Origin of the sequence: Rhodococcus sp. NPDC059969, assembly GCF_042738325.1 — a bacterium.
Classification (GTDB): domain Bacteria; phylum Actinomycetota; class Actinomycetes; order Mycobacteriales; family Mycobacteriaceae; genus Rhodococcus_F.
The window spans coordinates 588,055-703,397 of the sequence record NZ_JBHWUF010000001.1; the positions used below are offsets into that span (position 1 = coordinate 588,055).

Annotated in this window: 105 protein-coding genes (2 of these 105 only partly in view); 56 read left to right on the forward strand and 49 right to left on the reverse strand. The window is 62.4% G+C overall.

The window, feature by feature from the left end:
* The 10 genes from yidD to ACFWAD_RS02740 form a co-directional block, all read left to right on the forward strand.
* A protein-coding gene (gene yidD, locus ACFWAD_RS02695) for a membrane protein insertion efficiency factor YidD (RefSeq protein WP_007729147.1) crosses the window boundary here: on the forward strand, positions 1-234 show its 3' portion. The gene continues 147 nt to the left of window position 1, outside the view; the window shows 234 of its 381 coding nt (coding positions 148-381); the start codon falls outside the window, past its left edge; the stop codon is at positions 232-234.
* A 4-nt stretch (positions 235-238) separates the two neighbouring features.
* A complete protein-coding gene (yidC, locus tag ACFWAD_RS02700; RefSeq protein WP_378539897.1) occupies positions 239-1,345 on the forward strand; it encodes a membrane protein insertase YidC in 1,107 nt (368 codons plus the stop codon).
* Between the two features lie 20 nt (positions 1,346-1,365).
* Positions 1,366-1,929, forward strand: a complete 564-nt coding sequence (locus ACFWAD_RS02705) for a protein jag (protein ID WP_378541169.1) — start codon at positions 1,366-1,368, stop codon at positions 1,927-1,929.
* A gap of 224 nt (positions 1,930-2,153) precedes the next feature.
* Positions 2,154-3,086: a GNAT family N-acetyltransferase gene (locus ACFWAD_RS02710; protein WP_378541172.1), complete on the forward strand. Its 933-nt coding sequence runs from the start codon at positions 2,154-2,156 to the stop codon at positions 3,084-3,086.
* 555 nt (positions 3,087-3,641) lie between these two features.
* On the forward strand, positions 3,642-3,833 hold the full coding sequence (locus ACFWAD_RS02715; RefSeq protein ID WP_378541174.1) for a hypothetical protein: 192 nt from the start codon (positions 3,642-3,644) through the stop codon (positions 3,831-3,833).
* A gap of 83 nt (positions 3,834-3,916) precedes the next feature.
* Complete coding sequence (locus tag ACFWAD_RS02720; protein WP_378541177.1) at positions 3,917-4,402, forward strand: DUF6301 family protein; 486 nt, start codon at positions 3,917-3,919, stop codon at positions 4,400-4,402.
* An 803-nt stretch (positions 4,403-5,205) separates the two neighbouring features.
* The gene (rsmG, locus tag ACFWAD_RS02725; protein ID WP_019746204.1) at positions 5,206-5,886 is read left to right on the forward strand and encodes a 16S rRNA (guanine(527)-N(7))-methyltransferase RsmG; all 681 of its coding nucleotides are present in this window, start codon (positions 5,206-5,208) and stop codon (positions 5,884-5,886) included.
* A gap of 81 nt (positions 5,887-5,967) precedes the next feature.
* Positions 5,968-6,969, forward strand: coding sequence for a ParA family protein (locus ACFWAD_RS02730; protein ID WP_378541180.1), 1,002 nt, complete (start codon positions 5,968-5,970; stop codon positions 6,967-6,969).
* Between the two features lies 1 nt (position 6,970).
* Positions 6,971-8,011, forward strand: a complete 1,041-nt coding sequence (locus ACFWAD_RS02735; RefSeq protein ID WP_378541182.1) for a ParB/RepB/Spo0J family partition protein — start codon at positions 6,971-6,973, stop codon at positions 8,009-8,011.
* A gap of 255 nt (positions 8,012-8,266) precedes the next feature.
* The gene (locus tag ACFWAD_RS02740) at positions 8,267-8,950 is read left to right on the forward strand and encodes a GNAT family N-acetyltransferase (RefSeq protein ID WP_283305626.1); all 684 of its coding nucleotides are present in this window, start codon (positions 8,267-8,269) and stop codon (positions 8,948-8,950) included.
* A gap of 20 nt (positions 8,951-8,970) precedes the next feature.
* On the opposite strand, the gene ACFWAD_RS02745 is transcribed toward ACFWAD_RS02740, so the two are convergent.
* The 4 genes from ACFWAD_RS02745 to nox all read right to left on the reverse strand — a co-directional run bounded on the left by ACFWAD_RS02745 (position 8,971) and on the right by nox (position 13,002).
* Positions 8,971-10,161: an N-acetylmuramoyl-L-alanine amidase gene (locus ACFWAD_RS02745; protein ID WP_020909860.1), complete on the reverse strand. Its 1,191-nt coding sequence runs from the start codon at positions 10,159-10,161 to the stop codon at positions 8,971-8,973.
* A gap of 128 nt (positions 10,162-10,289) precedes the next feature.
* A complete protein-coding gene (trxA, locus tag ACFWAD_RS02750) occupies positions 10,290-10,613 on the reverse strand; it encodes a thioredoxin (protein ID WP_003942530.1) in 324 nt (107 codons plus the stop codon).
* A gap of 38 nt (positions 10,614-10,651) precedes the next feature.
* Entirely contained in the window at positions 10,652-11,659 is a 1,008-nt protein-coding gene (gene trxB / locus ACFWAD_RS02755) for a thioredoxin-disulfide reductase (RefSeq protein WP_347872409.1), read from the reverse strand.
* 131 nt (positions 11,660-11,790) lie between these two features.
* A complete protein-coding gene (nox, locus tag ACFWAD_RS02760; RefSeq protein WP_378541184.1) occupies positions 11,791-13,002 on the reverse strand; it encodes a 4,4'-dithiodibutanoate disulfide reductase in 1,212 nt (403 codons plus the stop codon).
* 98 nt (positions 13,003-13,100) lie between these two features.
* Here nox and ACFWAD_RS02765 point away from each other — a divergent pair, with 98 nt between their 5' ends.
* The gene (locus tag ACFWAD_RS02765; RefSeq protein ID WP_378541186.1) at positions 13,101-13,667 is read left to right on the forward strand and encodes a helix-turn-helix domain-containing protein; all 567 of its coding nucleotides are present in this window, start codon (positions 13,101-13,103) and stop codon (positions 13,665-13,667) included.
* A gap of 9 nt (positions 13,668-13,676) precedes the next feature.
* Here ACFWAD_RS02765 and ACFWAD_RS02770 read toward each other — a convergent pair whose 3' ends face one another.
* The 5 genes from ACFWAD_RS02770 to ACFWAD_RS02790 are packed head-to-tail and all read right to left on the reverse strand — an operon-like array spanning position 13,677 to position 22,054.
* The gene (locus tag ACFWAD_RS02770; RefSeq protein WP_378541189.1) at positions 13,677-14,393 is read right to left on the reverse strand and encodes a hypothetical protein; all 717 of its coding nucleotides are present in this window, start codon (positions 14,391-14,393) and stop codon (positions 13,677-13,679) included.
* 53 nt (positions 14,394-14,446) lie between these two features.
* Positions 14,447-15,073 (reverse strand): RNA polymerase sigma factor SigM, encoded by a 627-nt coding sequence (gene sigM, locus ACFWAD_RS02775; RefSeq protein ID WP_378541191.1) that lies wholly within the window; start codon positions 15,071-15,073, stop codon positions 14,447-14,449.
* Between the two features lie 47 nt (positions 15,074-15,120).
* Positions 15,121-19,119: a lipid II flippase MurJ gene (locus ACFWAD_RS02780; RefSeq protein WP_378541193.1), complete on the reverse strand. Its 3,999-nt coding sequence runs from the start codon at positions 19,117-19,119 to the stop codon at positions 15,121-15,123.
* Positions 19,116-21,470 carry a DUF6049 family protein gene (locus ACFWAD_RS02785; RefSeq protein ID WP_378541196.1) on the reverse strand — a complete coding sequence of 785 codons (2,355 nt, stop codon included), beginning with the start codon at positions 21,468-21,470 and terminating at the stop codon, positions 19,116-19,118. The genes ACFWAD_RS02780 and ACFWAD_RS02785 overlap by 4 nt, the downstream gene beginning before the upstream one ends.
* Positions 21,467-22,054 carry an NUDIX hydrolase gene (locus ACFWAD_RS02790; RefSeq protein ID WP_378539883.1) on the reverse strand — a complete coding sequence of 196 codons (588 nt, stop codon included), beginning with the start codon at positions 22,052-22,054 and terminating at the stop codon, positions 21,467-21,469. The genes ACFWAD_RS02785 and ACFWAD_RS02790 overlap by 4 nt, the downstream gene beginning before the upstream one ends.
* A gap of 111 nt (positions 22,055-22,165) precedes the next feature.
* Here ACFWAD_RS02790 and ACFWAD_RS02795 point away from each other — a divergent pair, with 111 nt between their 5' ends.
* Positions 22,166-23,617, forward strand: coding sequence for a CCA tRNA nucleotidyltransferase (locus ACFWAD_RS02795; protein WP_378541199.1), 1,452 nt, complete (start codon positions 22,166-22,168; stop codon positions 23,615-23,617).
* On the opposite strand, the gene ACFWAD_RS02800 is transcribed toward ACFWAD_RS02795, so the two are convergent.
* The 4 genes from ACFWAD_RS02800 to ACFWAD_RS02815 are packed head-to-tail and all read right to left on the reverse strand — an operon-like array spanning position 23,601 to position 28,171.
* A complete protein-coding gene (locus ACFWAD_RS02800) occupies positions 23,601-24,908 on the reverse strand; it encodes an MFS transporter (RefSeq protein ID WP_378541201.1) in 1,308 nt (435 codons plus the stop codon). The genes ACFWAD_RS02795 and ACFWAD_RS02800 overlap by 17 nt on opposite strands.
* A gap of 23 nt (positions 24,909-24,931) precedes the next feature.
* The gene (locus ACFWAD_RS02805) at positions 24,932-26,569 is read right to left on the reverse strand and encodes an acyl-CoA dehydrogenase family protein (RefSeq protein ID WP_378541204.1); all 1,638 of its coding nucleotides are present in this window, start codon (positions 26,567-26,569) and stop codon (positions 24,932-24,934) included.
* Entirely contained in the window at positions 26,553-27,176 is a 624-nt protein-coding gene (locus ACFWAD_RS02810) for a TetR/AcrR family transcriptional regulator (RefSeq protein WP_378541207.1), read from the reverse strand. Before ACFWAD_RS02810 ends, ACFWAD_RS02805 begins: the two co-directional genes overlap by 17 nt.
* 53 nt (positions 27,177-27,229) lie before the next feature.
* Positions 27,230-28,171, reverse strand: a complete 942-nt coding sequence (locus tag ACFWAD_RS02815) for an NAD-dependent epimerase/dehydratase family protein (protein ID WP_378541209.1) — start codon at positions 28,169-28,171, stop codon at positions 27,230-27,232.
* Between the two features lie 134 nt (positions 28,172-28,305).
* On the opposite strand from ACFWAD_RS02815, the gene ACFWAD_RS02820 reads away from it, so the two are divergent.
* On the forward strand, positions 28,306-29,001 hold the full coding sequence (locus ACFWAD_RS02820) for a TetR/AcrR family transcriptional regulator (protein ID WP_378541212.1): 696 nt from the start codon (positions 28,306-28,308) through the stop codon (positions 28,999-29,001).
* Between the two features lie 54 nt (positions 29,002-29,055).
* A complete protein-coding gene (locus tag ACFWAD_RS02825) occupies positions 29,056-29,661 on the forward strand; it encodes a YqgE/AlgH family protein (RefSeq protein ID WP_378539876.1) in 606 nt (201 codons plus the stop codon).
* A gap of 266 nt (positions 29,662-29,927) precedes the next feature.
* Here the strand turns inward: ACFWAD_RS02825 and ACFWAD_RS02830 are convergent, their stop codons facing one another.
* Positions 29,928-30,908, reverse strand: a complete 981-nt coding sequence (locus ACFWAD_RS02830; RefSeq protein WP_003942582.1) for a bile acid:sodium symporter family protein — start codon at positions 30,906-30,908, stop codon at positions 29,928-29,930.
* A 4-nt stretch (positions 30,909-30,912) separates the two neighbouring features.
* Entirely contained in the window at positions 30,913-32,082 is a 1,170-nt protein-coding gene (locus ACFWAD_RS02835; protein ID WP_378541215.1) for an MFS transporter, read from the reverse strand.
* 162 nt (positions 32,083-32,244) lie between these two features.
* On the opposite strand from ACFWAD_RS02835, the gene ACFWAD_RS02840 reads away from it, so the two are divergent.
* Positions 32,245-32,940, forward strand: a complete 696-nt coding sequence (locus ACFWAD_RS02840; RefSeq protein WP_378541217.1) for a FadR/GntR family transcriptional regulator — start codon at positions 32,245-32,247, stop codon at positions 32,938-32,940.
* On the opposite strand, the gene ACFWAD_RS02845 is transcribed toward ACFWAD_RS02840, so the two are convergent.
* Together ACFWAD_RS02845 and ACFWAD_RS02850 are read right to left on the reverse strand one after the other, a co-directional pair.
* Positions 32,909-33,868, reverse strand: coding sequence for a DUF1648 domain-containing protein (locus ACFWAD_RS02845; RefSeq protein WP_378541219.1), 960 nt, complete (start codon positions 33,866-33,868; stop codon positions 32,909-32,911). The two genes, ACFWAD_RS02840 and ACFWAD_RS02845, sit on opposite strands and share 32 nt — an antisense overlap.
* 5 nt (positions 33,869-33,873) lie before the next feature.
* Positions 33,874-34,368: an SdpI family protein gene (locus ACFWAD_RS02850; protein WP_030537477.1), complete on the reverse strand. Its 495-nt coding sequence runs from the start codon at positions 34,366-34,368 to the stop codon at positions 33,874-33,876.
* A gap of 101 nt (positions 34,369-34,469) precedes the next feature.
* Between ACFWAD_RS02850 and leuS the strand changes: the two genes are divergently transcribed.
* From leuS to ACFWAD_RS02900, 10 genes are all read left to right on the forward strand, one after another.
* A complete protein-coding gene (gene leuS, locus ACFWAD_RS02855) occupies positions 34,470-37,316 on the forward strand; it encodes a leucine--tRNA ligase (protein ID WP_378541221.1) in 2,847 nt (948 codons plus the stop codon).
* Positions 37,317-37,461: 145 nt separating this feature from the next.
* The gene (locus ACFWAD_RS02860; RefSeq protein WP_378541224.1) at positions 37,462-38,565 is read left to right on the forward strand and encodes a DNA-binding protein; all 1,104 of its coding nucleotides are present in this window, start codon (positions 37,462-37,464) and stop codon (positions 38,563-38,565) included.
* A gap of 224 nt (positions 38,566-38,789) precedes the next feature.
* Positions 38,790-39,386 carry a hypothetical protein gene (locus tag ACFWAD_RS02865; protein ID WP_378541227.1) on the forward strand — a complete coding sequence of 199 codons (597 nt, stop codon included), beginning with the start codon at positions 38,790-38,792 and terminating at the stop codon, positions 39,384-39,386.
* A 342-nt stretch (positions 39,387-39,728) separates the two neighbouring features.
* Positions 39,729-41,177, forward strand: a complete 1,449-nt coding sequence (locus ACFWAD_RS02870; protein WP_378542893.1) for an MFS transporter — start codon at positions 39,729-39,731, stop codon at positions 41,175-41,177.
* Positions 41,178-41,240: 63 nt separating this feature from the next.
* Positions 41,241-41,921, forward strand: coding sequence for a hypothetical protein (locus ACFWAD_RS02875; protein ID WP_378539861.1), 681 nt, complete (start codon positions 41,241-41,243; stop codon positions 41,919-41,921).
* A gap of 65 nt (positions 41,922-41,986) precedes the next feature.
* A complete protein-coding gene (locus tag ACFWAD_RS02880; protein WP_276117230.1) occupies positions 41,987-42,361 on the forward strand; it encodes a nuclear transport factor 2 family protein in 375 nt (124 codons plus the stop codon).
* Between the two features lies 1 nt (position 42,362).
* Entirely contained in the window at positions 42,363-43,319 is a 957-nt protein-coding gene (locus ACFWAD_RS02885) for an alpha/beta hydrolase (protein ID WP_378541230.1), read from the forward strand.
* A gap of 34 nt (positions 43,320-43,353) precedes the next feature.
* A complete protein-coding gene (locus ACFWAD_RS02890) occupies positions 43,354-44,310 on the forward strand; it encodes an SMP-30/gluconolactonase/LRE family protein (RefSeq protein ID WP_378539859.1) in 957 nt (318 codons plus the stop codon).
* Between the two features lie 81 nt (positions 44,311-44,391).
* A complete protein-coding gene (locus tag ACFWAD_RS02895; RefSeq protein WP_378541233.1) occupies positions 44,392-45,450 on the forward strand; it encodes a Dyp-type peroxidase in 1,059 nt (352 codons plus the stop codon).
* Complete coding sequence (locus ACFWAD_RS02900; protein ID WP_230816233.1) at positions 45,447-46,241, forward strand: family 1 encapsulin nanocompartment shell protein; 795 nt, start codon at positions 45,447-45,449, stop codon at positions 46,239-46,241. The genes ACFWAD_RS02895 and ACFWAD_RS02900 overlap by 4 nt, the downstream gene beginning before the upstream one ends.
* Here ACFWAD_RS02900 and ACFWAD_RS02905 read toward each other — a convergent pair.
* The 3 genes from ACFWAD_RS02905 to ACFWAD_RS02915 are packed head-to-tail and all read right to left on the reverse strand — an operon-like array spanning position 46,230 to position 47,894.
* On the reverse strand, positions 46,230-46,556 hold the full coding sequence (locus ACFWAD_RS02905) for a hypothetical protein (RefSeq protein ID WP_378541236.1): 327 nt from the start codon (positions 46,554-46,556) through the stop codon (positions 46,230-46,232). The two genes, ACFWAD_RS02900 and ACFWAD_RS02905, sit on opposite strands and share 12 nt — an antisense overlap.
* On the reverse strand, positions 46,553-47,377 hold the full coding sequence (locus tag ACFWAD_RS02910) for a DUF692 domain-containing protein (protein ID WP_378541239.1): 825 nt from the start codon (positions 47,375-47,377) through the stop codon (positions 46,553-46,555). Before ACFWAD_RS02910 ends, ACFWAD_RS02905 begins: the two co-directional genes overlap by 4 nt.
* Before the next feature lie 46 nt (positions 47,378-47,423).
* Complete coding sequence (locus ACFWAD_RS02915; protein ID WP_283305584.1) at positions 47,424-47,894, reverse strand: Lrp/AsnC family transcriptional regulator; 471 nt, start codon at positions 47,892-47,894, stop codon at positions 47,424-47,426.
* Positions 47,895-48,048: 154 nt separating this feature from the next.
* Between ACFWAD_RS02915 and pdhA the strand changes: the two genes are divergently transcribed.
* The 5 genes from pdhA to ACFWAD_RS02940 are packed head-to-tail and all read left to right on the forward strand — an operon-like array spanning position 48,049 to position 53,908.
* The gene (gene pdhA / locus ACFWAD_RS02920; protein ID WP_378541241.1) at positions 48,049-49,176 is read left to right on the forward strand and encodes a pyruvate dehydrogenase (acetyl-transferring) E1 component subunit alpha; all 1,128 of its coding nucleotides are present in this window, start codon (positions 48,049-48,051) and stop codon (positions 49,174-49,176) included.
* A gap of 2 nt (positions 49,177-49,178) precedes the next feature.
* Entirely contained in the window at positions 49,179-50,183 is a 1,005-nt protein-coding gene (locus ACFWAD_RS02925) for an alpha-ketoacid dehydrogenase subunit beta (protein WP_378541243.1), read from the forward strand.
* On the forward strand, positions 50,180-51,403 hold the full coding sequence (locus tag ACFWAD_RS02930; protein ID WP_378541245.1) for a dihydrolipoamide acetyltransferase family protein: 1,224 nt from the start codon (positions 50,180-50,182) through the stop codon (positions 51,401-51,403). The genes ACFWAD_RS02925 and ACFWAD_RS02930 overlap by 4 nt, the downstream gene beginning before the upstream one ends.
* Positions 51,403-52,782 (forward strand): dihydrolipoyl dehydrogenase, encoded by a 1,380-nt coding sequence (gene lpdA / locus ACFWAD_RS02935; RefSeq protein WP_378541247.1) that lies wholly within the window; start codon positions 51,403-51,405, stop codon positions 52,780-52,782. Before ACFWAD_RS02930 ends, lpdA begins: the two co-directional genes overlap by 1 nt.
* 25 nt (positions 52,783-52,807) lie before the next feature.
* Positions 52,808-53,908, forward strand: a complete 1,101-nt coding sequence (locus tag ACFWAD_RS02940; protein WP_378541249.1) for a Glu/Leu/Phe/Val dehydrogenase dimerization domain-containing protein — start codon at positions 52,808-52,810, stop codon at positions 53,906-53,908.
* On the opposite strand, the gene ACFWAD_RS02945 is transcribed toward ACFWAD_RS02940, so the two are convergent.
* Together ACFWAD_RS02945 and ACFWAD_RS02950 are read right to left on the reverse strand one after the other, a co-directional pair.
* Positions 53,843-54,751 carry a TIGR04222 domain-containing membrane protein gene (locus ACFWAD_RS02945; protein WP_378541251.1) on the reverse strand — a complete coding sequence of 303 codons (909 nt, stop codon included), beginning with the start codon at positions 54,749-54,751 and terminating at the stop codon, positions 53,843-53,845. The genes ACFWAD_RS02940 and ACFWAD_RS02945 overlap by 66 nt on opposite strands.
* A gap of 139 nt (positions 54,752-54,890) precedes the next feature.
* Entirely contained in the window at positions 54,891-55,568 is a 678-nt protein-coding gene (locus ACFWAD_RS02950) for an SDR family oxidoreductase (protein ID WP_378541253.1), read from the reverse strand.
* 77 nt (positions 55,569-55,645) lie between these two features.
* Between ACFWAD_RS02950 and ACFWAD_RS02955 the strand changes: the two genes are divergently transcribed.
* The 4 genes from ACFWAD_RS02955 to ACFWAD_RS02970 all read left to right on the forward strand — a co-directional run bounded on the left by ACFWAD_RS02955 (position 55,646) and on the right by ACFWAD_RS02970 (position 59,891).
* Entirely contained in the window at positions 55,646-56,572 is a 927-nt protein-coding gene (locus tag ACFWAD_RS02955) for a metal ABC transporter substrate-binding protein (protein WP_378541255.1), read from the forward strand.
* Positions 56,569-57,300: a metal ABC transporter ATP-binding protein gene (locus ACFWAD_RS02960; RefSeq protein ID WP_378541257.1), complete on the forward strand. Its 732-nt coding sequence runs from the start codon at positions 56,569-56,571 to the stop codon at positions 57,298-57,300. Before ACFWAD_RS02955 ends, ACFWAD_RS02960 begins: the two co-directional genes overlap by 4 nt.
* A gap of 3 nt (positions 57,301-57,303) precedes the next feature.
* Positions 57,304-58,182 carry a metal ABC transporter permease gene (locus ACFWAD_RS02965; protein ID WP_378541259.1) on the forward strand — a complete coding sequence of 293 codons (879 nt, stop codon included), beginning with the start codon at positions 57,304-57,306 and terminating at the stop codon, positions 58,180-58,182.
* 149 nt (positions 58,183-58,331) lie between these two features.
* Positions 58,332-59,891 (forward strand): diguanylate cyclase, encoded by a 1,560-nt coding sequence (locus ACFWAD_RS02970; protein WP_378541261.1) that lies wholly within the window; start codon positions 58,332-58,334, stop codon positions 59,889-59,891.
* Here the strand turns inward: ACFWAD_RS02970 and ACFWAD_RS02975 are convergent.
* Positions 59,880-60,629 (reverse strand): cyclase family protein, encoded by a 750-nt coding sequence (locus tag ACFWAD_RS02975; RefSeq protein ID WP_378542895.1) that lies wholly within the window; start codon positions 60,627-60,629, stop codon positions 59,880-59,882. The two genes, ACFWAD_RS02970 and ACFWAD_RS02975, sit on opposite strands and share 12 nt — an antisense overlap.
* Before the next feature lie 144 nt (positions 60,630-60,773).
* Positions 60,774-61,184 carry a TIGR03668 family PPOX class F420-dependent oxidoreductase gene (locus ACFWAD_RS02980; RefSeq protein WP_378541263.1) on the reverse strand — a complete coding sequence of 137 codons (411 nt, stop codon included), beginning with the start codon at positions 61,182-61,184 and terminating at the stop codon, positions 60,774-60,776.
* Between the two features lie 60 nt (positions 61,185-61,244).
* Here ACFWAD_RS02980 and ACFWAD_RS02985 point away from each other — a divergent pair, with 60 nt between their 5' ends.
* Together ACFWAD_RS02985 and ACFWAD_RS02990 are read left to right on the forward strand one after the other, a co-directional pair.
* Positions 61,245-62,246: a PHP domain-containing protein gene (locus tag ACFWAD_RS02985; RefSeq protein ID WP_378445162.1), complete on the forward strand. Its 1,002-nt coding sequence runs from the start codon at positions 61,245-61,247 to the stop codon at positions 62,244-62,246.
* A complete protein-coding gene (locus ACFWAD_RS02990; RefSeq protein WP_378541265.1) occupies positions 62,231-63,211 on the forward strand; it encodes a hypothetical protein in 981 nt (326 codons plus the stop codon). Before ACFWAD_RS02985 ends, ACFWAD_RS02990 begins: the two co-directional genes overlap by 16 nt.
* A 9-nt stretch (positions 63,212-63,220) precedes the next feature.
* Here the strand turns inward: ACFWAD_RS02990 and ACFWAD_RS02995 are convergent, their stop codons facing one another.
* The 3 genes from ACFWAD_RS02995 to ACFWAD_RS03005 all read right to left on the reverse strand — a co-directional run bounded on the left by ACFWAD_RS02995 (position 63,221) and on the right by ACFWAD_RS03005 (position 66,424).
* Positions 63,221-64,621: a DUF222 domain-containing protein gene (locus ACFWAD_RS02995; RefSeq protein ID WP_378541267.1), complete on the reverse strand. Its 1,401-nt coding sequence runs from the start codon at positions 64,619-64,621 to the stop codon at positions 63,221-63,223.
* Positions 64,622-64,741: 120 nt separating this feature from the next.
* Positions 64,742-65,653, reverse strand: coding sequence for a cation transporter (locus ACFWAD_RS03000; protein ID WP_378541269.1), 912 nt, complete (start codon positions 65,651-65,653; stop codon positions 64,742-64,744).
* Positions 65,654-65,725: 72 nt separating this feature from the next.
* The gene (locus ACFWAD_RS03005) at positions 65,726-66,424 is read right to left on the reverse strand and encodes a haloacid dehalogenase type II (RefSeq protein WP_378541271.1); all 699 of its coding nucleotides are present in this window, start codon (positions 66,422-66,424) and stop codon (positions 65,726-65,728) included.
* Positions 66,425-66,534: 110 nt separating this feature from the next.
* Here ACFWAD_RS03005 and ACFWAD_RS03010 point away from each other — a divergent pair, with 110 nt between their 5' ends.
* From ACFWAD_RS03010 to ACFWAD_RS03020, 3 genes are all read left to right on the forward strand, one after another.
* Positions 66,535-67,872: an amylo-alpha-1,6-glucosidase gene (locus ACFWAD_RS03010; RefSeq protein WP_095973755.1), complete on the forward strand. Its 1,338-nt coding sequence runs from the start codon at positions 66,535-66,537 to the stop codon at positions 67,870-67,872.
* 56 nt (positions 67,873-67,928) lie between these two features.
* Positions 67,929-68,675, forward strand: coding sequence for a glycoside hydrolase family 25 protein (locus tag ACFWAD_RS03015; protein WP_378539838.1), 747 nt, complete (start codon positions 67,929-67,931; stop codon positions 68,673-68,675).
* A gap of 969 nt (positions 68,676-69,644) precedes the next feature.
* Positions 69,645-75,710 (forward strand): isopeptide-forming domain-containing fimbrial protein, encoded by a 6,066-nt coding sequence (locus tag ACFWAD_RS03020; protein WP_378541274.1) that lies wholly within the window; start codon positions 69,645-69,647, stop codon positions 75,708-75,710.
* A gap of 78 nt (positions 75,711-75,788) precedes the next feature.
* On the opposite strand, the gene ACFWAD_RS03025 is transcribed toward ACFWAD_RS03020, so the two are convergent.
* Positions 75,789-77,870 (reverse strand): PhoX family protein, encoded by a 2,082-nt coding sequence (locus ACFWAD_RS03025; protein ID WP_378541276.1) that lies wholly within the window; start codon positions 77,868-77,870, stop codon positions 75,789-75,791.
* Between the two features lie 234 nt (positions 77,871-78,104).
* Here ACFWAD_RS03025 and ACFWAD_RS03030 point away from each other — a divergent pair, with 234 nt between their 5' ends.
* The 7 genes from ACFWAD_RS03030 (at position 78,105) to ACFWAD_RS03060 (ending at position 83,558) form a co-directional block, all read left to right on the forward strand.
* The gene (locus ACFWAD_RS03030) at positions 78,105-78,239 is read left to right on the forward strand and encodes a hypothetical protein (protein ID WP_378541278.1); all 135 of its coding nucleotides are present in this window, start codon (positions 78,105-78,107) and stop codon (positions 78,237-78,239) included.
* A 98-nt stretch (positions 78,240-78,337) separates the two neighbouring features.
* Positions 78,338-79,276: an ABC transporter ATP-binding protein gene (locus ACFWAD_RS03035; RefSeq protein ID WP_378529987.1), complete on the forward strand. Its 939-nt coding sequence runs from the start codon at positions 78,338-78,340 to the stop codon at positions 79,274-79,276.
* A complete protein-coding gene (locus tag ACFWAD_RS03040; RefSeq protein WP_378541280.1) occupies positions 79,273-80,064 on the forward strand; it encodes an ABC transporter permease in 792 nt (263 codons plus the stop codon). The genes ACFWAD_RS03035 and ACFWAD_RS03040 overlap by 4 nt, the downstream gene beginning before the upstream one ends.
* 21 nt (positions 80,065-80,085) lie before the next feature.
* Positions 80,086-81,228, forward strand: coding sequence for a sensor histidine kinase (locus ACFWAD_RS03045; protein WP_378529991.1), 1,143 nt, complete (start codon positions 80,086-80,088; stop codon positions 81,226-81,228).
* Positions 81,225-81,839: a DNA-binding response regulator gene (locus tag ACFWAD_RS03050; RefSeq protein ID WP_378541282.1), complete on the forward strand. Its 615-nt coding sequence runs from the start codon at positions 81,225-81,227 to the stop codon at positions 81,837-81,839. The genes ACFWAD_RS03045 and ACFWAD_RS03050 overlap by 4 nt, the downstream gene beginning before the upstream one ends.
* Positions 81,840-81,957: 118 nt before the next feature.
* The gene (locus ACFWAD_RS03055) at positions 81,958-82,365 is read left to right on the forward strand and encodes a YciI family protein (RefSeq protein ID WP_283377368.1); all 408 of its coding nucleotides are present in this window, start codon (positions 81,958-81,960) and stop codon (positions 82,363-82,365) included.
* An 8-nt stretch (positions 82,366-82,373) separates the two neighbouring features.
* On the forward strand, positions 82,374-83,558 hold the full coding sequence (locus ACFWAD_RS03060) for an RNA polymerase sigma factor (RefSeq protein WP_378542897.1): 1,185 nt from the start codon (positions 82,374-82,376) through the stop codon (positions 83,556-83,558).
* Here ACFWAD_RS03060 and ACFWAD_RS03065 read toward each other — a convergent pair.
* The 10 genes from ACFWAD_RS03065 to ACFWAD_RS03110 form a co-directional block, all read right to left on the reverse strand.
* Entirely contained in the window at positions 83,544-84,290 is a 747-nt protein-coding gene (locus ACFWAD_RS03065; protein WP_020909781.1) for an amino acid ABC transporter ATP-binding protein, read from the reverse strand. The two genes, ACFWAD_RS03060 and ACFWAD_RS03065, sit on opposite strands and share 15 nt — an antisense overlap.
* A gap of 4 nt (positions 84,291-84,294) precedes the next feature.
* Complete coding sequence (locus ACFWAD_RS03070; RefSeq protein WP_378541284.1) at positions 84,295-86,112, reverse strand: ABC transporter substrate-binding protein/permease; 1,818 nt, start codon at positions 86,110-86,112, stop codon at positions 84,295-84,297.
* Between the two features lie 151 nt (positions 86,113-86,263).
* A complete protein-coding gene (gene zigA, locus ACFWAD_RS03075) occupies positions 86,264-87,463 on the reverse strand; it encodes a zinc metallochaperone GTPase ZigA (protein WP_378541286.1) in 1,200 nt (399 codons plus the stop codon).
* Between the two features lie 99 nt (positions 87,464-87,562).
* Complete coding sequence (nthB, locus tag ACFWAD_RS03080) at positions 87,563-88,201, reverse strand: nitrile hydratase subunit beta (RefSeq protein ID WP_378541288.1); 639 nt, start codon at positions 88,199-88,201, stop codon at positions 87,563-87,565.
* Positions 88,202-88,227: 26 nt separating this feature from the next.
* The gene (gene nthA, locus ACFWAD_RS03085; RefSeq protein WP_042450854.1) at positions 88,228-88,851 is read right to left on the reverse strand and encodes a nitrile hydratase subunit alpha; all 624 of its coding nucleotides are present in this window, start codon (positions 88,849-88,851) and stop codon (positions 88,228-88,230) included.
* 73 nt (positions 88,852-88,924) lie between these two features.
* Positions 88,925-90,490, reverse strand: a complete 1,566-nt coding sequence (locus tag ACFWAD_RS03090; RefSeq protein ID WP_378541290.1) for an amidase — start codon at positions 90,488-90,490, stop codon at positions 88,925-88,927.
* Between the two features lie 114 nt (positions 90,491-90,604).
* On the reverse strand, positions 90,605-92,011 hold the full coding sequence (locus tag ACFWAD_RS03095) for a substrate-binding protein (protein WP_378541292.1): 1,407 nt from the start codon (positions 92,009-92,011) through the stop codon (positions 90,605-90,607).
* 44 nt (positions 92,012-92,055) lie between these two features.
* The gene (locus ACFWAD_RS03100; protein WP_378541294.1) at positions 92,056-92,424 is read right to left on the reverse strand and encodes an ArsR/SmtB family transcription factor; all 369 of its coding nucleotides are present in this window, start codon (positions 92,422-92,424) and stop codon (positions 92,056-92,058) included.
* A 115-nt stretch (positions 92,425-92,539) separates the two neighbouring features.
* Entirely contained in the window at positions 92,540-93,601 is a 1,062-nt protein-coding gene (locus ACFWAD_RS03105) for a phenylacetaldoxime dehydratase family protein (protein WP_378541296.1), read from the reverse strand.
* Positions 93,602-93,805: 204 nt separating this feature from the next.
* Positions 93,806-94,786, reverse strand: a complete 981-nt coding sequence (locus ACFWAD_RS03110; protein WP_378541298.1) for a helix-turn-helix domain-containing protein — start codon at positions 94,784-94,786, stop codon at positions 93,806-93,808.
* A gap of 176 nt (positions 94,787-94,962) precedes the next feature.
* Between ACFWAD_RS03110 and ACFWAD_RS03115 the strand changes: the two genes are divergently transcribed.
* From ACFWAD_RS03115 to ACFWAD_RS03125, 3 genes are read left to right on the forward strand one after another with little or no spacing between them, the layout of a single operon-like run.
* Positions 94,963-95,598: a TetR/AcrR family transcriptional regulator C-terminal domain-containing protein gene (locus ACFWAD_RS03115; RefSeq protein WP_378541300.1), complete on the forward strand. Its 636-nt coding sequence runs from the start codon at positions 94,963-94,965 to the stop codon at positions 95,596-95,598.
* 36 nt (positions 95,599-95,634) lie between these two features.
* Entirely contained in the window at positions 95,635-97,140 is a 1,506-nt protein-coding gene (locus ACFWAD_RS03120; protein ID WP_378541302.1) for a class I adenylate-forming enzyme family protein, read from the forward strand.
* 10 nt (positions 97,141-97,150) lie between these two features.
* A complete protein-coding gene (locus tag ACFWAD_RS03125) occupies positions 97,151-98,842 on the forward strand; it encodes an acyl-CoA dehydrogenase family protein (protein ID WP_378541304.1) in 1,692 nt (563 codons plus the stop codon).
* Here the strand turns inward: ACFWAD_RS03125 and ACFWAD_RS03130 are convergent.
* Positions 98,839-99,717: a LysR family transcriptional regulator gene (locus tag ACFWAD_RS03130; protein ID WP_378541306.1), complete on the reverse strand. Its 879-nt coding sequence runs from the start codon at positions 99,715-99,717 to the stop codon at positions 98,839-98,841. The genes ACFWAD_RS03125 and ACFWAD_RS03130 overlap by 4 nt on opposite strands.
* A gap of 146 nt (positions 99,718-99,863) precedes the next feature.
* Here ACFWAD_RS03130 and ACFWAD_RS03135 point away from each other — a divergent pair, with 146 nt between their 5' ends.
* From ACFWAD_RS03135 to ACFWAD_RS03145, 3 genes are read left to right on the forward strand one after another with little or no spacing between them, the layout of a single operon-like run.
* On the forward strand, positions 99,864-101,234 hold the full coding sequence (locus tag ACFWAD_RS03135; RefSeq protein WP_378541308.1) for an MFS transporter: 1,371 nt from the start codon (positions 99,864-99,866) through the stop codon (positions 101,232-101,234).
* Positions 101,234-102,949 (forward strand): acyl-CoA dehydrogenase family protein, encoded by a 1,716-nt coding sequence (locus ACFWAD_RS03140; RefSeq protein WP_378541310.1) that lies wholly within the window; start codon positions 101,234-101,236, stop codon positions 102,947-102,949. Before ACFWAD_RS03135 ends, ACFWAD_RS03140 begins: the two co-directional genes overlap by 1 nt.
* Positions 102,946-104,175 (forward strand): CaiB/BaiF CoA transferase family protein, encoded by a 1,230-nt coding sequence (locus ACFWAD_RS03145; protein WP_378541312.1) that lies wholly within the window; start codon positions 102,946-102,948, stop codon positions 104,173-104,175. The genes ACFWAD_RS03140 and ACFWAD_RS03145 overlap by 4 nt, the downstream gene beginning before the upstream one ends.
* On the opposite strand, the gene ACFWAD_RS03150 is transcribed toward ACFWAD_RS03145, so the two are convergent.
* The 7 genes from ACFWAD_RS03150 to ACFWAD_RS03180 form a co-directional block, all read right to left on the reverse strand.
* Positions 104,097-104,891 (reverse strand): LLM class F420-dependent oxidoreductase, encoded by a 795-nt coding sequence (locus ACFWAD_RS03150; protein ID WP_378449988.1) that lies wholly within the window; start codon positions 104,889-104,891, stop codon positions 104,097-104,099. The genes ACFWAD_RS03145 and ACFWAD_RS03150 overlap by 79 nt on opposite strands.
* A gap of 89 nt (positions 104,892-104,980) precedes the next feature.
* Positions 104,981-105,706, reverse strand: a complete 726-nt coding sequence (locus ACFWAD_RS03155; protein WP_378541314.1) for an ABC transporter ATP-binding protein — start codon at positions 105,704-105,706, stop codon at positions 104,981-104,983.
* A complete protein-coding gene (locus ACFWAD_RS03160) occupies positions 105,703-106,557 on the reverse strand; it encodes an ABC transporter permease (protein ID WP_378541316.1) in 855 nt (284 codons plus the stop codon). Before ACFWAD_RS03160 ends, ACFWAD_RS03155 begins: the two co-directional genes overlap by 4 nt.
* Positions 106,554-107,555, reverse strand: coding sequence for an ABC transporter substrate-binding protein (locus ACFWAD_RS03165; RefSeq protein WP_378541318.1), 1,002 nt, complete (start codon positions 107,553-107,555; stop codon positions 106,554-106,556). Before ACFWAD_RS03165 ends, ACFWAD_RS03160 begins: the two co-directional genes overlap by 4 nt.
* Positions 107,552-107,905 (reverse strand): 4Fe-4S binding protein, encoded by a 354-nt coding sequence (locus tag ACFWAD_RS03170; protein ID WP_378541320.1) that lies wholly within the window; start codon positions 107,903-107,905, stop codon positions 107,552-107,554. The genes ACFWAD_RS03165 and ACFWAD_RS03170 overlap by 4 nt, the downstream gene beginning before the upstream one ends.
* Positions 107,902-109,578, reverse strand: a complete 1,677-nt coding sequence (locus ACFWAD_RS03175) for an FAD-binding protein (RefSeq protein WP_378541322.1) — start codon at positions 109,576-109,578, stop codon at positions 107,902-107,904. The genes ACFWAD_RS03170 and ACFWAD_RS03175 overlap by 4 nt, the downstream gene beginning before the upstream one ends.
* A 56-nt stretch (positions 109,579-109,634) precedes the next feature.
* Positions 109,635-110,336, reverse strand: a complete 702-nt coding sequence (locus ACFWAD_RS03180) for a Clp protease N-terminal domain-containing protein (protein ID WP_003946017.1) — start codon at positions 110,334-110,336, stop codon at positions 109,635-109,637.
* A 227-nt stretch (positions 110,337-110,563) separates the two neighbouring features.
* On the opposite strand from ACFWAD_RS03180, the gene ACFWAD_RS03185 reads away from it, so the two are divergent.
* Together ACFWAD_RS03185 and ACFWAD_RS03190 are read left to right on the forward strand one after the other, a co-directional pair.
* Positions 110,564-111,172, forward strand: a complete 609-nt coding sequence (locus ACFWAD_RS03185) for a ClpP family protease (protein WP_020909763.1) — start codon at positions 110,564-110,566, stop codon at positions 111,170-111,172.
* Positions 111,173-111,176: 4 nt separating this feature from the next.
* Entirely contained in the window at positions 111,177-111,764 is a 588-nt protein-coding gene (locus ACFWAD_RS03190; RefSeq protein WP_003945993.1) for an ATP-dependent Clp protease proteolytic subunit, read from the forward strand.
* On the opposite strand, the gene ACFWAD_RS03195 is transcribed toward ACFWAD_RS03190, so the two are convergent.
* From ACFWAD_RS03195 to ACFWAD_RS03205, 3 genes are read right to left on the reverse strand one after another with little or no spacing between them, the layout of a single operon-like run.
* Positions 111,765-112,133 (reverse strand): helix-turn-helix domain-containing protein, encoded by a 369-nt coding sequence (locus ACFWAD_RS03195; RefSeq protein ID WP_003946041.1) that lies wholly within the window; start codon positions 112,131-112,133, stop codon positions 111,765-111,767.
* 58 nt (positions 112,134-112,191) lie between these two features.
* Positions 112,192-112,689, reverse strand: a complete 498-nt coding sequence (locus ACFWAD_RS03200) for a TIGR04338 family metallohydrolase (RefSeq protein ID WP_042450620.1) — start codon at positions 112,687-112,689, stop codon at positions 112,192-112,194.
* Positions 112,686-113,510 (reverse strand): DUF2786 domain-containing protein, encoded by an 825-nt coding sequence (locus ACFWAD_RS03205; protein ID WP_193594725.1) that lies wholly within the window; start codon positions 113,508-113,510, stop codon positions 112,686-112,688. Before ACFWAD_RS03205 ends, ACFWAD_RS03200 begins: the two co-directional genes overlap by 4 nt.
* Before the next feature lie 114 nt (positions 113,511-113,624).
* Between ACFWAD_RS03205 and ACFWAD_RS03210 the strand changes: the two genes are divergently transcribed.
* Entirely contained in the window at positions 113,625-114,698 is a 1,074-nt protein-coding gene (locus ACFWAD_RS03210) for an ABC transporter ATP-binding protein (protein ID WP_003946073.1), read from the forward strand.
* A 170-nt stretch (positions 114,699-114,868) separates the two neighbouring features.
* Positions 114,869-115,343 carry the beginning of an ABC transporter substrate-binding protein gene (locus ACFWAD_RS03215; RefSeq protein ID WP_003946022.1) on the forward strand. 815 nt of this gene lie beyond the right edge of the window, so only the first 475 of its 1,290 coding nucleotides appear in the window; the start codon lies at positions 114,869-114,871; its stop codon lies off the right edge, out of view.

Consider the following 115,343-nt stretch of genomic DNA (forward strand, 5'->3'; position numbering starts at 1 on the left):
ACCTGCCGGTTCACCCCCACCTGCAGTGAATACGCAGTCGAAGCGTTGCGCACTCACGGGGCGATCAAAGGCCTTTTCTTGACTGTGGTGCGGTTGGCGAAGTGTGCCCCCTGGCATTCTGGAGGGTGGGACCCTGTCCCTGCCCGTCGTGACCGTGATGCGGGTAGCCGCCATAGCTGTCCGGAAGCACGCGCAGCGTGTCACAGTCCGACGGACGAACAGAGGAGTACTTAGAGCCGTGCTCAATTTCATCTACTATCCGGTATCCGCGATTCTGTGGGTCTGGCACAAGGTCTTCGGGTTCATTCTCGGCCCGGACAACGGAATAGCCTGGGCGCTCTCCGTGGTGTTCCTGGTGTTCACCTTGCGTGCGGTTCTGTACAAGCCGTTCGTGAAGCAGGTCCGCACGACGCGTCAGATGCAGGAACTGCAGCCGCAGATCAAGGCATTGCAGAAGAAGTATTCGGGCGACCGTCAGCGCCAGGCCGTCGAGATGCAGAAGCTCCAGAAGGAGCACGGATTCAACCCGATCATGGGCTGTCTCCCGGTCTTGGCTCAGGCTCCGGTGTTCATCGGTCTGTTCCACGTCCTGCGCTCGTTCAACCGCACCGGCACCGGCATGGGCCAGCTGGGCATGAGCGCCGAGGACAACCTCAACACCCCGAACTACGTCTTCTCGGCCACTGACGTCCAGTCGTTCCTGGATGCTCGTCTGTTCGGCGCGCCCATCTCGGCCGCGATCACGACGCCGGTTGCGCAGCTTCAGGCTTACGTCACCGAGAACGTTCCCGAGCTTCCGTCACGGCTGAACATCATTCTCGTGGCCGCTCCGCTGATGATCATCGCCAGCATCGCGACGCACTTCAACTCACGCGCTTCCGTTGCCCGTCAGAGCGAAGCAGCTGCCGCGAACCCGCAGTCCGCGATCATGAACAAGCTCGCGCTGTACGTCTTCCCGCTCGGTGTTCTGGTCGGTGGACCGTTCCTCCCGATCGCGATCCTCCTGTACTGGGTGTCGAACAACATCTGGACCTACGGTCAGCAGCACCTCGTCTTCCGCAAGATCGACGCCGAAGAAGAAGCCAAGAAGCAGGAAGCGATCACTCGCCGAAACGACAATGCGCCCAAGCCCGGTGCCCGTCCGGATCCCAATAAGAAGAAGGGATCCCCGGCTGCGCTGAAGACCGCGGAATCAGCTGACGACGACGGCGACGCCCCGGAAGTTTCGCTCAAGAAGCCACAGCCGAAGCCCTCGGGTTCGAGTGGTGGTTCCACGTCGAAACCCAAACAGAACCGGCCACAGAGCAACCGCGGCAACTCCCCCAAGCGCAATAAACGGCGCTGATCCAGGAAAGAGAACGACCAATGTCCAGTGAAGCTGACATCGTTGTGGATGGAGAGAACGCAGACGTGAGCACCGAGACCACTGCGCCGGTTACCGATGTGGATGTAGACATCGACGATTCCGATGACGACCTGATCGAAGAGGGCGAGATCGCCGGCGACTACCTCGAGCAGTTGCTCGACGTGCTCGATTTCGACGGAGACATCGACCTTGACGTCGAGGGCGATCGGGCGATCGTCAGCATCGACGGCGGCGACGACCTGACCAAGCTCGTGGGACGCAAGGGTGAGGTTCTGGATGCTCTCCAGGAGCTGACTCGTCTGGCAGTTCAGCAGTCGACCGGAGAGCGCAGCCGCTTGATGCTCGACATCGCCGGCTGGCGTGCGGGGCGTCGTGAGGCACTCAGTGCTCTCGGTGCGGAAGCTGCACAGCGTGTTCTCGAGACCGGCGAACGCGAAGAGCTTGCTCCGATGACGCCGTTCGAACGCAAGATCGTGCACGACGCCGTCGCCAAGGTCGCCGGTGTTTTAAGCGAGAGCGAAGGCGCTGAGCCGTCTCGCCGAGTGGTTGTCCTCAAGGACTGACACTCCCCCCTTGATCGAATGCGGGCCCCGGATTTGCCGGGGCCCGCTTTTGTGTCCGAGAGGTGTTTCACGTGAAACCGAATCCGGCGGCACGGTGAAGGTCCGGTGCCTATCGTTGTCGACATGTCCAACGAGCGCTCCGGATTCCCTCTCGGATTGATGGCGTGAACCGTACGGCGGGGACCGGTGCGTACTCGTCGCCATGTCCGACATGAAGGGATGCAATGGTGCTGATCCGACCCGCGACACGGGCCGAGCTGGACGAGTCCGCGGGGTTCGCGGTGAACGATCCGGTCGGGTTCGTCGATGCTGACTCGCTCCGGGAAGAGGTGGCGGCCGGACGGCTTCGTCCGGAATGGAGCTGGTTCGCCGTTGACGGCTCCAGGATCGTCGCGCGTGCCCTGTGGTGGGGGCGTGAGGACAGCGAGCGTCCGCTCGCCCTTGATTTCCTGCACGTGCTGGCTGACGTGCCGGATCGTGCCGCGCTTGCCGCCGAACTCATGTCGCGGGCGCACACCGAGTTCCACGTGAAGCCTGAGTATGTGCTGGTCGTGCCGACCGCCGGGCAGGACGCTGATTCCGCCGTCGCAGACGCCGTGTCCTGGCGTCGCGAGGCGGCCCAGGCGGCCGGACTGACCGAGATCATCGAGCGGCTGCGTTTCGAGTGGACGCCTGCGGCCGGTGTGCCCGCCCCCTCCGAGCGTCTGATTTTCCGTCCCGCCTCCGATGAGGAGTTCCTCGCGGTGTTCCAGCGGGTCGCTGTCGGCAGCCTGGACGTCGCCACGCAACGAGGCATCGCGGCCACAGACATCGTCAACCAGGCCCGGGACGATCTCGAATTCTACCGGTCGTGCCCCGGCGAACGATCGTGGTGGCGGCTGGCGGAGACAATGGACGGGACGCTGGTCGGCTTCGCGATCCCGTCCGCGACGCCCTACGACCGCAACGTCGGATACCTCGGAGTAGTGCCCGAGCTGCGCGGGTGCCGCTATGTGGACGACATCCTCTGCGAGATCACCCGCGTTCACGCAGCCGATGGCGCCAATCGCATCACCGCGACCACGGACGTGCCCAACACGCCCATGGCCGCGGCCTTCAAGCGGGCGAACTACCGGGTGGCCGAGGTCAGGATGGTGTTCGAGGCCCCGGCGGGCTGAGTCGGGCGTCAATCGGAGGTTCGCCGGCTCGGGCCGGCTCGGGCCTTTCTGTCCGGCTTGTCCGACGGTGTAAGGGGAAACGCGGAGACCGCCGAGTACAAGGGGTAAGGGTGGCGAGGTTCAAACTCGACCCACATACCCTGGTGCAACGGTGTCGTACGAAAATGGAGGTCTCCAAATCCGGTCACCCGGTCGCGGAAGTACAACCATCGGTTGCGCGCGCATGGCCGGCTTGGCACATTCGGCGATACGCTCGGTCACTCGCATCGTCACCGCCGCCACGGTGGAGTCGGAACAGAGGTCGGCAGCGACCGAGACTTCGATCCCGAACATCTCTCGCAGGCGGGCGGCGATCTTGGGTGCTTGGAGCGGGATACTCGTGTGCGGCCTGAGCTATTGGCCCGTGGTCTTCGAATTGCTGCAGAGAATGTGCGCCCCTCCCCTCCCCCAGCCGGAATAGTCGGCCCTTCGTTTCACGTGAAACCGGATCGATGGTTGTTGCCCTGAGCTCTCGATCGCCGCCCCAGATTGTCATCACAATGGATCACCGACCTGATGTCGTCAGGCCTGAACAACCTGAACGTGTGGACCGCGCTGGCGTTGCCCGGCCTCGGGTGGCCCGCGAACACCGACAAGAAGGTCGACCAGTCGATGGTCGTCAACATCAGCATGCCGCAACCGGCCGTCACGGACGTCGACCCACGCGAGGCTGGCAAGGTGCTGACCTACGGCGCTGGCATCCGATGACCGACAACCCGCCAGCCCTCACCTCGACGCCCCCGCGATTGGGCCGTCGTCAACAACGATCAAGAAGGAAGTAGCATCCACACATGCACGTCGACATCGAAGGCGCCACCCGTATCGCCCGCCTCGCCGCAGAATTCGACTGGACCTGGGCCGTCGACGATCTGGAACCCTTCTGCGCACAGGCTGGATGGGAGGTCGTTGAATTGGATCAAACCGGCGCCTCGATTCGGACCGGCCTCCGTGTTGGTCAGCCCGAATCGATAATGTTCGGGCGTAACCGTTCGATGCGCTACATCTCAATCTTCGTCTCGGACGTGGCAGATGACGCTACGCCCATGACAGTGGTGCGTCCGCTGCTGGTCGAAGGGTTCACGAACCTCGATGTGGCATTTACCGCACTCCTGGGGACAGCCACGAGCGCCAAACCCGAACCAAAGGCAGCTCTCAGATGGGACCTGCCGAAAGCGGTCATCACACTGAACCGGGGTGTTAGTGCGATCCACCTGCGTCTGAAGAGTCCGGAATATCAGGCATGGATGGATGAGCCCGAACCGGAGTACGAGGACTAGCGATCGAGGTCGGCGAGATCGCATCCGGTGCGGGAACAGGTTTGCGCGCTCCTCACGCGAATCGGACCACTCACATCGAATGGTGGCTGGTTACTCGGCGATTCGGGCGAGTGGGAGGGTAGAGAGGTCCTCATCCTCGTGGCTTCGTCGCCACGCAAAGTCGATGATGCTGTTGGGGGCTTCGGGGCGACACCGGTCTCCACGTCGAGGGCGAACTCTCCGATGCGCATCGGTTGGTGCGAAGCTCCTTGGATTGATTCGCGGTTTGTGATGCCAAGTCTCCGGTGTCCCGCAACAGGAGTGTCAAGCCGCCGGATGTACGGCTCGCAACAACCGGCGATGAGATAACGATGCTGTCCGGGACTTGGACTCGAAGCTCATCCGCGTCGAACAACAGATTGCGTCAGACCGACCGAGTCCGTTCGGCTGTCCGACGGCGGCAATTTTCTACAACCACTTTTTCGTTGAAAATTGCCCATTTTGGGTGTGAATTCCATCCATGTAACTACCCATGGCAGTTTCGTCACTGTGATGATATTGATAATCGACCTCCTATCTGCGTTCGATCGCCCGGTTATGTTTCACGTGAAACGCGTCAGAATTGGAAGATTTATCAGCGCGATGTTTCACGTGGAACGTGAACCCCTCCCCTCCCCCGCTTGAATTTTGGGCCGAATACTTCCCAAAGAATGAACGAGTCGGCAGACTCACAGCGAGTCGGTGTGCAGAAGCGAACACATGTCGGCTCCAGAGCGGATAATGATTTCGGTCTTGATTGTTGATTTCGCGGTTTACGCGGGAGGATGTTTCACGTGGAACAGAATGGTGCGGCGTCGGTTGACTGGGACGAACAAGAGACTGCGCGCGCAGTGTTCGGTGACAGATATGAGATCGCGGAACGGTATTACCAATCCCTGGCGACAGATGGTGTCGAGCGCGGGCTGATTGGTCCCCGTGAAGTCCCTCGACTGTGGGAGCGGCACCTTCTCAATTGCGCTGTCATCGGTGAGTTGATCGCCGAAGGCGAGTCGGTTGTGGATGTAGGAAGCGGCGCCGGCCTACCCGGTATCCCTCTCGCAATCGCCCGCCCGGACTTGAAGGTGACTCTGGTCGAACCGTTGCTTCGACGCTCGGTGTACCTCGCGGAGTTCATCGAGTCCAACGGATTGGACGTATTGGTTGTCCGAGGGAGAGCCGAAGAATCGGGTGTTGTGAAGGAAGCGGGCGGCGCGGACGTTGTCACCTCGCGAGCCGTGGCGCCCCTCGAGAAGCTCGCACGTTGGTCCCTTCCACTCATTCACGAGCACGGTCGGATGCTCGCACTCAAGGGCTCGAGTGCCGCCGAGGAGATCGAGCGAGACCGTACGGCGCTCACCAAGTTGGGCGCAGGTAAGTTGGAAATACTCGAATGTGGAGCCAAGATTCTCCGCACCCCCACTGTCGTGGTGAAGGCCGAACGTCTCCCGAAGCGTCGCCAACGTTGATGATTTACGCGCATGCAATCGAGAGCAATGTACAGATGATGAGAGCACCTAGTGATCGATTCCCAATCGAAGGAGCAGTCAATGTCGGGTCGATCTGAATCCGCCGTTTCACGTGAAACACCGAAGCAGCAAACGAGCGTGGGTGCGGATCAGATCGTCAACGACGACGACAATTTCACCGCCCCCTATGCGGCGATCTCTTCGGAGGAGACTCCCATCGGGGCCGCCGCGCATCGAGCGAGCCAGGTGCTTCATCCCCATTCGGTGACACTGCCGAAGCCGGCGTTCCGCCGCGTGATCACCATCGCCAACCAGAAGGGTGGCGTCGGTAAGACGACGACCACAGTGAACCTTGCGTCGGCGCTCGCACTTCAAGGCCTCACGGTCCTGGTGGTCGATTTGGACCCTCAGGGCAACGCCAGCACGGCTCTGGGCGTCGTCCATACCTCGGGCACCCCCTCCAGCTATGAGTTGCTCATAGGCGAAGTGAAGGCCCCGGAGGCGATCCAGACGAGCCCGCACAGTGAGCGGCTGCTCTGCATCCCCGCGACGATTGATCTGGCGGGCGCCGAGATCGAATTGGTCTCCATGGTTGCCCGCGAGAATCGGCTCAAAGGCGCGCTCAACGACAAGGTGCTGGCGGAACTCGACGTCGACTTCGTCCTCATCGATTGCCCGCCTTCGCTGGGACTGCTGACAGTCAACGCGATGGTCGCTGCCAAGGAAGTTCTGATCCCCATCCAGTGCGAGTACTACGCCCTCGAGGGCGTCGGTCAGTTGCTCCGCAACATCGAACTCGTCCAGGCTCATCTGAACCCGGATCTGCATGTCTCCACCGTCCTTCTGACGATGTACGACGGGCGGACCAAGCTGGCCGACCAGGTCGCTGAAGAAGTACGTAAACACTTCGGTGAGGCCGTCTTGCGCGCTGTGATTCCGCGCAGCGTGAAGGTGTCCGAGGCTCCCGGATACGGGATGACAGTTCTCGATTACGACCCGGGTTCACGTGGCGCCATGAGTTACCTCGACGCCGGCCGTGAACTTGCCGCCCGCTCTGCCACCACGACGACCCAGGAGCAGTGAGATGAGTCAAGCACGCAAGGGTGGATTGGGCCGCGGCTTGGCTGCTCTCATCCCCACTGGGCCGGCCACGGCGCCGGGTCTGGGATCGGCTGCAGCGGACGTCGTAATCGGCGTCGACAAGCGCAACCCCTCCCCTCCCCCACCGACCAAGGCGGCCCCGAAAACACCGAAAGCCACCAAGGCGACGGCCGCGAAGGCCCCTGTCGAAGCGGAGTCGGAGACAGAACTCGAACCGACCGGCGCGGTATACCTCGAGATCGAACCGAGCCTGATCGAGACGAACCCGAAGCAGCCTCGCAGCGTTTTTGACGAGGAAGCGCTCGCGGAGTTGGTTCACTCGATCCGCGAGTTCGGCTTGATGCAGCCGATCGTGGTCCGTCGTCACGGTGACAAGTACCAACTTGTCATGGGTGAGCGTCGCTGGCGCGCGAGCCAGGAAGCCGGGCTGGAGAAGATTCCGGCGATCATTCGTGAAACCGATGACGACTCGATGCTGCGCGACGCGCTCCTCGAGAACATCCATCGTGTGCAGTTGAACCCCCTCGAGGAGGCAGCGGCGTATCAGCAGTTGCTCGAGGAGTTCGAAGTCACCCACGAAGAGTTGGCCAATCGGATCGGACGTTCGCGTCCCGTCGTGACCAACATGATTCGTCTGCTGAAGCTGCCGGTGGCGGTTCAGCGCCGCGTTGCGGCCGGTGTACTTTCGGCCGGCCATGCGCGCGCACTGTTGTCCCTCGAGGCGGGTGCCGACGCTCAGGAGGTCATGGCGGCGCGCATCGTCGCGGAAGGAATGTCTGTTCGCGCGACGGAGGAAGCAGTCACTCTCGCCAACCGGGCGGATAATGAGATCGCTCCCCCACAGAAGCGCAAGCCCATCGTGATGCCGGGTCTGCAGGATGTGGCCGAGCGGTTGTCGGACTCGTTCGACACTCGGGTGACTGTCAGTCTGGGCAAGCGGAAGGGAAAGATTGTGGTCGAATTCGGCTCGGTCGACGACCTACAGCGCATCGTCGGAATGATGGAAGCACAGAAATCCAAGTAGAGAACTCGGATGCCCGTTTGGTGACGTAATCATGATGACCGGGCACACCACCTATTTTCGTCACTGTGACAAATCTAGGTGGTCCGAGCTTCTCGAAATCTTGAACCGGGACGAAAGATGTTGAACAGCAATACATTAGGGCGATCAACTCTCGTGCCACTGCCGACTTGTCGCAGCTGGCCTATCCTGGAGAAGAAAAAAGCGGCGGGCGAGCATCAAAACCGCTTCGGGGACCTACGGAGAGTGAGTTAGTCAGTGTCGACTCACGTCATCACCTCGCTCACGCTCGACACCCTCGATCAGCTTTCCGCCCATGCGCGTCGTTGCGTGTTCTGGGAGATGGATCCGGGCGCGCTTCACGACGCCCGAGGATTCTGCGATCAGGAATTCGAGAAGGAAGCATGGCTGTCGATGGTCATGCTCGAGTGGGGTTCGTGCGGACAGGTCGCCGTCCGAGACGGCAAGCCGCTCGGTAGTGCGTTGTACGCCCCTCCCCGCACGATCCCGCGCGCGCAGCTGTTTCCGACCAGTCCAGTCAGTTCGGACGCAGTGCTCCTGACAAGCCTTCGGCTCGAGCCTTCGGGCATAGAAGAAGAACTTGGGCCGAGCCTGCTGGCCGCTGTCGTGACAGATCTGGTTCGACGCGGAGTTCGTGCGCTCGAGGCGTTCGGTATCCGCAGCGACGGCCTGGGGCCCGCGTCCGACGTGGCCAGCGCAACCGCAGCTTTGGAATGTTCACCCGCAGAATGCATGATCAGTGCCGAGTTCCTCGAGGACTACGGTTTCGAGGTCGTGGCTCCGCACCATCGTTATCCGCGGCTTCGTCTCGAACTCAACCGAGACCACGAATGGAAAGTCGACGTCGAAGAAGCCCTCGACCGTCTACTGAAGGCCGCAGCTCTCGAGATGGTGGAGATCAGCGAACTCGCCAGAGTGTGAGCAGGTGCCGACCGCAGGACCTACGAAATGCGGTCGGCTACCGAAAGTTCTTCTGCGAGAAGCTCGGCGAAGGTGAAGGTGCCGGTCGGCTGATCATCTTGACCCAACAAATACAGCCGCTTGACCGAGATCAAAATGGCTTCGGCGATGGTGTCACGCATCCGCGGATTCGTCAGTACCGCAACGTCGGACGCGTTGGACAGGTAGCCGAGATCGATCTGCACCGTCGGCATGTTGGTCAGGCGCAACAACTCCCACGTGCGTCCGTGAGTTCTGCAGTCCCGCAACGGGGTTCGCGCAACGATCTCGCGCTGAACGAATCCGGTCAACACCTGACCGATCATCGAGACCGAACCGTGCGAGTTACCGAAGTGGAAGCTCGCAACACCGTTTGCCGACGGGCTCGAGTTGCTGTCGCAACGCAAGGAGATCATCAGATCGGCGTCGAAAGCATTGGACGTCAGCGCGCGCTCGGCCTCGGTCGGATCGGCGTTGTGCGGGCGGGAGAGGAAAGTTTCCATCCCGGTCGCCGCCATCCGTCCCTCGAGGCGCATTGCCAGATCCCAGAGGATGTCGGCTTCGGAGATGCCGTTGACGATGTTGCCGGTGGACGGCCCACCGAGGCCTGGATCGATGACGATGCGCTTGCCGCCCAGCTGCGGGCCCTTGCGCCTCACCAATTCTTCTTCGCTGATGGCGTGTGGGGAACCACCGGTGACGCGAGTTCCCAACAGTTCCAGCGAACGCAGTGTCTGCGGACCGCAGATACCGTCGGCGGCGATACCGATTTCACGCTGGAAAGACGAGAGTGACTCGTGGGTCTGCGGACCGAAGAAACCGTCGACCCGGCCCGCATAGAAGCCGAGGTCCTGCAATTTTGCCTGCAGAGCTGCGACGTCGTCGCCGTACAGCGGCGCGGAGAGCTGGTAGATCAACGTACGGGCACCCAGGCGGTACGAGGCCTCACGAAGTGAGCGATACGTTGCCGGACCCACAATGCCGTCGACAAGGAGCCCACGCTGCTGTTGGAAGGCGCGAACGGCGCTGTCGAGTTGATGATCGAAGATGGCGTCGGGTGCAACCCAGTGGGCACCGTCGGCGCTTTCACGTCGAATGCCGGAAGTTCCGTGATGGAGGTATCCCAGCTTCGTCAATGTGCCCCGAATCTCGGCGACGGCCGGGCCGTGATCGCCGTGTCGGAGTCTGTGCATGCGTGAAAGCCTCTCGGATCGGTTAACGAATTCGATCGATGTGCCTGGTCGTAGACCCGATCAGGCACATCGATCGATTATCTCAGAAATTCTGTGGATTGCGAGAATCCACGATGCTCAACCAGCCGTCAGAGAACGTCTGCGAGGTCCTTGAGCAGTGCAGCCTTGCCCTTGGCGCCGACGATCGTCTTGATCGGCTTGCCGTCCTTGAACAGGATCATCGTCGGGATCGACATGACCTGGAAATCGCGGGCGGCCGCCGGGTTGGCGTCGATGTCGAGCTTCGCGACGGTCAGCTTCTCGCTGTTCTCGCCGGCGATCTCCTCGAGTACCGGGGCGACCATCTTGCACGGGCCGCACCAGGTTGCCCAGAAATCGACCAGAACGGGCTTGTCGCTGCCCAGGACGTCCTGCTTGAAGGAATCGTCGGTGATGGTGACGGTATTCGACACTGTTACTCCTCGAGGGTTGTGTACGACAGCTTGATGAATCAGGGAGCGCCGACGACGTCGACCGTATGGCCGGCAGCGTCGAGCGTGTTGGCGGTGATGTCGCCGCGGTCGGCCAGCCAGCGTTCGGCGTCGATTGCTGCGGAGCATCCGGTGCCGGCAGCGGTGATCGCCTGACGGTACGTGTGATCGACCAGGTCACCGGCAGCGAAGACGCCGTCGACGGAGGTCGCGGTAGAACCGGGAGCGACGCGCACGTATCCGGCGTCGTCGAGATCGACCTGGCCCTTCACGAGTTCACTGCGCGGGTCGTGGCCGATGGCGACGAACATGCCGGTGATCTCGAGTGTGGAGGTCTCACCCGTGACGGTGTCACGAACGACGAGCCCGGTGACGCTGTTCTCACCGAGGACCTCGACGGGCTCGGCGTTGGTCAGGAAGCGGATCTTCTCGTTCGCCTTGGCGCGCTCGAGCATGATCCGTGAGGCGCGGAACTCCTCGCGGCGGTGTACCAGGGTGACCGAGCGAGCGAAACGGGTCAGGAATGTTGCTTCCTCCATCGCGGAGTCGCCGCCGCCGACCACGACGATGTCCTGGTCGCGGAAGAAGAACCCGTCGCAGGTGGCGCAGGCGCTGACGCCGCGTCCGAGGAGACGCTCTTCGCCGGGAATCCCCAGGTAACGCGCTGCCGCGCCCATGGCGAGGATGATCGCGTGCGCGGCGTAGGTTTCGCCGTTCGCGACGACCGTCTTGATCGGGCCGCTCAAGTCGATTTCCTCGACGTCCTCGGTGCGGATGTCGGTGTCGAAGCGCAGTGCCTGCTCACGCATCTGTTCCATCAGGTCCGGGCCCATGATTCCCTCACGGAATCCGGGGAAGTTCTCGACCTCGGTGGTGGTCATGAGGGCGCCACCGAACTGGGTGCCCTCGAAGAGCACGGGCTGGAGCTCAGCACGCGCGGTGTAGACACCAGCGGTGTAACCGGCCGGTCCGGAACCGACAATGATGACGTCATGGACCGCGGGCGTGTTTTCCAGCTGGGTGGTCATGCGAGCCTTCCAATAGTGAGTGCAGACCCTCCGCTTCTTGGAGAGCCGTACCGATCAACACCAGGATAAGGGGTGTTGTTCCCGCACCCGGCTGGAAAGTGGCTCACAGTCCGCAGCTCACAGCGCGGGGTTCATTGGGCAGGGCGCAGTGCCTCCCGAACGACCAGCGCGTCCCGAACCACACAGCGCGTGCCGGTGTAGATGGTGGGCATGCACTTGTTGCAGTGAATGCACAGCCCCTCGTCGACGCTCTCGGCCTGGAATTTGTTGACCAGTTGTGGGTCCCTGAGGAGCGCACGCGCCATGGCGACGAACTCGAATCCTTCATCCAGTGCGTGCTCGATGGTGTCGACGCGGTTGATGCCGCCGAGCAGGATCAGCGGCATGTTCAGCGCTTGCCGGAACTGACGGGCGAAGGGAAGGAAGAATCCCTCTTCGAACGGGTAAGTCGGAAAGATTTTGGGACCGTAGAACTTCAGCCCGTACCCGACGAGCTTGGGTTGGGAAGCAACAAATTCTGCGAGTGGGACCTCGCCGCGGAAGAAGTACATTCCGTTGAGAAGTGAACTGCCACCGGTCAATTGCATCGCGTCAAGATGCCCGTCGTCTTCGAGGATCTGTGCAATCGGCAGGCTCTGGTCGAGCCACAGACCCTTCGGAACCCCGTCGGACATGTTGAATTTCGCGGTGACCGCCACGGTGGATCCAGCAGCTCGTCGCACCGCTTCGATGACTCGACGCGGATATTCCGCGCGCTTGGCGACGCTGCCGCCGTATCGATCATGGCGTTTGTTCAAATTGGGGCTCATGAACGAACTGAGTAGGTAGTTGTGACCGAGATGGACCTCGATGGCGTCGAATCCCGCGTCCACGGCGACGCGGGCGGTCCGTTCGAAGTCGGCGACGACACCGTCGAGTTCGGCAAGTGTCGCGCCTTTGACGAGGCCCATCGCCGGCGGACTCAGCCGGGTCGACGGCGCCAGAGTCTTCGTCTTGTTGGAGAGCGTGTTGGCGACGAGCCCCGCGTGGCCGATCTGTGCCGCGGCCAGTGCGCCTTCGGCGTGGACGGCATCGGTCAGTCTGCGTAGTCCCGGTAGTGCGCGCTCGTCCATGACAAGGGTGTCGCGGTGCACTCGTCCACCTGGTGAGACGGCGCAGTAGGCGACGGTGGTCATCGCGGCTCCGCCGCGGGCGACTTCGGCGTGGAAGTTGATCAGATCGTCGGAGACCGCTCCCCTGGGCATGACGCCCTCGAACGTCGCAGCTTTGACGATGCGGTTGCGCAAGGTCAGAGGGCCGAGACGTGCGGGTTCGAATATCGACGGTGTGGGCGCTGTGGTCATTTTCTGCTTCCTGCGGCGGCCTGATCATTACGATGCCAGTGGACTCGTATATGTGACGATATAGCGCCTACTCCCAATCTGTCCGACAATTCGACACGATGAATGCCACAGGATCAGGTCGCCCACGAGACCCACGCATCGACGACACAGTTCTCGATGTCACCCGAGCGATGCTCCTCGAGGTCGGTTGGGAGCAACTCAGTCTCCGCGCGATCGCGGCACGGGCAGGGGTCAGTCGGGCCTCGATGTCGCGGCGATGGCCGTCGAAGGCGCATCTTGTGCTCGGATCGATCCTGGGCGCAACACCTGACCTGACGCCGTTCGAGGGCACCGATCGCGACGGCTGGATCCGTTGGGTGGTGGAGGGAAGTGCCCAACTCTTCTCGCGGCCCGAGGTTCGTGCCGCGTCGCCGGGACTGCTGGCAGCATTGCGCGACCATGACGACCTGCGCAACGAATTGTGGCGAGGGTTCAGTGGGCCGAGTACGCAACTCTTCCTTCAGAATGCCGAAGATCCCGAATCGGCGCTGCTCGACGCCAAGGCCGTGCTGGTTTTGGCGGCCGGAGCAGCGATGTTCTCGAGTCTGATAGCGGTCGAGGACGATACGGATGCATTGCGCGGGAGAATTCTCGAACTTCTGCTACCCGCAGCCGCGCCGCGCTGACCCTCGACCTCAGCCGATGTTCTTGACCGAGAATGTATTCGGATTGCCCTCGCTGCAGTCGGTACCGACAGTCAAAGCAGTGATCTGACGCGGTTGTGATCCTGTGAAGAGCAGGACTATCGCGGGTGCGTCGTTGATGCGTACCTCACCCGAACCGAGCAGAGGTCTGCCCTCGTCGACGCCGTTGGCGCGTAGGCAGCCGGCTAGTTTGGACGGATCTGCCAGTGGTCCAAGGTCTTTGGATCCGACGAGTGAGAGCAGCGACGCCGAATCTGGATCCGCGACAGCAGACGTCGCCGGTGTGCTCGGTTGAGCGACAACGCTTTCGGCAGGTTCGGAATCTCGGGTTCCGATCACAACGATCACGAAAGCCACCGCTACGGCTGCAGCGGCACCGAGAACCCACGCTTGTGGGCGCCGCCGGAACGGCATGACGGTTGTCTCTGCAGGCGGATCGACGTGGCTGGACTGTGAATCGAGTGCCGAATTGATCCGCTCGGCAAGCGAATTCGGGATCCGGTCGTGAGGGGTCTCGCGTGAGTTCAGTGCCGCAAGCGAAGCTGTGACGCCGTCGAGAGTGGTGACAAATGCATGGGCGGCGGGGTCGGCGTGTACCAGCGGCCACAGAGATGCACTGGTTTCGGAATCGAGAACCCCGGCGTGAAGATCCGCCAAGAGGTCTTCCGAAAACGGAGGAGACGGAACGCGGACAGACGGATCTGTCATGAACCCTCCCTCGGCAGTCGGTGTGGACGCTTACAAGATAGGACGCGGCCGGTTCACGAATGGTTCCCGCCTTCGCGAAAGTCCTCCAACTGGGCGGCGAGGCGCTTTCGGGCGCGGGCGCAGCGACTCTTGACGGTCCCTACGGGCACTCCCAATCTTTCGGCGGCCTCGGCTACCGGATACCCCTCGACATCGACGGCGACGACGGCAGCACGCTGCTCAGGGGGCAGCGATGCCAGTGCCTGTTCGACGGTCAGGCTCATGTCCACTCCCGCCGCGTAATCGCGGTGATCACGGGGTTCCTCCGCATTCTCGGAAGACAGAGAGAACGCGGCCCGCGATTTGTTGCGTCGGATCCGGTCAAGGCAGGCATTGACCACGATGGTGTGGAGCCAGCTACGCACCGCCGCGTCGCCGCGGAACTTCGCCGCCTTGCGGTGCGCGGACAGCAGACCCTCCTGGAGCGCGTCTGCCGCGTCCTCGTCCGAGTAGCTCGTACGCCGGGCAACGTGCCATAGATGATCCTGATGCCGGGTCAGAAGTTCACGGAACGCATGCCGATCGCCTGCCACATGAGCAGTCAACAATTCGAAATCCGTCGTCTCGAGATTTGTGTTCTCGAAACTTCTGGATTCGAATTTTCCGGCTCCGCCCCCGGTGCCCCCCCGATAACTGTGCACGGGCGGATATTAGCCCAGTCGGTAGGTTTCAGACGGGCCAAGGGCGATCACTTTGCAGCAGTGAATGCAATCTCCGAGATGGATGTCTGGTTTTGTCCGGATTCGGTGCTGAGCTGCGTAATCCAAACCAGGACATACTGACCCGAGCCGTCCGACGACAGCGGAATGTCGGTCACACCGTTCTTCAGTACACCGGATCCGATTTCCTTGGTCTGATCCAGCGAAGTATTCGCAGAAGGGGCAGAACGGATTTCAACGACGGTTCCGGGCGAATCAGACGTGATCGCAATGTTCTTCAGGTTGGCCGCATCGGCGAGCGTCACCATCAGGCCGACGCCGTTTTTCAGTGACGGGAAGGGTTGGAAGTACGAGTCCGACGACCATGCGGTGGCTGGATTGCCGTCGATGGCGTTCTTCGCCGTCGCCGGCTGGTCCGGCGTGCCCTGGGGCGAGAACACCGTTACGGCCGAGGCGGCTACCGGCACGGTTGCCGCCGCCGGTGCGGGCGCGGGTGAATTGTTCTCGGGCGCAGTGGCTTCGGTGGTCAATCCGAAACTCTGCTCGCTGAGCGGGGTGTCGTTACTGCCGCCCGAGAGGAAGCTCGCAACCCACACCACAAGGAGAATCAGGACGATCACGGTGAAGACGCCGAGCGCCGTCAGTGCCGCGAGCATCCGCGTCGACTTCTTCTTCTCGGCCTCGATGGCTTCCGGGTCGTTCAGTGCATGACCCGACGCTCCCTGCTCGCGGTGGCCGAGACGAAGTGCCGGAATCATTTCCGTCTTGTCGTTGACGACGGACGCCTGATCGAGGATGTGCTGCACGGTGGCAGCTGTGCGGATTCCACTCTCCGACTGCAAAGCTCGAACCGCAACGGCCGAGATGTCGAACGGGACCTCCGGACGGACGACCCGAGGTTCGACGATGTTGCCGTCGGCGCCGCGGCCGGCGGGAAGCAGACCACCGACGGGACCGGCGGACGGTTCGGCGAGCGGCCAGCGCGCCGTGATGAGCGAGTACAGCATGGCGCCGAGGCCGCGGACGTCGCTGGTGGAATCGGCGTCGGCAAGCGTCGCCGGGAACGCCAGTACGGCGTCACCGTTGATGCTGATGCGAACGCGGTCAGGGTGATCGATCGACAGCGCACCGCCGGTACGGTGAGCGGCCTCGGCAGCGGCCGCGAGGGCGCGGATGGCGCGCGCTGCACCGATCGGAGACGGCGTCGTCTCGGCCATTTCACGAAGCGAGCGGCCGGGAGTCCATTCGGCGACGACGATTCCGCCCGAGCTTCCGCGGACGACGTCGAGGACGCGAGCCAGACCGGGCGAGTTGATTCGTCCCAGGCGCAGAGTGCGTGAGAGAACCGCCTGCGGTCCGGACTGGCTGTCGTCGTCGCCGCGCTGATCGGCGTCGACGAACGTCAGGGCTACTTCACGGTCGAGCTTGACGTCGAGAGCTTCCCAGAACTGAAGTCCGCGGGTTCCGCCGTGCGGGGCGAGCAGACGGTAGCGTCCGCCGGCTACAGAGGCGCCGGGGATGAGCTTGGGTCCACGGGGCATCGTTCGCTGTGCCGGTCGCGATGCGGATCCGGCGGCAGACGAACGAGGCGCAGCGGGCGGTGTCTGAGCGGCAGCCGTCTTCGGAGATTCGGGTGCCTTCTTGTCCGGAGCAGGCGTCTTCGGTGCGGGTGTCTTCGACACAGGTGCTGAAGGTGCCTTCGACACGGGCGCCGAAGGTGTCTTGGACACACTGACCGGAGGCACCGGCGGAGCGGCCTTCTGCACCGGCTGCTGTGGCTTCTGGACCGGCCGCTGGGCAGGCTGCTGTGGCTTCTGACCCTGCTGCGGCTTCTGTCCGGCAGGTGCGGAGGAACTCGTGGATGCAGGTGTGCCCGACGATGCCGTTGACTTCTGTTCGGACGCTTTCACGGCAGAAGTCCCGGCACTCTTGTTGCCGGAAACGTTGTCGTCGCTCACCCTCGCTCCTTCTCCATCGATAGCCCGTCCCCGAATACGCGCGGGTTGCGATCCTGTACGCCCATGACCAGGGTACGGGAGCGCACCCGGTCGTTCTTGCTCGTTTGATTCCGTTCTGATTGCAGGAATCAGCTCGGTGACGTCGTCGTCGGTGTTGTTACGTGTGTCCGGTTCGGCGCGACCTGTCAGTGAACGAATCTTGCGGGAGACCGCAACCGTTACCGACAGAACTTCCGGAACCTTCTTGAAGTAGAGAATCGTGAAGGTGATCGCGAGCATCAGAATGCCGCCGACGGCGACGCGAACCATCGAGCCGGGTCCGCCGAAACGCTCGGTGAGTTGATCGAATCCGAGGACTCGGTCGACCGCGAGCATGGTCAGCGAACCGGCCAGCGAGGCGAGTACGACGGACCAGACCGTCTTGCCCACGTTGGCCATCTGCAGGTTTCCGAGGCTGCGGTGCAGGAGGTATCCGCCGATGACGGCGCCAGTGATGTAGCCGAGGCCGTTGGCCGCACCGAGCAGGATCACGACCTGATCGCTATTGGAGGCGAAGACCGGAGCCAGTGCCGAGAAAGCGATCTTCACTGCAGTGATGCCGAGAACGATCCACGTCGGCGTCCAGGCCTGTTCGCGGGCGTAGAACACTCGAAGTTGGATCAGGACCAGCGCGTACGGAATCAACGTGAACGCCGACCAGCTCACGGCGGTACCGAGTCGTTCGGCCTGTTCGGGTCCGAAGCGGCCGTAACCGTAGAGCGCTTCACCGACCTGCGGACCCATGAAGGTCAGGAACATGATGATCGGAACCAGCGTGATCATGGTCAGACGCGTCGCGACCGACAGATCGTCCACGACGGCCGGGGTGTCGTCGGCTGCTGCGTTGCGGCTCAGGCGCGGCATGATCGCCGTCAGAACCGTCACTCCGAGCACGCCGTACGGGAGCTGCAGGAGCAACCAGGCCTGGCTGTAGATGGCGGGGCCGGCTTCGTCGGCATGTGAGGAAATCTTGGTCGCGAAGATCATGCCCATCTGGCTGATCAGGACGTACAAGACGATGGCGACGGCCATGCCGCCGAACTGGCGCAGGCGATCGTCGAGACCCCACAGCGGCTTGAGTGAGATCTTCTCGCGGCGAAGCGCGGGGATCAGACTGGCTGCCTGCACGGTGACGCCGATGGTGATGCCGATGCCGAGGGTGAGCAGCTTGGCGTCGCCCATCGAGACCGGATCAAGCGAGATCTCGCCCGGAGTCAGGCGGTAGACCACGAGCACCACGAGGACGACGACGTTGTTGAGTACAGGAGCCCAGGCTCCGGGCTTGAAGATCTGCCTGGTGTTCAGAAACGCTGTGAACAGTGCCGACAGCCCGTAGAACAGGATCGCCGGCAGAAGTAGATACGACAGCGCCGTGGTCAGGTCGGTGCTGACCTTGCCGTCTTCGGACAGGAAGACGTATTTGGTGAGTACGGGCGCTGCCAGGGTCGCGAGTAGCGCGGCCATGCCCAGTAGAACGAGCGACGCCGTGAAGAGGCGTCGGACAAATGCTTCGCCGTGATCGGCGTCCTCCCGCTCGGCGCGGACCAGCACTGGGACGACGATCGCGGTCAGAACGGCGCCCAAGACGAGCTCCGCGATCATGTTCGGGATCTGGCTGGCCACGGTGAACGAACTGGCGATGGCCGGGCCGAGGACCATCAGGATCATCAACTGCTTGGCGAATCCCGTGATGCGGCTCGTCAGCGTCGCGATCGCGATGGAACCCGTCGCCGCGAGGAGTCGGGAGTTCGTCTCCTTGCGTTCCCCGACCTGGACATGGGCGTCGGTGTCGAACTCGTCCGACTTGGTCGCCTGCCGATCGGCGAATTCCATCTCGGCTTCGCGGTACCTGGGGTAGTCGCGGATCACCGGGATGGTCATGGTGGGTGCGTCGTCGAAACGTGCGTCGGGGTTGACCGGCTGAATCGGGTAGCCGCGCTCCCACGGTGGCATCCGAGGATGCGAACGGGTCGTGGCACTCTTGCGGGTGATCGCCGAGCGGCGACCCTCCTCGGGTGGATTCCCGGTCATGAGCGTTCGTACCCTTCATCTGCTGGGTCCGGCTGACCCTTGAATCGATGCCACAGCCGTCGCCCTGCCAGGAACAGCAGCAACCCTCCCGCTGTCGCCGTCACGGCGGCCAGGGGACGACCGTACGCATTCGACCGTACGGTCACGCTGGTCGGCGTACCCAATTGGCGGCCATCTGTCGTGGTCAGCGAGAAGTTGACTTCCAGCTTGCGAGAATCGTTCATTTCCGCGGGCACAGTCAACTGTCGGCTACCTCGCGGCGGCAGCTGTTTGGGACCGATGTCACTGATCTGCATCTCGGGTGGGGCCTCCACACGCAGGTCGACGTTGATGGCGATGGGCAGCTCGTTGCGCGCCACCAGCAGGAGCGGACTCTGCCCCGACGCGAGGGTGTAGACGCCGCCCGGCGACACCACACTGACGGCCCGGTACATCCCGTCGACGGCTTCGGTGACGTTGTCGGCGCGGATGGTCGCAGCTCGCTCCGCCCGATTGACCGATGCGGAGTCGACGTTGCGGCGATCCGCCAAGGTCATCGAGCGAAGTAGATCTTCGCGGAGCGGCGCCGTGAATCCCCGGGGGGTGAGCGAAGCCGCCGGATCGTCCACGAGCGAAGCTTCGAGCCCGTCGATACGCGGAAGTTGGGTGGTTGCGGTCTCGACGACGGACGTCTGCGGACCGTCCTGGGTGGCTCGGTCCGGGTAGTCGAGCGTGGCGGCGTCAGTGGCCCCCGGTTGTCTGCCGAGTAGTGCGGGCAGGGCCTGAGGTGAGGCGAGACCGGAGCGAATGAGGGTCGCGAGCATCGAGAGCACGGCGGTGGCGTCGTTGCGGTCCGCGGTCCACAGTTGCGGCGGCGCGAAGATCTGATTGCGCGGCAGAGAAGTCGGCGTCAGCGCGGCCCACGCCATCGCTCCCAGCGCGTCCTGGCGCCGGGCGCTGCGCGATTCGATGTCGATGGTCGGCGCGGTGTCGTCGGGGATGTACGACGGGACCTGCGGCTCCGAGCCGGTGGCGGCCAAGGCTGCGGCTGCCGAGGTGTCGAACGCAAGCGCGTCGAGTGAGCCGGTTATCCGCGACGACAGTTGCGGGGCTGCCGAGTCGACGGAGGTGTCAGCCACCATCGCTGTGGTGGGATTCACGCTCAGCACCTCTGCGGTGGCCGAGTCGAGGACACCTGAATCTGGCCAGACGAAGTCTCGCAACGAGGTCACGCCGAGGATGTTGTCGACGATGTCCGCCGGCCGTGCGAGCGCGGTAGCCGTCAACTCCGGATTGGCCACCGAGGTGACCGCGGCGAGATCGGCCTGCGCGAAGGGAACCGCCGTCGTGCACATCGTCGAGGCGAGCGTCTTCACCCGGCCGAGCCACTGGTTGGCGGCGTCGCTGCCGCGGCCTTCGTGCGACGGCCCGGTGGGGTCGGACGAGTTGTCGGCGACGAGGTACCCGCGAGTCATGTTCTCGACGGTGATCAGAAGGTCGGGGTCGATTGCCAGGCAGAGCGCATCCGTGACGCGGCGATCGGTATCGCTTTCGGGTTTGGTGGCGTTCTCCACCGCATCGACCAACGCGTCCAGACGTCCGCCGTCGGAAAGTTCGGTGGCAAGTTCGTCGTCGATCAGGCGTACGGGCTCGTTTACCGCGCCGGGGATTCCGCCGACGAGTCGTGGTGCGTCGGCCAGCGGCCACATGAGCGTGACGCCGATCGGGGCGGACGTGTCGGGGGGAACGACGGCCGTGGCGGACGAACTGGGGGTTCCGGCTGTGGCGTTCGATTCGGCTGCGGCCGGCACACCGAGGACGGGGAGGAGGAAGCGTGCGTCGTCGAGTCGGGCGGCACCGCCGTACTCCGGGGTCCCGTTCACGTTGACGAGCATCGGGTAGACGCCGGGTTCGGTGATGTCGAGGGACAACCCGGTTGTGCTCCGGAGCGGCAGGGTGAGCGTGAACTGCTTGGACTGGCCGGTGTCGAGGGTGGTGGCGACGGTGTCGAATTCGCCGACCGTGTCGAAAACAGCCTGGTCGAAGTCGAGTGCTGCGCGCACGTCCGAACTGGAGTCGATCGCGGGAGCGCGCTGCAGCCTCACTCCGACGTCCTCGACGGGACGGTCACCGACGTTCTTCACCGTGCCCTTGACCACGACGTTGCGGTCGCTGGTGGTCGTCACCGTGGTCGGTGCGGTGGAGTCGATGGTCAGCTGCAGAAATTTGGCATCGTTGGTGTTTCGCGCCGGGGCGCGCTCACTGGGCTGGCTGGCCGGTGCTGCACCTGCGACGGCCGTCGTTGCAGGCCCGAAACCGACAGCGGCCATCACCAGAGCGGCCACACCGGCCCGCCGCAGAGCCATTCTCATCCGGCGTCCGGTTCCTTCGGGTGCTGTGTTCGCAGAATCTCAGGTCGCTGGATTTCAGGTCTCGGCATCTCGGCGATCATCTGCGACGCGAGTTCGGCGAGTTTGCGCTCGTCGGCGTACGCGAGCCGCGAGTGCAGTTCCGTCAGCGGCACCCAGGCGACTTCGGTGACCTCGATGTCCTCGTCGGAGAGTTCACCGCCGAGAAAGCGGAGGAGATAGTGGTGCACGGTCTTGTGGACGCGTCGACCTTCGGTCACGAACCAGTAGTCGATGCTGCCCAGCGGCGCCAGGACGGTTCCCTGGATACCGGTTTCTTCTTCGACCTCACGCATCGCGGTCTGCTCGGCGGTCTCACCCTGCTCGATATGGCCCTTCGGTAGCGACCAGAGTAGGCGTCCACGGCGGTCGGTTCGGCCGATCAGTGCAGCGCAGAGGCGTTCCGGGGGTCCTCCCCAGCCATCGACGACCAAGCCGCCCGCAGAAGTTTCACGGACGGTTCGCATCAAAGGTTTATCGGGGTTGCCGACGGCAGGTCGACGCCGCGGGTTGCGGCGACTCCTGTTTGTTCGTTCGGCACCAGACACCTCATCGATACTAGTTGGCCTTGCAGCGTTGCCCGGTAACCCGCGCAAAGCGGTCTATCGCGTTCGTATGCGCGTTCTGCTATTTGCGCACCTTAAGTAAGCTCCTTTCACGTGACTGTCCCTACCTCCGACGCTGATCGCCGCCTACGACTACTTGCCGACGCCACTGCAACGCTCGGCACGTTGTCCGACGTGTTGAACCCGCTCGGTGAGCGTTTTGCTGCGGCCGGTCACGAGCTGTTCCTGGTGGGTGGCAGTGTTCGCGACGCAATTCTCGGCCGCTTCAGTGGCGATCTGGACTTCACGACGGACGCCAGGCCGGAGAAGGTGCAGGCTCTGCTCAAGGGCTGGGTGGACAAGCAGTGGGACACCGGCATCGAGTTCGGGACCATCAGCGCCATCAAGCACGGCCAGGAGATCGAGATCACGACCTTCCGGGCCGACGCTTACGACCGTGTCTCGCGTAACCCGATAGTCGAATACGGCACGACGTTGGCCGACGATCTGGTGCGCCGCGATTTCACCGTCAACGCGATGGCGATGAAGATCGGCGCGGACGGTTCCTACACGTTTGTCGATCCGCTGAACGGCATGGACGCTCTGCTGGCCGGAGAGCTCGATACGCCGTCGGCGCCGGAAAACTCGTTCAACGACGATCCGTTGCGGATGCTGCGCGCAGCCCGGTTCGTCTCGCAGCTTGGTTTCACGTTGAACAATCGCGTTTTCGAGGCCATCAAGGAGATGGCGTCGCAGATCGAGCGAATCACCGCCGAGCGCGTGCAGGTGGAACTGAACAAACTGATGCTGGGCATGTACCCGGTGGACGGCATCAACATGATGGTCGACTCCGGGCTGGCCGCGTACGTGCTGCCCGAGGTTCCGCAGATGAAGCTCGAGATCGACGAGCATCACCAGCACAAGGACGTCTACCAGCACTCCCTCACGGTGCTCCAGCAGGCGATCGATCTCGAAGAAGGCGATCCGGACCTCGTATTGCGTTGGGCCGCACTGCTTCACGACATCGGAAAGCCGGATACCAAGCGCAACGAGCCAGGCGGTGGCGTCAGCTTCCACCACCACGAGGTGGTCGGTGCCAAGCTGGTGCGCAAGCGCATGCGTGCCTTGAAGTTCTCGAAGCAGATGGTCGACGATGTTTCTCAGCTCGTGTTCCTGCACTTGCGTTTTCACGGCTACGGCAAGGGGCAGTGGACCGACTCGGCCGTGCGGCGGTACGTCACCGACGCGGGCGAGCTGCTCCCCCGGCTGCACAAGCTCGTCCGGGCGGACTGCACCACGCGTAACAAGCGCCGCGCTGCGCAGTTGCAGGCCACGTACGACGACATCGAAGAGCGGATCGCGCGCATCGCGGAGCAGGAAGACCTTGCTCGGGTGCGTCCGGACCTCGACGGTAACGCGATCATGGAACTGCTGAACATCCCGGCGGGCCCGCAGGTGGGCAAGGCATGGACGTTCCTCAAGGAACTGCGTCTGGATCGCGGCCCGCTCGATCGTGACGAGGCCGAAGCCGAACTGCTGAAGTGGTGGGCTACCCAGCAGGGGTAGTTTCTCGTTTCTTGCGGTTGATCAGCACCGCTGACAAGCCGGCGGCATAGACACCCGCACCGGCAATGGCGAGGCCGACGCTTTTGCCGTCGGGTGCGATCACCGTCGACGCGGCCGCGATCGCACCGATGAACGCGACGTTGAACACGGTGTCCTGCAAGGCGAATACCTGGCCACGACGGTCGTCGTCGATGTCGATCTGCATGGCCGCGTCGCCGCTGAGTTTCACGGACTGCCCGGCGATGCCGAGCAGGAACGCAGCGATCAGCAGCGATCCCTGAGTCAGGGTGGTCACGAAGACGAGTTGGACGAGAACCGCGCACACCAGGGCGTAGGTGATCGTCCGTGAGCGGCCGATCCGCGGGATCAGGAACGGTGTGATCAATGCCGCGATCAACATTCCGATTGCCGTGGCGCCGACGGCGACGCCGAATCCGGCCATCCCTCCAGGCAATTGGGAGCCGTTCGAGGTGTCGCGTAGGACCAGCACCATGATGAGGGTGTTGATGCCGAAGCAGATGCGGTGCGCTCCGATTCCGATCATTGCCGTGGTGACGCCGGGCGCCTCCCAGACAGCGGTTGCACCGGTTCGCAGTCCGGCTGTTACCGAACGAACGGCGCTGGCACGGACCACTTCGTCGGCCACTGGACCAAGTGAGCGGGCGGTGAACCTGGCCGCGGCGAGGGCAGCGAGTACCGATCCCAGTGCTGCGACGGCCACGGCTGCGCCTGACGCTCGATCGCCCGCGCCGATCACACCGATGATCGCCACCGCTGCCGAAGCGCCTAGGGCGGCCACCACCGAACCAGCCGTTGTGAGAACGGAATTGGTGGCCACCAACCACGATTGTCGGACGACCTTCGGTAGGGCTGCAGATACGCCTGCCCCGACAAAGCGGCTGACTCCGATGGCAGCCAGTGCGCACGTCAACAAAAGTGTGTCGCCACCACCGGCGACCAGCAGCACCGCGGTGGTCAGGATGAAGAGCCCGCGGAGCACGCTCGCCCACAGGAGCACCAGTCGGCGGTCCCAGCGATCCAGCAGAGCTCCGGCGAAGGGCCCGATCACCGAATAGGGAAGGAGCAGTACGGCAAAGCCGGCCGCTATCGCCGCCGGATCGGTTTCGCGTTCCGGGTTGAAGAGAATTGCGCCACCGAGCGCGGCCTGGAACATTCCGTCGCCGAACTGGCTGGAAAAGCGGACGAGCGCCAGCCTTCCGAGGCCGGGTGATTCACGCAGGGTGTGCAGTACGCGCTGCCAGGCCTCGCGGCGGTTCGAGGCTCGGTTCATAAGCGGTCACTGTAGTGGGTGGGTCAGGCGCCGACCTTGACGGTGGCCCGCTCGAGGATCGGCGCGACGTCGACGCCCCTCGGCAGCGTTCCGAACACGCTCCCCCAGCTACTTCCGAGCCGACTCGCGCAGAACGCGTCGGCCACCGCAGGGTGCCCGTAGCGGAGCAGCAGCGAGGCTTGCAGCGCGAGTGCCATGTCACCGACGATCTTTCGCGCCCGGTATTCGATGTCGTCGAAATCGCCGAATGCCGCCTCGAGGTCCCGCACTGCCTGATCGAAGTGACTGTCCACTCCACTCGCTTGTTTCAGTTCGTCGAAGAACACCTGCAGCGTTTCGGGTTGCTTCGCCATCGCCCGCAGTGTGTCGAGCGCCGCGACGTTGCCAGACCCTTCCCACACCGAGAGCAGCGGAGCCTCGCGATAGAGGCGCGGCATCCGGGATTCCTCCACGTATCCGTTTCCGCCCAGACACTCGAGTGCCTCGGCAGCGTGGATCGGTCCGCGCTTGCAGACGAAGTACTTGCTCACGGCCAACGAAATGCGTCGTAGTGCGCTGGCGTGGGCATCGCCTGCGGTTGCGCGGTCGGTCAGAGCGGCCAGCCACATCGCGACGGTGGTGGACGCTTCCGATTCCACCGCCAGATCTGCCAGAACGTTGCGCATCAAGGGTTGGTCGATCAGGTTGGCGCCGAAAGCACTTCGATGCGTCGCGTGGTGAACTGCCTGCATGGTGCCGACACGCATGCCGGTGGCCGTGCCGATCGTGCAGTCCAACCGGGTCATGTTGACCATCTCGATGATGGTGCGCACGCCCCGGCCTTCTTCGCCGACCATCCACGCGAGAGCGTCGCGGTACTCGACCTCACTACTCGCGTTGGAATGATTGCCCAACTTGTCCTTCAGACGCTGCAGGTACATGTTGTTGAGCGAGCCGTCCGGCAGGACCCGAGGCAGGAAGAAGCACGACAGACCACCCGGTGCCTGGGCGAGGACGAGGAACACGTCCGACATCGGCGCGGAGGTGAACCACTTGTGACCCGTCAGCAGGTAGCTGCCGTCGGATTGTGGCACTGCCCTTGTGGTTCCGGCACGAACATCCGAACCGCCCTGCTTCTCCGTCATCGACATACCGGCGATCAATCCGGGTTTGGTGAGGGGAGCTTTCAGCGCCGAATCGTAGTGCCGCGTGGTCAGGAGGGGTTCGTACTGCGCGGCCAGATCCGCGTTGTGCCGCAGCGCGGGGATCACGGCGTACGTCATGGAGATGGGGCAGCCGTGACCGGCGTCGGTTTGACCCCACACGGCCATCTTCGCGGCGCGTACGAGGTGTGCGTGTGGATTCGGGTCAACCCATGGAGCGCCGTGCAGTCCCAATTCCACTGCGGTGCTCATGAGTTGGTGATAGGCGGGGTTGTAACGAACCTCGTCGATACGGTTGCCGTAGCGGTCGTGGGTTCTCAGTACGGGTGGGTGCTCCTCGGCCAGATCGCCCCACTCCTGGGCCTGAGCACTGCCGGCGCGGATCCCGACGCGATGAACCTCCTCGAGTGCGTCCGATGCTCCTTCGCGATGTAGTGCCTCGAGGATCGGCGCGTATTCGGCTGCGTCGTAATCGATCAGGGGCGGAACCTGATTGGTGACTTCATGCGTGGGTGTCATCGAAGCTCCCTAGCGATCGAAGGGTGAAGGCGAGAATGGCGTCGATCGCAGCGGGATCGGCGGTGCCGCCGCGCAGCGGAAGGATCAGGGCCTCACCGATTGCCCCGACGATGCACGCTGCCGTCAGAGTGGCGTCCTGTGGCGGTATCTCACCGGATTCGGCTGCCGAGCGGATTGCGGTGGCCAGGCAATCGCGGAACGATTCGCGAAACATCAACCGCTGTTCGTCGACGAGTGGATCGACCGGTTCCACCAGCAGTGCATAGGCGAGAACCGGTGCACGCATGGCACGTTCGGCGAAGGTGCGAACCGACGCCGATACCGCGGAGCAATGATTGCCTGCCAGGCTTCGGGCGCTGTCTCCGGCGTCCCGGGCCGCGGATACCTCACGGCTGCAGACTGATTGGAACACTTCGGCGAACAATTCGCCCTTGCCGTCGAAATGTCGATACAGCGTCCCGGTGCCGACGCCGGCGTTCTTGGCCACCGCGGCGATGGAACATCCCGTATAGCCGTGGGTTGCCACTGCCGTCGTGGCGGCCTCGAGCAGTCGGGCGCGTTGGGCGTCCAATCTTTCCTGTACTGCCGGAGTGCGGCGATAGGCCATGTCAAGAAGTGAACACCCGTTCCGTTCTTGGGTCAAGGGACCCACCTGCAGGTTCAGGCAGCAACGGTGCGAGCCTGTTCCGCGCGCCACCAGGCGACGGTCTCTTCGGCAGCCTGATCGAGCGGCGTAGGCGAGAGTCCGAGCAGCACTTCGCTGGCGCTCGAATCCATGACGAACGGCTTGGTGAACTGGTAGTTCATCTCCGCGAGTTCACGGCTGTCGGTGTTGATCTTGCCGACGGCGTCGAGCACCCAGGCGGGCAGGACGCCCACCTTGGCGGGGGACGCCCCGGCGGCGCGGGCGAAGGCCTCGGCGATCTTGCGTTGGGTGAGCGCGGGGCCAGTGGGCGCGTGGAGGACGGAGTTCCAGAGTTCGGGGTTGTGTGCTGCCGCGATCATGGCTGCTGCGAGATCGGGAATGTAGGTGAAGGAGTGTGGCTGATCTGCGGAACCGATGACTCGAATCTTCTTACCTGCCATGACCTTCGGAACCATGCGTTCGCCGGCGTGAGCGGTCCGGACACGAGGACCGAAGAAGTCCGAGGCCACGACGCTGACGGTGGGTGTTGCCGAGGCCTCGCGAGCACGCAGCAGTGCGGTGCGCACTCCGCGCTTGCCGCCAGTGGCGTTGCGCGGGTCGGATTCGGTCATCAGGGTGTCGGAGTTGTAGGCGTAGAGGCTTTCGGGGAAAACCACGACGGCACCGATGGATGCGGCCGCGTCGAGCACAACCTTCTCGGCCGCCGGGAGTTCCCTCTCCCAATCGGCTGCGTTGTAGGCGGCGTGGATGCAGTGGTAGATCGCCGTGGCGCCCTCGCTGACCGAGCGAAGGGCCTCGGAATCCGAGACGTCGACGCGTCGGCGGTCGATCAGCGGGTGCTCGGGCCCGCTGCCGGACCTGGTCAGGAGCCGGACGTTGATTCCCTGCTCGGCGAGCTGTAGCGCGACGGCGGATCCGACGGGTCCTGCTCCGGTGACGATTTCGAGGTTCGACATGGTGTGCTCCTTCTTGTTTCGAGTGAACTGAGAGCACTGCTCTCGTTTTCAAGAATGCACCCGCGCTCCAGTGCTGTCAAGAGCAGTGCTCTCTTTTGTTGATACTGCTCTCGGGAATGGGGCAAGATGGACTCATGGTTGGAACTCCCCGTGAGCGGGCGCGCGAACAGACGCTGCAGGACATCACCCGGATCGGGCGCGAGCATCTCGCTGCCGTCGGCGCTGCAGCCTTGTCCCTGCGGGCTGTCGCACGTGATCTGGGAGTCGTTTCGTCAGCGGTGTACCGCTATGTCGCCAGTCGCGACGAACTGCTGACCTTGTTGGTGGTGGACGGGTACACGGAACTGGGCGCGGAGGTAGGCGCTGCCGTGGATGCCGTTGCAGCAGAAGACTTCCGCGGGCAGTTCATGGCTCTCGGGCGCGCTGTCCGGAGCTGGGCGATCCGGGAACCGGCCCGCTACGGTCTGTTGTTCGGCAGCCCCGTCCCCGGCTACGACGCCCCGGGCGAACAGACCACCGGCCCTGGCACCCTCGTTGTGACCCGGCTGATCGGGATCATCGACGCCGCCCATCGCGCGGGTTCACTGACGGTGCGAGAGGGTCCGGGCCTGAGTGACACGTTGGCAACGGACCTCGAGGGAGTGCGGAAAGAACTGGGCACCGACTTGCCGCCGGATGCCGCAGTGCGCGCAACTCTCGTCTGGGTATCGCTGTTCGGTTCGGTGAACTTCGAGGTGTTCGGGCAGTACGGAAGCGATACGTTCACCGATGCGAGTGAGATTTTCGAGCGGCATCTGGCACTACTTGCCGATGTGGCGGGTCTGACCTGAACACGCCTGTGTCAGCGTTCCACTGCATGCAGTCGTCGGTGAGATGATGTCTTTGTGCCGCACGCAGAAGAACCCGAGGATCGAATGGCCTGGATAGAACCGGAGGTTCGTCCGGGCAGTTTGTTGGTGTCGTCGACCGATCTCACGGAACCTGCATTTCGCCGCACCGTCATCTACATGATCGAGCACAACGACGCCGGGAGCCTGGGCGTCGTCGTCAATCGGCCGAGTGAGACGGCCGTGCAGAACGTGTTGCCGCAGTGGTCACCGCTGACCGCGCATCCTTCGGCCCTGTACATCGGTGGACCAGTCAAGCGTGACTCGGCGCTTTGCCTGGGCATCGCTCGCAACGGTGCACGGATCGACGGCGTCGCCGGCCTGCGGCGGGTGGACGGCAAAGTTGTCATGGTGGACCTTGACTCGGATCCGGCGGTCATCGCTCCCCTGGTCGAAGGGATCCGCATTTTTGCCGGTTACTCGGGTTGGACTCTGGGGCAGCTTGATTCGGAGCTCGAGCGTGAGGATTGGATGGTGATCAGCTCACTGCCCTCGGATGTGCTGACGCCGCCCCGAGTCGACGTCTGGGCACGGGTGCTACGACGCCAACCGCTCCCCGTAGCGATGCTGGCCAGCCACCCCATCGAGGTTGAACGGAACTGACCTGTCGGAGGTCGATGATATTCCTGTGTCATCGTTTTCGAGAGAGGTGGCAGCAATGATCGTTGAGCGTCAGATCCAGTGCGCGGACTGTGTTTCGGATGTCGATCACTGCCACGATTGTCTGCTGCGACATGCCGACGGATCACTCGAATGCACCGGCGTGAACTGCGTCGACTTGGCATCGGTCCGCCATGCGTTGTCCATCGATTGTGCTGAACTGCAGGGTGGTTGTGGCTGTGTCGATGCGACCCGAGACGAGTTGCTCGCTAGCTGACGCTGACCGGATCCCGATTCGCGAAGCGTTGCGCCATCGCAGCACAGACGATCAGTTGGATCTGATGGAAGATCATCAGCGGCAACACGATCAGGCCGACGGGCTGGCCCGCGAACAGCACAGCTGCCATCGGTAGGCCCGTTGCCAAGGACTTCTTCGAGCCGCAGAAGATGATGACGATCTGATCGGGAAGATCGAACCCGAGCTTGCGCCCCGCGAGAGTGGTCACGCCGAGAACCAGCGCGAGAATCAGGCAGCACACGATTGTGAGGATCACGATCTGCCAGATCGTGATGGTGCTCCAGATCCCCTCTTTCATGCTTTCGCTGAAGGCGGCGAAGACAACGAGGAGGATCGATCCGCGATCGACGTACTTGGTGGGTTCGGCGTACTTCTGCAGCCATCCGATCACCAGCGGGCGGATCAGCTGACCCACGATGAACGGGATCAGCAACTGCACGACGATGTCGAGGATCGACGAGAAGTCGACCGTCGCCTGGCCGGTGGTGTTCATCAGCAGAACCACCAGCAGCGGTGTGACGAAGACGCCGATCAGGTTGGAGAACGACGCACTGACGATCGCGCCCGCGACATTCCCCTTGGCGATCGAGGTGAACGCGATCGAAGACTGAACCGTCGACGGAACCAGGCACATGTAGAGGATGCCGGTGTAGAGCTCGTCGCTGATCAGGGTCGGCGACAGGAATCGCAGTGCTAGGCCGATCAGTGGGAACAGCACGAACGTCGCGGCGAGGACGACGGTGTGCAGTCGCCAGTGCTTGACGCCCTTCCACGCCTCTTGCGGCGAGAGCCGTGCGCCGTAGAGCAGGAACAGGAAGCCGATGGCGATCTTGGTGGCCCAGTTCAGAATGCTCTCCGCGGTACCCGATACCGGGAACACACTTCCGAGCACGCCGGCGATGATGATGCCGAGGATGAACCCGTCGATGTAGAACCTGCTGAGAAACTTCACCTGGCTAAGGATAACGGCGTGCTCGGGCGGGCTCTCGAGCCCCACGAAGGTTGAAGCCCATCACGGCCAGGCACAGCAGCGTTCCGATGATCGACAGCTCGATGATGGCCGTCTGCATTCCCTGGATCGTGATGGCGATACCCGCGATGATCGACGGGATCGCCAGTCCCGCGTAGCTGACGGTGAAGAACGCGGCCAGAACTCCGCCGTGGCTCTCGCGGGCGTGGGTTCGGGCGGCGGCGTTGACGCGCTTCATGCCGCCGGCAAAGGCCAGACCGTGTCCGGTGCCGACGACGACGGTGATGCCGCTCAGCAGTGCCAGGCTCGGGACGAGGTCGACCACGAGCAACCCGATCATTCCGAGGGCGAGGATTCCCAGGCCGACGGTGACGGACGTGCGCGGGTCCATGCGACTCCCGCCGAGTTGCGCGATCACCGAACAGATCATCACCAGCGCAGCCGCCCCACCGCCGAGTAGAAGGTTGTCGATGTTCAGCAGGTCGGTCATCCATGACGGGACCACCGACTGGAAGAGCCCGACTGCGCCCCACGACAGCGCGACGGCGAGAGAGCTCAGCCAGAACGTCTCTCGGATGGCGGCGGGAACATGTGGCATCTGGAAGAACCGCTTCGGGCGTGTGATGTCCCCGATCCGCGGCAGCAGCAGCAACACGATCAGTGCCGGGATGAACGCGACGAGGAAGATCAGATACGGCAACCGCAGAGGTTGCGGAAGATACTGGGCGATCGCACCGGACACGAGTGGTCCGAGTGCACCGCCCAACGCGCCGGTCACCGTCGAGACGAGCGCGGCCCGTCGGTGATCGAACTTCGGTTCCTGCTCCACCAGCGCGGCACTGCCTGCGGCACTGGCCGCGCCCACCGCGATTCCCTGAGCGACACGGCCTACGAACAACCACACCGTCGCGTCGGCGAATGCCAGAACGAGTGTGCCGACGACGCTCAGCGCGAGTGCAGTCAGAAGCACGGTGCGTCGGCCGAGGGCGTCGGACAGCGGTCCGAAGAACAGCAACGCCGGAACGAGGCCGGCGACGTAGACGCCGTAGATGAGCGTCTGGATGGTGGGCGTGAACCCGAACTCGGTCCGGTACAGCCCGTAGACGGAGGTGGGCATGTTCGCGCCCAAGAGGATCACGGTGAGGACGTAGCCCACGCTGTAGAAGTGTCGATTGGTGCGGCGTGTGCGTTCTTCGGTGGCGACAGCTGTGGCGGACGTGGGAAGCCCCTCCTGAAGACAGAGTTCGAAAATACGTGGGTCGTCCTACGTATCGTAGGTGAGTGGAATGATCGCCGCGAATGCTGTGAGGATGAGTAGATGACCGTTGTTCGCAAGGAGTCCGCGTACGAGCAATCCCTCGACTGGATGCGCGCGCAGATCTCCGACGGCGCCTGGACCGTCGGCAACCGTGTTCCGACCGAGCCGGAGCTGATGAGTGTTCTGGGCGTAGGCCGGAACACCGTGCGCGAAGCGATCAAGACATTGACCTCGACGGGAGTTCTGGAGATTCGTCGCGGATCAGGGACCTTCGTGCGCGCTCGGACCGACATCGGCGGCCTGCTCGGCAAGCACGCGTCCGTCGACGAGATGAAATACGTTTTCGAAGTGCGTCGTGCGCTCGAGATGGAAGCAGTTCGCTTGGCGTGTGAGCGCCGCAGCGACGACGACGTCCGGATACTTCGTGAGCTGGCCGCCAAGCGTGACGTCCCGGCCGAGAACTTCGTAGACGTCGATCTCGCGTTTCACATTGCCGTCGTCGATGCTGCCCACAATCCCGTGCTGAAAGATCTGTTTGCCGGAATCCTCGAAACCGTCCGCGCCACGTACGAGGTGACCGAAGGCGTTCATCCGCCGTCGCTGACGTCCTCGCATCATCAGGGAGTCGCCGAAGCCATTGCCGAACGCGACGTCACCAAAGCCAGGGCGGCGGCATGCGGGTATCTCGAGAAGACTCAGGAAGCGATCGGTTCAGGCTCGGCGGTTACCGAGTCCGGGCGTCGGCCAGTCGATTGAGGGACCCGGCGATGTTTTCGGCCTTCGGCGTCGTGATCGTGAGTCGGTCACCACCGGCGAACGTGATGACCACCGCGGGTCCGGTGCGGGTGACGACGCCGTAGTTCCGACGACCCTTGGCCTTGAGTCCCCAGCCGCCGAAGTCCGCGAACGGTTTGATCTCCGCGACGTCGGCGCCGACAACTTCGTCGATGTCGTAGGTCATCGCAGCCATCCCCATGTTGATCATCCGGATCTCCCGGTCGTCGACGATCACCCGGAAGCGAACCAGGCTGACGACGAGCAGGCCGAGTGCCCCGAAGATGAACAGCGGCCAGAGTGACCGTGTCCCCAGCGCCATGACAACTCCGGGCGACAGAGTGATCGCCGTGAGGATCACCGACCCCTTGGCGCTGAATCCGACGTCGTCGGAGATGGGAAGAGGGCCGCTGCTTCGCGGCAACCCAGCCGAGGGTGTGGTCGCGGCAACCGTGCGGACGCGGTAGTCACGCAGGAACGAGGCGCCCATCCACCCCAGCACCCCGCCCACGCCAAAGCCGACACCGATAGACCACAGCGGGAGTGACGTCGTGGACGGATCGGCGACATCGAGTTGGTTGTAGAGCAATGCGAAGTTCACGCTCGTGATGAGCCCGACCACGCTCAGCCCGACGACCAACATGAATCGACGCATCATCAACATCGCGGGTGCAAGAGCGGCAATCGCGCTGAGACCCCCACCGAAAAGCAGGGTCAGAAGTGCAATCGTCCATGCGTTGGCCGACGGGGTGGAGAAGCCGTCCGGCGAGGTGGTGGTCCAGTGAGTCGCGATCTGTTCCGGGAGGCGAGACTCCCAAATCTTTGTCAGGACGAAGCCGAAGACCGCACACAGCAGCGGAACCACTAGCCCGAATACGACCCCGGCCGGGTCGATCACGCGATGTTTCACGTGAATCAATGAGCCGGCTGGCAAGCATCCTTGAGCGCGCAGGCACCGCAGGAAGCGGTACCGCAAGCGGCAGCGTTCGCCTTGGCCTCGGGGGTCTCTGCCACCGGCTCGTCTGCGGCAGGCTCGGAGTGGCCGCCGCAGTTGCAGTCGTTACCGCATCCGCTCTGTTGCGGGAGTGCGGCGGCTGCGCGGGCGCCGATGCCTCCACCGAAACCGGCAGTGAGGACGGCGACGACGACGGCGATGATCGCGACTGCGACACCGAAGACTCCGCCGATGGTCAGTGCTGCGACTCCGCCGATGACCAACATTCCGGCGGCCGCGAGCATGGTCGGACCGGCCACCTTGTTGGCGAGAGCGAACGACTCCTCGCTCCGCAGGGAATCCTCGGTGCGGACACCGGCCCAGCGGTTGCGCGGGAGTTTGCCGATCAGTCCGGCGACAGCAACTCCACCGACGGCGACAGCGAGCACGAATAGCACCACAGCGACAACGATCACCCATACAGGATAGGCGCGAGTGGAGTTGATGGTATGCCCGGGTCGCGCAGGCTCTACCCTGGTTATCGGTATTTCCGTCAGCCAAGTAGATAGCGACCACAGTGACCGAGTCTCCGCAGTCCCCCGATTCACCAGCCGACGCAACTCCGCAGCACCGCTACACCGCGGAGCTCGCCGGCCAGATCGAGCAGCACTGGCAGGACCGCTGGAGTGAGGACGGCACGTTCAACGCGCCCAATCCGGTCGGTCCGCTCTCCTCGCCCGACGGTGTTCCCGCCGACAAGCTCTTCGTTCAGGACATGTTCCCGTACCCCTCGGGTTCGGGCCTGCACGTCGGTCACCCGCTCGGATACATCGCTACGGACGTCTTCGCGCGCTTCCATCGCATGCAGGGCCGCAATGTTCTGCACACCCTCGGCTACGACGCCTTCGGGCTCCCGGCCGAGCAGTACGCGGTGCAGACGGGTACCCACCCGCGGACCACCACCGAGTCCAACATCGCCAACATGAAGCGCCAGCTGCGACGCCTGGGTCTGGGCCACGACGAGCGTCGTAGCCTCGCGACGACGGATGTCGACTTCTACCACTGGACGCAGTGGATCTTCCTGCAGATCCATGGCGCTTGGTACGACAAGGAAGCCGGCAAGGCGCGTCGTATCTCCGAGTTGGAAGCCGAGTTCGATTCCGGTGAGCGCGCTCTGGAAGACGGACGCGAGTGGGCTTCGTTGGACGTGGCCGCGAAGGCCAAGGTTCTGGACTCGTACCGCCTTGTCTACCAGTCGGATTCGATGGTCAACTGGTGCCCCGGTTTGGGCACCGTGCTGGCCAACGAGGAAGTCACCGCCGACGGTCGTAGTGACCGCGGAAACTTCCCCGTGTTCCGTAAGCACCTCCAGCAGTGGATGATGCGCATCACCGCGTACTCCGATCGCCTGGTCGACGATCTCGAGTACCTGGATTGGCCGGACAAGGTCAAGGCCATGCAGCGTAACTGGATCGGACGCTCCTACGGTGCCGAAGTTACCTTTGCCGCAGGCGAGTACGGCGTCGATGTGTTCACTACCCGTCCGGACACGCTGTTCGGCGCCACCTACGTGACGCTGGCTCCTGAGCACGACTTGGTGGACAAGCTCGTCGCGGACGAGTGGCCCGAAGGTGTCGACGCACGCTGGACTGGCGGTGCCACGACTCCGGCGGAAGCTGTTGCTGCATACCGTAAGTCGATTGCCGCCAAGACCGACCTGGAGCGCCAGGAAAACAAGGACAAGACCGGCGTCTTCCTCGGTTCCTACGCGGTCAATCCGGTCAACGGACACAAGGTTCCGATCTTCATCGCCGACTACGTTCTGACGGGCTACGGCACCGGCGCGATCATGGCAGTTCCGGGACACGATCACCGTGACTGGGAGTTCGCGAACGCGTTCGGGTTGGACATTCTCGAAGTTATTGCCGGTGGCGATGTTTCGGAGGCTGCGTATTCCGGTGACGGCCCGCTGGTGAACTCCGACTACCTCGACGGTCTGGACGTGGCCGAGGCCAAGGCGACCGTCATCAGCCGCCTCGAGGAGGGCGGCCAGGGCAAGGGCACCATCCAGTACAAGCTGCGCGACTGGCTCTTCGCGCGTCAGCGTTACTGGGGCGAGCCTTTCCCGATCGTCTACGACGCGGACGGCAACGCACACGCCCTGCCGGATTCGGCTCTGCCCGTGGTGCTTCCGGAGGTCGAGGACTACGCACCCGTGTCCTTCGATCCGGACGACGCGAACTCCGAGCCCTCTCCCCCGCTGAACAAGGCGACCGAGTGGGTCAACGTCGAGCTCGATCTCGGTGACGGTCTGCAGACCTACCACCGCGACACCAACGTCATGCCGCAGTGGGCTGGCAGCTCGTGGTACCAGCTGCGCTACATCGACCCCACCAACCAGGACGCCTTCTGCGACCCGCAGAACGAGGCGTACTGGACGGGCCCGCGTCCGGAACTGCACGGCCCCAACGACCCCGGTGGAGTTGACCTCTACGTCGGCGGCGTCGAGCATGCGGTGCTGCACCTGCTGTACTCGCGCTTCTGGCACAAGGTTCTGTTCGACCTGGGCTACGTGTCCTCGAGCGAGCCGTACCGCCGCCTGTACAACCAGGGCTACATCCAGGCATTCGCGTACACCGATGCCCGCGGCGTCTACGTGCCCGCAGAAGAGGTCGTCGAGCGTGACGGCAAGTTCTTCTACGAGGGCGCCGAGGTCAACCGCGAGTACGGCAAGATGGGCAAGAGCCTGAAGAATGCCGTTGCGCCGGACGAGATCTGCGCCGAGTTCGGTGCAGACACTCTGCGTGTGTATGAGATGTCGATGGGTCCGCTGGACACCTCGCGTCCGTGGGCGACCAAGGACGTCGTCGGTGCTGCTCGATTCCTGCAGCGAGTGTGGCGCGTCGTCATCGACGAGGAGACCGGCAAGCCTCGTGTCACCGACGAAGCACCCGGTGAAGAGACTCTGCGTGCGCTCAACAAGGCGATTTCCGGTGTCATCGAGGATTACACGGCCCTGCGCGACAACACGGCGGCTGCGAAGCTGATCGAGTACAACAACCACCTCACCAAGGCGTTCCCGGGCGGTGCGCCGCGTGCTGCTGTCGAGCCGTTGGTGCTGATGCTCGCTCCCCTGGCGCCGCACCTCGCGGAAGAGCTGTGGTCGCGTCTGGGTCACACGGAATCCCTTGCACACGGACCCTTCCCGGCAGTCGAGGAGAAGTGGCTCGTAGAGGACACCGTCGAGTACCCGATCCAGGTCAACGGCAAGGTCCGTAGCCGCATCAGCGTCCCGGCGGATGCCGATCGCAAGGCTGTCGAGGAGATCGCCCTGGCCGACGAGAAGATCGTCGCTCTGCTCGAGGGCAACGCACCGCGCAAGGTGATCGTTGTGCCGGGCAAGATGGTGAACATAGTTCTGTAGGGCCTTCGGCCCCTGTGCGCCGTTTTGGTAGTTACCGCTACCGAAACGGCGCACAGTCGTATCTGGGCGATGATCACCGATTGATTGCGAGATATATTGTCCAGCAGAGAAGTTACATTCAGCCGGTAACAGAAATGGATCAAGTGTGCTCAATGCTGCGAGGGTCTTCCGCATCGATGGCCAGAACGCCCTCCCATTCGGCCAGTCCACGCTCAAGCGACACAATCTGGTGGAGTCCGATTTAGAGCGCTGGGTAGTCGCCAACCCCGACGTTCTCGGTACAGGCGTGCAGATAGTGGCGACTCAATATGACAAGTGGGCATTACCGTCGGGCGATCGCGAAAAGTCCCGCCTCGATGTGTTGGCCCTTGACCCATCTGGCCAACTGATCGTCGTAGAGTTAAAGCGCGGCTCCGACAGCAAGATACATCTGCAGGCACTGACGTACGCCGCAATGGTTGCATCATTCACCATGGATACGCTGGCCGAAGCGCACGCGGAGTGGTGCAATCAGCAGAAACTTGACGATATGCCGACGATTACCAGCGCTGAAGCTCTGAACAGGTTGCGTTCGGTGGTGGCTGGAGAAGGAGAATGGACTCCTGATCTCCTCACACGCCCCAAGATCGTACTCATCGCCGAGAGTTTCCACCCGCAGGTTTACACGACCGTCAAATGGCTTACAGAACTTGCTCCGACAGCACTCGACATCGAAATCCACACGGCGACGCTCTTCGTGATCGACGATTCGGAACCCGAAGTGCCACAGCAGTTGTGCTTGACATTTCACTGCGAGTTCCCAGCTGAGGGAATTGAGACCAGAATCCTTACGGCGGGGATCCCGCAAGAAGCCGTGGACCAGGTAACGATGGAAATCGTTGAACGTAGACGCAACAAGAAATCTGTCCACATCATTCAGCAATACGGGCTCATCGACCCTGGCGAACTTCTCACTCTTGAGCTAGGCACATCAGTCAATTCTGCCGTTCGTGCGGATGTCGAACGATGGATTTCGGAAGACAAGAACCGTGGGCGTGCCGAATGGGTTGGCGGTACAACCAAAGTGCTGCGTTGGTGCGCAGAACCGGACAGTACATCGTGGTCTCTTACGGGCCTTGGAAAGCACATCATCGAACAGGCAACGCAATCGAAGCCACACGTCCTGTCGGGGCCGGGCGTATGGCTGCGAGGCGGCCGGACTCTTTACGACATTGCAAGCAACTTCCAGGAAATGGATGAGGACAGCTGAGTTCAAGAATGTGATCGGCGCGGTTCGCGTGGAGCATCCTGTACGTAGAGCTGATATCTTGAGTCGCGTGCAGGGGTTCGACAGCATTGTTGGGGGCGAAGATGTTTGAGGTCTGTACCAATGCTGTTCGGTCACGTGCGCAGAATCTCAATTCCATTCTTTTGTAAATCGATCAGATCGGTATCCCGGCTTCCGGCGACCCCTATATCGAATACTGAATCGCAATGATCGATGTCACCGGAAGGATCTCGATGCCTACGCGTTGTGCGGCTGCGATATTCGGGGTGCTGATTGCATTGGCAGGATGCGCGAAGGAAGCTGACGTAGAAGGTGCAGCCATGGTTCAGGGCGTATCGGTGAACAGAAATTTGACCGAATCTCTTGCGCGTCAATCTGTTATCCAACACTTGACCGATACATTGGCTCAGACTCCGAGCGACGCTGCGTTGTCCCGTCAGCATCCGCAAGCTCCCAGCGGATTGTTTGGCAATGGAACTGTTCTGCCTTGCATCGACGACGACACAGTCGAAAACCGGCCGCTGAACGTCGTCGTCAAGTACTGGGTGGTCGGTATTCCACCGGGTAAGTCCGCTGAATACTTCGACACCATCGTCCGGGTGTGGCAGGACTTCGGATGGAAGCAGTTGACGGCCGAAGGTGGGCTGAAATCGGCGACCGCGCGCACATCCGACGGCTATGCGTTCGATCTCTCTGCGAATACCAATGGCGACCTGATTGTCAGTGCGTCGTCTCCGTGTTTCCCAGCCGGTGCGCGCGGCGGCGAGCCCTTCCCTCTCGGCATCGCCAACCCGAACCGGTGAACGGTAGGAAATTCGCCCCACGTTCAAGTTCGAACCGAAAATCGTTGCCGTTGCTCATAATCCAAGGGCGGTTTCGAGTTCGTGACGCCAATCAGTCGTTGTCCTGATTGTCCCGCTCCGCGGAACATTCTGTAGCGCGTGGTCGACGCGAGGGCTGTGATGCAGGTAACACGTTACCGAGATCGGTAGCTGTCGTTCCATTGCACTTCCCGGCAAGGCCCCCGTCGACGGTATTCGACAGGGGGTCAATCGAATTCGTAGGTGTCCCGAAAGGATCTTCCAGCCATGGCGTCTCATGTCCACAGCGACGGTTCGTCTCCCAGTTTGCCCGAACCGACATCGATGCCGGAGCGGTGGACTCCGCGACTGGTGTTCTCCCTGGCGTCGATTGTTCTACTTCTCGAGATGCTCGCAGTGAGCTACATGATGATCTCCACTGCTCTCCCTGCCATCTCGGTGCACTATCAAACGACGCAGGGAGCCTGGCTGCTCACGTCGTTCCTGCTGCTGGGCGCGGTCGCGTCTCCTCTGCTCGGCAAGCTCGCCGACATGTACGGCAAAAGAAAAGTCCTGCTCTTTGCTGTCGCCGGCGCGGCGGTCGGATCCTTCATTTCGGCGATAGCGCCGAGCTACGCGATCCTGATTCTGGGCCGGTCGCTGACGGGTCTGCTCGTTCCCTGCCTATTCCTGAGTTACTCCCTCATTCGAGATGTTTTTCCGCCGAAAACTGTTGCCTTGGCCGTCAGTATCGCGACTTCCGGTATGGGCTTGATCGCGATCCCGGCGCCGTTCCTCACCGGTTGGCTGATCGACAATCACGGTTTCCGGAGCATCTTCTGGTTCTTCGTCATTGGACTGGTTCTCCTCGGCGGCATGATCTTCGCTTCGACGGCGGAATCAGCTGTGCGACTGCGCTCTTCGCTGGACCTGATCGGAGCGGTGCTGCTCGGATCGGGCATCGCCGGAATTCTGATCGGCGTCAGCTTCGGACCGACCTGGGGCTGGAAGAACGGTTCGACACTGGCCTATCTGATCGGCGGCGTCGCACTGCTGGTGGCTTGGGTTGCCTCTGCCCGTGCCATCCGTGAGCCCTTGATCGACCTGCGCTACTTCGGCAAGCGTTCGGTGATGCTCACCGCCGTCGGTGCCGGTTTCTGCTACGGCGCGTCGGGAGTCTTCACGATTTTGCTGCCGATGATGGTGATGACCCCCGCAGTTCTCGGCCTGGGATACGGATTCGGCGTCACGGCAGAGGGATTCGCGATCTTCCAGGCACCGCTTGGCGGCATGGTAGTGGTCGGTGGCTTGATTGTGGGCTTCCTCGTGGGACGCAACATCCGACCGCGTCTGCTGATGATCACCGGAATGATCCTCATGGCAGTTGGATTCACCTTGACGGCCACCATTCACGACAACAAGCCGCTGCTCATCATCTTTGCCGGAATCTTCGGTGTCGGTATGGGTATGGGCTACGCCTCCATCCCGAACCTGCTCATCGAAGCAGTGCCGCCGCAGTTGCAGGCAACCACGGCGAGCATGGTCGCGGTCTTCCAGAGCATCTTCCCCGCAGTGCTTCCTGTCATCGCCTTCACGGTCTTGAACTCGCACATCGCGATGGCGATGGAGGGCGCTGTGTTCTACACCGACGAGGGTATGCGTATCGCGTTCCTGATCGGCGCTGCTGCAGCAGTTCTCGGTGCGATCGCGGCTGTGTTCCTGCCGCGAAACATCGTTCAGATCGGTGCAGAAGACGGCGCGGCGCAGGAGACATCCCTCCTACCAGCACACTGATCGGAAATGCTGCGCGTGTAAATCCGCGATGACAGGATTGGGTGCACCGACGAAAGGACTCCCATGACGTTCGCGGATCTGGACGGTGACGAACTGTGGAGTTACCTGACGGAGCGTTCAGGACTCCCCGGCCCGCGCGCGAACCTCGCGCTCATGCTCGAGTTCGCGCGCGGCGCCGACGACGACGATATCCTGCAGGCGGCGGAGTCCGAGGACGAATACATCCGCTGCTGTGGGATCGTCGGGCTCGGATTCATCCTTGTTCGTTCACACGACAAGGCTGTTCTGAACAGTCTGACGGAGGCAACCACCAGTGCGTCGTGGCGTGCACGTGAAGCTGCCGCGATGGCTGTTCAAGCGGTAGGTGACGCGGATCCGGAGTTGTTGCGGACGATCATCGAGAAGTGGGCACGCTCCACCCATCCATTGACGCTGCGCGCGGCCGCTGCCGGGATCTGCGAGCCGAGGTTACTGAAGGACAAGGCCAACGCTGCGCTGGCCGTTCAGGTGTGCCGAGACGCTACCGAGTGGATCGTCTCGCAACCAGCTGATGCCCGTCGTGACGCCGACACACGGACTCTCCGGCAGGCGCTCGGATACTGCTGGAGCGTCGCGGTCGCAGCGGATCCGAAGAATGCGCTGCCGGCGTTCGTCTCCCTGGAGGCGTCGGACGACGCAGATGTCGTCTGGATCGTGCGGGAGAACCGGAAGAAGGCCCGGCTGCGCAAGGTGCTCGAAACCTGACCCGTGGATCAGAGACGTAGGTTATCCTCAGAATTAGAACCTGTTCTAACTACGAGGGGTAGACCATGGCACCGTCCGCAGAGGTAATCCGCAAGACCGTCGACGCCTACATCGAGACAGTTGCAACGGGCACTGCCGCCCAGGTTGTGGCCCTGTATGCCGAGGGTGCAACAGTCGAAGATCCGGTGGGCACCGACGTGCGCACCACCCGCGAGTCCATTCTCGAGTTCTACTCCGTGATCGAGAACTTCGACCAGGAAGCTCACCTTCAGACCCTCCGCATCGCCGGAAACGAAGCGGCATTCCACTTCTCGCTGATCACCAAGCTCGGCGAGCAGACCCTGACCATCGCACCCATCGACGTCATGACCTTCGACGACGACGGCAAGATCCTGTCGATGCGCGCATTCTGGAACCAGGAAGACATGATCACCTCCTGACATGACGGTGAAGATGATCGATGTCGGCGGATTCCGTTGGCAGATTGACGATTCCGGTTCCGGGACAGCTGTGGTCATGTGCCACGGCTTTCCTGGCCTCGGATACAGCTATCGCCATCAGTCGACAGCGTTGGCGGAAGCGGGTTTTCGGGCGATTGCACTCGACATGCCCGGGTACGGCGGCACCACCCGCCCGGAGGCCGTCGACGACTACACCAACGACGCCGTCGCGAACCGGCTGATCGACCTACTCGACGCTCTCGGAATCGACAAGGCGGTGTTCGTCGGTCACGATTTCGGCGCTCCGGTCGCGTGGACCACCGCTCTGCGCCACCCGGATCGTGTCGCGGGACTGGTCTCGTTGGCAGTCCCGTATGCGCCGGACAGGTTCCCGGCCAAGCCCTCGACGATCTACGCCGCATTGGCGCGCAAGCACTTTCTGCACATTCACTATTTCCAGGAAGCGGGTGTCGCGGAGCGCGAACTCGACGCCCGCCCACGTGAATTCCTTCAGCGACTCTTTCACGCTTTGTCCGGGGCTTACCGGTACCTCGACGTCTGGAAGAACCCGTCCGAAGGCAACGGCTACCTCGACGTACTTCCCGAGGCGCCTGCGCTGCCCTGGTCGTGGCTCACCGAGGACGACCTGGACGTTTATGTAAAAAGCTTTGCTGCAACAGGTTTCACCGGAGGGTTGAACTGGTATCGAGCGTACGACGCCAATTGGGAACGTAGCGCGGATCTGGACGGTGCGCACGTCAACGTTCCGACGCTCTTCGTCGCGGGCGCCGAAGACCCGGTCATCGCGATGAGTGGCCCCAAGGCACTGGACCGGATGAAGGACACCGTCCCCGACCTGCGGGGTGTACATCTCCTCGGCGGTGCGGGGCACTTCGTACAACAAGAACGGGCTGGCGAGGTCAATGAACTTTTGATCTCTTTCCTTCGGTCGCTCTAGGCGAAATCGGGCAGAGGGGTCTAGCGTTGCGCAGATGCGCACCCAGATCTTCGATCGCGGTATTCGTGTTGGTATCACCGGTGCTCTTGTTGCCGGTTCGCTTCTGGCTCTGGGCGTGTCCGGTGCCGCGGCCGCTCCACTCTGTCCGGGATCGTCGCCCGCGATACTCAGCGCTCAGATTCCGGGCGCGGCTCTCGAGGGTGTCACGGTGGACGGACAGGGCCGCCTGTACACGACGGACCTGGTGAGCGGGCGGATCTTCCGCGTCGATGCGCCTGGTCAGGCTGCAGTTCCGATCGCGACGGTTCCCGGCGGTGCGGGCGCGCTCGCGTGGAGCCCGGACGGTTCACTGCTGGTGGGTACCGGAGCAAACGCAAGTGTTCTGATCGGCGATCTGACGCGAGCTGCGTCGGTCGCGCGGGTCGACGTGAACTCGGGTGCAGTGACGCCGATAGCCGGTGGTCTGAGCGCTGCAAACGGCCTCGCCGTGGCGCACGACGGAACGATATACGCCACCAACGATTTCGGTTCGCTGATCGGAAAGGTCAGCCCAGGCGGTGCCGTCGATCCGGCGTGGGCAACCTTCCCGAGCGCAAACGGCGCTGCCCTGAGTGCCGACAATCGCTGGCTCTACGTCTCGCGCACGTTCGCAAACCCGGGTGTCAGCCGCATCTCCGTCGACAATCCAGGATATTCGGAGTCGTTGGTCGATCTCGGCGGTTTCGAAACCTTCTCTGCCCCAGATGGTTTGACCTTGGACTCGCGAGATCGCGCCATTGTCCCCACGGACATCAGTGGTGAGGTGTGGCGTATCGACGGCCCCGGCCAGTACTGCTCGCTCACCAGCGGACTGCAGGCGTCGAGCGTGTTGACCTACGGGCGCGGCAATTCCGGTTTCGCGGCCGGGCATCTCTACCGGGCCGGGTTCGACGGAAAGATCTTCGAGATTCCGGCGGGCTTCGACGCGGGTGCCCAGGCCGCAACACCGTAACGCGACACCCTCACCCGACACCCTGTCTCTACTTACCCACTACTGATGCCGGGACTGCCGGAATCGTCCATACTGGTCTGCATGGCGGAAACGAGTGAGATCGACGAGGCCGAAGTGGCCCTTCCCGCGATACCGCAGCCGTTGCTGACCCCGCTCACGGAAGCTGCGATCTTCCTGGTTTTCACCATCGACGAGGGTGGTGAGCAGGCAGTTCACGACGTTCTGGCGGATATTTCCGGGCTGCAGCGCTCAATCGGATTCCGGGTTCCTGCAGGTGGCTTGGCCGCCGTCGTGGGCATCGGTTCGGATGCGTGGGACCGGCTTTTCGACGGCCCACGGCCCGCGGAATTGCATCCCTTTGTCGAGTTGACCGGTGACAAACACCACGCCCCGCGCACGCCGGGCGATCTGTTGTTCCACATCCGGGCCCGTCAGATGGACCTGTGTTTCGAGTTCGCCACGGTCGTGACCAACAGGTTGGCCGGGGCCGCGTCGGTGATCGACGAGGTCCACGGGTTCAAGTACTTCGAGCAACGCGATCTCATGGGTTTCGTCGACGGCACCGAGAACCCGTCCGGGCAGGCCGCATACGTCGCGGTCACCGTCGGCGACGAGGATCCGGACTTCGCGGGCAGCAGTTACGTCATCGTCCAGAAGTACCTCCACGACATGTCGGAGTGGAATTCCCTGCCCGTCGAGGAGCAGGAGAACGTCATCGGACGCTCCAAGCTCGAAGATCTCGAGATGGACGACGACACCAAGCCGGCCAACTCCCACACCGCTCTCACCGTCATCGAAGACGAATCTGGTGAGCAGATCCAGATCCTGCGCGACAACATGCCGTTCGGCCACGTCGGCTCCGCTGAGATGGGTACCTACTTCATCGGTTACTCGGCGTCGCCGACGGTCACCGAGCAGATGCTCACCAACATGTTCATCGGGAATCCCGTCGCCAACTACGACCGCATTCTCGATTTCTCCACCGCCGTCACCGGAATCAACTTCTTCGTTCCGACGGCGGACTTTCTCGACGATCCCCCGGACTTGCCGACCAGGCTCGTTCCCGAAGCGACGTTCACAGCGCCCATCTCTGACGGTTCTCTCGGAATCGGCAGCCTCAAAAGGAGTGCCCAGCAATGACAAACCTGCACCGCGACCTAGCACCCATTTCGGCAGCAGCCTGGGCCGAGATCGAGGAAGAGGCCAGCCGTACCTTCAAGCGTCACGTCGCCGGTCGTCGTGTCGTGGACGTGGAGGGACCGTCGGGTGACGATCTCGCGGCCATCCCGCTCGGGCATCAGGTGCCGATCAATCCCCTGGCCGATGGTGTCATCGCACATGCTCGTCAGTCTCAGCCGATCATCGAACTGCGGGTTCCGTTCACCATCAGCCGACAGGCCATCGACGACGTCGAGCGCGGCGCCAAGGACTCCGACTGGCAGCCCGTCAAGGACGCGGCCAAGCAGATCGCTTTCGCCGAGGACCGCGCCATCTTCGAGGGATACCCCGCAGCCAGCATCACCGGCGTGCGGGCCAGCGGTTCCAACCCGGAACTCAAGCTCCCCATCGACGCCAAGGACTACCCGGAGGCCATCAGCCAGGCGATCACGTCGCTGCGCCTGGCCGGTGTCAACGGACCGTACTCACTGCTCCTGAACGCCGACGCGTTCACCGCGATCAACGAGACCTCCGATCACGGCTACCCCATCCGCGAGCACCTGCGACGCGTCCTCGACGGCGAGATCATCTGGGCCCCGGCCATCGACGGCGCTTTCCTGCTCTCGACGCGTGGCGGTGACTACGAACTGCATCTGGGTCAGGACCTGTCCATCGGCTATCTCTCGCACGATGCGAATTCCGTGGAGCTGTACTTCCAGGAATCGATGACGTTCCTCATGTACACAAGCGAAGCTGTTGTCTCACTTGCGTAAGCGCCTTCGAAATCTCTGATACCACGGCGGGCTAGGCAGTTCGCCGATGTCCTGGAGATGGGCGACAAATGCTTGGGCGTCCGCATGCGAAGACGTCTTCGGTCGCCCGTCCGCCCACGCTGTGAACAACTGAAGATAACGATCGCCGAGATTGTGGCGCACCACCGGAAGGTGGTGCGCCACTTCTCCTGCGCGCTTCCGAAGCAGTGCCGTCGAGACAACGGCAGCATCATCTTTGTCGAAGCCTTCGGGTAGTTCGCCGCCCGCCACCAGAGCCCGAATCAGCGCCTCTTGACGCTCACCGAGCGTGCTCATGTGCGTGACCAATCGGTGCCCGCCGTGATGCGATCCAGACCAGCTGCGTCGGCGATGGCGTCGAGCTCGTCGAGTAATTCCAGTGCCGGCGGATAGTTGCCGTCTCGCTCGAGCATGATCGCGGGATGGTGACCGGCGGCGGTGAACTGCGCAAGGAGTTCCAGGACGGCTTCGGGTACCGGATCGGTGTGCGTGTCGTGGTATTTACCGTCGCTGAGACTGCCACCGGCGATGTGGCAGTACGCAATTCGTTCGAGTGGCAGCCGGCTCAGCTCGGTCCACGGATCACGCCCGCGATTGAGAGCATTGGCGTAGACGTTCGCGATGTCGAGAACCAGCAGGGCCCCGGTTCGCTCGACGATCTCCGCGAGAAACTCCCCTTCGGTCAACTCGTCGTCCGGCCAGTCGAACAGAGCGGCAACGTTTTCGACGGCAAACGGCACCGGTAGACCGTCCTGAGTCCGGGTGATGTTGCGTACCAAGGCGTCGACGGCTTCGTAGGTGCGGGGCAGTGGGAGCAGGTGCCCGGCCTCGATGCCGCCCGCCCGCACGAATGCGATGTGCTCGCTCGCCAAGGGGGCGTCCAGTAGCTGGGCTGTATGCGCAAGGTGATCGACCCGAGCCTGATCTACCGCCTCGGCCCCACCAAGCGATAGCGAGATGCCGTGCGGGATCACCGGAACTCCCAGCGAGCCGAGATGCTGAGGTATCTCGTTTCCGATGGATTCGGCAATGACTTCGCAGAACGCCAGGCCGTCTAGTTGCGCGATGATTCCGGAGACCTCGGGGCGCCAACCGATTCCCAGGCCGTGCAGGGTCATTCGAGTCACCTCCCGTGTGCAACTGCTAACGGCGACTATAGACGGATCAGGCGGGCAGCCAGTTGGGTCCCGGTCCGTTGCCCTCCTCGAAGATCAGCCATGTTTTGGTCGAGAGAACCCCGTCGAGTCCCTGGAGTTCTTCGAGAACGGTGTGGCGTAGTTCCCGGTTGTCCGGGGCACGGACCAGCACCAGAACGTCGAAGTCGCCGCCGAGAAGGGAGAAGTGCTCGACAAACGGCAGGGCCTTCAAGGACGCCGCCAGACCCCTCCACGAGTGCTGTCTGATCGAGAGCGCCACGTACGCCGAGGATCCGAGTCCGGCTTTCTCGTGGGCGATCCTCGTCGTGAATCCGGTGATGATTCCGGCGTCCTCGAGCCTTTCGATGCGGACGTAGGCGTGAGCGCGCGAAATGTGTGCCTTCTCGGCCAACGCGCGCATGGAGATGCGGCTGTCTGCGACCAGTTCGGCGATGATGCGGCGGTCGATCGCATCGAGAGTGTGCGGTTCGGTGGCCATCTGTCCATTCCTGCTTCGGTAGTCGAGTCGGTTCATGGACATATTGCTGCCCGTATCCTCATGATAAGCCGTTTGTCTTGAATCTTCGCCGGCTTCTGCCATTACGTCGCCCAAGTGCGAATACTGATGGACACAACGTCTTCTGGAGGTAGAAGTGACACTTGTCGAGCCCTTGGGGGAACTGCGCTATCAAAAGTTCCTGCCGGCCGATTCCGCGGTGCAGTACCTCGACCCTGCCGGAGAACTGACGCGCAGCGAGGCCCGCTACGCAAAACCCAGCGACGATCGCCTGATCGAGATGTATCGAAAGATGTTCCTGGGCAGACGCTTCGACCAGCAGGCGACGGCACTGACCAAACAGGGGCGCCTGGCCGTGTATCCGTCCTCGCGAGGGCAGGAGGCGTGCCAGATCGCCGCAGCGATGAGTCTGGAACCGCGGGACTGGCTCTTCCCCACCTATCGGGATTCGATGGCATTGGCCGCCAGAGGTGTCGATCCGGTCCAGATTCTGAGCATGCTCGCCGGCGACTGGCATTGCGGGTACGACCCGGCCGCACTTCGCAGTGCGCCGCAGTGCACCCCGCTGGCGACGCAGTTGCTGCACGCAGCGGGAGTGGCCTACGGAGAGTCCCGCCGGGGCTTGAACACCGTCGCGCTGGCGCTCTGCGGTGACGGCGCCACCAGTGAAGGTGATTTCCACGAAGCACTGAACTTCGCCGCAGTCTTCAAGGCACCGGTGATCTTTCTGGTGCAGAACAACGGATTTGCGATCAGCGTGCCACTGTCGCGCCAAAGCGCAGCACCGACGTTGGCGCACAAGGGCGTCGGCTACGGGATCGGCAGCGAGCAGGTCGACGGCAACGATCCCGTCGCGATGATGGCCGTCATGGACGAGGCAGCGCGCTTCGTCCGCAGTGGAAATGGACCGGTCATCGTCGAGGCACACACTTATCGCATCGACGCACATACCAATGCCGACGACGCCACCCGCTACCGCGACAGCGCGGAGGTCGAAGCCTGGCTCGGGCGAGACCCCTTGCCGCGACTCGAAAAGTATCTGCGCGCACACGATCTGATCGACGACGCATTCGTAGAATCGCTGTCTGCAGAGGCCGAGGCAGAGGCCGCCACGCTGCGCGCCGGCATGAATGTCGACCGCCCGCACGATCCGCTCGATCTGTTCCGGTACGTCTTCGCCGAGCAGACACCGCAGCTGCGTGAGCAACAAGCGCAACTCGAGACCGAACTTGCCGCCGAAGCCGCTGACACAGGGGGAAACTGACAATGCCCATGCTCACGATGGCTCAGGCTCTCAACACCGCACTACGGGACTCTCTGGCCGCGGACGACAACGTTGTCGTCTTCGGTGAGGACGTCGGCACGCTCGGTGGCGTCTTCCGCGTCACCGACGGCCTCACCCGCGACTTCGGCGACGACCGATGCTTCGACACTCCACTCGCCGAGTCCGGCATCATCGGATTCGCAATCGGTATGGCAATGGCCGGTTTTCGTCCGGTCGTGGAAATGCAGTTCGACGCGTTTGCCTACCCGGCATTCGAGCAGATCGCCTCCCACGTCGCGAAGATCCGCAACCGCACCAAGGGTGCGCTGTCGATCCCGATCGTCATCCGCGTTCCTTTTGCCGGCGGTATCGGCGGGGTAGAGCATCACTGTGATTCCAGCGAGGGTTACTACGCGCACACACCCGGACTGAAGGTTGTGGCGCCGTCCACGGTGGAAGATGCGTACTCGCTGCTACGTTCGGCAATCGAGGACCCCGACCCCGTGATCTTCCTCGAGCCCAAGAAGCTGTACTTCGCGCGAGCAGATGTCGAACTGACCGCACGTGAGCCGATCGGGCGCGCCGTCGTCCGTCGCCCCGGTCGTGACGCGACGCTCATTGCCTACGGTCCGTCCGTGGACGTTGCACTGAAGTCCGCCGATGCCGCCGCGGCCGAGGGCCGCGACATCGAGGTGATCGACATCCGCTCGATAGTGCCGTTCGACGACGAGACCGTCACCGCATCGGTGCGAAAGACCGGACGCTGCATCGTCATCCAGGAAGCGCAAGGTTTTGCCGGTGTGGGTGCGGAAATTGCTGCCCGAGTGCAGGAGCGGTGCTTCCACCATCTCCACGCCCCGGTACTCCGCGTCAGCGGATTCGACATCCCCTACCCCGCGCCCAAGCTCGAGCGTCACCACCTGCCCAGCGTCGACCGAGTCCTCGATACCGTCGACCGCCTGCAGTGGAACGACTCTCCCGACACCCGTTGGGCGGTGACGGCGTGACCAATCAGGTATTCATGCTCCCTGACCTGGGTGAAGGTCTGGCCGAGGCGGACATCGCGGAGTGGCATGTCAAGGTCGGCGACGTGGTCACCATCGATCAGATCGTCGTCGAGGTCGAGACTGCGAAAGCTGCTGTGGACGTGCCCATCCCGTTCGCCGGAACCGTGATCGAACTCCATGGCAAAGACGGCGACACCCTGAAGGTGGGTACGCCGCTGATCACTGTGAGTGGCAGCGAGAGTGCGGACGTGGTCGTCTCGGCCAATCACGAGCGCTACCGCGAAGAGGAACGCGCCGGTTCGGGCAACGTCCTGATCGGCTACGGCACCAGCGAGGATGCACCGCTGCGCCGCCGCAGAGCTGCTCCGTCGGTACGTGTGATCTCGCCGATCGTTCGTAAACTGGCCTCTGACAACAGTATCGACCTGGCTACGATTTCCGGATCGGGCGCTGGCGGAGTCATCACGCGCGCCGACGTCGAGGCCGGGGCAAACTTCGGCCCGGAAACGGAAACGTCACACGCGACTGACCAAAGAATCCCGATCAAGGGACTACGCAAGGTGGTTGCCGACAAGCTGTCCACCAGCCGCCGCGAGATCCCGGACGCAACAACCTGGGTCGACGTCGACGCCACCGAACTGTTCACGGCGCGTGTCGAGATCAACAAAGCACTGCCCGATTCCGACAAGATCAGCCTGATGGCACTGCTGGCTCGGCTGACCACCGCGGCGTTGGCGCAGTACCCCGAACTGAACTCGTCGGTCGACACTGCTCGAGGCGAGATCGTCCGACACCCCCACATTAACCTCGGAATCGCTGCACAGACGCCGAAGGGATTGATGGTCCCGGTTATTCGCAATGCTGATTCTTTGAGTACCGTCGCACTCGCACAAGCACTTCGGACGTCCAGCGAACTCGCGCGCGACGGCAAACTCGAACCCGCCCGCCTGACCGGCGGTACCTTCACACTCAACAACTACGGAGTATTCGGCGTCGACGGATCGACTCCGATCATCAACCATCCCGAGGCGGCGATCCTCGGCATCGGACGCATCATCGACAAGCCGTGGGTGGTGAACGGCGAGTTGACCGTCCGTAAGGTTGCACAGATCTCGTTGAGCTTCGACCACCGCGTCTGTGACGGGGGCGAAGCCGGCGGATTCCTGAGGCTCTTCGGTGACTACATCGAGAACCCGATCCGCGTCCTGGGAAGGCTCTGATGACAACTGCAGAACAGCACAGTGATGTCGTGATCCTCGGTGGAGGATCGGGCGGCTACGCCTGTGCCATCCGCGCCGCCCAACTCGGGTTGTCGGTCACGCTGATCGAGGCAGACAAGGTCGGCGGAACGTGCCTGCACCGCGGATGCATCCCGACCAAGGCACTGCTGCATTCCGCCGAGGTTGCCGACTCTGCACGCACCAGTGAGCAATTTGGTGTCCGGGCAACATTTGACGGCATCGACGTCGCGCAGGTGCACGACTACAAGAACGGGACAGTCGAGCGGCTGTACGGCGGCTTGAAAGGATTGCTGGCGCAACACAAGATCACCATCGTCAACGGATCCGGGACGTATGTCGGTGGGCGAAGTATCGACGTCGACGGAACCCGCTACACCGGAACGTCACTCGTTCTGGCTACCGGCTCGTATCCGCGGGGGCTCCTCGGCATCGAACTCGGCCGACGGATCCTCACCAGTGACCAGGCACTCGAACTCGACCAGGTGCCCACCAGCGCAACAGTGCTGGGCGGCGGCGTCATCGGCGTCGAGTTCGCAAGTCTCTGGCGCTCCTTCGGTGCCGAAGTGACCATCGTCGAGGCACTCCCCCGACTGATCGCCGCTGAGGATCCGTGGTCGTCGAAGCAACTCGAACGGGCCTATCGCAAACGCGGAATCGTCTGCAAGACAGGCACAAAGATGGTTTCCGCGAAAGAAGCAGCTGATTCGGTCCGCATCGAACTAGGCGACGGAACAATACTCGATACCGACGTATTGCTGGTCGCCGTCGGCCGCGGACCCCGCACGAGCGGTATCGGTTTCGCAGAAAACGGAATCAGTCTCGAGAATGAATTTGTCGTCGCCGACGAACGACTCCGTACGGCCGTGGACGGTGTGTACGCGGTCGGGGACATCGTGCCCGGTCTTGCATTGGCGCACCGCGGCTTCCAGCAGGGAATCTTTGTGGCCGAACAGATTGCCGGCAAGGATCCGATACCGGTCGCCGAACATCTGATTCCTCGCGTGACGTACTCACATCCGGAAGTTGCATCAGTCGGACTCGGCGAAGAGGCGGCGCGCACGCAGTACGGCGACATCTGCACCGTCGTCTACGACCTGGCGGGTAACGGCAAGAGTCAGATCCTGCGGACTACCGGAGGAATCAAGGTGATTCGCAGCGGAACGAAAGGCCCTGTCGTCGGGGTCCACTTGGTAGGACATCGCGTCGGCGAACTGATCGGTGAGGCGCAGTTGGCCGTTGCCTGGGAGGCACTTCCCGACGAAGTGGGGCGATTCATCCACGCACACCCCAGCCAGAACGAAGCGTTGGGCGAGGCCATGCTCGCACTCGCGGGAACACCACTGCACGCGCACAACTGACCCCGAGACTGGAAGAGGATTTGTTATGAGTATCGACGACGAACTGCGCTGGGACGGTGAACTGACCGTCACACGCCATGATCGGGAGACCGGCACGACTTTCGTGATTCGAATCGACTCCACTCGCCTGGGACCGGCGTCGGGTGGCACGCGGGCCGCTCACTATCCCTCCATCGGTCACGCATTGGCGGACGCCGGGAAGCTCGCCGGCGCAATGACTTTGAAGATGGCGGTCTCCGATCTACCGATGGGAGGCGGGAAGTCGGTGATAGCACTACCTGCACCGCGCAATCAGATCGACCCCGCAACCTGGTCCCGTATCCTCGACATCCACGCCGAGAACATCGACAAGCTCGAAGGAAACTACTGGACCGGTCCTGACGTCAACACCAACTCGTCCGACATGGATCAGCTCAGCCGCACCACCAAATACGTCTTCGGGCGTTCGGTCGACAACGGTGGTGCCGGTTCCAGTGCGCACGCCACAGCACTAGGGGTGTTCGAAGCGATGAAAGCCACGGCGCGTCGGCGTGGACTCGGAACACTAGACGGCCGAACGGTACTCGTGCAGGGACTCGGCGCCGTCGGCGGCGATGTTGTCCGCCTCACGGCGCACGCTGGAGCACGACTGCTGGTTGCCGATACGGACCCGCAGCGCCTCGAGGCGGCGTCGCTGGCGGGTCACACGGTCATTCCTGCCGACGAGGTACTCCGAACGCCGTGTGACCTCTTTGCTCCCTGCGCGATGGGAGGCATCATCGATTCCGCTGCTGCTGCGTCGATTCCGGCTCTCGCAGTAGCCGGCGCAGCGAACAACATCTTGGCCGATGCAGCTGCCGGCGAGGTTCTGCGAAGCCGCGGGGTTCTCTGTGCCCCTGATTTTGTTGCCAATGCGGGCGGGGCCTTTCACCTCGTGGGGCGAGAAGTCCTGGGTTGGAACGAAGACGACGTCGTGGAGCGAACCCGAGGGATCGGTCGGACCTTGGACGAGGTGTATTCGTTGAGCGAGGAACGTGGCATCACTACCGAGGCCGCCGCGCTCCTGCTCGCCCGTGCGCGGCTATCCCCCACACCCACCGCCGCCGCAACTGCTCCCACTGCCGCCACCGCCGTCCGAGCCGGATGAGCCGGAAGAGGAGCCGCAACTGTAGTAGCTCGAACTGGCACCACCCGGGCTGTACGCGGCGCCCGCAGCTACCGCTCCCGCCAGCGCCGGATCGATCAGAACCAGAGCGCCCGAACCGAAGAGCGCTGCCGAGAGTCCGGCGAGCGACGGACCGTAGCTGGTGTACGAGGGTCGCAGTTTCGGCGAGAGGTAGGAATTTTCGTGCTTGAGACGTCGAAGCTCGCTGTCGCCCAACGCCGTACGGCGACGCTTGATTCGTAGAAGCGGAATCATCAGCGCGAGAAGGATGATGGTCAGGAGCAAAAACCCGACCGGCTTGCCGCCGGCGATCCCGGCGATGAGTCGGACGATGCCGAGAGCAATTACCACCACGATCGGAACGGTCCGAAGGGCAGCAGTCAGCCCGTCCTGCGGGCGCTGCAGGTAACCCTCGTCGATCAGCGTCGTACGTAGTTGTGCGAGTGCGATGTTCAGCCGTCCCATCAGACGCACTTGCCGCAGCGGGACCTTTCCGTTGCCGAGCCGCTTGTGCACCGTGCGGGTGAACCAGTCGAGACGACTCTTGTCCTCGGCAGTGAGCGCCAGCTTGGTCTTGCCTTCGGTGCTGATCAGCTCGGCGCTGCGCAGAATAGCCATCGACGCCAGCACCGCTTGGTAGTCACTGGTCAAAGCGCCGATCTCGGGAGGAGTGAGCGGTCGACGCACCGCGTCGACGACCACGGGTGACCGGCGCGCAGACATTCGGCTGTAGAGCGAGAGCCCGATCGCGACGGCGGCTGCCACCAGGTACCACTGAAGGAAGGTCTGGCTGGAAATTCCCCACGTATCCGTATGATTATGCATTGCACACCACCTCTCGATGAACTCCTGTGAACAGATCCAGTCTCTTTGTCCGACAACTGATGTCAGTATCGGGCCAGTCCGGTGGAAAGCGATATCCGGATGGTCATCGTCACCATTCCGTTACCGGCGAACTGGGGATTTACCGGCCGGTAGGTCGGAGCACGATCTCCGTGGGGTGTGCGTCGGATGGCGTTTCGACGGCAGTGCGTACGGCTCGGGCCACGGTGGAGGCCTTCAGGAAGCGCTCCGGGTCGTACTCGTCGCCTTCACCGGCGACGATGTCGCGCTGCATGTCGGTGTCGATCCGGCCGGGATGAATCGACGTCACCCGCAGTGACGGCTCTTCGAGACGCAGGGCGTCGCCGAAAGCGCGCAGAGCGAACTTGCTGGCCGCATAGGAGCCCCAGCCGGCGTTGGCGCGAAGCCCGGCACCCGAATTGATCAGCACGACGTGACCTCCGGCTGCGCGAAGCGCGGGCAGGAGTACACGCGTGAGCTCGGCAACGGCGATGACGTTTGCCTCGAGGGTGCGTCGCCACTGATCGACCGAGGATTCCTCGATGGTTCCGATGTCGGCCACGCCGGCGTTGTGTACCAGCACGTCGAGCGTCGTGATGGAGGAGGCGGCGACTGCGACGGCGTCGTAGTCCGTGAGGTCGAGGGGCAGAGGCGTCGATCCGGGCAGTTCGGCGCAGATCGGCTCGAGGGCCTGCGCGGATCGCGCACCGAGCAGCAGGTCGTGTGTCGGCGCCAGTTCGCGTGCGATGGCAGCTCCGAGGCCGCGACTGGAACCGGTGATCAAGGCAGTAGGACGCATGGTCCGAGCCTATCGAGTGAGGAATGTTCGGTGAGACGAACTTGTGTATTTGTTTACCCACATATTAGAGTTTGAACATGACGACTCGCGACGCGAAGAATTTCCGCCGCCTGGGAATTGCTGCCCTCGCCGCCCTGCTTCTTTCCAGCTGTTCGGCAGTGAATTCCGCTTCCGACGACGACCGCCCGGTAGTGCTGACCACGTTCACCGTGCTCTCGGACATTGCCCAGAACGTCGCGGGCGATCATCTGCGCGTCGAGTCGATCACCAAGGCAGGAGCGGAAATTCACGGCTACGAGCCGACACCCGGGGACATTCGCCGCGCCAACGAGGCGGACCTGATCCTCGACAACGGCATGAACCTCGAGGCTTGGTTCGCCAAGTTCGTCAACGGACTGGATGTGCCACACGTCGTGGTCAGCGATGGCGTCGAAGGCATCCCGATCGCCGGTGATGCCTATGCGGGCAAGCCCAATCCGCATGCGTGGATGTCTCCACTGAATACGCAGATCTACGTCGACAACATGGTGACGGCGTTCAGTGACCTGGATCCGGACAATGCCGCGGCATTTGCGGAGAACGGCGCGAAGTACAAGGCGGAACTGCAAGCGGTGCAAGACGGCCTGGTCAGTGGCCTGGCGGCGTTGCCCGCAGGTCAGCGAGCACTTGTCAGCTGCGAGGGTGCGTTCTCCTATCTGGCCAGGGATGCGGGACTCAGCGAGGCGTACATCTGGCCGGTCAACGCCGAGCAGCAGGCGACGCCGCAGCAGATCATCGCCGCGATCGACTTCGTCCGGGCCAATTCCGTTCCCGCCGTCTTCTGCGAGTCGACGGTCTCGGATGCGCCCATGCAGCAGGTCGTCGGAGCCACCGGCGCGAAGTTCGGCGGAACGCTGTACGTCGATTCGCTGTCCGAAGCCGACGGTCCCGTGCCCACCTACCTGGACATGATTCGCCACGACACCGACGTCATCCTCGGCGGTCTGACCGGCGATAAATCATGAATGAAGCCATTCGCGTCGAAAATGTCAGCGTTCACTACGGTGAGGTCCACGCACTCGATCACGTCGATCTGACGTTGAACTCGGGTAGCGTCTGCGGGCTGATCGGCATGAACGGTTCAGGCAAGTCCACCTTGTTCAAGGTGATCATGGGAATGATCAAGCCGGACAACGGCTCTGTGACAATTGCCGGCCTCGACGCAGCCGCTGCGCGGAAGAGCGGCCGTGTCGGATACGTGCCGCAAAGTGAAGACGTCGACTGGACCTTCCCGATCAGCGTCCGTGACGTCGTGATGATGGGCAGATACGGCCATCTCGGGTTTTTGCGGCGTCCGCGGCGCGCAGATCGCGAGGCGGTGGCCGAGGCCCTCGAGCGGGTGGAACTCACCGAATTCGCGGATCGCCAGATCGGACAGCTCTCGGGTGGTCAGAAGAAGCGCGCGTTCGTGGCACGCGGCATCGCGCAGGACGCATCGATACTCTTGCTGGACGAGCCGTTTGCGGGCGTCGACAAGCGCTCCGAGGCAACGATTTCGACGCTGCTACGAGAGTTGGCTTCCGACGGTCGGTCGATCTTGGTCTCGACCCACGATCTCCACACGGTGCCGAAACTTTGCGACGAGGCAGTTCTGCTCATGCGCAAGGTCTTGGTGCATTCCGACCCGGACACCGTGCTTCAACCGGAAAACCTCGCCCTGGCTTTCGGTCTCGACGTGATGGACAGGACCTGATCGATGAACATCGTAGAACTGCTCCTCGATCCTCTCCAGTACGGATTCATGGTGCGCGCGTTGGCCGTTGCGGTTGTGGCGGCGGTTGTCTGCGCGGTGCTCAGTTGCTGGTTGGTGCTCATCGGGTGGTCGCTGATGGGTGATGCCGTCTCGCACGCCGTACTGCCCGGTGTCGTCCTGGCTTACGTCGTCGGCGCTCCATTTGCCATCGGTGCCTTGATCTTCGGGTTGATCGCCGTCGCCCTGATCGGGCTGATCCGTAACACCAGTCGCGTCAAGGAAGACGCCGCGATCGGAATCGTCTTCACGACTCTCTTTGCGTTCGGCTTGGTTCTCATCTCGGTGACCCCCAGCCAAACCGATCTCAATCACATCATCTTCGGCAACCTGCTGGGTGTGAGCTCGTCAGATCTTCTGCAGGTCGCGATACTCGGCGCGTTGGCGTTGAGCATTCTGTTGATCAAGCGTCGTGATCTGACGTTGTTCGCGTTCGACCCGGTCCACGCCAATGCGATAGGTCTCTCCCCCAAACGCCTCGGCGCCCTACTCCTCGGAGTTCTCGCGCTCACGTCAGTAGTGGCGCTGCAAGCTGTCGGAGTTGTGCTGGTGGTGGCGATGCTGATCATCCCCGGCGCGACGGCCTACCTCCTCACCGACAAGTTTTCGCGGATGCTGGTGATAGCTCCCGTCGTCTCCGCACTATGCGCGATTACCGGTATCTACGTCAGCTACTACCTCGACACGGCTTCCGGTGGCATGGTCGTCATGACGCAGGGCATCGTGTTCGCTCTGGTGTACCTGTTAAGCCCGTCGCAAGGGGTAATTGCGAAATGGACTTCGCAGCGCCGTAGAGCCCGGGCGAAATACAGCGCCGTGGCGTAGCGGCCGGTCCTGATCGTTCGTCCAGTTAACAATCCGCTACCAAATCGGGTAGGTTTGTACGGGCATTCGTCACCACGAACATTCCGGCCGCAACGATGCCGGCTGCAAGATAATCGGTGGTGACGCCTTGAACACCGATGGGTTCTTCGATGACGCAGTTCCGAGCACGACGCACGTGGCTGGTTCTCGGCGTCGTTGTCGCGGTCATCGCCCTCGCCGGATCGGGGCTGCTCAGCCCACGAACTTCGGTTCTGGTGGATGATATCGCCCAGCTCGTCGGCGGAGCCACCGCAACTGCGGTCTGTTGGTGGACATCGCGGCGCCATCACGGCGTCGAGCGTCGTTGGCGAACTCTGATGGCTCTCGGTATGGCGGGCTGGACTCTCGGGATGGTCTTCTGGGCGTTCTACCGCTCGGTTCTGCACGTTCCCCTTCCGTCGCCGTCGATCGCGGACATCGGTTTCTTCATGTTCCCGGTGTTTGCCGTGCCGGCGCTTCTGTCGCTTGTGCGCCAGTCGCCCCGACGTGAGGCGATCGGTCCGATCCACCTCTGGATGGTGCTCACGCTCGACGGTCTGGTCGTGGTCGGTGGACTGTTCATCCTCACGTGGACGACTGCCCTCGGCGCCGTCGTGCACACCGGTCCGACTGGCTCTCTCGGGTTTCTCGTCGCGGTGATGTATCCGATCACCGACTTCGTTCTGATCGCGATGGTCTTGCTGATGGTCATCGGACCGAAGGCCGTAGCCGAGATCCGTGAACCGCTGACGTTCCTCGGGTGCGGGTTGGTGATGCTCTCCCTTTCGGACAGCCTGTACGCGTACTTGGTGGCGATCGGCGCCGAGAGTATGCCGACGATCGCCGACGCGGGGTTCATCGCCGGCCCGCCGTTGATCGCGCTGGCGGCGTTGACCGAACGAGCTGAGCCACGGCCGCGCACAGCTCAACAACATTGGCGAAGTGATCGGACTCAATTGCTGCTGCCGTACCTGTTGATCGCGGTCATCGCGACGATCGTGACGGTTCAGGCCCTCATCGTCGGCAACCTCGATGCCGTGGTCGTGATACTCGGCGTCGTCGTGCTGGTTCTCGCGCTGGTGCGCCAAATACTCACTCTCCTCGAGAACGACGCGCTCCTCCAACAGATATCCGCTGCCCAGGACGAGCTCCGGTACCGAGCACATCACGACCCACTCACCGAGCTCGCCAACCGGGCCGCGTTCGACGAGCACTTCGCAAGTGCCATCGACGACTACCGCCACACGAAGTCCGAACGGGTGCTGATGCTTGTCGACCTGGACGATTTCAAGCAGGTCAACGATCAGTACGGGCATCCAGCCGGTGATCGTTTACTGGTTGCCCTCACAGCACGTCTGCGCGAAGCGGTTCCCGAGAGTGCGTTTGTCGCTCGATTCGGGGGCGACGAGTTCACAGTGCTCCTGCAGGGCCCGATCGACGAAGCGGTCGTCGTAGCTCGAAGGATCGTCGACGCTCTCAGTAGTGATGGGATTGCAGGCGACATTTCGGTATCGGTAGGCGCGAGCGTCGGTGTCGCGTCGTTCGGGGCCGGGGACGAACCACTCAGTGCGCACACTCTTCTTCGCCAGGCCGATGCGGCGATGTACGACGCGAAGAGAAGTGGAAAGGGTGCTGTCGTTGTCTACCGCGACCGCCGTCTATCGCGATCGCCGCAAAGACTAGCGCCGTAGGAGTGCGAAAATCGTTGCCGGTGAACCCGATCCGGCCTTGTTGATTGCGCCACCGACAAGGATGCTCGCCCCGGTAGTTGGTAGGGCGGCAAGATTGTTCAGATTCTCCAGGCTGATTCGATGCTTGTCGTACAGGAGCGTCGAGACGGGGTAGGTCTCGTCGTTTCCGAGGTCGGGACCGAACGTGTCGGTTCCCAATGCTCCGCGGGTGCCCAGACGCCCGGTGTCGATCAGCCACTGCGCCGCGTCCACCGAGAAGCCGGGCTGGTGGGTGACGCCCTCCGCATCGGTGTTGGCATATTCTTCGCTACCCCAGCGCGATTCCCATCCGGTCCAGAGAACTACGGCCGCTCCATCGGGGATCTTGCCGTTGCGCGTCTCCCACTCCTGAATGTCCGCGACGGTGAGCGCATAGTCCGCATCGGCGGCAGCCTTGTCTCGGATGTCGATCTTCACCGCAGGCAGGAAGAGGTCGGCCGGATCGAGTTGGTCGGCTGTGAGGCCGCCTTCCTGGAAGTGCGCCGGCGCGCCCCAATGTGTGCCCGTGTGTTCGCCCTCCTTGACGTACTGAAGGTAGTAGCCGTCGTCTGCGATGGTTGCCGCTGTGTCGAGAGTGAACTCGGGATCGCCGGGAAACACCGGCGTCGTCGCGGGGTCGTTCACGTGCGAGAGCGAAACAACTGACAACAGCTCGTCCGGCGTTGCCGCGTCTTGGCTGCTTCCGGAACTGCTACCCATGTCGATCACCTGAGGTCCCGCTACCAGCGCCAGACCTGTGGCTGCGCGCTGAAGTAACTGCCGTCGTTTCATCGATCCCCCACCATTTTGTCCGAATTGAGAGTGTTGCAATCACTTTCGCTCCTTGAACACTAGGACAGAACCTTAGGCTGCTGCGGACCATGACGACCACTCCACATCGCGGACAGCTATCACCTGTCCGTGCGGTCGGTGATCTACGTACTGCGGATACTTTGCGGCCAAAGCATCGATCGCGCTCTCGGACTCCTCGGTGCCGGGGTCTAGAACCTCCGCATGTCCGTCGACGCGGACCCACCAGAGCGCGGACCAGTCGTCGTCGTAATGATCGACCAGAAGGCTTGCTCGCCCCGTCTCGGTGATGTTCCGGAGCCTGCGAAGCGCGGTGGTGGTTTTCGGTTTGTGGTCGACGCAGGAATAGACAGTTTCGCCGACCAGGGCGAATACCAGCGGCACGATGTGCGGAACGCCGGCCGCATCTGCCGTTGCCAAGTGAGCCACCCGCGCGGCTTCAAATCGTGCTCTCGGATCGTCCATAACCACAGCGTAAGTGGATCAAGGGTTGCCGCAAGCCGCTGCTGACGGAACAGTGGTCTCATGGAACCGGATGAAGCGCTTCGGGAGATCGCCTACTGGCTCGAACGATCACGCGCCGAAACGCACCGCGTCAAGGCCTATCGCCGAGCCGCGGAGGTCTTCGCAGGATTGTCCGACGAGCAGAAAGAGTCTCGCCGGAAAGCCGACAGTTGGAAGGCTCTCACCGGCATCGGCCCCAAAACTGCGATGATCATCGCCCAGTCGTACGACGGCGTCCCCGAATATCTCGCAGAATTGCGCGAGCAGGCCGAGCCCATCGGAGACGGCCCGTTGCGCCAAGCCCTGCGCGGCGATCTCCACACACACTCCGACTGGTCCGACGGCGGAAGCCCCATCGAAGAGATGATGCGACGCGCAGCAGCACTTGGCCACGATTACTGCGCACTCACCGACCATTCGCCTCGCCTCACTGTTGCCAACGGGCTGTCCGCGGAGCGTCTACGTTCTCAACTCGACGTCATAGCCGGGTTGAATGCCGAACTGGCGCCCTTCCGCATCCTCACGGGAATCGAGGTGGACATCCTCGAAGACGGTTCACTGGATCAGGATCCAGATCTACTCGACGAACTCGACATCGTGGTGGCGAGCGTGCACTCGAAGCTGCGGTCAGAGAGCGAAGCGATGACGCGCAGAATGCTTGCTGCAGTGCGAAACCCGCGTGTCGATATTCTCGGACACTGCACCGGACGTCTCGTCGAGGGTGCTCGCGGAACCCGTCCTGAGTCGCAGTTCGATGCGGAGAAAGTGTTCGAGGCCTGCCGAGAATCAGGCACCGCCGTCGAGATCAACTCCCGACCGGAGCGTCGTGACCCGCCATCGCGTTTGATCGAGTTGGCCCGCGATCTGGATTGTCTTTTCTCCATCGACACCGACGCCCATGCTCCTGGTCAGCTGGCCTGGCAGGGCTACGGCTGTGACCGGGCCGAAAAGTGCGGCGTCGAAGCGGATCGGGTGATCAATACCTGGACCGCCGAAAACCTTCTGGAATGGGCGGGCAATTGACGGTCTCGGCACGCGTGCTGCTGATGGTGCCGTTGGTGGCGTCGCTTTGCCTGACCACCGCTTGTTCGACCCCCTTCTGGCGCGATTCGGTGTACTTCACACCTCCTGAGGCTCGGGTGTTCGAGACTGCCGACTGTCTCGGAATTGATGTCGGATGGGGCCTATTCGGTGTCGATTTGTATTCGCATCCGAAACACGAAACGGGTTATCCTCCATCTGATTTCGATCCAGTGGCAGTATTTCGTTGCGAAGTCGGCGAAGGTGCCTCCGGAGCGCTTACCGTCGACATGGTTCGCCTCGAAGGTGACGTAGCCGCCGTCAAGGATGCATATCGTGTCGATTCCGAGCGCTTTCCCGACAATGTCGATGCGAGTTGTGCAGCGAGCGAACTGGTGCCCGTCAAGCTGTGGATGGCCAACAGTGCCGGACAAGTGATGTTTCCGGCCTGGCCGTCGAGTCCGTGCGGTTTTCAAATCGGGCCTCTCGATTCGCTTCGATCTCTGCATGAAGTCGAACGTGTCCGAACTTCGTTGAGTCTTTCTCCGACGATGGCAAATTGCGATCGCTCGTCTGCCGGTCAATTCGATCGGACAGATGCCAGAGAAGTCGACAAGGCACGCGAGCAGTTCGAGCGAGGTGAAGGCTATGACCCGCTCGACAATGAGCTTGCTACGCCTGTCGCTGATGTTGCAGGACTATCCGTGTGCCGGCATGAATCTCAGACAGGCGTGGACGTTATTCGCTTGTCCGAAGCGGAGAGTCGAGACGCGGTTGCCGCCATAGCCGCTGCTCCTATCGCTCCACCCTGTGATCAGATCGCGACCGTGACAGCATCATCAACCCTCCTACGGGCTGACGGATCGGGCGGTACTCCTGTGATTGTGGAGTTGGATGGATGTCGCCGCAGCGCCCTTTCCGGCTACCGAAGCACGCCGGAATGGGTCACCGAGGCGTTTGCTCGGTGACCTCCGGGTTCAAAGCCGTGTGGTGGAGCGGCGGGGTTTCTGGTCCGGGTCGATGCCCGGTGGTGGGATGAACCAGGGCAGGTGATCTGTGCCCATTCGGATTTCCCATTGCCCGGTGAATCCGGGTTTTCGGTGCATCAGGGTGTGGTGGGATCGGCAGAGTAGGACCAGGTTGTCCATGACGGTTGGTCCTCCTTTGGCCCAGTGTTTGATGTGGTGCGCGTCGGTCCAGGCGGGGACGCAGTCGCAGCCGGGGAAGGCGCACCCTTTGTCTCGGGCGATCAGTGCGGTTCGTTGCGCCGCGGTGACAAGCCTTTTCAGTGGGCTGGCGTCGAGTGGGGCACCGTTCTCGTCGAGGAGGACGGTAGAGAGCATGCAGTCGCAGGCGATCATGCGGGTGCGGCCGACGCTCAGCGGTCCCATCCAGGGCATATGGCCGACATCGAGATCTTGCATGTCGAGATCCGGCCTGTCGAGATCCGGCATGCCAAAGTCCAGGGTGTCGAGGTCGTCACCGTCGGACGTCGAGGCATCGCCTGTTGAGTGGGCTGCGGTGGAGGCGCATTCACGGTGGTAGGCCAGGTCTTTGGCGTTGATGTGCACGTTCAGGTGTGGGCGTTGGCCGCCGTCGATGCCGGTGGCCGCGTTGTCGAGGTAGCGCCGGATGAGTTCTGCCATGGCGTCTGCGTTGCGTGTGGCGGCGGATCGTTTGTCGGGTGTGCCGTCCTCGGCGGGGGTCGGCATGGAGAGGCTGGAGAGGGCGGAGAGAAGCATTTCGCCGGTTACACCGTCGAAATCGCCTCGGACGGCGACTCTTCCGTTGAGGGTCGGGGAGATGCGGAGTTCGTTGCGGTCGGTGTCTTCGCTTGGTGGTGGGTCGTCAGATTCGAACATGTGCTCGAGGACGCTGATGGCGTAGCGCAGTTTGACGGTGGTTGCTTCGGTTCCGGATGCTGCGGCGAGGAGTGTGTCGCGGCAGTACGGTAGTGCGGCGTCGGGCATTGCCTTGGGTGGGGATTCGCAGAACGCCACGATCAGTGCTGCGTGTTCGAAAGTGAGGTCACCGGCATCGAATTGGTTCTCGATCTCGGGAAATGATCGTAGGGCTTTTCCCAGGGCTGCGATTCTTCTGCCGGCGGGGATTTGCAGCATGGTGTGGTGTGCGAGCCATTCTCCGGTGCCGCGGTAGCAGAGCACTTGTTCGTCTGGGTTCAACGTCAAGGTGTCGAGGGCGGCTACTCGAATGGCTTCCAGGCGAAGGATTTCCGCTGATGCAGCGATGGCGATTTCGCGGACGTCGGTGGGGTGCAGCCGCCACAATCGTGCGCGCACACCCACGGCGGAGCTGTTGACCACGTCGGCGACAGCATCATCGCAAGTGCCAGCGTCGTCGGTGATGTTGATCGTCATGAGAACCCCCCGTTCCACCTTCCATCTTACTCGAACAAACTTTCGAGTCAAGGGCTCTTTTTTGGGGCGCGAGGAGGAGCGCGTTGACGTGATTCTGTTGTTTGCGAGCAGATTCCGTCGCTAGAGCATCAGCGCTGGATCTGTGGTCAGTTCGATGTTCAGCCATGGTTCGTAGGGAAGGTCGGCGAGGCTGGCGGCGAACGAGCGTCGTACTGCGTCTTCACCGTCGATGTCCCAGCTGTGCGGTGCGACCATGAACGTCGCTTCGATATACAGCTTGCGACCGACTTTGCTCATCGTGAGAGTCGGTTCGTCCAAACCGAATTCGGCGCGGACGACGGTGATGGCTTCGCGGACTCGGGTCTGAACCTGTTCTCCGGGAGCGCCTTCGAGGAGTTCGATCAGTGCGGTTCGCAGAATTGCGTACGGTTGTGGGACCAACATCGCGCAGCCGAGGAGGACCAAGACAGAGTCGACGTATCGGTCGGCGTCGGAGAAATCGGTGCGGCCCAAAATCATTGCGACGACAGCGCCGACGGCAACCAGCGCGCTGAAGGCAGCCGACGCTCCCCACTGCCTGGCTTCGGCGACCAGCAGATCGGACGTGCGGTCGACTTGGCCGACGTAGCGCCAGATGACGATCGACACCACTGCGCTGACAGCGCCGTATGCCACCAACGATCCCGCGGTGACGTCGGCCCCGCCCGCGAGGATGACACGAACTGCCTCGACTGCGGCGTAGGCGAGCGTCGCCAGTAATGCCATGCCCTGGACGGCGATGACTACGGGAATCAACGCCTCTTTGCCGAACGGGAAGCGTGCGGTGGGGCCCGAGTCGGCTATCCGCGAGACCCGCAGCGACAGCGCCGTGAGCACCATTCCGATGAGGGCGTACACACCGTCGAGCAGGATCACCTGGGACTGCGAGATCCAGCCCCAGAATGCGGCGAGTACAGCCAACGCCGTCGCGACCACGAGCGAGTACCGCAGGGCCTTGCGTTCGCGGGTAGCGCTGTCCTCCTTGGTGCCCATGAATTCCAAACCGCCTGTCCGTTTCGATATTCCTTCACGTAGGAATACCAGCAACGACGCGCGGGCACGGCATCAGAGCACCAATTGCGCTGCCAGATCGAGAAAGTCCTCGGCGTTGATGTCGAACTCGTCGGAAAAAGCCACATCGGGATTGCCCTCGGCTCCGAATTCGAGGGGTCGGGCGATGAAGGCGGTGCGGAATCCGAGAGCTTTGGCCGCCCGGATGTCGTATTTGTGGCTGGCAACCATCATGATCTCGGCCGGGTCGTAGCCGAGGTATCGAGCAGCCAGGTGGTAGATCTTCGGATCGGGTTTGAACACGCCGGCCATCTCGGCGGTGAAGACGGCATGCCAGGGCAGGTTTCCGTGCCGCGAGATGCTGACTGCAGCGTTCACGTCGGCGTTGGACAAGGCAGCGACGGTGTACTGCTGACGCAGGGTTGTCAGACCAGCGACGGTGTCCGGCCACGGGTCCAGGAATTTCCAGGCGGCGGTGAGTTCTTCTTGTTCCGCGTCGGAAAGTTCGATGTTCTCGCGGGCCAACAGCTTGCGCAGAGCCTCGCGATACACCGAATGCACTGTCACCCACTCGCCTGTAGCGTCGCCGACCTCGGAGGTGTTCGCGAAGTATTCAGCGCGCCAGAGATTGACGAATCGCGACCAGTCGACGTCGGCGTCGGTGATTCGACGGGCCTCTCGGCACAGTGTGCTGTGAAAATCGGTCGCTGTGCCCTGCACGTCGAACAGCAGTGCTTTGATCTTCTCGCGCACTAGGCCTCCACTCCGAGATCACCTGACGGACTTCCTTCATTATTGCGGCTGCGGCGCCGGATTCGTGCTCGGTGAGCGCAAAGGCTCGACGCGTCGCAAAATAGACATCTATGGCCGACCGCGGATTCACCCCGACTCAGCTCGCCGCCCGAGCTGCCTACCTGCTGCGCGGAAACGACTTGGGCACGATGACCAGCGCCGCCCCGAAGCTGTATCCCCACATGTGGAGCTGGGACGCGGCGTTCGTCGCGGTAGGTTTGGCGCCGCTCAGCGTCGAGCGGGCGGTGGTAGAGCTCGATACTTTGCTCTCTGCTCAGTGGAAGAACGGGATGATTCCGCACATCGTGTTCGCGAACGGTGTCGACGGCTACTTCCCCGGCCCGACGCGGTGGGACGTCAACGCCTTGGCTGCGCACGCGCCTCTGGGTACCGCTACATCGGGAATCACCCAACCCCCCGTCCACGCGATTGCGGTGCAGCGGATTCTCGATCATTCGCGTCGGCACGGACGTACGACGCGTGCGGTCGCGGAAGAGTTCCTCGACCGGCGCTGGAGCGATCTGGTTCGGTGGCACCGGTGGTTGGCGGAGGCCCGCGATCTCGACGGCAACGGCCGTATCGCGCTCTATCACGGGTGGGAATCGGGGATGGACAACTCTCCGCGGTGGGATCTGGCGTACGCGAATGTTGTTGCGGGACAAGTGCCTGCGTATCAGCGTGCTGATCTCGCTGTGGTGACGGACCTGTCTCAGCGTCCCACGGATCACGAATACGACCGCTACCTTTGGCTTCTCGAAGAGATGAAGGCCGTGCGGTACGAGGACTCTCAGCTCGCCACGGCCATGAGTTTTGCCGTCGAGGACGTGTTTGTCAGTGCAGTCTTCTCGATGGCATGCGACGTCTTGGCAACTATCGGTGAGGAGCATTCGCGGCCGAACTCCGACGTCCGTGATCTGCGCGGTTGGGCAGATCGATTCCGGCAGGGCGTGATTGCCACCACCGATGAACGATCAGGTGCAGCAAAGGATTTCGATCTTCGCACTGGACGGTGGGTTCATACCGAGACCATCGCGATGTTTGCGCCGTTGCTGTGCGGCGGCCTGAGCCGCGATGCCGAGCGCGCTCTGTTGCGCACTTTCGAGGGGCCCAAATTCTGTGGTCACCCGGACATGCGGTTTGCTGTCCCGCCGTCCACGTCTCCGGTTTCCGGTGATTTTCGCCCGCGCGAGTATTGGCGTGGCCCGGTGTGGCCGGTCATCACGTGGTTGTTCTCGTGGGCGTTCGCGCGCCGGGGTTGGGCCGAGCGATCGCACGTCTTGCGTTCTGAGGGGTTGAGACAGGCCAGCGACGGCACATTTGCCGAGTACTACGAGCCTTTCACCGGAGAACCGTTGGGGAGTATGCAACAGTCGTGGACGGCGGCGGCCGTTCTCGACTGGCTCGGTTGAGTGAACATTCGCTGAATTAGCGGACAAAACGGACCAATCAACCTTACTCTCGGGAAATGGCCGAGCGACGGATCGTCAGGACACTGGGCAAGTTCACTCCGATCGCGATGGCTGCTGCCATCGCGATCACGGCACCTGGCCTCGCCGCTGCCGACGCTCCCCGCGGCCCGGACGTCTCTTCGTGGCAGCACGTGGACGGAACCGGAATCGACTGGTTCCAGGTCAAGGCGTCAGGGCACGAGTTCGCGATGGTCAAGGCCACCGAGTCGCTCAACTACGTCAATCCGTACTTCATCCAGGATTGCCTGGTCATGCGTGCTGCCGGCGTCTCACGCGGGGCGTACCACTATGCGGATGTTCGACAATCCCCCGAAGCTCAGGCCGCCTTCTACTCGGCGATCGTCTTGGGTATCAACGGACCTGGTGACCTGCCGCCCGTTCTGGATCTCGAGGATGCAAAGGGACTGCCCGCCGGACAGGTCATCGACTGGACTCATCGCTACCTGAATACAGTCCAGGCACTTACCGGGCGGCAGCCCATCATTTACACGTACCCCAACTTCTGGCGCACTCAGATGGCCAACACGACCGAGTTCAACCACTACCCGCTGTGGATCGCTGACTACAACGGGCAGAATGCCCCGGGGCCGCTACCCGGTGGTTGGTCCAACTGGACTTTCTGGCAGTACACCAGCACCGGACGCATCCCCGGTATCAATGGGAATACCGACATCAACGTCTACAGCGGAGCCCAGGGCGATTTCGATCGCTACGCCAACAGTGTGGGGTTCGGTAGCAGCTAGATTCTGCTGCTAGGCCTCGCTGCCCGTTTCGGGCCCTTCTGCCCTCGAAGTATCCATCTCGGGGCATGTGGAAGGGCCCTTTTTGGCGTCTTTACGACGCTTGGTTGATTAGTCCGGTTGTTGCTCTCCGGTTACGAGAATTCTGCCGAAGGGTAGCCGGGTTGCTGAACATCCGACCAGCTGAGCGTGATTAAAAAGTAACTGCGTCGGAAAACGAGCGAAACTTCCTCGCGGGAAAAAGCCGAAAAAGGACTTGAGGTTCGGTCCGAATCGAGGGTGGCCGTCCGGTTTCTATCAAATTCGGCGCGTTGCTACTCAAATATCGGGACTTCATCGCGCTTCGTTACCAGCCGCCGTGGCTGGGCTCGATCGGAGTCAGTTCATTTAATTTCGGGGGCTCGCGCGGTCGCCGGGGCCCTATTCGGTTCCGTTCGTCTGCTCCTTGTTTAAGTCGACGCGATGCGCCAAACAGGCGTTATAGATATCGGTCATTTGTCCAGATTTAACTTCCGCTCGCGGTTGTCGATCGTCCGGTCTGTTCAGCCAAAAACGTCGAAATCAACGTAAGCGTCACAGTGGTGAGCCCAATCGGCCGAATTGTCCGTCTGAACAACTCCGCTCGACGCAGCTTGTCCGATCTACGAACGAAAACGTCAAACGGTCCGCTTTGTCTCCCTTTCGATGGGCAAGCTCCCGGTTATCTGTTATCTTGATTCAGATAACTGGAAGGTTGCTCTCGATTTGCATGGATTTCGAGGGCCAAGGTCCTGTTCAGGGCGGCTCTTCCAACACACAGGTGTTTCCGAAGAGGAGCTCGAATGACAGGACCGGCAGCAGCGTCCGGTGCGAGGTTGATCAGCCGAATGCAGGCACATCGACCCGAACCAACCGATCAATCGGGAGTTCGCGCCAGCGCTCTCGCATCTCCGTCCACTGAACATCGATCAGGCACATCCTGGGGAGTAAGAAATGCCTAACGACTTACCGCCGACTAGGTCGGTCATCTTCACCGCAGGGCTACCGCCCTGGGTGCGAGCGTGGACGGTGGTATGGACCGCCATCGCGATGATTCTCGGTATCTCCGGCGCGACGGCGGTCGTTGCGTCCGCACAACCGGCTACCACGCTCGGCGGTCCCGTACAGGCTCAGGCACCGGCTCGCACCGCTGTTCTTCCTGACGAACAGCCGGCAAAGGGCTGCGCGTTCAGCACCCCTGGTACCGGTCCGTTCTCGCAGAACATCTGCTGGATCGATATGTCGACGCTCAATGTGACCACGGCTGCTTCTGCGGCCGGGCAGTCGATGGAAATCCAGCTCACCGACGGCTACAAGATCAGCTTCAAGGCTTTCCTCACCGACTCGGTAGCGGGTAAGACTCACCAGGGAATCGAAACTAGAGCTTTCCCCACGTTGAGCTATGCGGCGTTGGGAACTTCCGCGTACACGGGTGTGCCGACGACGATCAAGCCGGCGATCTACCAGACGTCGTCCGTGAATGGACAGTCTGGCGGAACGGTGTCGCTGAAGAACATCGTGATGACGGGGCCGAATGGCCCTGTCAACAACTACGGTCTCGTAGCAGCCGACGCTGAGTCGACAGACGCGAATGTGAACCGTACTAACGACCGTGAATTCCTCACTTTCAGTTCGGACAAGTCTCTGCGTCAGATTGCACGTACCGTCGGTGCCGATGCTCCTGGCTACCCCGGAATTCAGGCCTGCGACGGTGGGCTGACAGCTATGCCCGCCACCACTGTGCGATGCGATTCGTGGAACTACGTCAATGGCCAAGAACGCTCGCCCGGAACGCTGGTCGTCGCATCGACTGCTCCGACAAGTTTCGCAGCCACTTTCGGAAATACCGTTCAGGACACCTCGCGTCAGGGTCTGGCGTTCGGTGTGCTGCTGTCGAAGGTCAAGATCGACAAGGACCTCACGCGCGTGACCCCCGGTGACGATTTCACTATCGGCATGAGCACCGGACACCACGCTGATGCGGGCGCCGCTGCAGCTACCGAGATCAAGAGCACCACAACCGGCGCTACTGATACGACGGCGTCGACTGGCTGGCGGACGCTCCTCGCAGATACGACACCTACTCCTGTCACGTTCTGGGAGAAGCCCACTACCTCGGCGACCAAGACCGCGAACTACGCGACGTCATGGGATTGCCAGGTAAACGGCGTGACCCAGTCACTCAGGGTCGGTGACGTTGCGCAGGCAGCACTTACACCGGGTGACAACGTGTACTGCAAGGTCAAGAACACCCCGGTTCTTGTGAAGAAGTCGTCGTCACCACCTACCGGTGAGACGGTCAATATCGGTCAAACAATCACCTACACTCTGAATTTCGAGAATCCCGGAACTGCTCCGGCGACGATCGACTACACGGACTACCTCGCTGACGTCATCGACGACGGAACTGTCGCGCTCGGGGCCGCAACCGGCGGACTCACCGCCGCATTGAATGGCACCGACAAGATCAAGGTCGGCGGCACGTTGCCGGCCGGCGGCAAGGGGACAGTCACATACACCGTCACTGTCAAAGATGGCGGCAACAAAGTCCTGAACAACTATCTGGTTCCGGGGACTACAACTCCTCCCACAACATGTGATCCTGCAACCAATCTCTGCACGACGCATCCCATGCCTGGTTTCACGCTGACCAAGACGGCGGATCCGGCTTCCGGTTCGACGGTTCAGGCCGGCGACACCATTACGTACACCGTTACCGGCGCAAACACCGGTAAGACGGCCCTGACTCCCGCGACGATCACTGATGATCTGAGCGCTGTTCTCAATAATGCTGCTGTCGTTCCCGGTTCGCTGAAGGCGACCGTCGACGGTGCTCCTGTTGCTGCTCCGACATTGTCGGGCAGCACTTTGTCGTGGTCCGCGAATCTTCAGGCAGGCAAGTCTGTTGTTCTCACCTATCAGGTGAAGGTCAACGCCGGTGTTGCCGCGGGCACGGTTCTGAACAACAAGGTCACCGGTACTGCGAAGCCGCCGACGGGTCCGGACATCACTCCTCCGCCGGTGGAGACGAATCACTCTGTTCCCGGCTTCACCTTGGAGAAGACTGCTGATCCGATTTCCGGCTCGACGGTTCAGGCGGGCGAGTCGATCAAGTACACCGTCACCGGCACCAACACCGGCAAGACGAAGCTCGATCCGGTCAAGATCAATGACGATCTGGGTGCGGTCCTCAATAATGCTGCTGTCGTTCCTGGTTCGCTGAAGGCGACCGTCGACGGTTCTCCTGTTGCTGCTCCGACTCTGTCGGGCACCACGCTCTCGTGGACCGGTGTTCTCGAAGCCGGCAAGTCTGTTGTCCTCACCTACGAGGTGAAGGTCAACGACGGTGTTGCCGCGGGCACGGTTCTGAACAACAAGGTCACCGGTACTGCGAAGCCGCCGACGGGTCCGGACATCACTCCTCCGCCGGTGGAGACGAATCACTCTGTTCCCGGTTTCACTGTCGCGAAGACTGCTGATCCGGCCTCGGGTACCGGTGTCAATGCTGGTCAGACGATCACGTACACAGTAACGGGCACGAACACCGGTAAGACAACGCTTGATCCGGTGGTATTGACCGATGATCTGTCGAAGGTTCTCGACAAGGCGACGCTCGTTGCCGGTTCGCTCAACGCGACGGTCGATGGTGCTCCTGCTGCTGCTCCGACCCTCTCGGGCACGACGCTCACGTGGACTGGTGTTCTCGAGGCTGGTAAGTCGGTTGTTCTGACCTATCAGGTGAAGGTCAACGACGGTGTTGCCGGTGGCACACTGATCAACAACAAGGTGACCGGTACTGCGAAGCCGCCGACGGGTCCGGAGATCACTCCTCCGCCGGTGACGACGGAGCATCCGGTCCTGGCACCGAAGATTGCTGTGGTGAAGTCTTCTGATCCGGCGTCGGGTTCGAATGTGGTTGCCGGTCAGGACATCAAGTACACGTTGACGTTCTCGAACACCGGTAGTGGTGCGGGTGAGGTCGCGTACTTCGACGATTTGCGTCAGGTTGTGGACAAGGCTGCCTTGAGTGGTTTGACGGCTGAGGCTCCGTTGGCGGCGACGATGGTCGGCAGCGATGGTTTCTCGGTGACGGGAACATTGGCGGCCGGCGAGAGCAAGACGGTCACGTACACGGTGAAGGTCAATGCCGATGTGGTCGGTGGGGTGTTCGTGAACAACTTCGTTGTTCCGGGTACGACTCCGCCGGTGGATCCTCCGGAGGTGTGTGATCCGGCGACGCAGCTGTGCACGACGCATCCGGTGGTTTCTCCGAAGATTGCTGTGGTGAAGTCCTCTGATCCGGCATCTGGTTCGAATGTTGTTGCCGGTCAGGACATCAAGTACACGCTCACGTTCTCGAACACCGGTAGCGGTGCGGGTGAGGTCGCGTACTTCGACGATCTGCGTGGTCTGCTCGACGATGCTGATCTGGTTGCGGGCAGCTTGTCTGCTCAGGATCCGTTGGCTGCTGCGATGGTCGGCAGCGATGGTTTCTCGGTGACGGGAACCCTCGGCGCTGGTGAAACGAAGACGGTGACGTACACGGCGAAGGTCAAGGCTGATGCCGATCGTGTTGCAGCGAATGCCGACAACACGGTGCTCAACTTCGTTGTTCCGGGTACGACTCCGCCGGTTGATCCTCCGGAGGTGTGTGATCCGGCGACGCAGCTGTGCACGACGCATCCGGTGGTGTCTCCGAAGATTGCTGTGGTGAAGTCTTCTGATCCGGTATCTGGTTCGAATGTTGTTGCCGGTCAGGACATCAAGTACACGCTTACGTTCTCGAACACCGGTAACGGTGCGGGTGAGGTTGCGTACTTCGATGATCTGCGTCAGGTCGTGGACAAGGGTGCATTGAGTGGTTTGACTGCTGATGCTCCGTTGGCTGCGACGATGGTCGGTAGCGATGGTTTCTCGGTGACGGGAACCCTCGGCGCTGGTGAAACGAAGACGGTGACGTATTCGGTGAAGGTCAATGCCGATGTGGTTGGTGGGGTGTTCGTGAACAACTTCGTTGTTCCGGGTACGACTCCGCCGGTTGATCCTCCGGAGGTGTGTGATCCGGCGACGCAGCTGTGCACGACGCATCCGGTTCAGGTTCCGGGGTTCACGGTCGCGAAGACCGCTGATCCGGTGTCGGGGACGAATGTTGCTGCTGGCCAGACCATCACGTACACGGTGACCGGTGCCAATACGGGTAACACGACTCTTGATCCGGTGGTGTTGACCGATGATCTGTCGAAGGTTCTCGACAACGCCGCTCTGGTGGACGGTTCGCTCAAGGCAGTAGTCGATGGTGTCGACGCGACTGCTCCGACGCTCGAAGGCACCACGCTCTCGTGGACCGGTGCACTTCAGGCCGGTAAATCCGTTGTCCTGACCTACCAGGTGAAGGTCAATGCCGGTGTTGCCGGTGGCACGCTGATCAACAACAAGGTGACCGGTACTGCGAAGCCGCCGACGGGTCCGGAGATCACTCCTCCGCCGGTCACGACGGAGCATCCGGTTGATGTTCCGGGGTTCACGGTCGCGAAGACTGCGGATCCGGTGTCGGGTTCGAATGTTGCTGCTGGCCAGACGATCACGTACACGGTGACCGGTGCCAATGCGGGTAACACGACTCTTGATCCGGTGGTGTTGACCGATGATCTGTCGAAGGTTCTCGACAACGCCGCTCTGGTGGACGGTTCGCTCAAGGCAGTAGTCGACGGCGTCGACGCGACTGCTCCGACTCTGTCGGGCACGACGCTTTCGTGGTCGGGTGCACTTCGGGCTGGTAAGTCGGTGGTCCTGACCTATCAGGTGAAGGTCAATGCCGGTGTTGCCGGTGGCTCGTTGATCAACAACAAGGTCACCGGTACTGCGAAGCCGCCGACGGGTCCGGATATCACTCCGCCGCCGGTCACGACCGAACACCCGGTTGATGGCACTCCCGCAATCGAGGTACTGAAGTCCTCTGATCCGTCCACCACGAACCGTGTGGTTGCCGGCCAGGAGATCACGTACACGCTCACGTTCACGAATGTGGGCACCGCGGATGGTGAGGTCAGCTTCTACGACGATCTGACCGATGTTCTCGACGATGCAGTCATGACGAAGAATCCGGTTACCACTTCCACGCTGGTTGTTTCGGGCGTCGTCGACAACGTCTTCACGGTCACCGGCACGCTGGCCAAGGGTGCGAGCGCGACGGTGACGTACACCGTCAAGGTCAATCCCGAGATCGGAACGTTGTCGGGTCCCGGATTCACTCCGGGTGTCCTGAACAACTACCTGGTGGTTGGTGGCGAGAACCCGCCGGTGGACTGTGTCCCGGGCGACGCTCTCTGCACCGAACACCCGATTGACCCGCCGGAGACCACCACTACGGTGCCGCCGACGACCACCACCACGACGCCGCCGGTCACGACGGAGCCTTGTGTTCCTCCGACGACGACCACGCGGATGGTTCCGACCACAACGGCTGCGACGACGACGGCTAGCGCGATCACTACTGGTGATGCTGATGTGACCGGTACGGAGGAATCCGCCCTCACGGAGGAGACCACCACGGAGGAGACCACCACAGAGGAAACCACGACGGAAGAAGTTGTCGCGGAGGAGATTGTGGATCCGTGTGGCGTGACGACAACTACGCCGCCGACGACAACGACGCCGGTCACGACAGTTCCGCCGACCACGACGGTTCCGACCACGACGGTGCCGGTTACACCGACGATCATCATTCCCCCGATCGTCGTTGTTCCTCCGATCGTCGTACCGCCGACGGTTCCGGGTCAGCCGGTTCCGAGCACGGTTCCGGGACGGCCGAAGCCGCCGACGGCAACCCCGGGTCAGCCCGGTCAGCCGAAGTCGCCGACGTCTACTCCTCAGGGCGGAACGATCAACTCGGGTGGTGGCGCTGGTGAGAGTGGCGTGAATACCACGTTGCTCGCAGCAGGTGGATTGGTTCTGCTGCTGGCGCTGGGAACGGGTGTTGTTCTCCTGACGCGTAAGCGTCGCGAGGATGGTGACAACTGATTCCCTTGAGAATCTGAGGTAAACGACGTGGGGTAGATCGCAAAGTATGCGATCTGCCCCACGTCGTTTTCGTGCGTATTACGAGCCGAGCCGAGATCCGTCCTTCTTCCAGGCTGCAACTACCGACGGGCGAGGCTGGGAGGAACCACCGTCGGGCCAATGGGATGCGGGGCTTTCGATGCTGGCGTCGTCGGTCTCGCCGGGGTGCTGGACGCAGACGATGACGCGCTTCTCGTCCACAATCGGTCCGCAGGTTTCGGCGCCGACGGGGACGGTGAGGAACTGCTTTGTCTCACCACGATTTTCGCCTTCGAGAACAACACTGAACAGTCCGTCGTTGGACTTGAGTGCGTTGCCGTCGGTGGAGATCCACAGGTTTCCGTGCGGGTCGAAGGCAAGGTTGTCCGGGCACGAGATGGGGCTGACCTTGCTCTTGTCGAATCCACCGAAGTAGGTGTCGGCTGTGGCTGGATCACCGCAGACGAGTAGGAGATTCCAGCCGAAGGTGGTGCCGGCGTGGTCGTCGGTGATTTCGAGGACCTGGCCGTTCTTGTTGTTGTTGCGCGGGTTCGCCTCGTCGGCCGCTGCGCCACCGTCGACGCCGCGCTTGGTGTTGTTGGTCAGCGCGACGTAAACCTTGCCGCTCTTCGGGTTTGCCTCGAAGTCCTCGGGGCGGTCCATCTTCGTTGCCCCGACCTTGTCGCCGGCCTGGCGGGTGAAGACGGCTACCTCTTCGGCGCTCATGCCGTCGACCAGCGATTCGCCCTTGCCGTCTTCGCCGGTGCGCAGGATGGCCACCCACTCACCGCTTCCGTCGAACTTGCCGTCCGAGGGGAGCTTGCCGCTGCCGTCGATCTCGCCGACAGAGTTTCCACTGAGCTTGGCGACGTACAGCGTTCCGGCGTCGAGCAGAGTCATGTTGTGACGCATGGCTGCTTGACTCTTGCCTTCCTGCATCTTTCGGCTTGAGACGAACTTGTACATGTAGTCGAAGCGCTCGTCGTCGCCGCTGTAAGCAACGACGGTGCCGTCCGACGTGATGTAAATGGTGGCGGCTTCGTGCTTGAAACGTCCGAGCGCTGTGTGCTTGATCGGAGTGGACGACGGATCCCAGGGATCAATCTCGACGACGTATCCGAATCGGTTGACCTCGTTGGGTTCTGCGACCAGATCGAACCGCTTGTCGAAGCGTTCCCACTTGCGCTCGGAAGCGGCGCCGGCAAGACCGTAGCGCTTCAGCCGCGCTGCAACCGTGGGATCGGTGACGCCCTCGGCGTTCGCGAAGTACTGGTTGAAGTTCTCTTCGCCGGAAAGCACTGTGCCCCAAGGTGTGACGCCGCCCGCGCAGTTGTTGAGGGTGCCGAGCACTTTGGTTCCGGTGGGATCGGCGCTCGTCTTGAGGAAGTCGCTACCTGCAGCGGGGCCGGTCACGACAAATTCCGTGGTTCCGGTGATGCGGCGGTTGTTCGATCCGATCTCCGGCACCAGCTTGCCGTTGTCGGATTCTCCCTTGACCTGGACGACCGACAGTCCGTGGCTGGCCAAGCCGATCTTGAACTGCTCCTCGGTCGGGTTCTCCGCATCGTAGCCGCGGAACATCGCGGGCTCGGTGGAGTATTCGTGGTTGACCACGAGTAGGTAGGTGTTGGGCTGTCCGTCGACCGGAAGCAATCCGGCGAAGTCGTTGTTGAATCCGAACTGCAGTTCCTGCGCTGCCGCAGTCTGCTTGTCGAAGTCGAAAGCCGGGGCACCGGCGAGAACGGCGTCACCCCAGCGAATCACGACGGCCTGATCGTATCCGTCAGGGACGGTGACCTTGTCTTCCTTGTTGGGAGCGACAGCGCTGAAGTTCGTTCCCGCCGGTGTCGATCCGCTGCTGCTGCCACTCGCCGAACCGGTTCCCGGTTCGGCGCTTGCAGATTCGTCCGAACAGGCGACGAGGGCACTGCCGGCCCCCACCGCGAGGACCGCCATGCCGCTGCCCCGGAGCATGCCGCGACGAGTCAACGCCGTGCGTGCGATGTCGCGAAAGTACTCGCCGCCCGAGGCGTTGGGGACCTCGTGAGAGCACGCATTTCCGCACTTGTACTGGCAGGTGATCGACGCGCGTGCAGACACGCCGTCGTGTTTGACGAACAAGGCCAAAGGCTTGATAGCCACCGTGAACTCCCGAGATTCGATGTACGGACTTCGGGAACCGTAGAAGATCTAAGCAAGGGTAAAGGAACGTAAAAATGAACGGCAAACCAACGAGGTGACCCTTACCCGCGGTTTACGACGCGTCCCCGCGGGGACGTCGCATGACATTTGTCATCGCCGATCCATGACGGCTTCACCGCAGGTGATGACGCTGTGCACTGTTCTCGGCTCTGACTTCCCGCGAAGCTTGGATGCATGAGAGAACCACATGAGGGAAGCCTCCTGACGGACCTGATGGACATCGGACCCGCACCCACGATGGGCCGCGAACTTGTAGTGATCGTCGTGAATATCGCGATCATCGGAGTGCTGTTCGCGATCATCGGCTAAAATCCCGTGTTCTGGATTCTTGTTGCCGCTCTCGCTGTCTATGCGGGTATCCGATTCGTGATCGGACTGCGCGGCTGGAACCGAGAGGAGGCGCAGCGATGAAGGGCGATCCCGTGATCGACGTTGTCGGAATGTCGCGGCGCTACGGCTCGGGCAAGGATGCGTTCGATGCTGTCCGCAATCTTGATCTGAGTGTCCAGGAAGGCGAGTTGTTCGGCCTCCTCGGAACTAACGGTGCCGGCAAGACATCCACTCTCGAAGTGATTCAGGGTCTTTCGCGAGCCAGTGCGGGTACCGTGCGCGTTCTGGGGATGGATCCGGTGCGCAACCGCAAGCAGATTCGCCCGTCACTGGGCATCATGCTTCAGAAGGGCGGTCTTCCCCAAGATCTCACTGCCCGTGAGAGTTTGGCGATGTGGGCAGGAACCTGCTCGAATCCACTTCCCGTCGACGAGGTCCTCGAGCGCGTGGACATGCGTGACCGTGGCGATACCCGCGTGAAGTTCCTCTCGGGAGGTGAAGCGCGCCGACTGGACCTGGCATGCGCGATCATCGGCCGTCCCCTCGTCCTATTTCTCGACGAACCGACTACCGGACTGGACCCCGAAAGTCGTCGTAACACTTGGCAATTGATCGCTGACTTAAAAGCGTCGGGCGTCACCATCATGTTGACGACACACTACCTGGACGAGGCCGAGTCCCTGTGCGACCAGTTGGCGATCATGCACCGAGGATCGGTGGTGCGCAGCGGAACCGTGGCGGACGTCGTCGCGGATCATCCCGCCCAGATCAAACTGCACCGCCCAGGTCTTCCGCTCCCAGCGCTGGCCGGCGCCGAGGTACGCGTCGAAAACGATCTGGTGGTGATCACCACTCGCACAGTGCAGGAGACTCTGACGGAACTGCTGCTGTGGGCACAGCACAACAACATCCTGCTGACCGGGCTGGATGCCCGCGCGGCATCCCTGGAGACCGTATTCCTCTCCATTGCAGACCAATTCGATCATCACGCAACTCTCGAAGGAGCGTCGGCATGAACCGCATAGCAACCCTGTCTCGTTCGGAGTTCACGCTCCTGGGACGAAATCGACTGTTGCTCTTCAACGCAATCGTCCTCCCGTTGATCTTTCCCGTGGGGATGCTGTACCTCTCACGCGATGGCGGGTTGTCCGACAAGTCGGTGTCGGCAGGCCTCGAGGTGTTTGCACTCTTCCTGCTCGTGTTCGTGGTCTTCTACAACCTGCTGTCGGTGTACGCGACGCGTCGTGACGAGTTGGTTCTCAAGCGACTGCGGACCGGGGAATGCAGCGACGCCGAGATCCTCGCGGGCCCGGCAGTGCCGTCGTGGGTGCTCACCGGACTGTTGACGGTGGTCATCGGCATCGCCGTGATGGTTCTCGGCGGCAGTGCTCCGGTTAATCCCGTGCTGGTGCTGGCCGCGGTGATAGGCGGCGCCGCGCTCTTCACCGCGCTGGCGTTGATCACTTCGGCCGTCACTCGGAACGCAGAAGCAGCGCAGATAACCTGCATGCCGATTCTGATTCTGGCGACGGCAGGTATGTCTTCGATCAGGAATGTCGTGCCGGACAACGTTGCTCGCATTCTCGATTTCACTCCGCTGGCCGCGGTGGTCGACCTTCTCAATCTCGGATGGCTGGGGCGGACCACTGGCGAACTGGCCGATCTGGGCGATGCGCCCGGTGCTGCGGCCGGATTTGTCGACACCTTCGGTTCGGCTGCGCAACCGCTGTTGGTCATGCTGGCGTGGATCGTCGGTTCGGTTCTGATCGCGAACGTCCACTTCCGCTGGGAACCGCGTTCGTAGAACTCTGAGAAGGTAGTGGGCATGATCGCGCAGAACTTCGGACGCTGGAATCCGAGACGGACGTGGCGAACCGCGTCGAACGTCGACAAGGTTCGCCTCTACACGCGGCAATCGTTCATCATGGTCGCAGTGGTTTTCGGTGGCTTCGGTGCGGTCACCGAGGTCGTTGCGGATCGGTATCTGTCGGGTGTCTTCCTCGGAATCAGTGCCGTTGCGTGCGTCATCGCCGTGTCTCGGATGCCTGATCTGGGCGGGATAGTGGTCAAGCCCGTCCAGATTCCTCTTGCCGTGATGACGTTGTCGGCGTTCTGTTCGGCGGGAATTGCCTTGGGAAGCAATGGCGAGAACGGCCCGTACTTCTGGCTGGCGGCAATCCTTGTGGTTCCCCTTGCCGGGTTGACGTCGTTGCGCTGGCTGATCGTGGGCTCGGTGGTCGCCGGGGTTGTCTTGGGACTGCTTGCGGGTCCGGAAAGCGGCGTGTCCGTCGGAATCGTTGCCGGCTTCATGGGGCTGACCGTCTACATGTCGGTCTGGCTGCTGCGGATGGTTACCGAATTGGACGAGGCACGCGGAGCCGCCGCTGCTCTGTCCGTCGCCGAGGAGCGGTTGCGATTTTCGCGTGATCTGCATGACGTCGTCGGGCGGGCACTGTCTGCAATTGCGGTGAAAAGTGAACTTGCAGCCACGCTTTCACGACGCGGCGACGATCGTGCCGCCGCGCAGATGGACGAAGTACGCGAACTTGCGCAAGATTCACTCGACGAAGCGCGCGAGTTGGTTCGGGGATACCGGTCCATCGCCTTGGCGTCCGAGTTGGCCGGTGCGCAGTCTTTGCTCGAGGCCGCCGGAATCTCCACCGCGATACGTGGATCGGCGGATCAACTGCCGGTGGAACTGGCCGAAGCCGCTGCCTGGGTCGTCCGTGAAGGAGTGACCAACATTCTCCGGCACTCGAGTGCTGAGAATTGCAGCATCGAGGTGTTCGCGGACGGCGTCGTGATTGCCAACGACGGCGCACGTATCGCAGAGCCGAACAACGGAACCGGCCTGAACGGATTGCGCGAGCGCGTCGGCGCCGTCGGAGGAACTGTCGAAACCGTCCAGGACGAAGATCGCTTCACCCTCACCGCCCACTTTCCGTCCCGAACGAAGGAGTCTCGGTGACCGAGCCGATCAAGGTACTGCTGGCCGACGACGAGAACCTGATCCGCTCGGCTCTGGCCATGATGTTGTCGCTCGAAGACGACATCGTTGTCGTAGCGGAAGCCGAATCCGGCGAGGACGCCGTGATCGCTGCTGCGAAGCATCAACCTGACGTAGCCGTGCTCGACCTTCAGATGGCCGGGATCGACGGGATCGAGACGGCGCAACAGATTGCGCAGACGGTCTCGGGGTGCGTCTCGATCATCGTGACGAGCCACGGGCGTCCCGGGTACCTGAAGAAGGCTCTGTCAGCAGGCGTCCGCGGATTTCTGCCGAAGACGACGCCCGCGGCGACGCTCGCCGAGGTGGTCCGCAGCGTCCACGGGGGCGGGCGGTACGTCGATCCGTCGTTGGCAGCCGAGGCAATCGGCGCCGGTGACTCACCGCTTACTCCGCGTGAATCGGACGTACTCGAGTACGCGGCGGACGGAGCATCCATCGAGCAGATCGCTTCCCGGGCACACCTCTCGGCAGGAACCACGCGGAACTATCTGTCGTCAGCTGTCACCAAACTCGGTGCTGCCAATCGGCACGAAGCTGCAGTGATCGCCCGCCGGCAGGGGTGGATCTAGGGCCCCGAAGCCCCGCGATGTCGAGAATAGCCCCGCGATGTCGAGAATCCCCAACTTGCTTCGTCCCTGTAGTGACGTGCGACCAGAATGGGTGGCACCGACACAGAGGAGATTCAAGATGGCCAAGTACTTGCTGCTCAAGCACTACCGCGGCGCTCCGGCTGCAGTCAACGACGTGCCGATGGACCAGTGGACACCGGAAGAGATCACAGCTCACGTGAAGTACATGCAGGATTTCGCGGATCGGCTCGAGAAGGCGGGCGAGTTCGTCGACGGTCAGGCTCTCGCTCCTGAGGGCACCTTTGTCCGGTACGACGGCGAGGGTCGTCCCCCGGTCACAGACGGCCCGTTCGCGGAGACCAAGGACCTCATTGCCGGCTGGATGGTGATCGACGTCGACAACTACGACCGAGCCGTCCAATTGGCCGGTGAGCTTTCGGCCGCACCCGGCGCCGGCGGGAAGCCGATTCACGAATGGCTCGAACTGCGTCCGTTCCTGACCGAGCCGCCGACCATCACGGACTGAGAGCTGTCATGGACGACGCCTTGCTTCGGAGTCTGACTCCGAGCGTGCTCGGCATCCTCGTTCGCCGCGGAGCAGATTTCGCGTCGGCCGAGGACGCCGTGCAGGACGCTCTGCTCGAGGCGGTCAGGGTCTGGCCGGACAACCCGCCGCGGGACCCGAAGGGCTGGCTGGTCACAGTGGCCTGGCGGCGGTTCCTCGACGGGATCCGTTCGGATGCGGCTCGTCGCAAGCGGGAGTTTCTTGTCGACGAGCAGCCAGGCGAGCAGCAAGTGAACGGGCCCGCGCCGGCAGTGGACGACACACTCCAGCTCTACTTTCTGTGCGCGCACCCGTCGTTGACGCCGTCGTCCGCCGTCGCACTCACGCTGCGCGCTGTCGGCGGGCTGACCACCCGCCAGATTGCGCAGGCCTACCTGGTGCCCGAGGCGACGATGGCTCAGCGCATCAGCCGAGCCAAGCGCACGGTCTCCGGCGTCCGGTTCGAGCAACCCGGCGATGTCGCCACCGTCCTGCGTGTCCTCTATCTGGTCTTCAACGAGGGGTACTCCGGCGACGTCGACCTGGCTGCCGAGGCCATCCGGCTCACCCGGCAGTTGGCGGCCGCGATCGATCACCCCGAGGTCGCAGGGTTGCTCGCACTGATGCTGCTCCATCACGCTCGTCGAGCCGCGCGAACTGCCGCGGACGGCAGCTTAGTTCCGCTCGCCGAGCAGGATCGCAGCCGGTGGGACACCGATTCGATTGCCGAAGGAGTCGTGATCCTCCAGGCAGCTCTCGCTCGCGACCGGCTCGGTGAGTTCCAGGCCCAGGCCGCCATTGCCGCACTCCATGCCGACGCTTTCACAGCAGACGAGACCGACTGGGTGCAGATCGTGGAGTGGTACGACGAACTCGCAGCCCTGACCGACAGCCCGATCGTCCGGCTCAACCGAGCGGTGGCCGTCGGCGAGGCGGACGGACCGCGCGCAGGCTTGGCAGCTCTTGCAGCGCTGGACGATTCACTTCCACGCCATGCCGCAGTCGAGGCCTATCTCCGTGAACGCGACGGAGACCTGGAGACGGCGGCGAGGCTGTATGCCGATGCAGCGCACAAGGCATCCAACCTCGCCGAACGTGACCATCTGATGCTTCAGGCGTCCAGGATCAATGCCCGTCGATCTCGCGCAAGCGCGCCCGAGTCAGAGAACCTGTGACAGGAACGCCTGCAGTCGATCGGTTTCGGGATCGTCGAAAAGCTGTTCCGGAGTTCCGGTTTCGACAACGGCGCCACGATCCATGAAGAGCACCTTGTCGGAAACGGAACGCGCGAAACCCATTTCGTGCGTCACGACGACCATGGTCATGCCGGACTTCGCGAGATCGGCCATCAATGCCAGAACACCCTTGACCAGCTCGGGGTCCAGAGCCGACGTCGCCTCGTCGAAGAACATGACCTCGGGCTTCATCGCCAGGGCGCGGGCAATGGCGACGCGCTGCTGCTGACCTCCCGAAAGGTTGCCGGGCCGCGAGTCGGCCTTCTCCTTGAGCCCCACCAGATCCAGCTGCTCGAGTGCGAGCGCCCGAGCCTGTTCCTTGGACAACCCTTTGAGCTTGTTCGGCCCCAGTGCGATGTTCTCGGCGACAGTCTTGTGCGGGAACAGGTTGAAGTGCTGGAACACCATGCCGATTCGCTGGCGAAGCTCGTCGGGGTTGTCCTTCAGGACGGACTTCCCGTCGAGCAGCACGTCACCCTGCTCGGGCTCGTGCAGACGGTTCAGCACCCGCAGGAGCGTCGATTTGCCCGAACCGGAGGGTCCGATGACGGTGACGGTGTTTCCGGCGTCGACGTGCAGGTTGACGCCGCGAAGCACCTTGTTGGTACCGAAGGACAGATGCAGGTCCTTGCCGGTGAGCGATACGGACTTCAGTTCAGAGCTGGTGGTCATGTCCTCAGCCCCTTTCCACGACGATGGCCTGCTCGAGCGGATCCAACGTGCCTGAGGTGTCGGCGCGTCCAGTCCGGAGTCGGTTGTCGATGTAGTTGACGAGGTGCGTCAGCGGGATGGTCAGAGCAAGGTAGAACAAGCCTGCCGCGACGAGCGGGGACAGGCTGCCGGTCTGGGCGTTGAGATCGCGTCCGACGGCAAAGAGTTCCCGCTGGGTGACGAGCAGACCGAGGAAGTAGATCAGCGACGAGTCCTTGATCAGCGAGATGAACTGGTTCATCAACGCCGGCAGAACGCGTCGTACACCCTGCGGGATGACGACCAGCGACATGGACTTTCGGTAGCTGAAGCCGAGGGCACGGGAGGCTTCGAGCTGCCCGGACTCGACACTCTGGATACCGGATCTGAAGATCTCACCGATGTACGCCGACGCGAGCAGCGACAGCGCCGCGACACCGAGCCAGTACGGATTGCTGCCGGTGATTCCCTTGACGATCGGCCCGACGCCGAGCCCGATGATCAAGATGATGACGACGGCGGGCAGGCCACGGAAAATGTCGGTGTAGACGCGGGCGGGCCAGCGCAGCCAACGGGTTCGCGAGATACCGGCGACAGCGAGCAGCATGCCGAGGATCGTGCCGATGATGCCCGACGCGAGCGCGAGGATCAGGGTGTTGGGCAGACCGGTCTTGAGGAGATCGGGGAATGCCTTCTTGTACAGATCCCAGTCGAAGAACGTGTCCTTGAGCTGTTCGAGCGTCGACTTCGGTTGATACGACGCGGTATCCCCACCGTCGCCGTTGGCTGCGTTTTCTGCTGCGATGGCTGCGAAGTCGGGCAGTTCCGGAGTGGCCGCGGCCTTGGATCCGGGCTTCCAGCCTTCGGGGAGTTGGCGCGGCACCCAGTCGGCGTACAGCTGAGACCAGGTTCCGTCGTCGATGACTGCGTCGAGGCCGGAGTTGAGGGCGTCGATCAGCGGCTGGTTCTCCTTGTTCACCGCCCAGCCGACGAAGTTGTTGACCGAGAAGGTGTTCTGGATGATCGAGGTCGGATCACCGGGAGCGATCGCGCCTTCGGCCTGCTGAGACGGAGCTACCCAAGCGTCGATCTGTCCGGACTTGAGGTTCGCGTACGCCGTGGCGTAGTCGGGGAACTTCACGGGATCGAGCTTGAGCGTGTTCACGACGTAGTCGTCCTGAACGGTTCCCTGCACGACGCCGATGCGCTTGGATGCGTCCAGGTCGCCGAAGCCGGTGATCGCGCTGCCGTTGGGGACCACGAGGGAGAAGTAACCGAAGTCGTAACCGTTGGTGAAGCCGACGGTGTTGCGACGGTCGTCTGTGGTGGTGATGGACGACGAGCCGACGTCGAAGCGTCGACCGGCAACCTGGGCGAGTAGACCGGCGAACTCGGTGCCGACGAACTCGACCTTCAAGCCCAGCTTGTCCGCGACGGCCTTGAGGAGTTCGTTGTCGTAACCGGTGTACTGGTTCTCGGAGTTGACGCAGATGCTCGGGGGCGCGTCACCGAGCGTGCCGACCGTGATGACCCCGGGTTTGATCAGATTCAGCTTCGAGGTGTCGATCTGATTGACCGGTGTGACGGTGGCCGTGGTGTAGCGGTCTTCGGCGCCCGCACCCGCTGCCGCATCCAGGTTTGTGGGCGCCGCGGTTGCGGCTCCCACTCCTGGAGGTGCACACAGGTCTGTGGGGGCTGCCGACGAATCCGAGCCACTCGAGCACGATGACAGAGTCAGCGCCAGGAGGGCAGTGAGGAGCAGTGCCACCACCAGGCGGATCTTCGCTGCGACGGAAGAAAACATGCGAGCAGCGTAAACCTAAGGGTAGCCATTTCTCCGTGTAGAACTGTTGACAGTTTTCGGACAAGCGGCCGTTGCGCTGCGGGCTTGCCTTCAAATCAGCGTGATTTTAAGTATCGCCAGGTCGGGGAAACTCATTCCGAAGTGATCGAGATCAGACGGTCTGGCCGGTATAGCCGGCGCCCAGGGGGTCGCTCCAGGTGGTCCACACGTCCGGCCCGAGTTCGATCTCGGCTGTGGTGAGCAGACACGCGTCGAGTTCTCGGTGCAGTCGAGACGGGTCGATGGCTTGGCCGATGAAGACGAGTTCTTGTCGGCAGTCTCCAACAGGTTCTTCCCACTTGTCGAGGATTCCGTCACGACGGTAGTCGTCGGCCGGCCACTCGTCGCGGGGTAGAAACTTCCACCAACGGCCGACGTATCCGTGGCGAATGAGATGACCGGCCTGAGAAATACTCCCGATCTCGGTGAACCGGCCGGCATTCCAGTAGTAGCCCTTGGCGCGAAGTAACTTTCCGTTGGTCCACTCGCTGCTGAGGAAATCATGCAGCCGTTGGGGGTGGAAGGGTGCGCGCTCGCGGTACACCACCGAACTGATTCCGTACTCTTCGGTTTCGGGGATGTGTTCACCCTGGAGTTCTTGTAGCCATCCGGGGGCCTGCGCCGCTTTCTCGAGCGAGAACAAACCGGTATCGAGAATCGTGTCGAGTGGGATGCGTCCGAGCGTCATCGGCACTATCGAGGCAGTTGCATTCAAAGATCGTAGGACCGCGGTCAGCTCGATCAGATGCTCCCGCGAGACCAGATCGGCCTTGCTCACCAGGATCACATCGGCGAATTCGATCTGATCGACAAGCAGATCCGCGATGTCTCGTTCGTCTTCCGGGGCACCGGCTTCGACGCGGCCCCCAGCCTTGTAGTCGCGCAGAAAACTGTGGCCGTCGACGACGGTGACCATGGTGTCGAGTCGGGCGACGTCGGCGAGGGCGTGGCCGTCGGTATCGATGAATGTGAACGTTTCTGCGACGGGCAGCGGTTCGGAGATGCCCGAAGATTCGATGAGTAGGTAGTCGAATCGGCCATCGGCGGCCAAGGCACTGATCTCGGAGAGAAGATCCTCTCGCAGAGTGCAGCAGATGCAGCCGTTGGTCATCTCGACCAGTTTCTCCTCGGAGCGACTGAGCGAAATCTCACGCTCGACTTCTGCACTGTCGATGTTGATTTCGCTCATGTCGTTGACGATCACCGCAACCCGACGACCCTCCCGATTGCGCAGGATCTCGTTGAGTAGTGTCGTCTTCCCGGCGCCCAGGAAACCTGACAGCACCGTGACCGGAAGTCGTGTGTCGACCATGATTTCCAGTGTCCTTCCGAATGAGTGAATCGATGTGGGGAGACGGCGGTCATGCGAAGCGCTGTGATCGCATGACCGCCGCCCGGAATTGCTGGAAGATCAGGCCGCCGGCTCGAGGTAACCCTCGAAGAGGTCGACCACGACGCTCCCACCATCTGTATCGCTGCCGAACAGTTCCTCCGCAGCGAACGTCACGTGGTACGTGGGTTCTTCACCGGCGTCGTTGCGGCCGTGACCGATTGCGTCGGGGAACGGCCACTTTTCGGTGGTCCGGTGAGCGATGGTCCCCACGCGTCCTCGGCAGTACGCAGGCATTCGAATATGCCCGGGAACGTATTCGTCTCGCACGCGTACTCGCTGACCGACCTCGAAGGTTGTTGTGTCGGCGCGAGCCGGTCGCCCTTCGGATTCGCTGGGGCGTGAGAGTGGGAAGGGGCCTCCCGCAAGGCTTTCGAGCTCGTCCTGCGTCAGGATTCCCTTTTCGACCATCAGTGCTGCGACGCCGATGACGTATCTCTCGTAGTACGGGGTCATCATGTAGTGGCGGGGCTCCATCCGCTCGACGACGTATCGAACTTCGTCGACGCTGAATGCTCCGAGTTCGGCGACACCGGCGAACATCAGGCTGTACGGCAGATGTTCCCACTCGGCGTGGAAGGTGGGGCCGATGTCGGCGTTGACGGTATGCGGGACTTTGCCGAAGCCTTGAACTCCGGCAAGATCGTGTACTCCATCCATGGTGTGCTTCTTTCTTGTCGGGGTGATCAGACGGTGGGGACCTGCGGGACTGCGACGCCGATCAGGCAGTCCTTGGTGACGATCTCTTGAAGCTGTTCCTGGCTCCAGCCTTCGGTGCCTGCGGGACGTTGCGGAAGAACCATGTAGCGAGTTTCGGCGGTGGTGTCGTAGACGCGGATCTCGACGTCCGACGCGATTTCGGTTCCCATCTCGGAGAGAACCTTCCGTGGCTCACGCACCACTCGCGCACGGTATTCGAAACTCTTGTACCAGGTAGGGGGCAGGCCGAGAATGGGCCATGCGGTGCATGAACACAGCGAGCACACGATCACGTTCTTGAGGGTCGGGGTGTCTTCGACTGCCACGATGTATTCGCCCTGGGGGCCCAGATATCCGTACTGGGCAACCGCGGCGGTACCGTCGGTGAGAAGCAACTGCCGGAACTCGGGGTCGGTCCAAGCCCGCGCGACCAATTCCGCTCCGCGCCTTGGACTGAAGTCCTCCTCGAAGGTCTTCTTCCATCCCTCGACGTAACCGTCGGGTACCAATCCCTTACCGTCGAGTGCGCGGAACAGGGCCCACGCGCGATCGGAGACCGGCGCCTGGGCCGGTGCGGCGTTCTCCGTTGTGTGGTCGATCGTTACTGACATCTGGTTCACCTTTTCTATGCGGGCTGATCATGTGTGAATCGGTGGAATTTTTTGTGCAAGTGCGGATACAGAACTAGGTGAGGCTGAGTTGTGGTGCAGAGCCAGAGATGTGGTCGGCAGGCGCCGGAAACGCGCCGCGAAGCTTTTCGAATGCGCGCCCGACCCGGAGGACCGTCGCATCGTCGAAGGTCTTGCCGGTGATCATCATTCCGACCGGAAGCCCGTTCACCAGGCCGGCGGGAACGGACAGGGACGGGTGTCCGGTCACGTCGAATGGTGCTGTGTTGGCGATCATCCCGAGAGCCTTCGTGATGAAGGTTGCGCGATCCACGTCGTTCGCCGGCAATTCGGATGCGACGTAGGGCAGTGTGGGCATCACCAGGACGTCGAACTGTCTCAAGGCAGTGTCGTAGGCGGCGCGGGCGAGCGGTACCAGGTTGCGAGCTTTGCCGTAGCTCGCGCCGCCGAGGGTGGTGATGCCGTGGTGGCCGGTCAGCGCCACTAGTTTGACGGTTTCGGACAGAGCGTCGGCGTGCTGAATGCGTCGAGAAGCAAAGTGTGCCATCAGTTCCGGATCGTACAAACCTTCGGCGTTCATGCCGTATCCGTTGCCGTCCAACATCTGGTAGGCACCACCATCCGTGGCGATCACGTTCCAGATATGGAAAGCATGCAGGTGCCACGGGATGCTTACTTCCTCTACCGTGCAGCCGATTTCGCTCAAACTGTGTGCCGCTGCGCGGACTGCGTCGTCGACCTCGGGTTGTGAGACCGCGTGCCCGAAACCTTCTCGAACGATTCCGATTCGCAGGCCGTCCACGTCGGAGTCGAGGGTGGACAAATAGTCACCTGCTTCGACACTGTCCGGCTGACGTGGGTCGTTGCCGTCGCGGCCGGCGATGACCGAAAGCATCAGTGCGGCATCGTGGACCGTGCGTGTGATGGGGCCGAGGTGGTCGATTGTTCGCTCGATGGGAAATGCCCCGGTATACGGGACGAGCCCGAACGTCGGCTTGTGTCCGACGACGCCGCAGAATGCCGCCGGGATCCGGATCGATCCGCCCTGATCCCCACCGATGGCAAAATCGACGTCACCGTTTGCGACGAGAGCCGCACTGCCACCGGATGATCCCCCTGCTTCGCGCTGCGAGTCCCATGGGTTGTGAACCGGCCCGCTTGCCGGCGTGAAGCTCGAGCCGGAGAAACACAGGTCCTCACACACGGCTTTGCCTGCGACGGTCGCCCCGGCCGCCAGTAGCCGACTGACGACAGTTGCATCGCGAGACGGGGTGAACCCTTCTACTGTCCGAGACCCGTTCATCATCGGAACTCCGGCCACGGTCACGTTGTCCTTGATCGCCACCCTTCGGCCGGTCAGGACGCCGTCCGACGTCGGCGGGATGCTTGTGGTCACATACCAAGCGCTCAAAGGATTTTCGCTCGCAGTTGGCACCTTGTGCTCGCGTGACGTGGTCGGCGGGGTTGCCTCGTCGGCGTACAACTGGTCGACGACGTCGTAGGAGCCCAGTGCTCCGTCGATCAGTGCCGGCCACTCGAGCCGGGCTGATTGGTCGAGAGTGATGCCGTAATGGCTTGCGGCGGTGTCTATTGCATTGTCGTCAGGTCGGATTGTCGCCATGAGAAGTGTGCTCCTGATGTGATCGGCTTCACTTGTCTTTCAGACTAGGGCCGGATCCATAATTGCGTCAATAGGTATCGACATATTGACTCGTTAAGTTCGGGTTACGCGCGCTCAGAGAGAGCGGGGGTACAGGCGCCCACGGAGTGATTCAGCGAGCAAAATCGGTCGATGCAGTGGAACACCGGTGTTCGTAGAGCTTTTCGACGTCGTGACAAGCTGCCGAAGTACTGTTTCCGGATCGCCTGCCGACGTTCCTTCGGCTGCGCGTGCGTAAGCGATGATCGCTTCGTACGTTGTCTCCGACAGGGAACTGAGCGGAGGCAGGAGTTCGTTCGAGCTCGCGCTGTATCGCTTTTCGAGGTCGTGATCGCCGGCTGCGGATTGAAAGTAGCCGAATGCCGCCCAGACTCCGTCAGCATCGGAATTGCCGATGAGCTGCTGAGTGGCCTCGTCGAGGACCAATGCAAACGTCCGCGTGGTGGCCCGCAGTCCGTGCTGGGCGCATTGTCGTTCGAAGAAGACCTCGTCATGGCCGACCAGGGTGGAAAGAATCAGTTCGGCCCCGGAGTCGGCTATCGACTCGATGATGCGTGAGAAGTCGGTTGTCCCCAACGGTACGTAGATTTCGCCGGCCACCGAACCTGTGGATTCGGCGATCACACGCCGGGCCGCCCAATGTGCTCCGAACGACCACGAATACTGCTGGCCGACCAGGAACCAAGTGCGAGAACCGGTCTCGGACATCATTGCGGGTATACCCGCTCGCGTCTGGTCGAGTGGTCGCTCACCCAATCGAAGGACTCCCGGACGCGATCGACCTCCCTCGTTGAGAACTGTGTGCACCAACAGCACACCGGTGTTCAGCAAGGCAGATGCAGCGGCATTGAAGGTCGACGATGTCACGCACGCGAAAACGGCGCGACATCCGCTTTTCACCAATCGCAGTGCGGTCGCCGCTCCGGCCGCCGAGTCGGAAGCGTCATCGCCTATTATCAAGTCGACGAGAACGCCGCCGACGCCGCCGTCGGCATTGATTTCTTCCACGGCCAGGGCTGCGAGTTGTTCTGTTGCCTGGGCGAATACAGCTGCCGGGCCGGATTTGCTGACCAGCAGCCCGATCCGATGTCGGTCGGAACGCGGAGGTTCGGGTGGAGCGAATCCGCGCTTGTTGGCAAGCCAGGAAATGCCGTCCTGATCGAGGCTGGACTCGAGAACGATCCTGGTCCCGGTGCCGTCGGGAAAGAACCGGATCGTCAGGCGGCCGCGCCACGGTTGGTGGTGCACGATTACGACCGATCGGCCCCGCTTCACGCCGGCGACGTATCCCAACAGCGTGATCGGCATTCCGGCTAGATCTGCGCGTGCGCCGTCGCCGACTGGAAGGGAGATGGCGGCAGCGGCCCCGACCGTCAGTTGCTCACATTCGAGTTCGAGCAGTTGCCCCGTTTCGAGGCGCTCGAAGGCTGACCCTGGTGGGTCGGTCGTCACGATCTGTGCCGTTACGGAGAGACCTGGCACGTTCTACTTCCTGCCTGAAATAGGTGCTGGGGCTCAATAGGGCCTCACGCCCGGCGACGCACCGAAGCCGCGTCGGAATCCTCAGTCGCCGTGGTCGGCAACTCGGAGGCGTTCGAACCTGTTTCCAGCGCTCGCCCGAGGACGTCGCGCAGGAACTGGAGTGCATCGTTGGCGGGCCCCGACGGATCTATCGAGAACAGGCGATGACGTCCTTGACGCCGTTCGACGATCACTCCGGACAACCGCAGCGCCTTGAGATGTGTGGATACCGTGGTGCGACCGACCGTCGAAATTTGATCGCTGATGAAGCCCGCGTTGCACTCGCCGTGGGTAGCCAGCGTGTCGAGAATCTGTCGACGCACTTGGTCGGCCAGCACAGCAAACGCCAACTCTTCGTTTCGTTGAGTAGTCACTGTCTGCTGTCCGCGCTTCCTCGATGGCCTCCACTGAGATATGTCGACACTCGTCAACATATCTCGAGTTGCCTCCGAGGGAAAGAACGTGGCCGAAGATTTCCGGCGACTTCGGTCAGTGCTCGGTGGTGGTCACCGCGTCGCGCAGCATTCCGGTCGCGGGATGACAATTGACGTACTCGTACAGCTGATCGGCGCCATCGAATACCGAGACCTCATGGTAGAGGCGTAATTTCGACAGGCCCTCGGCCACCCGGAAGAACGTCGTGAAGATCCGTAGATGGGTCGGGTGGGATTCCGACCACCGTTCGAGTTGGTCGAGGGAGGCCCAGTGGCCGATGTTGTAGCTCAGGTCGAGGAAGTTTCCGTCGATGTCGATGTTGCGTACGAATCGGTTGCTGTAGCACCCGACGGCCGGGCCGTTGTCGCGGAGGAAGTCCATGCCCGATTGAAGAGTGGGCAGGATTTCGTCCAGGTAGAGGCTGCGCTCGTCTGCTTCCGCGTCGGCCCAGTCCTGCCCGGACCTGATCAGTGCGATGTTGTCGTGTCCCCGCACTACTACGCGTCCACCTGCGGCGGGGTCACCGGCGACGACCCGCAGTTCGCCCGAGGCCTGCATCCAGTCGGTCTGGGAGATCGGAAACCGCTCGCGCATCGAACCCCAGTAGCCGTGCTCGTTGATTTCGCCGCTGACACCGCCCATGACAGCTCCCACCCCGGGGAGGTCGTCTTGGAACGCGTAGAGCGTTTCGAATTGTTCGGCTCTCGGTGCCACGATCTCGCGGAAGAACCCCAATCCGTCCGACAGGCGGTCTTCGGACTCCCACCAGGAGGCCACTGGAGGTGATGTGCTCCAACGATGTTGGGAAGAAACATCTTTCCAGTAACCGACCACGATCAGGTTCTCGTAGCCCTGGCTGTCGATGTGATGGGTGAGATCGTGGTGTGCCGGTCCGTCCGGCAAGTCGAAGCCGGCGACGATATCCCGCATCGCCTGCAGTGCTGCCGGGCGCTGATCCTCGCTGCGGAACTGCACGCCGAGATAGCCCATCACGACCTGGTGCAATGTGTCGTCTGCGCGCCCGACCCACATGGGAAACGGTGGCGTATAGGTATCCGGAACCCGCCTGGTCAGAGTGCGCGGGCATTGAAGGTGTTCGCCGATTGCAGATTCCATGAGTGCTCCCTGTGATGTAGGTGGTCGAATCGGGTGCCTGGCACTTGGCAACGCCGTGCCGAAAATCTACGCCCGCTCAGCCGAGCAAACTTGGCCGTCAGCGCCCGATGCTTGGCCTACCGTGCCAAGAATTGTGGATACGCTTCGGCGACAGAGAATTTTGAAAACCATGTTCAATGGGTAAGTGTCCGAAGATGTTACAGATCAGCGGGTAGTACTTGTGGGGGCCGCTGCTTGCGACCGGTATCGCCGCGGGCTGATCCCGAATTCCGCCTTGAAGGCTCGACTGAAGGCGGCCAGGTCGGTGAATCCCCAGCGGTGAGAAATCTGGGTCAGCGACCGCTCTACTCCGTTTCGTTGCACGATCTCACGACGGCAACCGTCGAGTCGACGGCTGCGAATCGACCGTGACACCGTCGTGCCGTGTTCGGCGAAGGCTCGGTGCAACTGGCGAATGGAGACTTTGACCGATCCCGCGATGTCCACCGGAGACAGGGCCGGGTCTGCGATGCGGGCGTCTATGACCGACAGGGCGGATTCGTAGAGGCTGGTTCGCCGCGAGGTGATCGGTCGCGCAGTTGTGTGAAGAACGGACTTGACCAGGTTGCCGATCTCGTTGACGACTTCCTCTTCGTCTCCGCTTGCGTCGGACGTCATGCGGACGGAGGCAAGATCGTGAAGAAAGCGACCAAGCAGGCCACTCAGGCCCGCATGTCCGTCGAAGGCAATGGCGGTCAGGCTCGTGACCTCCGCGTCGCTGAGCGACAGGTACGACCGTGGCCAGGTGAACACCTCGAGTCCCCAGATGCCGTCGTGTGCGTGTCCCTCGATCTGCCAATCGAAGGGGCGCGTGGTGTCGTACAGGACGTAGTCGCCACGTCGCAGGACGCATTCGCGGTCGTCTTGGCGCACTACCGCGCTACCGCGGCGGATCATCCCGATCTGCAGATAGTCCGCGCCGTCGCTTTTGATGAGGCTGTTGCTACGGACTATTCGTTGTTCCATCGATTGAACTGCGGATACCCGAACGTGTGCGAGTTGGGCCGAGTGGACGGCCCCGCTGAATCGATCGCCGTCTTCGATATCGGACACGTCGAGCGCGACAAAATGCTCGCGCAACAAATCTGCCCAGTCGCCCGTGAGAGTCGTGCGTGTGGGCAGGGAGAAGCCGGATCGCGCGAGCATTGCAGGGCGCCTCCTCGCAGAAAAGCCGAAGTTCTCGGGTGCTCGATGTTCAGAGAGTAATCCCGCACATCAGACATGTCGATAGAAGTCGACATGTCATCGCGTCGGGAAGAAATTGTTTGCCATACAAACAACACCGAGTTATTGTTTGTCGTACAAACAAGTAGGAGTTCGTGATGGTCACCGAGGCAGTTCCCGCAGCGCGCGCGACGCGTGAGTCGGGCAAGCAGACGCGCATGGCGCTGTTCAACGCCGCAACCGAGCTGTTCCTCGAGAACGGCGACAGCGTCTCCATCGCGCAGATCTGCACGGCCGCCGGCGCCCATCCCAACCAGGTGACCTACTACTACGGCTCCAAAGAAAAGCTGTTCGTCGAGGTGGCATGCGCGGCCGTTCTGCGCGCAGGCAAGCGCGCCGAGGTCGATGCCGCCGACGCCGACACGGTCGGCGATTACACCGAGAAGCTGGTCGGATCCCTCCTGGGCTCGGGCGCTCCCAGCGTCGAACTCTTCGTGGAAGCGATGATGATGACGGGTCGTCGTGGTGAACTTCGCGACCTGATCTCCGAAACGCTTCGCACTCTGCACTCCTCGGGCGAAACCGCCCTCCTCCGTACCTTGATCCGCACCGGCTGGCAGCTGCGCGCGGGCATCGACGTCGAGTCCAAGGCCTTCTGGTCTGCGATCTTCGGCCTCGTCATCCAGAAGACTGCCACCGGCGAAAGCTTCGGCTACTCCCTCGAGGAGGCGGTTGCCGTCATCTTCGCCACCCTCCAGATACCCGACGCCGTACTCAACAGCTCGATGGAATGAACTCTCTTCGAGCGTGATTCTCCGACAAGGACTTCGATGAATATCGTTCGCGTATTCGACAGCAACGTCACCAAGACCCCGGACAAACCCTTCCTGATCGCAGGCGGTCACGATCACACGTACTCCCAGGTTCAGGATGGAAGTCGCCGTGCCGCGGGCTATTTGCAGACGCTGGGCGTGCAGCCGGGTGACCGCGTCGCGCTGATGTGTTACAACACTCCGGGATTCGTGTACGCGATGCTCGGTGCCTGGCGCTTGGGCGCCGTCGTGGTCCCCATCAATCACAAGATGCAGACGCCCGAAGTTGCCTACGTGCTGGAGCACGCGAAGGTGTCGGTGTGCGTCTTCGACGGCGAGTTGTCGCCGGTTGTCGGTCGATTGGAGACGACAGCCAAACTGATCAGCACAGACTCTGTCGCAGACGGTTTCGACTTCTTCGACGACGCCATCACCCGCCAGGAGGGTGTTGACGGTATCGACATCGACGAGAACGATCCGGCTGAAATCCTCTACACCTCGGGGACTACCGGCTCGCCCAAGGGCTGCGTCCACAGCCACCGCAACGTCGTCGGTGTTGCCGTCACCGCGGCCCTCGCCGTGTCGACGACTCGGGACGAGCGACTGCTCATGGCCGTCCCGATCTGGCACGCTTCCCCGCTCAACAACTGGTTCATGTCCACGCTCTACATGGGCGGAACCGTCGTGCTGCTGCGCGAGTACCACCCCGTCAAATTCCTGGAAACTGTTCAGGAACAACGTATTACCCTTTGCTTCGGCCCGCCGGTCATCTACACCACTGCACTCAACCTCGTGCCGAACTTTGCCGACTACAACCTCGGAAGCGTTCGTGCATGGTTGTACGGCGGCGGGCCGATCGGTGCGGATGTCGCGCGGCGGCTGGTGGAGTCGTACGGCACCACCGAATTCCGGCAGGTCTACGGCATGACCGAGACCGGGCCCGTGGGCACTGTTCTGTACCCCGAAGAGCAGTTGAGCAAGGCGGGCTCGATCGGCCGCGTCGCGCTGGCCGGCGTCGACCTGCGCCTGGTTGCCGATAACGGTGCCGACGCGGAGCCCGATCAGATCGGTGAGATCTGGCTGCGCGCCGACACCGTCATGCAGGGGTACCTCGACGACCCCGCTGCCACGAAGGCTGCTTTTGCCGACGGAGGTTGGTATCGCACCGGCGATCTGGCGCGCAAGGATGTGGACGGCTACCTCTTCATCGTCGACCGTGCGAAGGACATGATCATCACGGGCGGTGAGAACGTCTATTCCAAGGAGGTCGAGGACGTGATCTCCGGCCACCCGGACGTCGTCGACGTCGCCGTTGTCGGAAAACCCAACGAAGAATGGGGCGAGACCGTCGTCGCGCACGTCGTCTGGCGTGAACCGGATGTCATCAGCGCCGACGACATCAAGGACTACCTCTCGGACAAGTTGGCGCGCTACAAGATTCCGCGTGAAGTGGTGTTCGCGACGATTCTTCCGCGTACACCGACCGGCAAGATCCAGAAGCACCTCATCCGCGCAGCGAGCTGAAAGGCCTGTCATGACCGATATTTCCGAGAAGACCGTCACCCACCCGGCTCCGCATCGCACCCATGCAGTGCTCAACCAGTCGGTACCGCGCACGGACGTCAACGAGTTCCTGCTCGATACGGTCCTGGCCGAAGGCGTCGCGCGCCACGACGCCGATTGGGCCACCAGTGAACTCACCGATATCGGTGAACTGGTCGGCAGTGCCGGGTTCCAGCACGACGCCGAGCTGGCCAACACCGTGATCCCCGAATTGAAGACCTTCGATCGCTGGGGAAACCGCATCGACGAGGTCGAATACCATCCGTCGTATCACCGGATCATCTCTGCTGCCGTTGCGCACGGTGCCCATACGTCTGCGTGGGCTGACCCGAAGCCGGGTGCCAACGTGGCACGGGCCGCGGCATTCATGCTTTTCTCCCAGGTCGAACCGGGCCACGCGTGCCCCATTTCCATGACGCACGCCGTGATCCCCTCGCTCGAGCTGCAACCGGACGTGGCCGCCATCTGGACGCCGCGAGCCCTATCGCGGAGCTACACCCCCGAATTAGACGCTCCCGGAAAGGCATCCGCGATCTTCGGAATGTCGATGACGGAGAAGCAGGGCGGCTCCGACGTGCGAGCCAACACGACCATCGCCAAGCCGGCCGGACGTGGCGGCCCGGGTGCGGACTACCTGCTCACCGGACACAAGTGGTTCTGCTCCGCGCCGATGTCCGACGCCTTCCTGGTCCTCGCTCAGGCCGAAGGTGCTGCCGGCGAGGGACTTTCCTGCTTCCTTCTCCCCCGCATTCTGCCGGACGGAACACGCAACGTCTTCCGTATCCAGCGTCTGAAGAACAAGCTGGGCAACAAGTCCAACGCGTCGTCCGAGATCGAACTCGACGGCACCGTCGGCACCATGATCGGTGAACCGGGACGCGGTGTGCGGACCATCATCGAAATGGTGTCCCAGACGCGACTCGACTGCATCCTTGGCAGCACGGCAGGTATGCGTCAGTCGCTGGCCGAAGCGGTGTGGCATGCACGGCACCGCAGCGCTTTTGGTGCCGTCCTGGCAGATCAGCCGGCCATGACGTCGGTGCTTGCCGACCTGGCTCTCGAATCCGAGGCCGCGACCATCACCGCTCTGCGATTGGCCCGTGCGCAGGACGAGGACGCGGACGAGCAGGAGAAGGCTTTCCGCCGACTCGCGACAGCTGTTGCGAAGTACTGGATCTGCAAGCGCGGTCCGCACCACTCCTACGAAGCGCTCGAATGCCTGGGCGGCAACGGCTACACGGAGGACTTCCCGCTCGCCCGTCGTTACCGTGAGCAGCCCGTCATGGCCGTGTGGGAGGGGTCGGGCAACGTCATCGCACTCGATGTCCTGCGCGCCATGACCCGTGAACCCGATTCCGTTGCCGCCTTCGACCACGAGGTCAACCTCGCTCGCGGCAACAACCCGGTCCTCGATCAGCACCTCGATCGGGTACGACGCCAACTCGGTGAGCTCGCCACGATGGCACCCGCCGACGCGCAGTTCCGCGCTCGGACCGTCGTCGAGGCTATGGCGTTGGCACTGCAGGCTTCGCTCATGGTGCGCCACTCCCCGGCCGCCTCGTCCGATGCGTTCATTGCCGCTCGCCTCGGCGCCGACCGTGGTCACGAGTACGGAACTCTGCCTGTGGGAACAGATTTCGCCGGAATTCTCGCGAGAGCCTAAGGCTGCTCCCTCAGTACCCTCGTGACGGTGTGTACTGCCGGCGTCGGATTGTTCGGTCGCCATGCCATAGCGATTTTCAGTGTGGGCGTGGCTCCGGCGATCGGCAGGTACACGACCCCCTCCATGGACAGATGCGCCGTCGACTCCACGACGACGGCGATCCCGACCCCCGCTCCGACCATGGCCAACAGGCTGTACGGATCGGGGGCCTCGTGCGCGACGGTGGGTGTGAAACCTGCTGTGGCGCAGACGGACAATGTTGCATCGCGCACCACCGAGCCGTGCTCGGCGGGATATATCACGAATCGTTCGGTTGCGAGGTCTTCCGGTGACACCGAGTCATGGGTACTGAGGTGATGCCTGGCCGGAACCGCGACCATCAAGGTTTCCTCGCGCACCGTGTGAGTCTCGAATCCGCGCGGAATGGGCAGGCCGACGATGCCCATGTCGAGGGTTCCGCGTCGGAGAGCGTCGAGCACTTCACCCGAGTACATCTGCGGCCGTAGGTCCAGTTCGATTCCCGGATGGGAGTCGGCCAGTGACCGTGTCAGGGCCGACAGGACGGTGTAGCCGCCTGTTCCGCCGAAACCCACTGTGACACGGCCCGTCTCGCCGGTCGACGCGGCCGATGCGATATCTCGTACGACGGCGATCTGCGCTTCGATGATCCGAGCTGGCGTGACCAAGGCTTCGCCTGCGGCGGTCAATTGCACTGATCTGGTGGTCCGGATGAACAGGTCGGTGCCGAGTTCGCGCTCGAGCGCGCGAATGGTCTGGCTGAGCGGGGACTGCCCGATGTGGAGTCGCTCGGCAGCGCGGCCGAAATGAAGTTCGTCGGCGACTGCGAGAAACGCGCGAAGTTGACGAAGTTCCACGTCTCTACTCCCGTCATTCATTATGTGGTTTGCCCACATAAATGAGTCGAACTAAGTCTTGGACTCTACATGGATTTCGGACGATAGTGATTCACGCCTCACATTGCATCCCTTGGTGATGCCCGACGCGAGAATCAGGGAGAACCGTGGATCAACACCCAGGTCACGACACCAATCCGCCCGAATGCAGCACCAAACAAGCGCGGAAGGCCGGCATTACGGCGTTTGTCGGAACGACCATCGAATGGTTCGACTTCTACATCTACGGAACCGCATCCGCTCTGGTGCTCGGCCCGCTGTTCTTCCCGGACGCGTCGCCGGCGGTGGGAACACTCGCAGCCTTCGCAACTTTTGCCGTGGGATTCGTTGCTCGCCCGGTCGGCGGAGTGGTCTTCGGTCATTTCGGAGACAAGTTCGGCCGCAAGAACGCCGTGATCATCACCCTCGCGCTGATGGGGTTGGGAACTGTCGGGGTCGGCCTCCTCCCTACGTACGCCCAGATCGGGATCTGGGCACCGATATTGCTTGTTGCACTTCGCGTTCTCCAGGGCATTGCCATGGGCGGCGAATGGGGTGGTGCCGTACTGATCGCCACCGAGTTCGCTCCCCCGAAGAAGAAGGTGCTCTACGGCGCGTTTGCGCAGCAGGGTTCACCGGTCGGCAATCTGCTCGCGACGCTGGCTTTCCTAGGCCTGACCCTGATGTCGGATTCGGTGTTCGAGTCGTGGGGTTGGCGCCTGCCGTTCCTCGGATCCGCAGCGTTGGTCATCGTCGCCCTCTACATCAGACTGCATATCTCCGAGACGCCCGAGATGAAGAAGGCCGTTGCGGCACAGGAACGTACACGGATGCCGCTGGTCGAGGTTCTTCGTTCGCATCCCGTCGAACTTGCTCTCGGTGTCGGTGCCGTGGTTGCCGGCGTCGCCATCACGTACGTCAAGACAACCTTTGCGCTCTCTTGGGCGACAACGGATCTCGGATTCGAGCGCAGCGACTTCCTCCTCGTGATCACCGTGGCACTGATAGCCCAGACACTCGTACAGCCTTTCGGCGCCGTGCTGGCCACGCGAATCGATCCGTCGAAAGCTGTCCGTTGGATGCTGCTACCGGAACTCGTGCTCCTACCGCTGATGTTCCTGCTGGTTCAGACCGGCTCTGTTCCCTTGGCGATTCTGGGTATGATCCTCGCGACGGCACCTCACGCAATGTATTACGCCGCGCTGGCCGGCATTCTGGCGCAGGTATTCCCCACCAACGTTCGGTATACGGGCATCTCCCTGTCGTACCAACTGTCGACGGCCGTATTCGCCGGAACGGCCCCGATGGTCAGCCAGTATCTGCTGACGCGAACCAACTCGATCTGGCCGGTCGTGGCTCTCGGGCTCGTCTATGTCGTTCTCTCCCTTGTCTGTATGACGGCTTTGCTGCGCAGAAGTGCGCTGCACGCGCAAGGGCCGGAGTCGACGAGTTCCTCGAACATGACCGATGCTTCCACCCTGAAAGGCGTTGACCACTGATGAACTTTGCACACACCGACCCTGCTCTGAAAGCGATTGTGGACAGATGGACCGTCGGGGCGGACCGGGAGACGTTGAACGGCTTGCTCGACCGACTGGGCCGAGATGCCGCCGGCCGGTTGTCCGAGCTTGCCGACATCGCAGACAAGAACCCGCCGGTGCTGCAGCAATTCGACAGGGCCGGTGATCGCGTCGACCGGATTTCTTATCACCCGGCCTACCTGGAACTGTGCCGGGCGGCGTACAACGAGTACGGCCTGTCCGCCATGTCGCACCGAAAAGGCTTGCACGGATGGGACTCCGTGCATCCGCCACTCGCGAAGTACCTCGCGTCGTACATCTTCGTGCAGGCAGAGTTCGGGCTGGCCTGCCCGGTATCGATGACAGATGCTGCTGCGCGGACCCTGCGTATGTTCGGTGATCCGGCCGTGTTCTCGCCCTGGATCGATGCGTTGACGTCGACGGACCCCGAGCAGGCGAAGACGGGTGCGATGTTCATGACCGAGATTCAGGCAGGCACCGACATCGCCTGCACCGAAACACGCGCCGAGCGCGACGGTGACGGATGGGTTCTGACGGGCAAGAAGTGGTTCGCCTCCAACCCGGATGCCGATGTGATCATCACCCTCGCAAGATTCCCGGGCGGACAGGATGGTTCGACGCGTGGAGTCGGAATGTTCATGGTGCCCAAGACCTTGGGATCCGGCGAGCGCAACAACCTCACGATCGATCGTCTCAAGGACAAGCTGGGTACGCGTTCCATGCCGAGCGGCGAGGTGACGCTGAACCGCGCGCACGCTCTCCAGGTCGGTGAACTCGATCGAGGGTTCCGCCAGATGGCGGAGATGGTCAACACGTCTCGCCTCTCCAATGCGATGCGTTCGAGCGCTCTCATGCGCCGAGCAGTTCGTGAAGCCGTCGAACATTCGAAGAGCCGAGTTGTGTTCGGTAAGAGGCTCTTCGACCAGCCGCTGATGCGTGCGACACTTCTTCCCCTTGCGCTCGATGCCGAGGCTTCGCTGGCTCTCGTCGCCTACAGCGCACAGTGTCTTCAGGCTGCAGACGGAGGGGACGAACAGGCGCGCGCGCTGATCAGGGTACTGACGCCGATCGCCAAACACTTTGTCTGCAAACGCGCGCGGGTGGTCACCGGCGAGGCAATGGAGGTCCGCGGAGGAAACGGGTACATCGAGGAATGGGTGAACGCGCGACTCGTGAGAGACGCCCACCTCGGCTCGATCTGGGAGGGCTCGAGTAATGTCATTGCGCTGGACGTACTTCGGTGCCTGCGCAAGTTCGGCTCGCACCGCACGGTTGCGGCAGCGATGACGGACATCCTGTCCACTGTCGGACCTGACTGTGACGCCGGCGCCGGAGTTCTGTTGCAGCGCTGGGAGGAACTGGTCGAGGAGGGAGATCGTCTGATCGCCGGATCTGACGATGCCGCCCAGGCCGCCAGTGCAAAATATGCCGACGAGTTGGCTCGTACTGTCATGGCGACCCTGCTCTTCGATCTTGCGGATCACGGCATCCGAGAAGGTTGCGGGTACCGGTCGCTGTTGGTGGCGAACTCCTACCTGGCCGGTCTTGCCGGGAAGGTGCCGTCGTCTGCGCTCGGCAATCTCGACGTGATTACCGAGGGCGGCGACGTGGAGTTGGATGACGCACGCGAGGTCGTCGCCGAGTTCCTCTCTGTGGCAGGAGTTCACCGGTGAATTCTCCCCAAGGACCCGCACCTCTCGCCGGTGTCCGCGTTCTCGATCTGTCGAAGATCCTTGCCGGACCGTACGCAACTATGTCGCTTGCCGATCTCGGAGCGGACGTCACCAAAATCGAGCACCCCGAGGGTGGCGACCCCACACGTTCGTGGGGGCCTCCCTTCGTCGGGGTCGATGCCGCCTACTATCTCGCGATCAACCGCGGCAAGAAGTCGGTGACGATCGACCTCAAGTCTGCCGAAGGACAGGAGATCATCCACCGCATGCTCGAAGAGACTGACGTGGTCGTGGAAAACTTCAAGCCCGGCAGCGGATTACAGAAGATTTTCGACTACCAGGCACTGTCCGAGCGATACCCACATCTGATCACCCTGCACATCTCTGCCTTCGGGGAAGAGGGGCCGTTGCGCGACGAACCGGGGTACGACATGATCGCGCAAGCCGCGGGTGGGCTCATGTCGCTCACCGGTGAACCGGGTGGCGCTCCGATGAAGTCCGGATTTGCGTTGGGGGACTTGGGTGCAGCGCTTTTCGGTCTGGTCGGTGTCCTGGCTGCATTGGTCGAGCGGGGTCGGACCGGGCGCGGACAGTACGTGACCACGTCGCTGTACGAGTGCCAACTCGCCATGCACGTGAACTGGGCGACCAGCTACTTCGCCACCGGTGAGCGCCCGACTGCGTTGGGCTCCGGTCATCCGAATCTTGCTCCCTACCAAGCATTTCCTGCCAGCGACGGGTACTTCGTCATCGCCGTCGGCAACGACTCGATGTGGGCGTCGCTGTGCGAGGCGATCGGTCGAGGCGAACTGGCGACCGATCCTCGTTTTGTCCACAACCGCGAGCGGGTGGAGAACCGCGAGAGTCTGGAACGAGAACTCACCAGCGCTTTCGCGTCCGGAACCGTCGAATACTGGTGCGCTCTGCTCGCCGAGCGCGCCGTACCGGTCTCACCGATCCGGCATCTCGACGAGATCTACTCCGATCCCCACACCGCCGCACTCGGCATGGTCGGAACCGTCGACCATCCGACGCTCGGATCGTTGAAGCAAGTAGCCTTTCCGGTCAACTTCTCCGGACAGAGGCCACGTCTGACGTCGGCGCCGCCCGTTCTCGGCGCCGACACCGACGAAGTCCTCGGTACCGCTCAGGCCAGCCCGCTCAATGCAGGTGCCGTGTTGTCGTCGCGCCAGCCGATGGCCTCGACAAGCGTCGTCAGGTCGTAGTCAGGTCCGCTGACGCCGACGGTGAAGAGTGAGACGCCGTCGGCGACCAGGTCGGCAGCATTCTCGAGCCCAGGCCACGGCACCGAGTGCTCCACTTCCATCGGGTTCCGGCCCACGTCGGCGCAATGGTCGGAGAGGATGTCCGACTTGCGCAGGTGTGTCTCACGGTCGCCGAAGCTGTGCCAGACGTCGGCGTACTCGGCGACCAGGCGCAGGGTCTTCTTCTCACCACCACCGCCGATGAGGACCGGGATGTTGCGCGTCGGCGGCGGGTTGCCCTTCGCCAGGCGGCCCGTGATGCGGGGGAGATATTCGCCCAGCAGTTTCAGCCGTGAACCAGGAGTGCCGAAGTCGTAGCCGAACTGGTCGTAGTCCTTCTCGAACCAGCCGGCGCCGATGCCGAGGATCAGCCGTCCACCGCTGATGTGGTCGACGGTTCGCGCCATGTCGGCCAGCAGATCAGGATTGCGGTAGCCACCGCCGGTGACCAGGGCGCCGATTTCGACACGTTCGGTCTGCTCGGCCCAGGCGCCGAGCATGGTCCAGCATTCGAAGTGGGCTCCGTCGGGATCGCCGGTCAACGGGTAGAAGTGGTCCCAGTTGAAGACGATGTCCACTCCAGCGTCCTCGGACCGCAAGACGGCGTCGCGTATCAACCCGTAGTCGGGTGCGTGCTGGGGTTGGAGTTGAACACCGATGCGTACCGGACGAGTCATGCCACGCTCCTGACGAGAGGAATGGTTGTCTTCTCCCATCATGGCCGGGTGTGCGCGGTACCGCTACCGCCGCAGGGTCAGCGGAGCGATCACGCGCCGACAGCTTCGTGTACTCCCAACTCTTCGAGGAGTCGAGTCCGCAGCGCGGCGTATCCCGGCTGCGAGGGACTGCGCGGCTTCACGAACGACACGGTCTCGAGAGTGCTGACCCGGCCGTCCCGCAGCACCGCAATACGATCGGCCAACAGGATTGCCTCGTCGATGTCGTGAGTCACCAGAAGGACCGCGGGGCGATGTTTGCGGCACAGCTCCGCAACCAATGCCTGCATGCGGAGACGCGTGAGCGCATCGAGTGCAGCAAAGGGTTCGTCCAGCAGAAGAAGCCGCGGGTTACGTACCAGTGCTCGTGCCAGGGCCACGCGCTGGGCTTCACCACCGGACAGGGTCGTGGGCCAAGCGCGTTCACGCCCGGCGAGCGACACTTCTGCCAGCGCGGCCGCAGCCGCTTCACGGTTCTTCCGGGTGGAGCGTTGTCCGAGTATGACGTTGTCCTGGACTCGCTTCGACGCAATCAAACGAGGCTCTTGGAAGACGACGGTCCGGGCTTCCGGTGCACGGACCTCACCGGCATCGAAATCCTCCAGTCCGGCAAGGATCCGCAGAAAGGTCGTCTTGCCGCTACCACTGGCTCCGAGAAGTGCCACGAACTCCCCCGGTCTCACGTCGAGTGAGAAACCGTCCAGAATTGTCCGATCCCCGAAAGTCTTCACGACGTCGACAGCATGGACACCCGAATCCGTATGTCGGACGGTCATGCGCTATTCCCCCATTGCTTGTAGGGCATCAGGATTCGCTCGATACCCCGAACGAGGAGGTCGACCGACAACCCCCAGATTGCGTAGATGATGACGACGACCACGAGGACGTCGGTCTGGAAATATTGCTGCGCAGAAGTCATGAGAAATCCCAGACCCTTTGGTGCATTACTCAATTCGGCGACGATGAGTGCGAGAAGTGACACCGACAACGAGACTCTCAATCCGACGAGCACCGACGGAATCATCTCCGGCAGAATCACCTGGCGAATCAGCCCGAGACCGCGCAGTCCGAACACACGTCCGGCCTCGATGACCTTGCGGTCGACATTGCGGACTCCACTGTGAGTATTGATGTACAGCGGAAACAGTGCTGCGGCCGCGATGATAATAATTTTGGGACGCTCGTCTATGCCGAACCATAGAATCAACAGCGGTGTGATCGCAAGAAACGGGATCGTGCGGAGCATCTGGAGCGTGGGGTCCACAAGCTTGTCGGCGAGAGCGAACAATCCCGACGCAATACCGAGCGAGAGTCCGAGGGCGCCGCCGATGGCAAACCCGATGGCTACTCGCACAAGTGAGACCGAAAGATTCTCCCACAGAACACCAGTCGTCACGAGTTCGACAAACGCCGACCACACGGACCAGGGAGACGGGAAGACCTTTTCGTCGATTCGGCCCGTCGCTGATCCGAGTGCCCACACGGTGACCAATGCGACCGGAACACTCGCGCGAAGCGCAGTATCGGAGAGCCGGCTTCGTCGACGCTTGGCAGTGCGAGGCGCGATTCTGTCTGCATCCGAGCCCGCCGCTGCCGCTGCAGGTAACTGGGGTGCCTCGACGCTCACGAGACAGCCCAGGTCGTGACGTCGAATGCGTTGGGAGCCTTTCCGGACTTGACCAAGAAGTCGAGAGTCGAACGGACGGTGTTCAATCCGTCAGGGTCGACAGGCTCACTCTGAAAGTTCCAAAGCGTTGCTTCCTTGACAACGTCCACCGGTGATCCCGTTGCGTCGAAAACGAACTGTGCGTAGGCGTCGTGATCAGCATCGATCGCCTTGTCGCCTGCTTGAATGACTTCCCAAACAGCCTTGCCCAGATCGGGATTCGAGTTCAGCGTATCTCGCGACGTCAGCGCCACGCTGGTCGCGAGGAGATCCGGATCGTCGACGCTGGCCTTGGACAGGACAGGAAAGTCGATTTGTTTCCTCCAGATGCCGGCTGTCGTGGCCGGAAGGGGCACGGCGTCGATGTCACCACGTTGCAGAGCGGGGAGTGCATCGGCAAAGAGCAGATTGACCAACTCCACCTTGTCCGCGACACCGGATCGTTCGAGGACCGCCCGGCCGTACTTGTCGAAGTTCGACCCGAACTGCAGTCCTACCTTCTTGCCTGCCAAGTCTTCGATCTTTGATACTCCGCCCTCACGGCCGAGGAACCAGATATCCGACGACGGTTTGTCGATCACGAGGGCGGGCACGTCGATTCCGCTGGCCTTGGCCTGAACCGCGGGGGTATCCCCGATCAATCCCACCTGCACGTCACCGGTCTGCAGCGCCTGCACCACAGGAGGGCCGTTGTTGAAGCCCACGAAGGCTTTGTACTCGAAGCCGTACTTCTCGAGGATGGGTTGCGCGAGGCCTTCGTGCACGGCGTACCCGAACGAGGTGGTGTCGGTAGGACTCTTGCCTGCAGCCCCGTTCCAGGGCGCCCCGACCGTCAGTGGGACAAGATCTTTCGAACCGCTGTCGGAAGCCGCGGAGGTGGACGAGCATGCCGCTGTCGTTGCGAAAAGCGCAATCGTGAGTAGGGCTGTCAAGCCTTTGGCGCGAGATCGGGTTTTCATGGTGTTCTCCTGGCGTTCTGGGCGAGCTGGTGATAGTCGGCTGTGGATTGGGTCGGACGAGGGGACGATTTGCGCCATCCGACCCGTTCGCGGTACATCCCGAGCAGGTTCTGCCCGATCAGATGCTCCTCATCGCGTAGTTCGGAGTCCTGAGGCTCAGGAGTACGCGACGGTGAGACGAAGATGGCGTCGGCGGGGCAGTACGCCTCACACTGGAAACATGTCTGACAGTCCGAATGCCGTGCGATCGCGGGTGGTGAATCCGCTACGGCTTCGAAGACGTTCATCGGACAGATGCGGACACAGATGTCACACGTCGTGCACCGGTCGGTGCTGATCAACTCGATCATGATGCACTTCCCTGCTGAGCCAATGCACTGCCGACGCGGGGCAACTCGGTATCGGGGGCAACCCAGATGTCGTTCAAGCCGCCACTGAGCAAGCGATGGGTTTGGTCCACGTCGGTGGCGGGAAAGTCGATGCGAGTATGCATGCCGCGAGTTTCGGTCCGTACCAAGGCCGAACGAACCGCCCAGCGGCTCATCGCGAGCATCCCGGCCGCTTCGCGTTGCGCGATTGCCTCTGTTCCGGCAGTTGTGTGGTCGAGGTCGCGAGATGCGCTCTCCCAGAGACGATCAAGTCGAGTAGCCGAATCGATCAATCCGTCGTTGCTTCGGAACACGGACTTGTCGATCGGGAGCATCTCGGACTGAATGGCGCGAACAGAGCCGCGTACGTCGTCGAAACCTCGATCTCTCACACCGAGCGTTCCTGACGATCGAGTGTCGGATAGGTCTGTCGCTCTTCGGCTATCGGAGAAGGACGCGGCTGCTCGTCCCGCCCAGGTGCCGGTCGCAATGGCCCACGACAGGTTGGGGCCACCCGCTCCGGTGGCTGCGCCGACGATGCGATCCCGTGCGGCGATGTCTCCAGCGGCGTAGAGTCCGGAAACTCCGGTGGATGCGTCATGGTCGAGGATATGTATCCCACCGGTGCCTCGGACCGTTCCTTCTTGAACCCAGTCCATCGGGAAGCGCTCGTTGAACGGATCGACCCCCAACTTGTCCGTGACCATGAAGAAATTGGGCATGGCGGCTCGCAATGCCGGTTGCATTTCCTCGCCGAACTGTGTGAACTGTGCGGTGATCGTGCCCCTCAGCGATGCGCCGAGAAGCTCTGCGCGGCTTTGATGTAGGTCGTGATAGTGAATCGGTTCACCGAGATGATCCCAGTACGAGGCAGTGACGAAGAATCCGTTCTTGTCCATGCTGGTTCCGAACGGCACCATTCCGTAGAAATTGGAGAACTCCATGCTCGAGAGGTGCGCGCCCACCTCCGCGGCCATCAGATGCCCGTCTCCGGTATTGACGTCTCCGCCGAGGGAATGGCTCTTCCACGTCGTTCCGCCGGTTGCCAGGATCACCGCGCCGGCATCGACACGCCACGGCCGTTTCACTTGGCGCTGGTAACCCGTTGCACCGGACACCGTCCCACCGGCATCTACGAGAAGTTCTAGTGCCGGACTGTGATCGAGTACGAGTACACCGGACTTCTTCACCTTCCCCCGAAGGAATCGAAGGTAGTCCGGAGCTGCACCGGAGAACGATCGCTCACCGGGGCGGGCGCCGAAAAGTGTTCCGGAACCGCGCGGCTTCGTCCTGGGTTTGTAACCCCATTCGGGAATGAGAGCGGTTCGCGTCCAAGCCTCGTCGAGTACCGCTTCAGTCCAGATGCGATCGGTGATGTATCCACCGGAGCGTTCACGCTTCGAGATCTCCTCGTCGCGGCGCTCGGCCACTGGCGGCACGAGCCAATGGCCGACTCCTGCAGTGGCGGCGACTCCGCTGGCACCGACATAGCCTTTGTCCACCAACGTGACGGCCGCGCCGGATTCGGTGGCGGCGACGGCCGCCCACGTAGCGGCCGGACCCCCGCCGACGACGAGGACGTCAGTCGACACGAGAAGGTTTTCGACATCGTCAGTGACCACGTGCCCGCGAAAACGAGGGAGTGAGCGCGCCATGACAGCGCACCTCCGATCTGGAATGCGTTGGGAGAGAGAAGTACGAGATGTTCGCTCTAGCTACACGACGGTGATAGGGAGGCCTCGAGGCGTTCGAGTCGGTCGGTGATCTTTGCCAATTCCGTGAGGATTCCGGCTTGCCCGGCCGGTGCGTACCGATTGGCGTGTGCAACGCCTACCTCGATCAACCCCAAGGCTTGATGGGTGGTTACTTGGAAGAAACCGAGCTGATCCAAGACTTCCGCCGCGTATCCCGTTGTCGCGTTGGCCAACGCCCACACAAGATTTGCTCCGTTGACGATGGAATTGCCGACGAGTTGCGCGTCGGTCACAGCCGCTTCGAGGATGGCTCTCGCCTCGGGGCCGAACGTCACGTCGTTGTCGTCGAGTGGGGTACCGTCGGGCACCACAAGGTCGAGAGTCTTCTGGATCGACGTCCGTGTCAGGCCGAGGTGGTCGAGGCCTCGCAATATCAGGTTCTCTTCCTCGTCTAGCAGCGCCTGCAACAAGTGTTCGGAATCGACTGTCCGTGAGCCTTTTCCAGCAGCTGCCGCGGGTGCCAGAGAAATTACCGACGCAAGATGTGGGCTGAAGGGTAGATCGGTGTCGATATGCTCGGTGATACGCACGGCAGAATCAGGAATTTCGCGATCGAGTGTTCCGCGGAGTGCCATCTGGCAGATTGCCGAGACAGGCAGTCCGCGTGCGCGTACAGCAGCAGCGAGGTCATCCGGGAGATAGATGTTGACCTTCGGCATCGATTCTTCCTCTTCTACCTGATCTCGACCGCTTGACCTGCACTGATGTGCATAACCCCATATAACCCCCACGGATGGTGTCGGGCAATCGTCGGTGCCGTTGTTCCGGCAGGAAAGCCCAGTTCAGGGGTTTGGTTCAGGCTGGTCCGAATCTGGTCGCGTGCGCACGGTCTGCCCACAGCAGACAGGCGGGGCCGCGGCACTGCCGCGCCGGTAGGAATGGATTCATGACTACTGAAGCGCCCACCGATACCGGCTACCGTGACCTGTTGACAGACAGGCTCTTCCGACAGCGAACCATTCTGCTCACCGGCGAGGTCAACGACGCCATGGCCGAACGTGTGTGTTCGGAACTGGTACTCCTCGCCACCACCGACCCCAAGCGCGACATCGTGCTCTACATCAATTCACCCGGCGGATCGGTGTTTGCCGGTCTGGCCATCTACGACACCATGAAGCTCATCCCCAACGACGTCGTGACGGTCGCGATGGGCTTCGCCGCCAGCATGGGCCAGGTGCTTCTCTGCTCCGGCACGCACGGTAAGCGAATCAGCCTGGCGCACAGCCGCATCATGATGCACCAACCTTCGGCCGGTATCGGCGGCACTGCGGTGGACATCGCGATTCAGGCCGAGAGCCTCGAACTGATGAAGCGTCAATCGCAGGAAATCCTCGCCGCCGAAACGGGCCGGACCGTCGAAGAGATCGAGACCGACAGCGATCGGGATCGCTGGTTCACCGCCGAGCAGGCGCGCGAGTACGGAATCGTCGACCGCGTCGTGACGTCCTTCGCCGAGATCGCACCGCAAGCCACCTTCCCCAAGATCGGATTGTGACGTCATGTCCCAGTACACGATTCCCAGTGTCATCGAGCGAACGCCAACGGGTGAGCGATCTTTCGACATCTTCAGTAGGCTGCTCAACGAACGCATCGTCTTTCTCGGCACAGAGATCGACGACGGCGTCGCCAACGTCGTGATGGCTCAGATGCTACATCTGCAGGCCGATAACCCGGATCGCGAAATCGGTTTGTACATCAACTCTCCCGGCGGTTCCACCACGGCGATGCTCGCGATCTACGACACCATGCAGTTCTTGAAACCGACGATTTCGACGTACTGCATGGGTCAAGCGGCTTCGGCTGCTGCAGTGCTTCTGGCCGCCGGCACTCCGGGCCATCGGCATGTTCTCGCCCATTCGCGGGTGCTGCTGCACCAACCGTCGACGCAAGGTAGTGGCACCATCTCGGACCTCGCGCTTCAAGCAGCCGAGATCCTGCGAATCCGGGAGCAGACCGAGGCGATTCTGAGTAAGCACACCGGTCAGAGCGTCGAGCGGCTCCGTAAGGACACCGATCGCGACAGGATCTTCACTGCCGACGACGCTATTTCCTACGGGCTGGCCGACACCCTCATCGAAGGGAACTGACTAGGCCGCCATCAGGACGGGACCCGAGATCGGTGCGGGAGAGTGCCCGAAGGTGAGGGAGTTGAGTGCAACGATCCGGTTGCCCGCTCGGAACAGCAGATGCTCGAGCGGCATCCCGAGCGCTTCGCAGATTGCGCGCAGAATTTCCGACGACGGTTCCTTCTTGCCCCGTTCGATCTCGGAGAGGTATTGCTTCGACATCCCGACCTTTGCGGCTACGTCGTCGAGAGTTCGGTCCTGATCGCGTCGAACCTCCCGCAGCACTCGTCCGTAGGCTTCACGAATCAGTGGGGGTTTGCGCACGGCAACAGCCGGATCGGGGAGTTCCGACTCACCCTTGACCAGGACCAGTCTGCGCGGCGCATCCATAGGCCGAGTATTCCAGCCGACCGGTACGGACACCACCGGGTTCGCCGAGGGCTGACATCTAGTCCGTTCGAACACCACCGGCAAGGAACATCGCTCGAAGAACGAAGGCCGCCTCGGGCCCGATGATCTCGCCGACAAGGCTCGTGTAGCGGTCGACGAACTCGGGCCCGTGGGAAGCCTCGTCGGAGGCGGGGTCGCCGAGGTGGTGCGCAAGTTCGTGCAAGACAACGAATTCGCGTAGCGCCCACCGGCCGTCACGGTCGTCCGGGACGGCGATGACGTCGTTCGAGTAGTGAGCGGCGGCATTGCCGCCGCGGGACCGTACGGACACCGGAATGGTTGCGCGAGTCCAGGTCTCCCGTACCCAATTCAGCCCGAGTAGCTGATCGCAGTACGCCTGGACCGACTCCACGGAACCGAATTTGCGCTCGACCGGCAAGGTGATGGTGGAACCCATGACCTCGACGCTCCGAAGTCCACGCTGGTCGGCGCGATCGAACATGGTGCGCACCAACGTCTCTGCCTCGTAGACGGCGCTCCGCTGCGTATCCCTCACGAGTCCAGCTGCCCGCGCACCCCGCCGATCGCCGGAAGGTTCCCCAGACGTGCGGAGCGCGCAGCCCGATCACCCGCTCGTCGAGCATGCGAGGAATGCCCGGCGCTTGCGCGGCCGCCGCCCCGCCACGTCCCACGCGCTTTGGAGTTGGACGAGTAGTAGTCCTTCAGCTCGATTTCCTTGTTACGCAGCACGAGTGCGGTTTCGGAGGACGACGTGGCAGATTCTGCGATCGCGGTCTTCTCCGTCTCCTGCTTCGTCTCGGCCAACCGAGCGCCGATGCGGGACGCGTACGCCATCTGGAAGTTCAGGCGTGCCGTCACTCCGGCCACCGGCTTGCGGACCTGCGTGCTGACGCGTCGTCGTCCACGAGTTTCGACGACGGTCCGCACGGACGTTTCGCCGCGGTACGCCCCGGAACGCACGTACGCGTCGGAGTCGCGCACCATCTGGAAGAGCAGGCTCGAGTACAGGGCCTCGCACACGTCGATGTCCCCGGCGAAGCCGTAGGCGTAGATGACGGCCGACGTCTGAGCGATGTCGCACTGCACGTCGTTGGCAGCGGCGATCGCGATGAACAACTGGGCGTACGTTCGCAGTCCGCGCTTGCCCGGTTCGCCGATGGTGATGAGTCGTTGCGTGGGCGTCGCACGTTTTTCCGAGGACGCGGTGTGCGCACGCGCGACCGCCAGGTCGATGGCGGAACTGGTGGCCAACCGCTGCGCGGCGGCCATGAAGGCTTCGCCTTCGTGTGGATTGTCGGTGGACTCCGCTTGGCGAAGCAGCGCACCGATGCGGGTCAGCATCTTCTCCGAACTCACCGTGAAAGACTACGCTCGCGCGCCGACACGGACGTTTATGCTGCTAGCGCACACGCTCACCCTCAACTTGGATCGTCCGGCACGTTCCTGCCGGTAGAAGGGATCAACCCCGTCATGGCTTCAGTGACTTTCGAGAGCACCACCTGCCTGTTCCCCGGATCGAACACTCCGGCAGTGGACAAGCTCGACCTCGAGATCGAGGACGGCGAGTTCCTCGTCCTCGTCGGACCCTCCGGCTGCGGAAAGTCGACAACCCTGCGCATGCTCGCCGGGCTCGAAGACGTCCACAGCGGACGCATCCTCATCGGCGACCGAGACGTCACCGGTCAGGAGCCGAAAGAGCGCGACATCGCGATGGTCTTCCAGAACTACGCGCTGTACCCGCACATGTCGGTGGCCGAGAACATGGGTTTTGCGCTCAAGCTCGCCGGAACCAACAAGACGGAGATCCGCGCCCGCGTCGAAGAGGTCGCGAAGATGCTCGATCTCGAGCCGTACCTCGATCGCAAGCCCAAAGCGCTGTCCGGTGGCCAGCGTCAGCGAGTGGCGATGGGCCGCGCAATCGTCCGCCAGCCGCAGGTCTTCCTGATGGACGAGCCGCTCTCGAACCTCGACGCGAAACTCCGCGTGCAGACGCGTACGCAGATCGCTCAGCTGCAACGACGCCTCGCGACGACGATGGTTTACGTGACCCACGACCAGGTCGAGGCCATGACGATGGGTGACCGCGTCGCCGTCCTCGAAAAGGGAATCCTGCAGCAGTGCGCCTCGCCGCGCGAGCTCTACAACAAGCCGAAGAACGTCTTCGTCGCCGGCTTCATGGGTTCGCCCGCGATGAACCTCTTCACCCTCCCCGTCGTCGACGGCGGCGTCGCATTCGGTGACGGGATCGTTCCGGTTCCGCGCGAGACGATGAACGGCGTCGTCGAAACCGAGGTTGTCCTGGGTATTCGCCCCGAGCACCTCGAGATCGCCGCCGAAGGTCTGCCGATGGAGGTCGACGTCGTCGAGGAGCTCGGCTCGGACGCCTACGTCTACGGCCGGACCACGATCGGCGGACGGTTGCAGCAGATCGTCTCGCGTGGTGACTGGCGCAATCCGCCGCAGAAGGGCGAGCGCGTCAACCTGCGCGTCGACCCCGAGAAGGTGCACATTTTTGCCACCACCGACGGGCGTCGCCTGGGTTAGGTCGACCTGTCAAACGACACATGACCGATTCAGGTTCGGCGTAATACCCACAAGTACGGGTGTCTCGTGCCACAGTAGGGGCCGATGCCGGGAGCCGGCACTCATGGCGCATGCCGTGAGCAGGCTCTCGGTGACCGTCTATTTGTCATACACATACGGGGAGCGAATCCATGGTTCTGAACTCGAAGGCGATGCGCCGCGCTGCAATTGCAGCGACGGCAGCGTCCATGCTGGTACTGGCGGGCTGCTCGTCCGATTCGGACAAGGACAGCGGAACCAGCACGACGGCCGCATCCGGGGGATCGTCCTCGAGCGAAGGCCGCGGACCCATCACGATCGTCGAGGGGCAGGATGCCCTGAACGAGGCGCTCGAAAACATCATCACCGACTGGAATGCCGAGCATCCGGACGAGAAGGTGACGCTCAAGCCGCTGGCCAAGGAAGCCAACGCACAGGTCGACGACATCACCCAGCGCATGCAGGCCAAGAGCGACGAGTACGACCTCATCGGTGTCGACGTCGTCAACACCGCCCAGTTCGCCGCAAACGGTTGGCTGCTGCCGCTCGAGGGTGACCTCGCGATCGACGAGTCCGGCCTCCTGCCGTCGACCGTCGCTTCGGGCACCTACAACGGCAAGCTCTACG

Coding starts and splice junctions, on each gene's coding strand:
- ACFWAD_RS02705 (WP_378541169.1), top strand. CDS start 1,366: ATGTCCAGTGAAGCTGACATCGTTGTGGATGGAGAGAACGCAGACGTG.
- ACFWAD_RS02710 (WP_378541172.1), top strand. CDS start 2,154: ATGGTGCTGATCCGACCCGCGACACGGGCCGAGCTGGACGAGTCCGCG.
- ACFWAD_RS02715 (WP_378541174.1), top strand. CDS start 3,642: ATGTCGTCAGGCCTGAACAACCTGAACGTGTGGACCGCGCTGGCGTTG.
- ACFWAD_RS02720 (WP_378541177.1), top strand. CDS start 3,917: ATGCACGTCGACATCGAAGGCGCCACCCGTATCGCCCGCCTCGCCGCA.
- rsmG (WP_019746204.1), top strand. CDS start 5,206: ATGTTTCACGTGGAACAGAATGGTGCGGCGTCGGTTGACTGGGACGAA.
- ACFWAD_RS02730 (WP_378541180.1), top strand. CDS start 5,968: ATGTCGGGTCGATCTGAATCCGCCGTTTCACGTGAAACACCGAAGCAG.
- ACFWAD_RS02735 (WP_378541182.1), top strand. CDS start 6,971: ATGAGTCAAGCACGCAAGGGTGGATTGGGCCGCGGCTTGGCTGCTCTC.
- ACFWAD_RS02745 (WP_020909860.1), bottom strand. CDS start 10,161: ATGCACAGACTCCGACACGGCGATCACGGCCCGGCCGTCGCCGAGATT.
- trxB (WP_347872409.1), bottom strand. CDS start 11,659: ATGACCACCCAGCTGGAAAACACGCCCGCGGTCCATGACGTCATCATT.
- nox (WP_378541184.1), bottom strand. CDS start 13,002: ATGACCACAGCGCCCACACCGTCGATATTCGAACCCGCACGTCTCGGC.
- ACFWAD_RS02765 (WP_378541186.1), top strand. CDS start 13,101: ATGAATGCCACAGGATCAGGTCGCCCACGAGACCCACGCATCGACGAC.
- ACFWAD_RS02770 (WP_378541189.1), bottom strand. CDS start 14,393: ATGACAGATCCGTCTGTCCGCGTTCCGTCTCCTCCGTTTTCGGAAGAC.
- ACFWAD_RS02780 (WP_378541193.1), bottom strand. CDS start 19,119: ATGACCGGGAATCCACCCGAGGAGGGTCGCCGCTCGGCGATCACCCGC.
- ACFWAD_RS02785 (WP_378541196.1), bottom strand. CDS start 21,470: ATGAGAATGGCTCTGCGGCGGGCCGGTGTGGCCGCTCTGGTGATGGCC.
- ACFWAD_RS02800 (WP_378541201.1), bottom strand. CDS start 24,908: ATGAACCGAGCCTCGAACCGCCGCGAGGCCTGGCAGCGCGTACTGCAC.
- ACFWAD_RS02805 (WP_378541204.1), bottom strand. CDS start 26,569: ATGACACCCACGCATGAAGTCACCAATCAGGTTCCGCCCCTGATCGAT.
- ACFWAD_RS02810 (WP_378541207.1), bottom strand. CDS start 27,176: ATGGCCTATCGCCGCACTCCGGCAGTACAGGAAAGATTGGACGCCCAA.
- ACFWAD_RS02815 (WP_378541209.1), bottom strand. CDS start 28,171: ATGTCGAACCTCGAAATCGTCACCGGAGCAGGACCCGTCGGATCCGCC.
- ACFWAD_RS02820 (WP_378541212.1), top strand. CDS start 28,306: ATGGTTGGAACTCCCCGTGAGCGGGCGCGCGAACAGACGCTGCAGGAC.
- ACFWAD_RS02840 (WP_378541217.1), top strand. CDS start 32,245: ATGACCGTTGTTCGCAAGGAGTCCGCGTACGAGCAATCCCTCGACTGG.
- ACFWAD_RS02865 (WP_378541227.1), top strand. CDS start 38,790: ATGATCGATGTCACCGGAAGGATCTCGATGCCTACGCGTTGTGCGGCT.
- ACFWAD_RS02870 (WP_378542893.1), top strand. CDS start 39,729: ATGCCGGAGCGGTGGACTCCGCGACTGGTGTTCTCCCTGGCGTCGATT.
- ACFWAD_RS02875 (WP_378539861.1), top strand. CDS start 41,241: ATGACGTTCGCGGATCTGGACGGTGACGAACTGTGGAGTTACCTGACG.
- ACFWAD_RS02880 (WP_276117230.1), top strand. CDS start 41,987: ATGGCACCGTCCGCAGAGGTAATCCGCAAGACCGTCGACGCCTACATC.
- ACFWAD_RS02885 (WP_378541230.1), top strand. CDS start 42,363: ATGACGGTGAAGATGATCGATGTCGGCGGATTCCGTTGGCAGATTGAC.
- ACFWAD_RS02890 (WP_378539859.1), top strand. CDS start 43,354: ATGCGCACCCAGATCTTCGATCGCGGTATTCGTGTTGGTATCACCGGT.
- ACFWAD_RS02895 (WP_378541233.1), top strand. CDS start 44,392: ATGGCGGAAACGAGTGAGATCGACGAGGCCGAAGTGGCCCTTCCCGCG.
- ACFWAD_RS02900 (WP_230816233.1), top strand. CDS start 45,447: ATGACAAACCTGCACCGCGACCTAGCACCCATTTCGGCAGCAGCCTGG.
- ACFWAD_RS02905 (WP_378541236.1), bottom strand. CDS start 46,556: ATGAGCACGCTCGGTGAGCGTCAAGAGGCGCTGATTCGGGCTCTGGTG.
- ACFWAD_RS02910 (WP_378541239.1), bottom strand. CDS start 47,377: ATGACCCTGCACGGCCTGGGAATCGGTTGGCGCCCCGAGGTCTCCGGA.
- ACFWAD_RS02915 (WP_283305584.1), bottom strand. CDS start 47,894: ATGGCCACCGAACCGCACACTCTCGATGCGATCGACCGCCGCATCATC.
- ACFWAD_RS02925 (WP_378541243.1), top strand. CDS start 49,179: ATGCCCATGCTCACGATGGCTCAGGCTCTCAACACCGCACTACGGGAC.
- lpdA (WP_378541247.1), top strand. CDS start 51,403: ATGACAACTGCAGAACAGCACAGTGATGTCGTGATCCTCGGTGGAGGA.
- ACFWAD_RS02940 (WP_378541249.1), top strand. CDS start 52,808: ATGAGTATCGACGACGAACTGCGCTGGGACGGTGAACTGACCGTCACA.
- ACFWAD_RS02945 (WP_378541251.1), bottom strand. CDS start 54,751: ATGCATAATCATACGGATACGTGGGGAATTTCCAGCCAGACCTTCCTT.
- ACFWAD_RS02950 (WP_378541253.1), bottom strand. CDS start 55,568: ATGCGTCCTACTGCCTTGATCACCGGTTCCAGTCGCGGCCTCGGAGCT.
- ACFWAD_RS02955 (WP_378541255.1), top strand. CDS start 55,646: ATGACGACTCGCGACGCGAAGAATTTCCGCCGCCTGGGAATTGCTGCC.
- ACFWAD_RS02960 (WP_378541257.1), top strand. CDS start 56,569: ATGAATGAAGCCATTCGCGTCGAAAATGTCAGCGTTCACTACGGTGAG.
- ACFWAD_RS02965 (WP_378541259.1), top strand. CDS start 57,304: ATGAACATCGTAGAACTGCTCCTCGATCCTCTCCAGTACGGATTCATG.
- ACFWAD_RS02970 (WP_378541261.1), top strand. CDS start 58,332: ATGACGCAGTTCCGAGCACGACGCACGTGGCTGGTTCTCGGCGTCGTT.
- ACFWAD_RS02975 (WP_378542895.1), bottom strand. CDS start 60,629: ATGGGTAGCAGTTCCGGAAGCAGCCAAGACGCGGCAACGCCGGACGAG.
- ACFWAD_RS02980 (WP_378541263.1), bottom strand. CDS start 61,184: ATGGACGATCCGAGAGCACGATTTGAAGCCGCGCGGGTGGCTCACTTG.
- ACFWAD_RS02985 (WP_378445162.1), top strand. CDS start 61,245: ATGGAACCGGATGAAGCGCTTCGGGAGATCGCCTACTGGCTCGAACGA.
- ACFWAD_RS02990 (WP_378541265.1), top strand. CDS start 62,231: ATGGGCGGGCAATTGACGGTCTCGGCACGCGTGCTGCTGATGGTGCCG.
- ACFWAD_RS02995 (WP_378541267.1), bottom strand. CDS start 64,621: ATGACGATCAACATCACCGACGACGCTGGCACTTGCGATGATGCTGTC.
- ACFWAD_RS03000 (WP_378541269.1), bottom strand. CDS start 65,653: ATGGGCACCAAGGAGGACAGCGCTACCCGCGAACGCAAGGCCCTGCGG.
- ACFWAD_RS03010 (WP_095973755.1), top strand. CDS start 66,535: ATGGCCGACCGCGGATTCACCCCGACTCAGCTCGCCGCCCGAGCTGCC.
- ACFWAD_RS03015 (WP_378539838.1), top strand. CDS start 67,929: ATGGCCGAGCGACGGATCGTCAGGACACTGGGCAAGTTCACTCCGATC.
- ACFWAD_RS03020 (WP_378541274.1), top strand. CDS start 69,645: ATGCCTAACGACTTACCGCCGACTAGGTCGGTCATCTTCACCGCAGGG.
- ACFWAD_RS03030 (WP_378541278.1), top strand. CDS start 78,105: ATGAGAGAACCACATGAGGGAAGCCTCCTGACGGACCTGATGGACATC.
- ACFWAD_RS03035 (WP_378529987.1), top strand. CDS start 78,338: ATGAAGGGCGATCCCGTGATCGACGTTGTCGGAATGTCGCGGCGCTAC.
- ACFWAD_RS03040 (WP_378541280.1), top strand. CDS start 79,273: ATGAACCGCATAGCAACCCTGTCTCGTTCGGAGTTCACGCTCCTGGGA.
- ACFWAD_RS03045 (WP_378529991.1), top strand. CDS start 80,086: ATGATCGCGCAGAACTTCGGACGCTGGAATCCGAGACGGACGTGGCGA.
- ACFWAD_RS03055 (WP_283377368.1), top strand. CDS start 81,958: ATGGCCAAGTACTTGCTGCTCAAGCACTACCGCGGCGCTCCGGCTGCA.
- ACFWAD_RS03060 (WP_378542897.1), top strand. CDS start 82,374: ATGGACGACGCCTTGCTTCGGAGTCTGACTCCGAGCGTGCTCGGCATC.
- ACFWAD_RS03065 (WP_020909781.1), bottom strand. CDS start 84,290: ATGACCACCAGCTCTGAACTGAAGTCCGTATCGCTCACCGGCAAGGAC.
- ACFWAD_RS03070 (WP_378541284.1), bottom strand. CDS start 86,112: ATGTTTTCTTCCGTCGCAGCGAAGATCCGCCTGGTGGTGGCACTGCTC.
- zigA (WP_378541286.1), bottom strand. CDS start 87,463: ATGGTCGACACACGACTTCCGGTCACGGTGCTGTCAGGTTTCCTGGGC.
- nthB (WP_378541288.1), bottom strand. CDS start 88,201: ATGGATGGAGTACACGATCTTGCCGGAGTTCAAGGCTTCGGCAAAGTC.
- nthA (WP_042450854.1), bottom strand. CDS start 88,851: ATGTCAGTAACGATCGACCACACAACGGAGAACGCCGCACCGGCCCAG.
- ACFWAD_RS03090 (WP_378541290.1), bottom strand. CDS start 90,490: ATGGCGACAATCCGACCTGACGACAATGCAATAGACACCGCCGCAAGC.
- ACFWAD_RS03105 (WP_378541296.1), bottom strand. CDS start 93,601: ATGGAATCTGCAATCGGCGAACACCTTCAATGCCCGCGCACTCTGACC.
- ACFWAD_RS03110 (WP_378541298.1), bottom strand. CDS start 94,786: ATGCTCGCGCGATCCGGCTTCTCCCTGCCCACACGCACGACTCTCACG.
- ACFWAD_RS03115 (WP_378541300.1), top strand. CDS start 94,963: ATGGTCACCGAGGCAGTTCCCGCAGCGCGCGCGACGCGTGAGTCGGGC.
- ACFWAD_RS03120 (WP_378541302.1), top strand. CDS start 95,635: ATGAATATCGTTCGCGTATTCGACAGCAACGTCACCAAGACCCCGGAC.
- ACFWAD_RS03125 (WP_378541304.1), top strand. CDS start 97,151: ATGACCGATATTTCCGAGAAGACCGTCACCCACCCGGCTCCGCATCGC.
- ACFWAD_RS03140 (WP_378541310.1), top strand. CDS start 101,234: ATGAACTTTGCACACACCGACCCTGCTCTGAAAGCGATTGTGGACAGA.
- ACFWAD_RS03150 (WP_378449988.1), bottom strand. CDS start 104,891: ATGACTCGTCCGGTACGCATCGGTGTTCAACTCCAACCCCAGCACGCA.
- ACFWAD_RS03155 (WP_378541314.1), bottom strand. CDS start 105,706: ATGACCGTCCGACATACGGATTCGGGTGTCCATGCTGTCGACGTCGTG.
- ACFWAD_RS03165 (WP_378541318.1), bottom strand. CDS start 107,555: ATGAAAACCCGATCTCGCGCCAAAGGCTTGACAGCCCTACTCACGATT.
- ACFWAD_RS03170 (WP_378541320.1), bottom strand. CDS start 107,905: ATGATCGAGTTGATCAGCACCGACCGGTGCACGACGTGTGACATCTGT.
- ACFWAD_RS03175 (WP_378541322.1), bottom strand. CDS start 109,578: ATGGCGCGCTCACTCCCTCGTTTTCGCGGGCACGTGGTCACTGACGAT.
- ACFWAD_RS03180 (WP_003946017.1), bottom strand. CDS start 110,336: ATGCCGAAGGTCAACATCTATCTCCCGGATGACCTCGCTGCTGCTGTA.
- ACFWAD_RS03185 (WP_020909763.1), top strand. CDS start 110,564: ATGACTACTGAAGCGCCCACCGATACCGGCTACCGTGACCTGTTGACA.
- ACFWAD_RS03190 (WP_003945993.1), top strand. CDS start 111,177: ATGTCCCAGTACACGATTCCCAGTGTCATCGAGCGAACGCCAACGGGT.
- ACFWAD_RS03195 (WP_003946041.1), bottom strand. CDS start 112,133: ATGGATGCGCCGCGCAGACTGGTCCTGGTCAAGGGTGAGTCGGAACTC.
- ACFWAD_RS03210 (WP_003946073.1), top strand. CDS start 113,625: ATGGCTTCAGTGACTTTCGAGAGCACCACCTGCCTGTTCCCCGGATCG.